At 59.0% G+C, this 82,104-nt stretch carries 81 protein-coding genes, 1 other RNA gene and 1 pseudogene (1 of these 83 cut by a window edge); 34 read left to right on the top strand and 49 right to left on the bottom strand.

The window, feature by feature from the left end; genetic code table 11:
- Together ACSSVV_RS15465 and ACSSVV_RS15460 are read right to left on the bottom strand one after the other, a co-directional pair.
- Nucleotides 1-615 (bottom strand): Clp protease N-terminal domain-containing protein (locus tag ACSSVV_RS15465; RefSeq protein WP_454106512.1); only part of this gene is annotated, 615 nt, incomplete at its 3' end.
- Nucleotides 616-712: 97 nt separating this feature from the next.
- Nucleotides 713-1,285 carry an Hsp20/alpha crystallin family protein gene (locus ACSSVV_RS15460; RefSeq protein ID WP_022993052.1) on the bottom strand — a complete coding sequence of 191 codons (573 nt, stop codon included), beginning with the start codon at nucleotides 1,283-1,285 and terminating at the stop codon, nucleotides 713-715.
- Nucleotides 1,286-2,136: 851 nt separating this feature from the next.
- Between ACSSVV_RS15460 and ACSSVV_RS15455 the strand changes: the two genes are divergently transcribed.
- Together ACSSVV_RS15455 and ACSSVV_RS15450 are read left to right on the top strand one after the other, a co-directional pair.
- Nucleotides 2,137-2,403 carry an exopolysaccharide biosynthesis protein gene (locus ACSSVV_RS15455; RefSeq protein WP_022993053.1) on the top strand — a complete coding sequence of 89 codons (267 nt, stop codon included), beginning with the start codon at nucleotides 2,137-2,139 and terminating at the stop codon, nucleotides 2,401-2,403.
- 151 nt (nucleotides 2,404-2,554) lie between these two features.
- A complete protein-coding gene (locus ACSSVV_RS15450) occupies nucleotides 2,555-3,442 on the top strand; it encodes a chemotaxis protein (protein ID WP_199452738.1) in 888 nt (295 codons plus the stop codon).
- Here the strand turns inward: ACSSVV_RS15450 and ACSSVV_RS15445 are convergent.
- Nucleotides 3,439-5,109, bottom strand: a complete 1,671-nt coding sequence (locus ACSSVV_RS15445) for an acetolactate synthase large subunit (protein WP_199452740.1) — start codon at nucleotides 5,107-5,109, stop codon at nucleotides 3,439-3,441. The two genes, ACSSVV_RS15450 and ACSSVV_RS15445, sit on opposite strands and share 4 nt — an antisense overlap.
- 44 nt (nucleotides 5,110-5,153) lie before the next feature.
- Nucleotides 5,154-6,635: a malate dehydrogenase (quinone) gene (mqo, locus tag ACSSVV_RS15440; RefSeq protein ID WP_286714516.1), complete on the bottom strand. Its 1,482-nt coding sequence runs from the start codon at nucleotides 6,633-6,635 to the stop codon at nucleotides 5,154-5,156.
- 461 nt (nucleotides 6,636-7,096) lie between these two features.
- On the opposite strand from mqo, the gene ACSSVV_RS15435 reads away from it, so the two are divergent.
- Entirely contained in the window at nucleotides 7,097-8,074 is a 978-nt protein-coding gene (locus ACSSVV_RS15435; RefSeq protein WP_183577171.1) for a calcium/sodium antiporter, read from the top strand.
- Nucleotides 8,075-8,093: 19 nt separating this feature from the next.
- Here the strand turns inward: ACSSVV_RS15435 and ACSSVV_RS15430 are convergent, their stop codons facing one another.
- The 3 genes from ACSSVV_RS15430 to msrA all read right to left on the bottom strand — a co-directional run bounded on the left by ACSSVV_RS15430 (nucleotide 8,094) and on the right by msrA (nucleotide 10,037).
- On the bottom strand, nucleotides 8,094-8,858 hold the full coding sequence (locus ACSSVV_RS15430) for a lysophospholipid acyltransferase family protein (protein ID WP_114433895.1): 765 nt from the start codon (nucleotides 8,856-8,858) through the stop codon (nucleotides 8,094-8,096).
- A 92-nt stretch (nucleotides 8,859-8,950) separates the two neighbouring features.
- Nucleotides 8,951-9,376 carry a peptide-methionine (R)-S-oxide reductase MsrB gene (gene msrB, locus ACSSVV_RS15425; RefSeq protein ID WP_011786813.1) on the bottom strand — a complete coding sequence of 142 codons (426 nt, stop codon included), beginning with the start codon at nucleotides 9,374-9,376 and terminating at the stop codon, nucleotides 8,951-8,953.
- A 10-nt stretch (nucleotides 9,377-9,386) separates the two neighbouring features.
- A complete protein-coding gene (gene msrA / locus ACSSVV_RS15420; protein WP_454106511.1) occupies nucleotides 9,387-10,037 on the bottom strand; it encodes a peptide-methionine (S)-S-oxide reductase MsrA in 651 nt (216 codons plus the stop codon).
- 161 nt (nucleotides 10,038-10,198) lie between these two features.
- Between msrA and ACSSVV_RS15415 the strand changes: the two genes are divergently transcribed.
- Complete coding sequence (locus ACSSVV_RS15415; RefSeq protein WP_011786815.1) at nucleotides 10,199-11,170, top strand: metallophosphoesterase; 972 nt, start codon at nucleotides 10,199-10,201, stop codon at nucleotides 11,168-11,170.
- A gap of 2 nt (nucleotides 11,171-11,172) precedes the next feature.
- On the opposite strand, the gene ACSSVV_RS15410 is transcribed toward ACSSVV_RS15415, so the two are convergent.
- Genes ACSSVV_RS15410 through ACSSVV_RS15400 form a run of 3 tightly spaced genes read right to left on the bottom strand, consistent with a single transcriptional unit; the run spans nucleotide 11,173 to nucleotide 13,394 of the window.
- Entirely contained in the window at nucleotides 11,173-11,655 is a 483-nt protein-coding gene (locus ACSSVV_RS15410; RefSeq protein WP_011786816.1) for a CDP-archaeol synthase, read from the bottom strand.
- A 30-nt stretch (nucleotides 11,656-11,685) separates the two neighbouring features.
- Nucleotides 11,686-13,062: a class II fumarate hydratase gene (locus tag ACSSVV_RS15405; protein ID WP_370229388.1), complete on the bottom strand. Its 1,377-nt coding sequence runs from the start codon at nucleotides 13,060-13,062 to the stop codon at nucleotides 11,686-11,688.
- 44 nt (nucleotides 13,063-13,106) lie between these two features.
- Nucleotides 13,107-13,394 carry a hypothetical protein gene (locus ACSSVV_RS15400; RefSeq protein ID WP_454106510.1) on the bottom strand — a complete coding sequence of 96 codons (288 nt, stop codon included), beginning with the start codon at nucleotides 13,392-13,394 and terminating at the stop codon, nucleotides 13,107-13,109.
- A gap of 196 nt (nucleotides 13,395-13,590) precedes the next feature.
- Here ACSSVV_RS15400 and ACSSVV_RS15395 point away from each other — a divergent pair, with 196 nt between their 5' ends.
- From ACSSVV_RS15395 to ACSSVV_RS15385, 3 genes are read left to right on the top strand one after another with little or no spacing between them, the layout of a single operon-like run.
- Nucleotides 13,591-15,090, top strand: a complete 1,500-nt coding sequence (locus ACSSVV_RS15395) for a response regulator (protein WP_370229386.1) — start codon at nucleotides 13,591-13,593, stop codon at nucleotides 15,088-15,090.
- Nucleotides 15,091-15,092: 2 nt separating this feature from the next.
- Complete coding sequence (locus tag ACSSVV_RS15390) at nucleotides 15,093-15,737, top strand: response regulator transcription factor (RefSeq protein ID WP_023009659.1); 645 nt, start codon at nucleotides 15,093-15,095, stop codon at nucleotides 15,735-15,737.
- Entirely contained in the window at nucleotides 15,734-17,125 is a 1,392-nt protein-coding gene (locus tag ACSSVV_RS15385; protein WP_454106509.1) for a sensor histidine kinase, read from the top strand. The genes ACSSVV_RS15390 and ACSSVV_RS15385 overlap by 4 nt, the downstream gene beginning before the upstream one ends.
- On the opposite strand, the gene ACSSVV_RS15380 is transcribed toward ACSSVV_RS15385, so the two are convergent.
- The 12 genes from ACSSVV_RS15380 to pqqA all read right to left on the bottom strand — a co-directional run bounded on the left by ACSSVV_RS15380 (nucleotide 17,122) and on the right by pqqA (nucleotide 29,449).
- Complete coding sequence (locus ACSSVV_RS15380) at nucleotides 17,122-18,246, bottom strand: OprO/OprP family phosphate-selective porin (protein WP_454106508.1); 1,125 nt, start codon at nucleotides 18,244-18,246, stop codon at nucleotides 17,122-17,124. The two genes, ACSSVV_RS15385 and ACSSVV_RS15380, sit on opposite strands and share 4 nt — an antisense overlap.
- Nucleotides 18,239-18,820, bottom strand: a complete 582-nt coding sequence (locus tag ACSSVV_RS15375; protein WP_014422641.1) for a DUF4956 domain-containing protein — start codon at nucleotides 18,818-18,820, stop codon at nucleotides 18,239-18,241. Before ACSSVV_RS15375 ends, ACSSVV_RS15380 begins: the two co-directional genes overlap by 8 nt.
- A complete protein-coding gene (locus ACSSVV_RS15370; protein ID WP_454106507.1) occupies nucleotides 18,804-19,487 on the bottom strand; it encodes a polyphosphate polymerase domain-containing protein in 684 nt (227 codons plus the stop codon). Before ACSSVV_RS15370 ends, ACSSVV_RS15375 begins: the two co-directional genes overlap by 17 nt.
- Before the next feature lie 71 nt (nucleotides 19,488-19,558).
- The gene (locus ACSSVV_RS15365) at nucleotides 19,559-21,337 is read right to left on the bottom strand and encodes a CotH kinase family protein (protein WP_454106506.1); all 1,779 of its coding nucleotides are present in this window, start codon (nucleotides 21,335-21,337) and stop codon (nucleotides 19,559-19,561) included.
- A 101-nt stretch (nucleotides 21,338-21,438) separates the two neighbouring features.
- Nucleotides 21,439-23,193, bottom strand: a complete 1,755-nt coding sequence (locus ACSSVV_RS15360) for a hybrid sensor histidine kinase/response regulator (RefSeq protein WP_454106505.1) — start codon at nucleotides 23,191-23,193, stop codon at nucleotides 21,439-21,441.
- The gene (ercA, locus tag ACSSVV_RS15355) at nucleotides 23,177-24,340 is read right to left on the bottom strand and encodes an alcohol dehydrogenase-like regulatory protein ErcA (RefSeq protein ID WP_014422645.1); all 1,164 of its coding nucleotides are present in this window, start codon (nucleotides 24,338-24,340) and stop codon (nucleotides 23,177-23,179) included. The genes ACSSVV_RS15360 and ercA overlap by 17 nt, the downstream gene beginning before the upstream one ends.
- A gap of 92 nt (nucleotides 24,341-24,432) precedes the next feature.
- Nucleotides 24,433-26,256 carry a prolyl oligopeptidase family serine peptidase gene (locus tag ACSSVV_RS15350; RefSeq protein WP_454106504.1) on the bottom strand — a complete coding sequence of 608 codons (1,824 nt, stop codon included), beginning with the start codon at nucleotides 26,254-26,256 and terminating at the stop codon, nucleotides 24,433-24,435.
- Nucleotides 26,237-27,370 carry a pyrroloquinoline quinone biosynthesis protein PqqE gene (gene pqqE / locus ACSSVV_RS15345; RefSeq protein WP_454106503.1) on the bottom strand — a complete coding sequence of 378 codons (1,134 nt, stop codon included), beginning with the start codon at nucleotides 27,368-27,370 and terminating at the stop codon, nucleotides 26,237-26,239. Before pqqE ends, ACSSVV_RS15350 begins: the two co-directional genes overlap by 20 nt.
- The gene (pqqD, locus tag ACSSVV_RS15340) at nucleotides 27,367-27,630 is read right to left on the bottom strand and encodes a pyrroloquinoline quinone biosynthesis peptide chaperone PqqD (protein WP_023009649.1); all 264 of its coding nucleotides are present in this window, start codon (nucleotides 27,628-27,630) and stop codon (nucleotides 27,367-27,369) included. The genes pqqE and pqqD overlap by 4 nt, the downstream gene beginning before the upstream one ends.
- 10 nt (nucleotides 27,631-27,640) lie before the next feature.
- Nucleotides 27,641-28,396, bottom strand: a complete 756-nt coding sequence (gene pqqC, locus ACSSVV_RS15335) for a pyrroloquinoline-quinone synthase PqqC (protein WP_014422649.1) — start codon at nucleotides 28,394-28,396, stop codon at nucleotides 27,641-27,643.
- Nucleotides 28,397-28,404: 8 nt separating this feature from the next.
- Nucleotides 28,405-29,322, bottom strand: a complete 918-nt coding sequence (gene pqqB / locus ACSSVV_RS15330) for a pyrroloquinoline quinone biosynthesis protein PqqB (protein ID WP_454106502.1) — start codon at nucleotides 29,320-29,322, stop codon at nucleotides 28,405-28,407.
- Nucleotides 29,323-29,377: 55 nt separating this feature from the next.
- Complete coding sequence (gene pqqA / locus ACSSVV_RS15325) at nucleotides 29,378-29,449, bottom strand: pyrroloquinoline quinone precursor peptide PqqA (RefSeq protein ID WP_007153157.1); 72 nt, start codon at nucleotides 29,447-29,449, stop codon at nucleotides 29,378-29,380.
- 226 nt (nucleotides 29,450-29,675) lie between these two features.
- Here pqqA and ACSSVV_RS15320 point away from each other — a divergent pair, with 226 nt between their 5' ends.
- Nucleotides 29,676-31,784, top strand: coding sequence for a 4Fe-4S binding protein (locus ACSSVV_RS15320; protein ID WP_454106501.1), 2,109 nt, complete (start codon nucleotides 29,676-29,678; stop codon nucleotides 31,782-31,784).
- A 12-nt stretch (nucleotides 31,785-31,796) separates the two neighbouring features.
- Here the strand turns inward: ACSSVV_RS15320 and ACSSVV_RS15315 are convergent, their stop codons facing one another.
- From ACSSVV_RS15315 to pedF, 7 genes are all read right to left on the bottom strand, one after another.
- Nucleotides 31,797-32,375: a peroxidase-related enzyme gene (locus ACSSVV_RS15315; protein ID WP_023009645.1), complete on the bottom strand. Its 579-nt coding sequence runs from the start codon at nucleotides 32,373-32,375 to the stop codon at nucleotides 31,797-31,799.
- Between the two features lie 40 nt (nucleotides 32,376-32,415).
- Nucleotides 32,416-33,399 (bottom strand): acrylyl-CoA reductase (NADPH), encoded by a 984-nt coding sequence (gene acuI / locus ACSSVV_RS15310; RefSeq protein ID WP_454106500.1) that lies wholly within the window; start codon nucleotides 33,397-33,399, stop codon nucleotides 32,416-32,418.
- Nucleotides 33,400-33,446: 47 nt separating this feature from the next.
- Complete coding sequence (gene acuR / locus ACSSVV_RS15305) at nucleotides 33,447-34,088, bottom strand: acrylate utilization transcriptional regulator AcuR (protein WP_206853429.1); 642 nt, start codon at nucleotides 34,086-34,088, stop codon at nucleotides 33,447-33,449.
- Between the two features lie 229 nt (nucleotides 34,089-34,317).
- Nucleotides 34,318-35,838 carry an acetaldehyde dehydrogenase ExaC gene (gene exaC, locus ACSSVV_RS15300; protein WP_014422655.1) on the bottom strand — a complete coding sequence of 507 codons (1,521 nt, stop codon included), beginning with the start codon at nucleotides 35,836-35,838 and terminating at the stop codon, nucleotides 34,318-34,320.
- A 264-nt stretch (nucleotides 35,839-36,102) separates the two neighbouring features.
- Nucleotides 36,103-37,878 (bottom strand): PQQ-dependent methanol/ethanol family dehydrogenase, encoded by a 1,776-nt coding sequence (locus tag ACSSVV_RS15295; RefSeq protein ID WP_454106499.1) that lies wholly within the window; start codon nucleotides 37,876-37,878, stop codon nucleotides 36,103-36,105.
- 192 nt (nucleotides 37,879-38,070) lie between these two features.
- On the bottom strand, nucleotides 38,071-39,027 hold the full coding sequence (locus tag ACSSVV_RS15290) for a substrate-binding periplasmic protein (RefSeq protein ID WP_454106498.1): 957 nt from the start codon (nucleotides 39,025-39,027) through the stop codon (nucleotides 38,071-38,073).
- Between the two features lie 77 nt (nucleotides 39,028-39,104).
- A complete protein-coding gene (gene pedF, locus ACSSVV_RS15285; protein WP_226595898.1) occupies nucleotides 39,105-39,533 on the bottom strand; it encodes a cytochrome c-550 PedF in 429 nt (142 codons plus the stop codon).
- Between the two features lie 365 nt (nucleotides 39,534-39,898).
- Between pedF and ACSSVV_RS15280 the strand changes: the two genes are divergently transcribed.
- Both ACSSVV_RS15280 and ACSSVV_RS15275 read left to right on the top strand, forming a co-directional pair.
- Nucleotides 39,899-41,752, top strand: a complete 1,854-nt coding sequence (locus ACSSVV_RS15280; protein WP_454106497.1) for a methanol/ethanol family PQQ-dependent dehydrogenase — start codon at nucleotides 39,899-39,901, stop codon at nucleotides 41,750-41,752.
- Between the two features lie 68 nt (nucleotides 41,753-41,820).
- On the top strand, nucleotides 41,821-42,474 hold the full coding sequence (locus ACSSVV_RS15275; RefSeq protein ID WP_454106496.1) for a pentapeptide repeat-containing protein: 654 nt from the start codon (nucleotides 41,821-41,823) through the stop codon (nucleotides 42,472-42,474).
- Nucleotides 42,475-42,486: 12 nt separating this feature from the next.
- Here the strand turns inward: ACSSVV_RS15275 and ACSSVV_RS15270 are convergent, their stop codons facing one another.
- Both ACSSVV_RS15270 and ACSSVV_RS15265 read right to left on the bottom strand, forming a co-directional pair.
- Complete coding sequence (locus tag ACSSVV_RS15270) at nucleotides 42,487-43,143, bottom strand: response regulator (protein WP_454106495.1); 657 nt, start codon at nucleotides 43,141-43,143, stop codon at nucleotides 42,487-42,489.
- Complete coding sequence (locus tag ACSSVV_RS15265; protein WP_454106494.1) at nucleotides 43,140-44,363, bottom strand: HAMP domain-containing sensor histidine kinase; 1,224 nt, start codon at nucleotides 44,361-44,363, stop codon at nucleotides 43,140-43,142. The genes ACSSVV_RS15270 and ACSSVV_RS15265 overlap by 4 nt, the downstream gene beginning before the upstream one ends.
- 163 nt (nucleotides 44,364-44,526) lie before the next feature.
- Between ACSSVV_RS15265 and ACSSVV_RS15260 the strand changes: the two genes are divergently transcribed.
- The 4 genes from ACSSVV_RS15260 to ACSSVV_RS15245 are packed head-to-tail and all read left to right on the top strand — an operon-like array spanning nucleotide 44,527 to nucleotide 48,239.
- Nucleotides 44,527-45,699 (top strand): ABC transporter substrate-binding protein, encoded by a 1,173-nt coding sequence (locus ACSSVV_RS15260; protein ID WP_454106493.1) that lies wholly within the window; start codon nucleotides 44,527-44,529, stop codon nucleotides 45,697-45,699.
- A 41-nt stretch (nucleotides 45,700-45,740) separates the two neighbouring features.
- On the top strand, nucleotides 45,741-46,715 hold the full coding sequence (locus tag ACSSVV_RS15255; protein ID WP_454106492.1) for a YVTN family beta-propeller repeat protein: 975 nt from the start codon (nucleotides 45,741-45,743) through the stop codon (nucleotides 46,713-46,715).
- A complete protein-coding gene (locus ACSSVV_RS15250; protein ID WP_454106491.1) occupies nucleotides 46,712-47,434 on the top strand; it encodes an ABC transporter ATP-binding protein in 723 nt (240 codons plus the stop codon). Before ACSSVV_RS15255 ends, ACSSVV_RS15250 begins: the two co-directional genes overlap by 4 nt.
- Nucleotide 47,435: 1 nt before the next feature.
- The gene (locus ACSSVV_RS15245) at nucleotides 47,436-48,239 is read left to right on the top strand and encodes an ABC transporter permease (RefSeq protein WP_121207693.1); all 804 of its coding nucleotides are present in this window, start codon (nucleotides 47,436-47,438) and stop codon (nucleotides 48,237-48,239) included.
- On the opposite strand, the gene ACSSVV_RS15240 is transcribed toward ACSSVV_RS15245, so the two are convergent.
- Genes ACSSVV_RS15240 through ACSSVV_RS15225 form a run of 4 tightly spaced genes read right to left on the bottom strand, consistent with a single transcriptional unit; the run spans nucleotide 48,177 to nucleotide 52,360 of the window.
- Nucleotides 48,177-48,965 (bottom strand): metal ABC transporter permease, encoded by a 789-nt coding sequence (locus ACSSVV_RS15240; protein WP_454106490.1) that lies wholly within the window; start codon nucleotides 48,963-48,965, stop codon nucleotides 48,177-48,179. The genes ACSSVV_RS15245 and ACSSVV_RS15240 overlap by 63 nt on opposite strands.
- Nucleotides 48,952-49,872: a metal ABC transporter substrate-binding protein gene (locus tag ACSSVV_RS15235; RefSeq protein ID WP_454106489.1), complete on the bottom strand. Its 921-nt coding sequence runs from the start codon at nucleotides 49,870-49,872 to the stop codon at nucleotides 48,952-48,954. The genes ACSSVV_RS15240 and ACSSVV_RS15235 overlap by 14 nt, the downstream gene beginning before the upstream one ends.
- A 1-nt stretch (nucleotide 49,873) precedes the next feature.
- Complete coding sequence (locus ACSSVV_RS15230) at nucleotides 49,874-50,989, bottom strand: hypothetical protein (protein WP_454106488.1); 1,116 nt, start codon at nucleotides 50,987-50,989, stop codon at nucleotides 49,874-49,876.
- A 60-nt stretch (nucleotides 50,990-51,049) separates the two neighbouring features.
- Nucleotides 51,050-52,360, bottom strand: coding sequence for a hypothetical protein (locus ACSSVV_RS15225; protein ID WP_454106487.1), 1,311 nt, complete (start codon nucleotides 52,358-52,360; stop codon nucleotides 51,050-51,052).
- A gap of 242 nt (nucleotides 52,361-52,602) precedes the next feature.
- Here ACSSVV_RS15225 and ACSSVV_RS15220 point away from each other — a divergent pair.
- Together ACSSVV_RS15220 and ACSSVV_RS15215 are read left to right on the top strand one after the other, a co-directional pair.
- Nucleotides 52,603-52,731: pseudogene (locus tag ACSSVV_RS15220) on the top strand (GTP-binding protein); the annotation flags it as partial.
- Nucleotides 52,732-52,857: 126 nt separating this feature from the next.
- Complete coding sequence (locus ACSSVV_RS15215) at nucleotides 52,858-54,177, top strand: peptidoglycan DD-metalloendopeptidase family protein (protein ID WP_454106486.1); 1,320 nt, start codon at nucleotides 52,858-52,860, stop codon at nucleotides 54,175-54,177.
- Nucleotides 54,178-54,196: 19 nt separating this feature from the next.
- Here the strand turns inward: ACSSVV_RS15215 and ACSSVV_RS15210 are convergent, their stop codons facing one another.
- The 3 genes from ACSSVV_RS15210 to ACSSVV_RS15200 are packed head-to-tail and all read right to left on the bottom strand — an operon-like array spanning nucleotide 54,197 to nucleotide 56,641.
- Nucleotides 54,197-54,853: an ATP-binding cassette domain-containing protein gene (locus tag ACSSVV_RS15210; protein ID WP_222179511.1), complete on the bottom strand. Its 657-nt coding sequence runs from the start codon at nucleotides 54,851-54,853 to the stop codon at nucleotides 54,197-54,199.
- On the bottom strand, nucleotides 54,846-55,622 hold the full coding sequence (locus tag ACSSVV_RS15205) for an ABC transporter permease (protein ID WP_454106485.1): 777 nt from the start codon (nucleotides 55,620-55,622) through the stop codon (nucleotides 54,846-54,848). The genes ACSSVV_RS15210 and ACSSVV_RS15205 overlap by 8 nt, the downstream gene beginning before the upstream one ends.
- Nucleotides 55,619-56,641, bottom strand: coding sequence for an ABC transporter substrate-binding protein (locus ACSSVV_RS15200; protein WP_454106484.1), 1,023 nt, complete (start codon nucleotides 56,639-56,641; stop codon nucleotides 55,619-55,621). Before ACSSVV_RS15200 ends, ACSSVV_RS15205 begins: the two co-directional genes overlap by 4 nt.
- A gap of 265 nt (nucleotides 56,642-56,906) precedes the next feature.
- Here ACSSVV_RS15200 and ACSSVV_RS15195 point away from each other — a divergent pair, with 265 nt between their 5' ends.
- Nucleotides 56,907-57,584: a response regulator gene (locus tag ACSSVV_RS15195; RefSeq protein WP_031210333.1), complete on the top strand. Its 678-nt coding sequence runs from the start codon at nucleotides 56,907-56,909 to the stop codon at nucleotides 57,582-57,584.
- A 54-nt stretch (nucleotides 57,585-57,638) separates the two neighbouring features.
- Here ACSSVV_RS15195 and ACSSVV_RS15190 read toward each other — a convergent pair whose 3' ends face one another.
- The 4 genes from ACSSVV_RS15190 to ACSSVV_RS15175 all read right to left on the bottom strand — a co-directional run bounded on the left by ACSSVV_RS15190 (nucleotide 57,639) and on the right by ACSSVV_RS15175 (nucleotide 63,927).
- Complete coding sequence (locus ACSSVV_RS15190) at nucleotides 57,639-59,912, bottom strand: NahK/ErcS family hybrid sensor histidine kinase/response regulator (protein ID WP_454106483.1); 2,274 nt, start codon at nucleotides 59,910-59,912, stop codon at nucleotides 57,639-57,641.
- The gene (gene nosP, locus ACSSVV_RS15185) at nucleotides 59,884-61,047 is read right to left on the bottom strand and encodes a nitric oxide-sensing protein NosP (protein ID WP_023009614.1); all 1,164 of its coding nucleotides are present in this window, start codon (nucleotides 61,045-61,047) and stop codon (nucleotides 59,884-59,886) included. The genes ACSSVV_RS15190 and nosP overlap by 29 nt, the downstream gene beginning before the upstream one ends.
- A 243-nt stretch (nucleotides 61,048-61,290) precedes the next feature.
- Nucleotides 61,291-62,394 carry a porin gene (locus ACSSVV_RS15180; RefSeq protein ID WP_014422682.1) on the bottom strand — a complete coding sequence of 368 codons (1,104 nt, stop codon included), beginning with the start codon at nucleotides 62,392-62,394 and terminating at the stop codon, nucleotides 61,291-61,293.
- Between the two features lie 174 nt (nucleotides 62,395-62,568).
- Nucleotides 62,569-63,927 (bottom strand): WS/DGAT domain-containing protein, encoded by a 1,359-nt coding sequence (locus ACSSVV_RS15175; RefSeq protein WP_454106482.1) that lies wholly within the window; start codon nucleotides 63,925-63,927, stop codon nucleotides 62,569-62,571.
- A gap of 347 nt (nucleotides 63,928-64,274) precedes the next feature.
- On the opposite strand from ACSSVV_RS15175, the gene ACSSVV_RS15170 reads away from it, so the two are divergent.
- Entirely contained in the window at nucleotides 64,275-65,198 is a 924-nt protein-coding gene (locus ACSSVV_RS15170; protein ID WP_011786824.1) for a hypothetical protein, read from the top strand.
- Between the two features lie 81 nt (nucleotides 65,199-65,279).
- Nucleotides 65,280-66,029: an FFLEELY motif protein gene (locus tag ACSSVV_RS15165; RefSeq protein WP_114433852.1), complete on the top strand. Its 750-nt coding sequence runs from the start codon at nucleotides 65,280-65,282 to the stop codon at nucleotides 66,027-66,029.
- Between the two features lie 6 nt (nucleotides 66,030-66,035).
- Here ACSSVV_RS15165 and ACSSVV_RS15160 read toward each other — a convergent pair whose 3' ends face one another.
- The gene (locus ACSSVV_RS15160; protein WP_011786826.1) at nucleotides 66,036-66,314 is read right to left on the bottom strand and encodes a polyhydroxyalkanoic acid system family protein; all 279 of its coding nucleotides are present in this window, start codon (nucleotides 66,312-66,314) and stop codon (nucleotides 66,036-66,038) included.
- A gap of 116 nt (nucleotides 66,315-66,430) precedes the next feature.
- Between ACSSVV_RS15160 and ubiE the strand changes: the two genes are divergently transcribed.
- The 9 genes from ubiE (at nucleotide 66,431) to ACSSVV_RS15115 (ending at nucleotide 72,559) form a co-directional block, all read left to right on the top strand.
- Nucleotides 66,431-67,213, top strand: a complete 783-nt coding sequence (ubiE, locus tag ACSSVV_RS15155) for a bifunctional demethylmenaquinone methyltransferase/2-methoxy-6-polyprenyl-1,4-benzoquinol methylase UbiE (protein WP_454106481.1) — start codon at nucleotides 66,431-66,433, stop codon at nucleotides 67,211-67,213.
- The gene (locus ACSSVV_RS15150) at nucleotides 67,213-67,854 is read left to right on the top strand and encodes a ubiquinone biosynthesis accessory factor UbiJ (RefSeq protein ID WP_206853475.1); all 642 of its coding nucleotides are present in this window, start codon (nucleotides 67,213-67,215) and stop codon (nucleotides 67,852-67,854) included. Before ubiE ends, ACSSVV_RS15150 begins: the two co-directional genes overlap by 1 nt.
- On the top strand, nucleotides 67,851-69,494 hold the full coding sequence (gene ubiB, locus ACSSVV_RS15145) for a ubiquinone biosynthesis regulatory protein kinase UbiB (protein ID WP_454106480.1): 1,644 nt from the start codon (nucleotides 67,851-67,853) through the stop codon (nucleotides 69,492-69,494). Before ACSSVV_RS15150 ends, ubiB begins: the two co-directional genes overlap by 4 nt.
- Nucleotides 69,495-69,521: 27 nt before the next feature.
- Entirely contained in the window at nucleotides 69,522-69,938 is a 417-nt protein-coding gene (gene hisI, locus ACSSVV_RS15140) for a phosphoribosyl-AMP cyclohydrolase (RefSeq protein WP_113879211.1), read from the top strand.
- A 12-nt stretch (nucleotides 69,939-69,950) separates the two neighbouring features.
- Complete coding sequence (locus ACSSVV_RS15135; protein WP_199454073.1) at nucleotides 69,951-70,280, top strand: phosphoribosyl-ATP diphosphatase; 330 nt, start codon at nucleotides 69,951-69,953, stop codon at nucleotides 70,278-70,280.
- An 86-nt stretch (nucleotides 70,281-70,366) separates the two neighbouring features.
- Nucleotides 70,367-70,594, top strand: coding sequence for a Sec-independent protein translocase subunit TatA (gene tatA / locus ACSSVV_RS15130; protein WP_014422690.1), 228 nt, complete (start codon nucleotides 70,367-70,369; stop codon nucleotides 70,592-70,594).
- Nucleotides 70,595-70,605: 11 nt separating this feature from the next.
- Nucleotides 70,606-71,061, top strand: coding sequence for a Sec-independent protein translocase protein TatB (gene tatB / locus ACSSVV_RS15125; protein WP_454106479.1), 456 nt, complete (start codon nucleotides 70,606-70,608; stop codon nucleotides 71,059-71,061).
- Nucleotides 71,058-71,840: a twin-arginine translocase subunit TatC gene (gene tatC, locus ACSSVV_RS15120; RefSeq protein ID WP_206853479.1), complete on the top strand. Its 783-nt coding sequence runs from the start codon at nucleotides 71,058-71,060 to the stop codon at nucleotides 71,838-71,840. The genes tatB and tatC overlap by 4 nt, the downstream gene beginning before the upstream one ends.
- Nucleotides 71,840-72,559: a 16S rRNA (uracil(1498)-N(3))-methyltransferase gene (locus ACSSVV_RS15115; protein ID WP_121207713.1), complete on the top strand. Its 720-nt coding sequence runs from the start codon at nucleotides 71,840-71,842 to the stop codon at nucleotides 72,557-72,559. Before tatC ends, ACSSVV_RS15115 begins: the two co-directional genes overlap by 1 nt.
- Before the next feature lie 21 nt (nucleotides 72,560-72,580).
- Here the strand turns inward: ACSSVV_RS15115 and ACSSVV_RS15110 are convergent, their stop codons facing one another.
- The 5 genes from ACSSVV_RS15110 to ACSSVV_RS15090 form a co-directional block, all read right to left on the bottom strand.
- Nucleotides 72,581-73,495, bottom strand: coding sequence for a DUF808 domain-containing protein (locus ACSSVV_RS15110; RefSeq protein WP_022993082.1), 915 nt, complete (start codon nucleotides 73,493-73,495; stop codon nucleotides 72,581-72,583).
- Between the two features lie 92 nt (nucleotides 73,496-73,587).
- Nucleotides 73,588-74,814 (bottom strand): UbiH/UbiF/VisC/COQ6 family ubiquinone biosynthesis hydroxylase, encoded by a 1,227-nt coding sequence (locus tag ACSSVV_RS15105; protein ID WP_022993083.1) that lies wholly within the window; start codon nucleotides 74,812-74,814, stop codon nucleotides 73,588-73,590.
- Nucleotides 74,804-76,090 (bottom strand): 2-octaprenyl-6-methoxyphenyl hydroxylase, encoded by a 1,287-nt coding sequence (gene ubiH / locus ACSSVV_RS15100; protein ID WP_022993084.1) that lies wholly within the window; start codon nucleotides 76,088-76,090, stop codon nucleotides 74,804-74,806. The genes ACSSVV_RS15105 and ubiH overlap by 11 nt, the downstream gene beginning before the upstream one ends.
- A gap of 4 nt (nucleotides 76,091-76,094) precedes the next feature.
- Nucleotides 76,095-77,414 (bottom strand): Xaa-Pro aminopeptidase, encoded by a 1,320-nt coding sequence (gene pepP, locus ACSSVV_RS15095; protein ID WP_022993085.1) that lies wholly within the window; start codon nucleotides 77,412-77,414, stop codon nucleotides 76,095-76,097.
- A 12-nt stretch (nucleotides 77,415-77,426) separates the two neighbouring features.
- Entirely contained in the window at nucleotides 77,427-78,023 is a 597-nt protein-coding gene (locus ACSSVV_RS15090; RefSeq protein WP_011786840.1) for a UPF0149 family protein, read from the bottom strand.
- Nucleotides 78,024-78,207: 184 nt separating this feature from the next.
- Here ACSSVV_RS15090 and ACSSVV_RS15085 point away from each other — a divergent pair, with 184 nt between their 5' ends.
- Nucleotides 78,208-78,795 (top strand): ZrgA family zinc uptake protein, encoded by a 588-nt coding sequence (locus ACSSVV_RS15085; RefSeq protein WP_011786841.1) that lies wholly within the window; start codon nucleotides 78,208-78,210, stop codon nucleotides 78,793-78,795.
- 4 nt (nucleotides 78,796-78,799) lie between these two features.
- On the opposite strand, the gene ACSSVV_RS15080 is transcribed toward ACSSVV_RS15085, so the two are convergent.
- Complete coding sequence (locus ACSSVV_RS15080; protein WP_036149924.1) at nucleotides 78,800-79,315, bottom strand: DUF3299 domain-containing protein; 516 nt, start codon at nucleotides 79,313-79,315, stop codon at nucleotides 78,800-78,802.
- A 69-nt stretch (nucleotides 79,316-79,384) separates the two neighbouring features.
- Between ACSSVV_RS15080 and ACSSVV_RS15075 the strand changes: the two genes are divergently transcribed.
- The 5 genes from ACSSVV_RS15075 to ssrS form a co-directional block, all read left to right on the top strand.
- Nucleotides 79,385-80,098, top strand: coding sequence for an ABC transporter ATP-binding protein (locus ACSSVV_RS15075; protein WP_022993087.1), 714 nt, complete (start codon nucleotides 79,385-79,387; stop codon nucleotides 80,096-80,098).
- The gene (locus tag ACSSVV_RS15070; RefSeq protein ID WP_022993088.1) at nucleotides 80,095-81,372 is read left to right on the top strand and encodes an ABC transporter permease; all 1,278 of its coding nucleotides are present in this window, start codon (nucleotides 80,095-80,097) and stop codon (nucleotides 81,370-81,372) included. The genes ACSSVV_RS15075 and ACSSVV_RS15070 overlap by 4 nt, the downstream gene beginning before the upstream one ends.
- Before the next feature lie 118 nt (nucleotides 81,373-81,490).
- On the top strand, nucleotides 81,491-81,697 hold the full coding sequence (locus tag ACSSVV_RS15065; RefSeq protein ID WP_011786845.1) for a TIGR02449 family protein: 207 nt from the start codon (nucleotides 81,491-81,493) through the stop codon (nucleotides 81,695-81,697).
- Entirely contained in the window at nucleotides 81,697-81,993 is a 297-nt protein-coding gene (locus tag ACSSVV_RS15060) for a cell division protein ZapA (RefSeq protein ID WP_011786846.1), read from the top strand. The genes ACSSVV_RS15065 and ACSSVV_RS15060 overlap by 1 nt, the downstream gene beginning before the upstream one ends.
- Nucleotides 81,994-82,054: 61 nt before the next feature.
- Nucleotides 82,055-82,104, top strand: a non-coding RNA gene (ssrS, locus tag ACSSVV_RS15055) — 6S RNA; it runs 131 nt beyond the window's last position.

Genomic DNA, 82,104 nt, shown 5'->3' with positions numbered 1-82,104 from the left:
GTGGCCGAGTTCGTTGGAGGCCACGAAAGCACGGCTGAGCTCGTCCTTGACCCGGTGAGACACGCCGATCTCGCCCTCGCACGGCTTCTCGCCGCGCTTGGCTTCGGATTCGATTTGCCGCTTGAGATCATCGACCTTGATCTTGAATTGCCCCAGAATGGTCTTGACCACGTCGCTGTCGGCGAGCGCCAACAGCAGGTGTTCGGTATCGACTTCGGGGCGGCCAAATTCGGCGGCATGTTTGGCGGCCTCCTGCAACAGGGCCTCGGACTGTTCGCTGATACGGCTGGCCAGCCCACTGCCGCGCCGGCGCGCGGTGCCCGTACCGGCCGGGGCGGGTTCGCCGAATGAGGCATCGACTACCTCATCGGTATCGGCCGCCATGGACGGTGCATCGTCACCGATGCGGAAGAAGTCGCTGCCGAGGAAGTCTTCGAACAAACCGCTGCGCGAGCCAAACAGAGCCTCCAGCGGCGAGACGGTGCGCTTTTGCTGGCGCGCCAGTTGGCGATAGTGATCGTCACACAACAGCATGGTGCTGTGACGACCATTGAGATTGGCTTCCACCCGCACCGTGGCGGGCTGGCCGCAGACCTGGCATTGTTTTCTGGCCATGCTCATGCTCCTTGAGAGGACTGATTTGACGAGGCGCTGAAGGTCACGGCGCCTCGCCATTCACTTGGTTTTTCTGTAGAGAACAAGCCGATCGGCGTCAGCCGTTGATCGGGATCGAGCGGCCCTGCTGCTTAGGCGCACTGGCCTCGCGCTTGTCCATCGTGATCGTGAGCACGCCGTTCTTGAAGGCGGCCTTGATCGATTCCTGATTGGCGTTGTCAGGCAGGTTCAGGACACGCTGGAAACTGCCGTAGGAGCGTTCGACGCGATGGAAGCCACCCTCCTTCTTTTCCTGCTCCTGGCGTTTCTCGCCCCGTACCATCAGCACATCGTTGTCGAGCGTGATCTGAATGTCCTTTTCCTCGACGCCAGGAACCTCCAAAGAAATCTTGTACTGCTTGTCGGTTTCCTGGATGTCAAGTACCGGCTTCAGCATGCCCGGCAAGTCCGACGGCCATCGAGGCATGGCCTGTGCCGGAAAGCCGAAGCCTCGAAACGCATCGTCAAAGAGGCGGTCGATCTCGCGATGCAATTGCAGGATGGGACTGACGGGACCGCCTGCCACTGGCAGGTCATTGCGCTGCACGGGCAGCGAGGCAGCGCTCTGTTGTTCTTCCTGTTCTTTCTTAAACCAGTTCCAGGGAGCCAACTTCTTGAAATCAATGTCCATGTCACACCTCCAGAAGAAAAATTGAAGACTCTCGCTCACTCCGTTTGCCTGCGGCGACGGACAGCGCGCCCAGACGACACGGAGTGTTCCGCTGACTTCGGCTGCTCATCTGTACGTATCACCTCCTTCTTTCTGCCTGCTTGGGTCTGATCATTGATCCATCGATCGATTTCACTTTGACGAAACCGCCATGCCCCCCACAATTTCCGCCGTCGTACAGCCTCAATCGAGGATTTTTTTCAAGACCTTGCAAGGTATGGCGCCTAACATGCAGAAAGTCAAGAATCGACATCTCGCGATCTGCTGGGCGATTGATGTGACACAAATTTCCAGAGAGGGTGTGCTGGGGCGGTCCGATCCGGCGTTAGGCAAAGGTTTAATCGGGAGCCTACATGTGCTCCGGGCAGCCGCAGATCAAACACCGATCCTCACGTTATAACCGAGCGCCCGCAGCCCCTTGCTTGTCCGCATGTTCCTTGGTGGAAACTCGTCTGAACGCGCCCAGCCGACGATTTCATCGAGTCTGCTCGGACTATCGCAACCCGACGCCGACCCAGCCGAGATTTTTCACGAAGCAAAACGGCCACTTGGTACGGGCGGGCACCCTCAAGAACAGTGCTTTGCTAACGAACCTCATATGCGGGCGCGGGTTCGGTTCCGTGTTCCATCACCACCTTGCAAGAGAAAAGCCCTTGATATCAGGGACTTTTCTCGTTTCTGGAATAACCCAATCCATGTAGCTCACTCTCAACACTCCGGAAAATGAGGCCATCCATGAACCAACCAGACGACCCGGAAAGCCTCACAGAGCTGGTGGCCAGAATCGGGACCATACCCGGGATAAAGATCGGGTGTCGGTTGGGGATCTGATGGCCGCGGTGGGCGAACGTTCTTTTGGCCCACTGGTGCTGCTGGCCGGTTTAATCACGGTGGCGCCGCTTATTGGCGACATTCCCGGCGCGCCCACCTTGCTGGGCCTGCTGGTCCTACTCACCCTGGGCCAGTTGCTGTGCCAGCGTCGCTCGGTTTGGATTCCCTCCCGTTTATCGAACCGCCGTATTTCCAAACAGAAACTGTTTAAAGGCCTGCAATGGACGGACAAACCTGTCACCATTTGATACAAAGCTGATAACGAATGGCTGCGTATAAAGCTGCTACTATTGCTACATAACCTTTTGATCGCTGGCACCTTGTTTGTGGTCGTCAGCGCATGAATCAATACTGTGAGCTCCGGCAAGGAGCTTTTATCTTTTTTGCAAGGATCGGTTTATGTCCAGCAAAGCGAAGCAGTCCCAGAAACTCCTGCTGTTCCGCCTGTTCGGCTCGCGGCTGTTTGGCATTGGCACTCTGAAAATCCGGGAAATACTTCCGTTTCAGCGATTAACCAAACTGCCCCACAGCCACCATGCCGTGATCGGAACCGCAACCTTCCGGGGCTCGGCCGTGCCGGTCATTGATATGTCTGCGGCCGTAGGCTACCCGGCGCTTACCCGCGAGGAGCAGGAAAAAGCCTCCATCATTGTTACCGACATCCAGCGCCAGGAAATCGGTTTTCTGGTGCGTAGTGTTCAGCAGATTATCGAGACAGACTGGAAGAGCGTGATGCCGCCGCCCAAGGCTCTGGGCACCAATGCCTTTATTACTGGCTTGCTGGATGTGGATGGCGACATTATCCAGCTACTGGATGTGGAGTTGCTGCTGGCCAAGGTGTATCCGGAATCCCTGGATGCCCAGGATGTTGTACTGTCAGATCTTCAGAGCGAAACGCTCAAGTCTCTGAATATCCTGCTGGTAGACGATTCCCAGGTGGCCCGTAAACAGCTGAGCGATGTACTGGACAGCAAAGGCATCAGCTACCACGTCACCACCAATGGCGATGAAGCCCTGCAGGTGATGCTCAGAGAGCACGAGCTGGGGCACCCGATCGAGATTCTGGTAAGCGACATCGAGATGCCGGGGCTGGATGGCTACGAGCTGACCTTCGATGTCCGGGATAACGCCAGCCTCAAGCAACCCTACATTATCCTGCATACCTCACTGAACAGTGAGATGAGCCTGAGCTACGCCAATCAGGTCGGGGCCAACGAGGCCCTGACCAAGTTTGACGCAGATGAACTGTTACAGGCCATGCTGCGTGGAGCTGCCCAGGCCGGCTAAAGCCGGCAGGTGAGCTCCGCCAGCTCTTCATCAAAGACCCGCCGGTTCTCGCTGTAGTCCACCGGCACATCCACCAGGTGGACACCACCGGCCTCCAGTGCGCGCTCGAGGGTCGGGCGCAACTCCTCGGTACGGGTAACCCTGTGGCCAATGGCACCGTAGGAATCCGCGTACTTCACGAAATCCGGGTTGCGGTAATCCAGCCCGAAATCTTCATAGCCATCCTGGCCCTGCTTCCATTTGATCATGCCATACGCACTGTCGTTGATGATCAGCACCACCAGGTTCAGACCAAGGCGAACAGCCGTCTCCAGCTCCTGGCTGTTCATCATGAAGCCGCCATCGCCGCAGATCGACATGACCTTCAGTTCCGGATAGAGCATGGCCGCCATCATACCACTGGGCAGGCCCGCGCCCATGGAGGCCAGAGAATTGTCCAGCAGCACGGTGTTGTTGTCGTAAGCCGGGTAGTTACGGGCAAACCAGAGTTTGTACATACCATTATCCAGCGCAATGATGCCGTCATCCGGCATCACGGATCGCACATCGTGGACAATGCGCTGGGGGATCACCGGAAAGCGGTCATCGGTGGCCCGTTCCTGAAGATGCTTGTCGACCGCCTGTTTCACTTCCATCAGGCCGGTGAAATCGTGGTTGGCACATTGTCCGCAGTGCTCGGCCATGTACTCCACACTGTTGGCAATGTCACCCACCACCTCATGCTGCGGAAAATACACCGGATCGACATCGGCTCCGCTGAAATTCACATGGATGACTTTTTTACCGCCCGGCGTCATGAAGAACGGGGGCTTTTCCACCACATCGTGGCCAACATTAATCACCAGATCCGCCCGGTCGATGGCGCAGTGAACAAAATCGCCGGCGGACAGGGCCGCATTCCCCATGTAACGGGGGTGACGCTCATCAATCACGCCCTTACCCATCTGAGTGGTGAAGAACGGAATGCCCGTCACATCCACCAGATGCAGCAAGGCTTTGGATACCCGTTTACGATTGGCGCCGGCACCAATCATGATCAGTGGATGATGGGCCCTGCGCAGCATGTCACAGGCCATATCCAGGCTCTTCTCGCTGGCCGTTGGCCGGCGGGCATCACTGGGATTAAAGATATGAATGCCCGCTTCGGCGGATTCCTCGGCAATGTCCTCAGGCAGCTCCAGGTGCACAGCACCGGGGCGTTCTTCCGAGGCAAGGCGAAAGGCTTCACGAACCTTGGCGGGGATGGTGTTGGCGTTACTGATCTGGCGGGTGTATTTGGTGAGCGGCCGCATCAGATCCACCACATCCAGAATCTGGAACAGCCCCTGTTTGGAGGACTTGATGGGCTTCTGCCCGGAGATCATCATCATGGGCATGCCGCCCAGCTGGGCGTAGGCCGCGGCCGTCACCAGATTGGTGGCGCCCGGCCCGAGGGTGGACAGGCAAACCCCCACCTGGCCGGTCAGTCGCCCATAGGTCGCCGCCATGAAGCCGGCAGCCTGTTCGTGCCGGTTCAGCACCAGACGGATACTGGAATTGCGTAACGCTTCCAGGAACGCGAGATTCTCTTCACCGGGCACGGCGAAAATGTATTTTACGCCCTCATTCTCAAGTGCCCGGATAAACACTTCGGCGCCGTTAAGCGCCTGTCGATGATCATTGGCCATAACTGTCCTCTTGATCTGAGAATTCTCAAATCAAGAGGATAGCATTACCTGAGCTTGAGCGTTGACAGGGTCCGTTCACGAACGCTGTTGAGCAGCTCCTCATTATCCACCAGAGACTGGCCATAGGATGGCACCAGCTCCTTCATGCGGGACTGCCACTGCTCGCTCCTGATCTTCTCCGGGAAGCAGCGCTCAAGCACATTGATCATGGCGTTAGCCGCAGTAGAAGCCCCGGGAGAGGCACCCAGCAAGGCGGCGAGGGTGCCGTCTTTAGCTGCGACAATCTCGGTGCCGAACTCAAGCTTGCCACCACCCTCTTCGGTCTGCTTGATAATCTGCACCCGCTGGCCAGCCATCTGCAACTTCCAGTCATCTTCACGGGCATCCGGGAAGAAGTTGCGCAGGGAATTCACACGGTCGGCATGGGATTGGAACACTTCGCCGATCAGATAACGGGTGAGGTCCATATTGCTCTTGCTGACTGACAGCATCGGGCGCAGGTTGGTAGCGCGCACCGAACCAATCAGATCGAAGATGGAGCCCTGCTTCAGGAAGCGGGTGGTGAAGCCAGCAAACGGTCCGAACAGCAGGGCAGGTTCGCCATTGATGATGCGGGTATCCAGGTGCGGGACAGACATCGGCGGCGCGCCAATCGGTGCCTTACCGTACACTTTAGAATGGTGCTCCTTGACGATGTCCGGCTTCTGGCACACCAGCCACTGACCACTGACTGGGAAGCCACCGTAACCGCGGGCCTCATCAATGCCAGACTTCTGCAGCAACGGCAGCGCGCCACCACCAGCACCGAGGAACACGAAACCGGCTTCCAGCTTGGTCAGTTCGCCGGTTTTCTGGTTTTTCACCCGCAGTTTCCAGCGGCCATTGTCGCGCTGATCAATGTAGTGCACCGGGCTGCTGAGCATCAGTTCAAAGTTGGGCTGGGTTTCCAGCCATTTCACCATGCTGCGGGTCAATGAACCGAAATCCACGTCGGAACCATGTTTGATTCGGGTCGCGGCCACACGCTGCATAGGATCACGGTGGCGAACTACCAGCGGCATCCACTCTTCGAGATCCTCCGGGCTTTCCGTGTATTCCATTTCCTGGAACAGGTGGTGCCCGCTCAGACGCTCGTAACGGCGCTTTAGAAACGCCACGTCTTTCTCGCCCCAGACGAAACTCTGGTGTGGCGTACGATTAATGAAAGAGGTCGGCTCCGGCAGGATGCCCTGCTCCACCAGGTAAGACCAGAACTGCAACGACACCTCGAACTGGGCATTGATTTTCAACGCCCGCTCAATCTCGACATCGCCATCATCGGTTTCGGGGGTGTAGTTCAGCTCGCAGTAACCGGCATGCCCGGTACCTGCATTGTTCCATCCGTCGGTGCTCTCATGGGCAACGTGGTCAAGACGTTCCACCATGACGATGTCCAGGGACGGATCCAGCTGCCTGAGCATCATGCCGAGGGTCGCGCTCATGACGCCCCCACCGACCAGCACTACATCTGCCTGTCTAACGGCCATTGGTTTTCACCCTAGCTTAGTGTTGAAGCCTGCTGCCACTCCACGATCAGCAAAGTGGCCTGTCGGAAGCCGGCCTGGCGCGAGGTAGACGGCGCTGCCGTGAGCTTCCGGTCTGAAATTGCGCGCAATTATCCCGATTTTCGCCGAAAGAATAAATTGCGATTATCAATTGATGCGTGTCGGTTGCGGGCACCGCTGGCACCAGTGGTGCGATTACCGGTGTGTTGGCACATTGCCCGTCATCTTATCGTTTTGCCGGGATTGTCTCGTGTTTTGTTAACAATATCAGCGCCACTTTAGTCTGATACCCCGTCGCCCAACCATTGGATCATCCGTAGTTACCTGCAACGGCGCGCATCTCAGTGCTGACCAATCGCCCCCTAATACGGTATCTTGTGCGCCAAACACTTTCCTCCTGGCCGTGGGCCGGAGTTTCCCGTTAATCTTTTTGAGGTTTCTCTATGTTGATGGCCATCGGTGCCGTTATTGCCGGCCTGATCCTGCTGGTCTGGAGCGCGGACAAATTTGTGGAAGGAGCCGCCGCCACCGCGAAACACCTGGGCATGCCTACGCTACTGATTGGCATGGTCATTATCGGCTTCGGCACCTCTGCTCCGGAACTTGCGGTCTCTGCCATGGCTGCGTCTGACGGCAACCCCGGCCTGGCTCTCGGAAACGGGTATGGCTCCAATATCACCAACATCGCCCTGATTGTTGGCCTGACCGCCATCATCGCGCCGATCGCCGTGCACTCACAGGTCATCCGCAAAGAACTGCCACTACTGGTCGTACTCACTCTGATTGCCGGTGCGCAACTGATCGACGGAGAGCTGAGCCGACTGGATGGCTGGGTGCTTCTGGGCGTCTTTGCCGCGGTAATGGGTTGGTCCATCTATCAGGGGATACGTGGCAAAGCTGACCCGCTTGGAGGGGATGCTGAGTCCGAAATCGTTGCCCACCCCATGCCCCTGAAAACCGCACTTATCTGGCTGGTAATCGGGCTGATTCTGCTGATTGTCAGTTCAAGGCTTCTGGTTTGGGGTGCGGTCGCTATTGCCCAGAGCCTGGGTGTGAGTGATCTGATCATAGGCCTGACCATTGTGGCTATCGGCACATCACTGCCGGAGCTGGCATCAGCTATTGCCGCCGTGAAGAAAAACGAGCACGACCTGATTCTGGGCAACATCCTGGGCTCAGGTATCTTCAACACCCTGGCCGTGGTGGGGCTCGCCGCGGCGATTCAACCGTTGTCGGTAGACCCTGAGGTGCTGTATCGGGACTGGACGTTAATGCTGGGCCTGACTCTGGCGCTTCTGGTAATGGGCTTCGGCCTGACCGGTTGGCGCAAGCTCGTATCGAGGGTTGACGGTGCCCTGCTGCTGGCCGTTTACATCGGTTACACCGGCTATCTGTTCTCTACCGTGGTCTCCGCCGCCTGAGCATCGCCGGCGGGGCAGTTTATTCTGCCTCGCCGTCGCCCAGTAATTCCTCCAGGTTCTTACGCACGCCCGCCATAATCTCCGCGATGTCGTCCTTGCTTTTTCCTGCCGTGTCGATGGGAGTGCCCACGCGCACGTCCACCGGCTGTCCCAGGTTAATTTGCCAGGTGCGCGCAGGCAGCACCCGATGAATCCCCCGAATCGCCACCGGCACAATCACAGCCTGGGTATCCAGAGCCAGGTGAAAGCATCCCTTCTTGAACGGTAACAGCTGACCATCCGGAGAACGGGTGCCTTCCGGGGCTGCCCACAACACAATGCCGCTTTCCATCATCTGACGGGCTTTCTCCAGATCCTTCACCGCCCGGTTGCGACGGGAACGGTCAATAGAGGGAAACTCGGCGGCTCTCATGGCCTGGCCCAGCAGGGGAATGCTGAACAGCTCTTTCTTGGCGAGCATGCGGATTGAACCTGGCAGCGACACAAAACTGACCGGTATGTCGTAGTGGCTGGCATGGGTGCTCATGATGATGTAGCGCCGGCCATCGTTGAAATCCGGCACTTCTCCGCGAACAACCAGGCTCGCCCGAACCAGCCGCAACAACGCCGCCGACCATTCCCGGCAATATTTGTCGACAATCGGCCGGTTCAGGCGTCCGAACAGGGCCCGCAACAGGATCAAGAGCGAGTACAGCGCTGTCAGCCCCACGGAGCCAATCACGACGCCGGCACGTCGGAGCAGGGTAGCCGATTCAGTGAGCGGGTTTAATTTCAGTCTGACCATCGATCACCTTTCACCAGAGCCGATTTCAGATGGTCGGCCCTAAAAAGAAAGGCGCATTATAGCCGCAACAAAGAGCTCGCGATATTCAGACTCTAGTTCGATTCAGAGAACACCATTGCAATGGAGTTCAGACAATAACGCTGCCCGGTAGGTGGCGGCCCATCAGGGAACACGTGGCCCAGGTGACTGTCGCAACGGGGGCAACGAATTTCGATACGGGTCATTCCAAGACTGGAGTCCTCCAGGTATCGGATATGCTCCGGGTCGAAGGGCTGGAAAAAACTTGGCCAACCAGTGCCGGAATCAAACTTGGAATCGGAGCTGAACAGCGGCAGATCACACAACCGGCAATGATAGGTGCCGGGCTTTTTGTTATCCAGCAACGTGCCACAGAAGGGACGCTCGGTGCCGTGATCGAGCAGCACCCGGCGTTCTTCCTCAGAAAGATGCTCAGCCCGGGCTTCCACTTCTGCCCGGGTTAACGGTGTCAGGTCATAGCCTGCTGCAGATACAGACATCGGTGCCTCCTCAAGCCTGGTCCGGGTCGTCTTTGCTGAATTCAGGCTTCAGCTGTTCGGGCCAGGTGTTGACCAGCTTTTCCATCTTCGGTGCCGCTACCGCCATGATGTATGGTTGCCAGGGATTACGGGCGGCAAAGTTCTGGTGGTGCTCCTCAGCCGGATAAAAGGCTTCCAAGGGCTCCAGGGTGGTCACGATGCGATCCTGATACACGCCGGCGGCATCCAGCTGGCGGATATACGCCTCGGCTACATCGTGCTGCTCTGGGGTCTCATAGAATATCGCGGAGCGATACTGGCTGCCGACATCGTTACCCTGTCGGTTGATCTGGGTGGGATCATGGGCCACCGAGAAGAACAGCTTCAGCAGTTGGCCGAAGCTGACCCGTGCCGGATCATAATGCACCTCGATGACTTCGGCGTGCCCGGTTTTCCCGGTACAGACCGCCTCGTAATTCGCGGTACTGGCTTCACCGCCGGCATAACCAGAGGTCACACGTTGAACACCGTCAACCGCCAGAAAGACCGCTTCCACACACCAGAAACAGCCCCCCGCCAACACCAGCCGGGACTCACCGGCCGCTTCAGGCAGATCCTGTTCAGGGTCCGGGAAACGACTCCTGGGAACACTTAGGCCGGGCAGATTACATGCATCGGTCATGGGCCACTCCGTACACTATACATCGTCGAATGTATCACTGATTGTGGCGTCTCAATACTGAAAAGCCAAATCAGCACCTGTAATTTGCACTACCCAGGGCAACAACCATAATTAAGACAGGAACCACTGATAAGGTTCCGCTCGGCATCAGGGATAACAGCATGACCGCAAGGGTTCGCGTATCGGAAAATCAGGATGAGCTGCTCCACTACCGCCTGAGCCTGAGGCTCGGGCCCGTCCATGCCCGTCAACGCCTCGGCATTGAGCGGGAAACCGAAGCCCGGGTGTTCGGGCGGGACAAGCGCTCGTTCCATCTGGAAAACCTGACCAACGCTCCGAAACTGATTCGTTTCTGCCTGAAGGCCGTGGGGCTGCTACGCCGGGCTCAGGCCAACAGTTTGAAACTCACCACCGAGCACAACACCTTCGTGTTGCCCGATCTCCCTTCGGCCTTCGAGGGCTTCCGCATCCTTCACCTGACCGACCTGCATGTCGATATGGACGAAGCCAACCTGCAGGCAGTTATACGGCAAATCGCCCCGTTGGATTACGATCTGTGCGTTCTGACCGGCGATTACCGCCAACGCACCTGGGGCCCTGTAGACGATGCTTTGGACGGTATGGCCAGACTGCGCCTGGCCATTCACGGCGACGCCTATGCCGTGCTGGGCAACCACGACAGTGTACGAATGGTGCCGGCTCTTGAAGACATGGGCTATCGCCTGCTGATGAATGAAATGGTGCCGCTGGAGCGCGGCGACAGCCGCCTGTACCTGGCCGGTGTGGACGATGCCCACTACTACAAGGTTCACAACCTGCACCGGGCCGGCGACGATATACCCGCAGGGGGAATCAGCCTGTTGCTCAGTCATACGCCGGAAATCTGGCGGGAAGCCGCCCATGCCGGTTACGACCTGTTTCTCTGCGGCCACACCCACGGTGGGCAACTCTGTTTGCCTGGCGGCATCCCGCTGACGCTCGACTCCGATTGCCCGAGGCGCCTTGGCCGCGGGCTCTGGCAGGTAAACGGCATGCAAGGCTACACCTCACCGGGAGCCGGCACTTCGGTCCTGAATGTGCGTCTGAACTGCCCTCCGGAAGTGACCATTCACACCCTCACTCGCGGGCCCTGAGTTCAGTGTGGCTGTTTACGTATACCGAGGCGGTAAAACAGCGGAGAGAACAACATATTGGACAATGCGAACAGAAGGGCAACGGCGACCGCCTCCCACAGTGGCAGCGGCAGCCAGTACCAGGCCATCACCATAGGTAACAGCGCCTCGGGCAGCTGATCCAACCAGACCGCCCTGGCGCTGGAAGCCAATCCCATACGGCGCTTGGTGAAACTGCTGAGCATATCGCCCCACAGCGACAGGAAAGCAAACAGCGCTCCGAACAACCAGCCCAGACCCACCCACAGGGCGAACAGCGCGCAGGTCAGAACGCCGGAAACCAGCCCACGCCAGGTTTTGCTGGGCCCCAGCAGCGGTCGGCCATCGCGCCACAGCCGGCCACCATCGAGGGGCCAACTGCCATGCTGATGAAACAACCGCGCCACAACCACTGGAGACCCGTTGGCCAGCACCAGCATGACAAACAACTCAAGCGACAACAGCACTCTGCTTTCCCCTGTTAACAGCCGGCCAGATCAGGTCAGTCCGCCTCGGGTCAGCTTGAGCGGGTCCATCAGTTCCTCAAGCCGTTTGCGGCTCAATCCGCTCCGCTCCTCGGCAACGTCGATAACCGAGCGCCCGCTACGGTATGCCTCTTTGGCAATATCCGCGGCCAGGGCGTAGCCGATTTCAGGGTTCAATGCCGTCACCAGAACCGGGTTTCGACCCACCCCCGCGTTCAGGTTTTCGGTATTAACGGTGAACCCTTGCAGGGCCTTGTCTGCCAGCAGGTTCGAGGCATTGGCCAGCAACCCGCACATATCCAGCAGATTTGCGCCCACCAGTGGCAGCATCACATTCAACTGGAAGTTGCCGGACTGGCCCGCCATGGCGACAGCCGCATCCAGCCCGGTCACCTGGGCACTCACCATCGCCACCGATTCCGGTATCACCGGGTTCACCTTGCCAGGCATGATGCTGCTGCCCGGCTGCAAGGCCGGCAGGCTGATTTCAGCCAGACCATGGATCGGACCACTGTTCATCCAGCGCAGATCATTGGCGATCTTGGTGAAGACCACGGCCACACCGCGGAACTGGGCAGACAGTGCCACAGGCGCATCAACCGCACTCTGCCCCAGAAACTTGTGCTCCAGCGACCGGAACGGATAGCCCGTATTCTGCTTCAGAAACTTCACAAACTGGCCAGCAAACTCAGAGGCCGCATTCACCCCGGTACCTACCGCGGTACCGCCCTGGGGTAGTGCCGCCAGGTCCTCCATGGCCCGCTCAAGGCGAAGCTCGGTCGCCGCGACCTGCTCCCGCCAGGTTCTGAGCTCCTGGCCAAGTGTCACCGGCATGGCATCCATCAGATGGGTGCGCCCGGTCTTCACCTGCCCGGACAGTTCAGCCTCCCGGCCGTAGATCACTCCCCGGAGATGCGACAGCGCCGGCAGCAGCCGGCTTTTCACTGCCAGCACTGCGCTGACATGGATCGCAGTCGGGATCACGTCGTTGGAACTCTGGCTCATGTTGACGTGATCATTGGGATTTACCTCCACGCCCTGCTCGCGCGCCAGAGCCGAGATCACCTCGTTCACGTTCATGTTGGTGCTGGTACCGGAGCCGGTCTGGTAACGGTCCACCGGAAACTGATCCGCATGTTCCCCTTTCAGCAACCGGTCGCAGGCGTCACAAATGGCATCACGCAGTTCCGGCTCCAGCAAGCCCAGTGACGCGTTGGCCTGGGCCGCCGCACGTTTGACCTGAACCACAGAGGCAATGAATTCGGGCGGCATCGGCTGCCCGCTGACCGGAAAATTGTCCACCGCACGCTGGGTCTGCGCGCCCCAGAGCGCACTGGCCGGTACCCGGACCTCACCCAGGCTGTCTTTTTCAGTTCTGAACTCGGTCATCACATCCTCCTTATGTCACGCTCGATAGCTTCCCACAGCGGCCCTCAGGTGCCGTTACCATGGGATTTCAGGCGGACATGGTCGCAGATGCCGGTCACCTGCTCAAAATTCAGAATCAGTGTGTGCACGGTATTGGTGTAGGTGTCGTGCAGGTGAAACTTGAAGCGGCTCTGCTTCTCGCCCTGCAGAAAGGCATCGTACTCGCGCACCAGCTCTCGTACATCACCGCCGGAGTCCTGGCTCCAAGTGGCGTTGAACGGACCCATTACGGCGCCACCGGCAAGGCAGATGGTGACTTCGTGGTTAGTGAGATGGCCGTCTTGAGTGGTCATGACATTTCCCTCCTGAAAGCACTCAGCGATAAGTGTAGTCGCTCTCAGGCACCGGGCTCTGGCAATTGCCAAAGTCATCACAGAAACAAACATTTCCGGCAACCCATCCTGCATTTGTAGGATTTTCCTACAAAACGACGAATGCCACCCTGATAACCTGTCCAGCCGATTCGATATCAAGGAACGACCGGTAAACATGGGGCACTTCCACTCACCTGCGGTTTTACTGCGCTACCATAGCGAAGGGGCAAAGCAGACGTTCGAGGCCTTGTTCGCGCAGGACTTCTCGATACACGCCTTTAGCTCGGATGAGGCAGTGCTTGAGCACATAGCGGCCGCTGAAGCACCGCCCGCAGCGCTGGTGATAGCCGGATGCGAAACCTCAACCGCCATTAACTCCACTCTGCTGGTCCAGGCCAGAACACAATATCCCGCCGTGCTCCGGGTGTTGATAACCGAGCGCGTTATCCTGAGCGAACTGGTGGCGCTGCTGGACACCCAGGTAATCGATCGTTGCTTCGAGCAGCCCCTGGACCCAGACCTCATACGCTCACACCTTTTGACAGCGGCCCTGACAAGCCCGGAGCTGTCCGGCCAGACCGAGCACCAGCCATCGCTGCCGAACACCGAGGGGCAGCGCCCCGTTGTGCTCATTGTCGATGACGAACCTGCCGCCACGAAATATCTGATCCGTCAACTCGAACACCTGCAGGATGAGTTCTCCCTGCTTTCCGCAGACACTGCGGAAGCGGCACTGGAACATCTGCGAACGCCAGGCGCGCCCATTGCAGTGGTGATGACGGACCAGCGGATGCCGGGCATGCAGGGCAAAGAGCTGCTGGATGAGTTGCGTCAGTCTCATCCGGCTGTTGTCCGGATTCTGACTTCCGCCTGGGGCGAGGTGGACGTTGCCCTCAATGCCGTGAATGAAGGCCGGATCTTTCGCTACCAGAAAAAACCCTGGCAAGCACAAACCTTGCTGCCACTGTTCCGGGAAGCCATCGCTCGCCACCGTGAGCTGGCGTCGGCCCTGGACAACACCCGCTGCGAAACCCGGAAACGCTTTGCCGAGCTTCGCCTGCAACGCCACGGCAGGCTCGTCGATCATCTGAGGCCGATCCTGAGCGCCCAGGTTCCCGATACCACACTGAACGCTTTTCTGGATACCGTGGCCAGCATTGACCACCTGCCTGCGGCGAAAGCACACCTCAGGGCCAGCCAGGACATGCATCTGGAACAGGAGCTTGTCCGGCGGTTCTGCGACCATGTGCGGCAGGAACTCAGTCGGCTGGAAAACATCGTCCCGGCAGGCCCCGGGCAGAGCCGGATGACGTCACTATTCAGCGGGACCCCGCCCCAGGAACGGGCCACATCGTCTCCACCCTGCTCGCCGGCAGAATTACTGGGGCAAGCCCTCAACACCCTGCTTGTCAGCTCCGGTCTTGACTGGAGCCACCTGGTGCTAACCGAGAGTCGCGATCAGCTTCACGTAGCCCCGGAACAACCGCTACGCATCTACAGCCATCTACTGGCTCCGCTAACGCGGCTCTCCGATCCGCTTCTTGAACAACAGGCAGCACTTCTGATGCTGTTCGTCACCACCAGCCTGCTGGGCGGGGACGTCAGTGCTGAGGCAGATGGCCAGTGCCTGCATCTGGCCATTACCCTGCCGGTACTCCCGGGATCGGGTAACTGACCGTGAACCCTCAGCGCAGACTCCGGCTGTTCGCGACCGTCAGCCACCGTCTTTTCCGCGACGGTTTGCTATTCCAGATTCTTCATAACGAAGACATTGAGTTAGTAGGCGAATCCGAGACCGGCGTTGAGACGCTGCAACGCCTGGCTGCTGTCAGACCCGGCGTGCTATTGATTGAAGAGAATCTGAAAGACAATGATGGACTCACCATTGCTGAAAATGCCCTCAGCCTGCACCCGGCGCTCTCGGTGCTGCTGATCTCCGACACTCCGGTCAACAGCTCGCGCATGGCGATTTACCTGGAATCAGGAATCAAGGCGGTGGTCTCGAAACAGCAGTCGATCCAGGAACTGATCAAAACCCTGTTCTACATTCGCAGCGGTCAGGTATACCTTGGCAACTGGCAATCAACACGCGACCGGGCTGATGACGCTCTTACCGCTTACCAGGCGTTGTCCGGCCGCGAACGGGAGGTGGCGAGACTGATGTCACAGCGGATCGCGGTTCGAGATATCGCTGAGGAACTGGGGGTGTCCTGTAAAACGGTGCATTCCTACAAGGACCGGATCTTCGTCAAGCTGGGCTTCGAACGCCTGCCGGAGCTGATTCTGTTTATGCAAAGACATCACCAAAGGGCGTTACCATGAACCTGCTCTCCGGTATTGAGCAGATCAAACAGCTGCCCGTTGATCGGCAACGGCGGTTCGAACGTTTTTCGCGCACCCAGTACCGGTACCGCGTGCTGCCGCTGTTCGCCGATGTTTACCTGATCATCGCGTTTATCGGCACCCTGCTTTTCCTGGCCGGACAGCTCTCGCACTCGGTGGAGCCCCCGGTGTTTGCCGGTTACCTGCTCTACACCGGGGTGCTGACAGCGCTCATTCTGGCTCATCGCTTCACCCGGTTGCGGCGAGCGGCACCGCTGGTTGTCTATCTCGTATTCATCAACATGGCGACATTCAGCTACCTCGGCTATATCGGTGCCGGCGCCGCCATCGCGCCTGTGGTGGGGCTGTTCTTTTTTATCAGCTCGGTCGGCATCATCACCCTGTCGCTGAAGCACACCAGCATCATTTTGGCGGCCAACCTGATACTTCTGGTGCTGGCCACCGCGGTCACAGTCCCGGCCGATCAGATTGTCACCGTGCTTATCGGCGTAATCACCAACTGGCTGATTCTGATGTGCCTGGTGGTGTCACCGTTATCGGCGTGGTTTTTCTCCCAGTTCCTGCGCAACCTGCTGGCCCTGCAGTTTCTGCTCAGAGATCGAAACCGGCAACTTTCCCGCGCCTTGCAGACACTGGAGGCCACCGAGGACAAACTGGCCCAGGAGCAGAAACACCAGGCCCTGAGCCACATGGCCAAGGGTCTGCTGCACGAGATTACCAATCCGCTCAATTGCGCCATACAGGCGGTAGACTTTTCCGCGGCGATCAACCGGAATCCGGACGTAGCCGAGGCGCTGGACGATGCGGCAAGCCATCAACACCGGATTGCAGAGATCGTCTCGGATCTGATCGAATTCTCCCGCCCGGCGCCGGATCATGGCCCGGAGGCTGTAAATCTCGACAAGCTGGTGCAAACGGCGCTGCGATTTTGCCGGCACCAGTTGCAGGGCACCGCAGTCACCACCCAGATCCCCGCTGGCCTCTCGGTCGCCTGTTTTCCGTCACCGCTGATTCAGGTGTTCGTCAACCTCCTGATGAATGCATCGTCAGCCATCCGTGCTGCTAGCCCTGCACGACCGCAAATCCGGATTACCGCTGCCTCCACCGAAGCCGTGACCAGCATTACCGTCCGGGATAATGGCAAAGGCATCAACTCCAGTGACCTGCAGCGACTGACTGACCCGTTTTTCTCCACCAGCGAGACGCCGGATAACCTGGGGCTGGGGTTGAGTATCTGCCACACCATCATGCGGCATCATCGTGGCACCATGAAAATTGCCAGCGAACCCGGGCAATGGACCGAGGTGATACTGGAACTACCCCGGCATATCGATGGGCCCGACAAAAGCACTCGCCCTCCCAGCTAAAACCGGTAAACCAGCCGCAGGGTCGCGGCATTACCCCCGGGATCCGGCGACAGACGATTACCGCTGATCTCCGGCATCAGGTAATTCAAGCGAAGCTGAATGTCTTTACCCAGATAGTAATTCAGGCCCACGGTGGTGACGCTGGCTTCCGCCCCGATGCTTCGATCCCTCAGATCAACGGCACTGTAACGCGCCACCAGTTCCAAGGCGCCGCCGTTACTCTTTGGTTTGATGCGTTTGAACTCGCCCCGCTCGTAGGGGCGCTGGTCGTCGGTCAACAGCAGGCCGGCCTGGACATAGCCCCCGGTAAACCGCCACCATTCTCCGCCTTTACGACGCACCTCCTGAGCCATGACTTCTGCTGTCACGGTCAACCGATGAAACTGCCAACCGGCCTCCACGCCCGCAAGCCTGCTTTCACGGGCCTCAAAGCGGGGACTGCGGACCACGTTGTCAGCGCTGAACACCTCGGCCTCATCCTTGATCTGGAATTCCTCCTCACGATGCTGGCGCCAGGATGCTGCTGCACCGAGATGGAGTACCTGATCCTCCGAGCGGGCGGGAGCACGGGAGACTCTGGCAGTTACAGCGCTGCCGTCTTCCGGTTTACGTTCATCGCTGAATAACCCCAGCGCCCAGGTTGAGGATTTCCGGTACTGCCCCACCATAACCCCCAGTGAACGGCCCGGCGCAAAGGCCGAGGTAGCCATTGAGCGCTCACCCGCACTGAGACTTGAGTAGCTGGTCAGCCGTTCCATACCGAACGGCTCCTTAAACTGGCCCAGCCGGACGGCAAGGCGATCAGGGCCGTTGTACTGAACATAGGCATCGCCCAACTCTGCGTCTTTGTTGTCGCCTTCAATCTCGTAGCCGCCGTCAATCTCGGCCTCCCAGGCGTCGCCCCACGCCAGTTCAACCTGGAGCTTGGCGTTGCGCAACACGCCACGCGTCGTGGATTCTTCTCCGTCCTCATCGTGGAACGCGCCGTAGTGGTCGACACCGCCCGCGATGTAACCACTCACCTCCGCCTGAGCCCCCCCGTCACCATCACTCGCCAGGGCGCCTGAACCAATCATCGGCAGCAGCGCAAAGGCCAGCAGTTTGCCCGCTTGCTCATTCATGCCCCGCCTCCAGGTGATAGTGCATTCGAAGCATCGCGGTGTCTCTCAGGTAGCTGACAGACACCACATCAACCCGGAACACATCCAGTCCGGTGCGTTCCCTGAGATCGGCAATCAAGGCTGCCTGTTGTTGCCGGTGGACGTTCTCGATCTTTTCGTATTCCACCTCCTTCTCACCGTGTCGCGGTAACAGGATGCGGGTCTCGAGCACAACCGCCAGGGCGATGACCAGGCCATTCAGCATGATCAACTCCAGGTGGTGCATGGTCCCGACTGCCGCCAGCAAGGCCATGGCGATCACCAGGAACAGGTAGGTCATCTCCTTGATACCCAGGGCTTCGGTGCGATAACGCAGCATCGAGAACACGGCAAACAGGCCAAAGGCAAAGCCCATCGTGACCGTGACCGAATGCAGCAGCGCCGTCACCAGAAACACGCCAACGCCGAAGAGAATGAAAGAGGCGGCATTCTCCCGGTGACGGGAATAGCGGTAATAACAGCGAATCAATACCAATACCGAGGCCGCGTTAATCAACAGCCGGATAACAAAATGGAGGTCAACTGCAGATTCCATGAACGCTCCTTAACAACGGTTTGAATCGATTGGTTTTCAGGTTGTCTCCGTCCAGAAAAACCCGACCAACGCAGTACTTGCTGAAAGTCACCGGCCTGTATCCGAGCGCGGCCAGACGCGCCATCAAAGGCGAGCCAGAGGCTTTCCGGTCATATTTGATTTCGAAAATGGCAAGACCTGGGAGCGCAACGGAATGCTGTCGATCAGGCGTCTGGAATGAGAGCCCGGTATCCACCGTCACCCGCTCATGGCCGTCCCGCCGGAGCAAGGTCATCCGTTCATATCGGACAAAAAGTGCCGGCCGCATCCCTGCAGCCGGAAGGCCGAATTGCCCGGAAAGGAAATCATTGATGACGTGCGGGTCCCGACCGTCTCCGGTTAACGGCAAGCGGGTTTTGATGGTGCGTTGCCGGTTGATCTTCTTCTTGACTTCAAGAAAGCTCTCTCCGCTTTGCCGGTAGTGACGAATCCGCAGCTTGAAACGATTGAGCTTGCCGTTGTGATGATCCAGATACAGCTGGCTGTCCGGCGTATCCAGATACAGGGTGTCGTAGGTAAAACGCCGAGCCGCCCCAATCTCAAGCATCGAATACTCGCGCTCCAGGCCCTGAAGACACTGGTCTAGCTCCTGAGCCGGAATCATGAACTTGGTGTCCACACGGTTCATCAGGAGCGCTCTTGACTGCGCCTCAAGGGAATGCCCGGCAAATCTCGCCACCGGGCTACCAACGGCCATGTTCATGGCACGTCGGCCACGTACTCCAGGGTGGCATCCAGGGTGATTGCCACGTCCCCGGCCTGCTCCCCGGTGCCAACACTGGTCAGGGTAATCTGCCCTTGAGCTCCCAGAGCAATCGTCCGGACATCTCCGGGCAGGCTCTCATCCACCTCAAACAGCAGCGCATTGGTGGCAAAGCCATGGAGGCGATGGCTACCCGGTACGTAGTCCGACGATTCAATAAACAGCTGAAGCACATAGGGTTTGAAGCTGTCACCGGCATCCACGCCGATCATCAGGAGGCTAACGACCGCCGGTTTGGTTTCCCGGTCCACGGAATACACCAGGCTGTCAACTTCAAAGGCGGCGTAGGTCAGGCTGGCACTGACGTTGCGCCCGTCCGGCAAGGTGAAATTGAATGCACCTCGGTCATTTCCGCTCTGGGATGTGATGTTGCCGGTCAAAGCCGTCGTGGTGGGCGCGCTGCAATCCGGCTCCTTGTCTGCCAGAAGCGAGACTTCGCCAGTCGGCGTCTCCGCCGCCATCGCCTGTTCCAGAACAGCCCTGCGGGCGGGCTCGTAATCATCGTCGCCCGGCTCACCGTTGCCGATGATAAAGCGTTGCAGGCTGGCCGCCGCCTCCTCGGTGGTTCCGGTCAATTGACGAATGCGCGCCAGGCGGTCGGTCAAGGCATTCTCATCCCACTGGGTTTCCAACAGGTTCTCCAGCTCCGCATAATAGGCTGCCCGGTATTCGGGTATCTGGAACAGACGATCTGCGAGCCGGAAGTTGCGATAGAAAACACCGGTTAGCGGCTTGAGCGGATGGTCCCCGCGAAAAGCTGTGTCCGCCCCCCAGGGAATGAAATGGAACAGTCCGTCCTCCGGGTTACGGTAAATATGGAAGTTGTTGGCATTACCGGTGGCAGAATCCCAGGCGCCGAGCAAGGTTTCCACCGCCCAGAAGCGGATGAACTGGTCCACATCGACCAACTGCGGCAACACGTTCAGCATCTGCTCATCTGGCAACGCCAGAGCTTCTGCAACGGCTTGCAGATCGCTTCGGTCGTTTTCCTTTTCGTTGGTCTTCTTCTCGAATCGCTGGCTCAGCCAGGTACCAAAATCGGCAGTCTGCGCCTCATACTGATTGCCCTCATCGTTGCCGAACGCACGGGTCAGGAAAGGCTTTTTAAGAGGCTCGACATTGGTAAACACGCCGAGTGTTTCGCCGTTCACGGTTACCCTGGCGTAGTTGCATCTTGGCGCCGCAATGCCGGCTTCACGGAACTGGTCATACGCCATGCATTGCCTGGCATTGGAAGGATCCTGGCGATTGTTGTTCAGGGTCATCCGTGAGGAATTCTGGTAGGTCCGGCCTTTTTGCAGGTCGTTGAAATCCAACTTGAGAGAGGGAATGCTCGGGCTCAGGGAGCCCATGTAGCCTTTCTTGCGAACAATGACGTTGTCCATCCGATCGCCATCAATCGACACACGCGCGGTAAATTCCGTGTATTCAAACGGCGGTATACACTCGCGATCCGTGCTCGCCAGGGTGCGCCCCTCGGCACGCAGCTTTTCGAAATCATCAGCGGACATACGAATGTCCACGGCCATTATCCGATCCGGGGCGTAAAGGTCGCCATCGCCGCCAATGTTGACCGGCTCAACCGGAGCATCGAAGTCTGAGGGATCAGAAGAATCCGAGCCTCCGCCCCCGCAGCCCTGCAGCACCACCAACGCCATGCCTGCCATTAGCCAGCGGCAGCGCCCCCACGATGTTCTGAATCCTGTTGTTGTCATGAACCACTCCCTGAAGATTGTCTATCGTGGCCGGGGGAAAACCGGCTTCAGGAAGTATTGCGGCTGGAATGCACGGGAGTCTGTAAGACGGTCTTACAGCGTCAGAACGACGACGAGGCAATCAGGCTGGTCAGCAATGCCCGCAGTCGGTTGGGCTTGACCGGTTTATTCAATACAGGAAGATACTGGGCTCGTAACAAGGCTCGCGTCTCGTCACTGCGATCAGCCGTAATGATGGCCCCGGGCAGGTCCATCGCCAGATGTCGCCGCACCGAGTGAATGGCATCAAAACCGGTCTGGCCATCATCGAGATGGTAATCCGCAAGCACGGCTCTCGGAGTCAAGCCGGATTCATCCAGTCGGGCCAGGGCATGATCCCGGCCACCGGCCGTAATCACGACACACCCCCATCGACTGAGAAGCGTCGCCATGCTCTCAAGGACGGCTGGCTCGTTATCAATGACCAGAACCGGAGTTCCCTCAAAACCGCAGTCTGTCGACACGGCCGGGGCAGGCTTCGCAAAGGCCTGCAACGTTGGCACGGGAACGCGTGGCAGCGTTACGGTGAAGCGAGAGCCAAGCCCGGGTCTTGACGCCACGTCAATCCGATAGCCCAGAACCCGAACCATTCGCTCGACAATGGCCAGCCCAAGGCCAACCCCTTGCCTGCCACCGCCCCCCTGCGGCAGGATCTGATGAAACTCGGTAAAGATTTCATCGAGCTTGGCGGCATCAATCCCGACGCCGGTATCCCAGACTTCGAGCCGAACGTCATCATCGCGCACACGCACCGCCAGCATCACACCACCGGACCGCGTGTAACGGAAGGCATTGCTGAGCAGGTTTCGAAGAATACGAGTGAGCATACGTTGGTCCGTGCGCACCATGGCCGGTGAAGAGCGGACCCGAAAACCAAGCCCTGCGTTGGCCGCCACGGCCTCAAACTCGCTGCCGAGACTGCGCGCCAGCTCATCGACGTCGGTATACACCAGATCGGGCTTCATCGCCTGCTGGTCCAGTTTGGAGATGTCCAGCAAATCGGCCAGAAGGTCCTCTGCGCCTTCCAGAGCACGGTGGGCCTGGTGCACCATCCGGCGTTCGGCATCGGGCAGGGTGCTGTCCTGCAACGCCGAGATCATGAGCCGGGCGGCATTCAATGGCTGAAGTAAATCGTGACTCGCGGCGGCCAGATACTTGTCTTTGCTCCGGTTTGCATCTTTGGCGGCATCGACAGCGATCACCAACTCCTGCTCAACTTTCTCGCGCTCTTCAATCTGATAGCGGAGGTCCACGTTGGCGTTCTGCAACGCTTCAGTGCGTTCCTCCACCCGGCGTTCCAGTTCTGCGTTGAGCTGTTCGAGCTTTTCCCGGGCCTGAACGCGGTCAGTGATATCAGCAACAAAGGCCTCCACCACTTCAGGCCCGAGGTCTGGCCGCCGCAGCATGGTCACGGCGACATGGACGGCCGACTGATCGGCCCGACGAAAACGGGCCTCCCGCGCGCTAAGGCTGCCGTAATCCAGCAATTCCTGGCGAATGACATCAAACTCTGCGGCGCTGAAAAAAAGCTGTTCGCGAAGCCGGATCATCCGGTGCTGAAGCTGTTCAGGGCTGTCGTATCCGCAAATCCGCGCCATCGCCGGGTTGCAGGCCAGAAAACCACCCCGCAGATTGGCCTGGAAAATGCCATGCAGCGCGTTTTCGAACAGCCATTTGTAACGGTTGCGTTCCCGCTCCAGCTCCTCAATACGTTCCTGCAAGGCCGGATAATAATTCTTACGCACCGACTGACTGCCAAGTCCCAGCAGATCGCCAACGCCAAAACCACTGTCAGGCGATTCAGAGGGCTTCTTCATAAACCACCTGAACATCCCGAAGCGACGACTTCCTTGGGTTGGTCAGTATGCAGGGGTCCTTTAATGCATAGCCTGAAAGATAGGGGATATCCGATGTCGTCACACCCAGCTCTTTCAACCGGGCTTCGAGGCCGACGGTTTTCTTGAGCGCAACAATACGGGCCATCAGGTGTTTTTTGACCTGGGCATTACTCATTCCCCGGGTATCAATATCCATGGCCTCCGCCACACGCCGGAAGCGGTCTTCGGCAAACGGGAAGTTGTAGGCCACCACGTGCTCCAGCAATAGCGCGTTGCACAATCCGTGGGGCAGGTCCAGGAAGCCCCCGAGGCTATGCGACATGGCGTGTACTGCCCCAAGAATGGCATTTGAAAAGGCCAGGCCCGCCTGCATGGAGGCCAGCATGATCTGCTCGCGCAATACCGGATCCGCCGGGTTGGCAACCAATGGCTCCAGGTTCCGGTTGATCAGCCGGATGGCTTCGAGAGCGTGCGTGTCGGTGAGCGGTCCGCTGCCGGTAGACACAAATGCCTCAATGGCGTGAACCAGCGCATCCACCCCGGTGCAGGCGGTCAGGTAAGCACCCATGGTTTCCGTGACTTCCGGATCAATCAGAGAGACATCCGGCACGACCGCCTTGCTGATAATGGAAAACTTGAAGCGCCGATTGGGGTCCGAAATGATCGCAAACTGGGATACGTCGGCAGAGGTTCCCGCCGTCGTCGGAATCAGTATCAAGGGCGGAGGGGGATTGGTGATGGTATCCACCCCTTCGAACTCCAGAATGCTCCGACCGTGCGTGGCGACAATACCGATGCCCTTGGCACAGTCCATCGGGCTGCCACCACCAATGGCGACGATAACGTCACAGTCATTCGACCGGTACTGCTCGGCACCAGCCATCACCTCATCCACTTTGGGATTGGGGGAAACTGCAGTGTAAGTGGTGCAGGCCAGGCCGGCTTCTTTCAGGAGCGTTTCAATCTCACCAACCCACCCGGCAGCCTGGACACCGGGGTCCGAGACAAGAAACACATGGCGCGCCCCGAAATTGCTGGCAAAATTGGCCACCGATCGGCGTGATCCTGCGCCGAACACGATCTCCGGAGAGACAAACTTTCGCAAAGCAGAAATGTCGTAACTCATGGGGCCTGACGCGTACGGTTGTTGTTATAGGAGTAACTGACATATTAACGCAACTTGGCGAGCGCTTCATCGACCTTTTGGCCAAGGCCGGCTCACTCTGACAGTCTGCGATAGAAGCGCCATAGTGTGTCCAGCATCGTGACCTGATTCTCCGGGGAGCGGAAACCGTGCCCCTCCTCATCAAACCAGACCATTTCGGCGCACTGGCCTGCCGCTCTGAGAGCCGCCACCATTTCCCGGGTTTGCTCCGGCACCACCACCCGGTCCTTTCCTCCCTGAAAAAACAGCGCCGGACACGCAATCCGGCCTGCCTGGAGGGCCGGTGTCCGGGAACGCCAGTTAACACCTCGAGAACCCGGTGGGCCCAACAACCAGTCAAGATAGCCCGACTCGAACCGATGGGTGGCTGCCTTCAGCTTCAACGGTTCGGTCACGCCAAACAGACTGCCGAGACCACGAAATGACTGTCCCGGCTGCATGGCTGCCATCAGTGCGGTATAGCCACCGGAACTGCGCCCCTGGATAAACACCCGCTCAGGGTCTATCCCGCGGCTGGCGCCAAGCGCATGTCTCACCCTTACAACATCGGCAACATCGGCTCGTCCCCAGTTGCCAGCCAGCGCCTGACGATATGCCCGACCAAAACCGGTGCTGCCGGTGTAATTCACGTCCGCTACCGCAAACCCGTGCTGACACCAGAACTGTATCTGGGCATTGAAGGTAGCGTAGGCAGCCGAGGTCGGTCCGCCATGGGCCAGGATGATGAGCGGTGAGGCCTTGGCTGACTTTGCCGGTTGGTACAGAAAGCTTTGCAGCTCGAACGAAAACTGGTCATCTGGAGGCAGGCACAGAGTCTCCGGCCAGACCCAGTCGCGTTCTGCGATCGGTGAAGTGGCCGCACTCAATACCTCCTCCCTTCCGGTGTCCGGATCAATCCTGAGAATGTGATCCGCGCTATCCGGTCGTCGGGCCAGACAAACGAGGCTATTACTCCACGCAGACAGCCACCGGAAATCCGAGTAAGACGATGCCACCCGGCGACGCCGGCCGTCTCGATCAATCCAGAGTTCGGCCCACCCCCTGACATAACGGACCTGTCCCCACCCCCCGCCAGACAGGGGGCAACTATGCCGCTCCCCGAGCTGCCAGGGCGCGTTGGCGTGATCGGCCATGACCTCAGTTCCTGCGGTCCAACGCAGCGAGTGGTGATTTCGATCCACCCGAAACGGCTGCCACCAGCCAAGGTGATCCGACTGAACCCAGAGCTGGCTATCATCGAACTGGGGCTGCTGGACAGACCCGCCTCCCGGCGGTTCCGCAACGAGCGCACCCCGCACATCGCCGTTGGCACCAAGCCGCGCCAGACACAACATGGACCTATCCCAAGGCATGTCCGGGAGCTGCCAACTGACCCAGGCCAAGGCCTTGCCGTCCGGACTGAGCGCCGCCGCGCTGTAGAAGTCAAAACGGTCGTCGAGCACCGTAATCTGTCCAGACGAGTCAATCGCCACCAGGGCCTGTTGATCGCCGTATTCTCGTACGGCCAACCAGCGCTGCCGGTGGGGGTCTGCCACCAGCCCTCCCCACCGTGCCCCGGAGGGAGCGACCAGGCTGAGCCGAACGCCCGTTCCAAGATCCAGCTGCCAGAGACTCTGATCCTCTGCCACCCAGCATATGAATCGCCCCATCACCGCAAAGGCACCGCCACCGTATCCGTTCAGGCGACTGCCGACACCGTTACCGGTCTCGATTCTTCGTGTCCGCTCGCCGTCAAAGCGCCACAGGTTTACACGCCCGGAGCCGGGCTCAGAAGCCAGCCAGTACACTAGCCCGCCGTCGGCTTTCAGTTCCGAAAACTGCTGAGTTTCAAGACACGCCGTGCGGGCCGACAGGATTTCATCCCCGGCAAATGACACGGGAATTCCGGGCGTTTCGGTAGATCAGATCCTCCAGACCAGCCGTCGCGTGATCGGCTGCCGTTCGGGCGGCCAGGATCCGGTCGTGATGTGGTGACTTTCCGCAAACCGGATCGGCATTGTCGGCGTTCCCGGTCAACAGGTAAGCCTGACAGCGGCACCCCCCGAAATCCTTGCCTTTTTCGTCACAGGAACGGCAGGGTTCAGGCATCCAGAGGTCACCACGGTAATGATTGAACCCGGGACTGCGATACCAGATATCCTCCAGCGACTGCTCGGTCACATTGGGAAACTCAATCGGCAGAAGCCGGGCGCTGTGACAAGGCAGCGCCGTTCCGTCAGGGGCAACGGTCAGGAACAGGCTGCCCCAGCCATTCATACAGGCTTTTGGACGTTCTTCGTAGTAATCTGGGGTTACGAAGATCACCTTCATCGGATGGTCCCGCGCAAGCAGATCAGTGCGGTAGCGATTCACGGTGGCCTCAGCCGTTACCAATTGATCTCTCGAGGGCATCAGCCCTTCCCGGTTGGCAAACGCCCACCCGTAGTATTGGCAAGTGGCCAGCTCAACATAATCGGCCCCCAGCTTCTCACACAACGCAAGAATGTCAGGCATCTGATGAATGTTGTGACGATGGATCACAAAGTTGAGCACCATCGGATAGCCCGCCGCCTTGACCGCCCTCGCCATGGCCAGCTTCTGATCAAAGGCCTTTCTGGAGCCAGCCAGCGCATTGTTGAGCTCAGGATCCGATGCCTGAAAGCTGACCTGAATATGATCCAGCCCTGCCTCGGCAAAATCCTGAACCTTCGCCTCCGTCAGTCCCAGGCCCGATGTGATCAGGTTGGTGTAGTAACCCATGCCCCGGGCGCCGGCGATTAACTCCGGCAGGTCTTGCCGCACCAGGGGCTCTCCACCGGAAAAGCCCAGCTGGGCGGCCCCCATTGCCCGGCCTTGCTGCAGCACTTCCAGCCACTGGCGCGTCGAAAGCTCATGCGCCTGATCGGCATAATCCAGCGGATTGGAACAATACGGGCATTGGAGCGGGCAGCGGTAGGTCAACTCAGCAAGCAGCCAGAGCGGGGGACCAACCGTTTCGTGTTCACCACTCATAGCCATTCAATCCAGTGTTGGCGGGTTGCCTCGGCGAGAAAGTCCTCGACGTCGGCTGACAGGGGACCAGCCTCCGGAAACGCCCGCTCCAGAAGCTCGACAATCTCGGTACTGGTGCGAGAACCGTTCACTTCCGCCAGTATGGCACCGGCGCTGCCATTAAGCTTGACCATGCCCTCCGGATACAACAGAACGTGACTTTGCTGTGCCGGCTCCCACTGAAACCGGAAACCTCGACGCAAGCGTGGAACCTGAGCCATGGCTACCTCCTTACAGACCACGATGCCACACCGGCTGATCTGTCACTGTATGATAGGGCGGTGTCTCGTGAACATACGCCATGGTCATGGCATCCAGCATGGTCCAGAGAATATCGAGTTTGAATTGTAGGATCTCGAACGCACGCTGCTGGTCCGCGGCCGAGACAAAATGATCCAGCGTAATACTCAGACCATGCTCCACATCCCGGCGCGCTTCAGAGAGGCGTTTGCGGAAATACCGATAACCCTCCGCCTCAATCCAGGGATAATGATCTGGCCAGCTGTCCAGACGAGACTGATGAATCTCCGGCGCGAACAGCTCGGTCAGCGAGGAACAGGCAGCCTCCTGCCATGTGGCCCGACGGGCAAAGTTGAGGTAGGCATCGACCGCAAAACGGACACCCGGTAACACGTGCCGCTGATCAATCACCTCCTCTCGCGTCAGGCCCACAGCTTCGGCCAGAAGCAACCAGGCCTCAATGCCTCCGGCATCGTCATCATGACCGTCGTGATCCAGAATACGCTGCAACCACAGACGACGAACGCTGGCATCCGGGCAATTCGCCATGATGGCCGCATCCTTCTGGGGGATGTTGATCTGATAGTAATAGCGATTTGCCACCCACCCCCGGATCTGGGCAGGCGTGCACCCACCGCTGTACATGGCCCGGTGGAATGGATGATGGATGTGGTAGTAGCCGCCCTTGGCACGCAGCGCGGCCTCGAAATCGTCCCGAGTCAGGGCAGGCGTAACTTGTGCGTTCATGGCGGACCTCACAGGTGTATGTGCATGCCATCCCACGCCACCTCGATACCATGCGCCGCAAGCTCAGCGCGCTCTGGCGAGGCCTCATCAAGGATGGGATTGGTATTGTTGATGTGAATGAGGATCTTGCGCGCGCCCGGCAAGGTGTCCAGCAGCTCAATCATGCCACCCGGCCCGGCCTGCGCGAGATGCCCCATCTGTTGACCGGTTTTGGTGCCGACTTCCTGGCGGATCATTTCATCATCATGCCAAACGGTACCATCCACCAGCAGCACGTCAGCTCGGGCCATCCAGGCTTTGATCCGGTCATCCGGCTGCCCCAGACCGGGCGCGTATAAAACGCTCTGACCACTGACGGAGTCTTCAATGAATAGGCCAATATTGTCGCCAGGGTGCGGCTGGTCTCGCCTTGGAGAATACGGCGGAGCGTTACTCAGGAGCGGAATAGCCGTTAGCGCCAGAGTTGGCGCGCACGGTATCGTGAACGCCGTATCTTCGTTCGGCTCAATGGCTTGCCAATTGAGGCCGCCATTCCAGTGCCGGAGCATCTCGAACAGCGGGAAGCCGGTGGACAGATCACTGTGCACCTGCGAAGTACACCAAACGCCCAGCGGCAGCCCTTCCCGCAGTGACAGCAATCCGGTGGTGTGATCAACCTGACTGTCCATCAGGACGATGGCCGAGATTCCGGTGTCGCGTAGCGAACGCCCCGGCTGCATGGCTGGAAAGTCCGCAAGCTGGGCCCGGATATCCGGTGAGGCATTGAAAAGAATCCAACGCTCTCCATCGTCGCTGATGGCAATGGATGACTGGGTCCGGGCAAGGGCCTTCAGGGTACCGGCCCGAAAACCGGCACAGTTCCGGCAGTTACAGTTCCACTGGGGAAAACCGCCCCCGGCCCCTGAACCCAGAATTCGAATCTGCATGGCAACCTCCCGAGCAGAACGCAAATAGCCAGCCCGGGGGCTGGCTATTCGTGGCTCAGCGGTTAGCGAAGTACATAGTCACTTCAAAACCGATGCGAAGGTCTTCATAAGCTGGCTTGGTCCACATGATGCTCACCTCTTGTCATGATTGTTAGTGCTTGGCATTTATGGGCACCGCAGGCAAGCGCCCACGATCACTTTCATGCTAATCACAGTGCCTGCCACGCCATATGGTACTTTGGGACCGTTTTTGCCCGCCTGAAAGTAGCAGACCTTTGGCCCGGAGGTTGAATTGAGCCCCACCGGCCGCGCCCTACCATGAGAGAAACAATAACAATCACAGGAGACTTCTCATGGTGGGGCGCCTGATGCTCTTGCTCTCACTGGTGTTCACAGCCTCTGCCTACGCGGCTGAGCCGCTACCGGAGCCCGGGGCCGTCATTCAGTCTCTGTTTCCATCAGCAACCGTCATTGAGGACAAGTTGCCGGACTTTCCCGTCTACCCCGTGTACCAGCTCCAGGAACTGCTGGGCTACGCCTATGTCTCAACCGATTTTGTTACCTTGCAGGGATTCGCGGGCAAGCCGATCACCATGATGATCGGCCTGGACACCAAAGGCCGATTCACGGGCGTCGAGGTGCTTCACCATCACGAGCCTGTATTTCTGCATGGCCTGGGCGAAGCACCTCTGAACGAATTTGTGGCGCAGTATGAAGGGCGGTCCCTGAAAGACCAGATCATCGTTCAGGCGTCCAGTCGTTCCAGTCGCGACACAGGTGGCCAACAGGTCTACTTTGATGGTGTGAGCAAGGCCACGGTTTCTGTGCTGATCATCAATGACACGATACTCTCCTCCGCCTTGCAAGTTGCCAGAAGCAAGCTGGAAGGGTTCGCCCAGGCGGCCCCCACAAGGGCCCGACAAGATTATTATGAGCCTCTGACCTGGCAACAACTGCTGGACCGCGGCTACGTCCAGAAGCGGACACTCTCAGCGCAGGAGGTGGAGGCGAAGCTGGGCCGCCCGCTGATGGACTACCCAACCGACCTGTCGCCTCCATCCGGCGAGGCATTTACAGAGATCTATTTTGCCTATGTGAATTCACCCATGGTGGGGCGAAACCTGCTTGGCGACGAAGGCTACCAATCGTTTCAGGAACGCCTGAATGATCGAGGCAAAGTCATTATGGTGATGTCACAAGGCGTATATCCTCATGTCAACGAAGCCTTTGTGCCCGGCAGTACGCCCAGCCGAATCGGTCTCACTCAGAATGAGCTGGCCATCGAGATGAGGGATCTGAACTGGCTCGAACCGAATCAACAGATTATGGCTCCGGGCGCACCCGATATGGCCGCCATGAACCTGTTCCGGGTCGGCGGCAATGCGGGCTTCAACCCGGGTTCCGAGGCATCGTTCCATCTGGACATCACTGCGCCACGAAATCACCTGATCACCGACCACGCACGCTTCACGCTGCCCGTGACTTTTTCCCCGGACCTGTTTGAACCGGTCGAGGTGGCACCAGACTTTAATGAAGGCCAGCAACCGGTTTGGATTGGGCTCTGGAAAGAACGATGGTGGCAGATCAGCCTGCTGGTTACTGGCCTGACCATACTGACGGTGTTCTTTGCGCGCCAGAAAACCCTGACACGCTATCCCCGGCTGGTGCACGGCTTCCGCTGGGGCTTTCTGCTCTTCACGCTCTTCTTTATTGGCTTTTATGCCCAGGGGCAGCTTTCGGTCGTTAACATCTATACCTTGTTGCTGGCTCTCTGGGATGGCTTCTCCCTGAACGTATTTCTGCTGGACCCGGTGATATTCATTCTATGGACCTACACCTTTGTCACCCTGTTTATCTGGGGGCGCGGGCTTTTTTGCGGCTGGCTCTGCCCGTTTGGCGCACTTCAGGAACTGGTCGCGTGGATAGGTCAGCGGCTCGGATTGCGGCAGATAAAAATACCTGAGAGATGGCACCGACGGCTCATCCTGTTGAAATACCCGATACTTGCCGGGCTTGTGACCACCGCGTTCTTTTCACTGACCCTGGCCGAGCAACTGGCTGAAGTGGAGCCGTTCAAAACCAGCATTACTCTGTATTTCATCAGGCACTGGCCATTTGTAATGTACGCCCTCGCCTTACTGGCGATCGGCCTGTTCGTTCACAAGTTCTACTGCCGTTATCTGTGCCCGCTGGGAGCAGGACTGGCGGTGCTGGGGCGACTGCGAGTGTTCAGTTGGCTGGAGAGGGTCAAACGCTGTGGCCAGCCTTGCCAGCATTGCAAAAACGAATGCGGTATCAACGCTATCCGCAAGGATGGCCGGGTGGACTACGACGAGTGCATCCAGTGCCTGGAGTGCGTTGTGATTCTGCGGGACCAGAATCAGTGCGTAGACGCCATTGTTCAGGCCAAACAGCGGCAGAAACAGGCGCGGATTCTGGCCACAGATGCAGCAGGGGCGTAAACGCCCCTGCACTCAGCGCCCCAGCGAATAGAATTCCGGGTTGGCCCGCATGCTGGTGACATTGGCCATGCGGTTGGACAGACCGAAGAAGGCCGTGATGCCTGCAATATCCCAGGCGTCCTCATCGGTAAACCCGTGCGCGCGCAATGTGGCAAAGTCGTCCTCATTCACGGCATAGGCCGACTGCGACACTTTCACGGCAAAATCCAGCATCGCCTTCTGGCGCTCGGAAATATCCGCTTTGCGATAATTCACCGCCACCTGATCGGCAATCAGTGGGTTTTTCTCCCGGATCCGCAAGATTGCGCCATGAGCTACCACGCAGTACTGGCACTGATTCAGGTTGCTGGTCGCCACCACAATCATCTCGCGTTCAGCCTTGGTCAGGTTGCTCTCCTTCTCCATCAGAGCATCGTGGTAATCGAAGAACGCTCTGAACTCGTCGGGGCGATGTGCCAGCGCCAGGAAGACGTTAGGAATGAACCCCGACTTCTCTTGCACTTTCAGAATCCGGTCACGGATATCGCTGGGCAACGAGCCCATCTCTGGCACCGGAAACCGGCTGATCGGTTGTTCTTTTGGGTCCGACATTCTGCATCCTCTGTTGTTTTCAGTCTGTTCAAAACGCCGGTTAACCGGCGACCGGAATCACCACGCGGCCCCGCAACTTGCCCTCGAGCAACTGTCCGGCGGCACCGATAGCATCGTCAAAGGACACCTCGGTAATCATGCTGTCCAGAAGCTCCGGGGACAGGTCCTCGGCCAGACGCTTCCAGGCGTACAGACGATCAGCTTTCGGAGCCATAACACTATCAACACCGCAAAGGGTCACGCCTCGAAGAATGAACGGAGCGACTGTAGCCGGGAAGTCCATCCCTGCCGCCAGACCGCAGGCAGCAACAACACCTCGATACTTCATGGCCGCACAGACATTCGCCAACACTTGTCCGCCGGCCACATCGATAGCCCCCGCCCAGGTTTCACGGGCCAACGGCTTGCCGGGCGCCGTCAATTCAGCCCGATCCAGAATCTGCTTCGCCCCCAGGGACTTAAGATACCCTTCCTCTTCGGGCCGGCCGGTTACCGCAGTCACCGAGTATCCGAGTTTAGCCAGGATCGCTACCGCCACACTCCCAACACCTCCGGTTGCTCCGGTTACCAGGATGTCACCTGAATCCGGCTTGACGCCCTGCTTCTCCAGGGCGATCACGCATAACATGGCGGTGTAGCCCGCGGTGCCAATAGCCATGGCCTGGCGCGGGGTAAACGGTGCTTGCAACGGAATCAACCAGTCTCCGGAGAGGCGTGCCTTCTCAGCCAGCCCGCCCCAGTGTTTTTCGCCCACATCCCAACCGTTCAGCACGACCTGGTCGCCGGGCTTGAAATCCCGATTGTCGGATTCCGTCACAACCCCGGCGAGGTCAATACCAGGCACCATGGGATAGGTTTTGGCAATCGGCGCCTTGCCGGTAATCGCCAGCGCATCCTTATAGTTCAGGGTGCTGTAAGCCACTTCAACCGTGACGTCGCCTTCCGGCAACTGGGTCTCGTCAACAGACTTCAGGGCCACCTGCTGATCACCCCGACTGCCTTCAATCAGAATTGCTTTGAACATGTTGCCTCCCGCTCTCCGTTTAATCAGTGAACTTGCGTATCGAGCTCTCAGGCACTTTGTACAAGCGCCATGAATCCATGGGAAAACCGGTCCAGCGGCTGAGCTGACTGCTCCAGTTTAGCCCTGAGCACAGCGCCCTCCCAGCCAATCCAGAAAAACTGCGCTAACGACTCGCAGCACGCGCTTTGCGGGATATCACCCGCTTGTCGGGCCTGCTGAAGAACTCGGGCAACCCGGGCTTCCCAATCCCGAAAAGTATCGCTCAAAAGCTCGCGGAAACTTTCCGGGAGGGCCGCCATTTCCTGCCCCAGATTGCCGATCAGGCACCCTCGCCGGTAGTCGTATTTCTTCATGCCCGCTTTGGCGTCCTGAACAAATGCCTCCAGCCTCGACAGCGGTGGCCGGGAATCGTCAGCGAAGGATCGCTCCAGTTTACGGGCAAAGAAGTCACCGTAGGCTTCGATCAGCGCCCGGCCGAACGCTTCTTTGTTATCGAAGTAGTGATAAAACGACCCCTTGGGTACGCCGGCCAGCCTCAAGATTTCGTCGATACCGGTATAGGAATAGCCCTTCTCGGTCAGCACTGCCAGCCCGAATTCAATCAACGCCTGCCGGGTATCCTGATAGCTGACGTTCTGGCTCTTGGGTGGCCTGCCGCGCCTGCGTTGGGGTGTCTTGGATTCTGCCATTACGCTTACTTTAGACCGCTCGTCTACAAAAACCTGAGATCACTTTAGACCAGTCGTCTACAAAAAACAAATGTCATAAAAAAAGGCCCTGGGAAGGGCCTAAGGAGAGTGGTAAAACATCCCGGGCTCCAGCAGGAGCCACCCGGCAGACGCCGGGCTCAACAAAAGCACCGTCCTTGTGCGGTCACACGAAAAAGGGGCCGATGCAGACAGCCCCGACGCATCCGGATCAGAAGAATCCCAGCGGGTTGGTGTCGTAGCTCACCAGCAGGTTTTTGGTTTGCTGGTAATGATCAAGCGCCATCTTGTGGGTCTCACGACCAACACCCGAGCGCTTGTAACCGCCAAATGCCGCGTGGGCGGGGTAGGCGTGGTAGCAGTTCATCCACACCCGGCCAGCCTGAATGGCACGCCCCATGCGGTAAGCCCGATTGGTGTCACGGGTCCAGACGCCCGCTCCCAGACCAAATTCGGTGTCATTTGCGATAGCCAGTGCTTCTTCTTCGGTCTTGAAGGTGGTCACCCCAACAACCGGTCCAAAGATCTCCTCCTGGAACACTCGCATCTTGTTGTCACCCTTGAACAGGGTCGGCTGGATGTAAAAACCGTTGTTGAATTCATCGTCGAGATGTTCACGGTCACCGCCGGTCAGGACAACCGCCCCTTCCTGCTTGCCGATTTCCATATACGACATAATCTTGTCGAACTGTTCTTTCGAGGCCTGGGCACCTACCTGCACTTCGGTGTCCAACGGATTACCGCGCTTGATCGCCTTGGTGCGCTCGACGACCTTTTGCATGAATTCCTCAAACATGTCTTCCTGAACCAGAGCCCGGGAGGGGCAGGTGCACACTTCGCCCTGGTTGAAGAACGCCAACACCAGACCTTCAACACACTTGTCAATGAACTCAGGCTCAGCCTTCATGACATCGGAGAAGTAGATGTTCGGCGATTTGCCACCCAACTCGACGGTGGAAGGAATGATGTTTTCAGCCGCACACTTCAGAATGTGGGAGCCAACCGGGGTAGAGCCGGTAAACGCGATCTTGGCGATACGTTTGCTGGTGGCGAGCGCCTGACCGGCCTCAATACCGTAACCGTTAACGATGTTGAGTACACCCGGCGGCAACAGGTCGCCGATGATTTCCATCAGAACCAGAATACTGGCAGGAGTCTGCTCGGCAGGTTTGAGCACCGTGCAGTTACCCGCTGCCAGACAGGGGCCCAGCTTCCAGGCCGCCATCAGAAGCGGGAAGTTCCAGGGAATGATCTGACCAACCACACCGAGGGGCTCATGGAAATGGTACGCCACAGTGTTGTGGTCAATTTCGCCCATATGGCCTTCCTGAGCACGAATACAGCCCGCGAAGTAGCGGAAATGATCAGCCGCCAACGGAATGTCTGCGTTCAGGGTCTCGCGCACCGCTTTACCGTTGTCCCAGGTTTCAGCAACGGCCAGCTTTTCAAGGTTGGCTTCAATCCGGTCCGCGATTTTGAGCAGAATATTGGAGCGTTCGGTTGGGGAGGTTTTGCCCCAGGCTGGAGCTGCTTTATGGGCGGCATCCAGGGCAAGCTCAATGTCCTCTGCCGTCGAGCGCGGGATCTCACAGAACGCCTCGCCGGTAACGGGAGTGATGTTCTCGAAATACTGGCCTTTAACCGGTGCTACCCATTCACCGCCAATGTAGTTCTCGTAGCGGGATTTGAAAGAAACAACGGAACCGTCCTTTCCTGGTTGTGCGTAGATCATGACATTGACCTCATTGTTGTGTTTGTCGCTTGCCAACGCGGCCTTCGCGTTTACCTATTCAATGTAGTCGTGAAACCAGGATTGGTGAATGATCCCAAGGAGGCGAAAAACTCATCCCTTGGTAGTAGATTTCGGGATCAGCAGTTGCTTGCGAATTACCGGCTCCCCAAAGAACAATTCCCTGACTGCTCAATTTCGATGTCAGGGAATCACCTCTCGCTGAAACAAAAAAGGTCGCCCCGGGCGACCTTCTTATCGTTCGGATCAGTTACTGGCGATCCGGTCTTTGGGCAACTTGAACGTCCACACCATGCCCCCCTGATTGAAGTTTTTCACCACCTTGGCAACTTCTCCCCCCCAGAGCGGAACCGCACCACCCCAGCCAGAGGCCACGGACACATACTGCTCACCGTCCATGGTCCAGGTGATCGGAGTACCAACCACACCGGAGCCTGTGTTGAAGCGGTAGAGCTCTTCGCCAGTCTTGGCATCAAACGCCTTCAGATGCCCTTCCGGCGTGCCGGTGAAGACCAGACCACCCGCCGTCGTCATCACACCGCCCCACAGGGGGGCCGTATTCTCATAGCGCCAGACCTCTTCACCGGTCTTTGGATCCATAGCCCGCAGAACGCCGATGTAGTCATCGTTGGCCGGCTTGATAGTAAATCCAGCGCCCAGGAACGCCGCACCCTTTTTGTAGGAAACCGGCTCGTTCCAGATATCCATGGCCCATTCATTAGACGGTACATAAAACAGTTCCGTCTGTTGGCTATAGGCCATCGGCATCCAGTTCTTGCCACCCAGGAATGCGGGCTGTGCCACTACGGTCTCGCCCTTGTTGCCGTCGAGATCCGCGGGGTCACCGGGACGACCGCCCTCGGCAAAGATCGGGCGACCGGTTTCCGGATCCAGCCCTTCGGCCCAGGTGATCTTGTCCACGAACGGGAAGCCACGGATGAAGTCGCCGTTCTCGCGGTTCAGCACGTAGAAGAAACCGTTACGGTCGGCGGTAGCCGCCGCTTTGACGGTTTTGCCGTTCTCTTCGTAATCGAAGGGGATCAGCTCGTTGACGCCGTCATAGTCCCAGCCATCGTTCGGAGTGGTCTGGAAGTGCCACTTGATGCTGCCGTCGTCCGGGTCGATCGCCAGACGGGAGGAAGAGAACAGGTTGTCGCCGGGGCGCATGTGCGAGTTCCAGGGCGCCGGGTTACCGGTACCGAAGAACAGGGAGTCGGTATCCGGGTCGTAGGTGCCACCCAGCCAGGTCGCAGCACCGCCGTTCTTCCACATTTCGCCGGGCCAGGTCACACCTGCCTTGCCGCCGGAAATGCCGTTCTCGACTTTCTTGCCGTCCTTGTAGACGTAACCCATGTGGCCTTCAACGGTGGGACGGGTCCACACCAGATCACCGGTGTTGGCGTCGTAGGCCTCCACCTTGCCGACGATACCGAATTCTCCACCGGACACGCCGGTGATGACCTTGCCTTTCACTACGATTGGCGCGGCAGTAATCGCATAGCCGGCCTGGTAGTCAGCCACCTTCTTGATCCACATCGGCTTGCCGGTGTCCTTGTTCAGGGCAACCAGCTTGGCGTCAAGGGTACCGAAAATCACTTTGTCACCGTAGATGGCGGCACCACGGTTGACCACGTCACAGCAAGGCATGATGCCGTCCGGCAGGCGGGCATCGTACTGCCAGATTTCCTCGCCGGTTTTGGCATTAATCGCGTAGATACGTGAGTAGGAGGCGGTCACGTACATGACGCCGTCCTTGATCAGCGGCTGGGATTCCTGACCCCGCTGCTTCTCGCCCCCGAAGGAGAACGCCCAGGCAGGCTGCAGGTACTTCACGTTATCGGTATTCAGGTCTTCCAGAATGCTGTAACGCTGGCCCTGGGTGCCCATGCCATAGCTGACTATGTCTTCCGGGGTGTTGTGATCGTTGAGGATGTCTTCGTCGGTTACCGCATGGGCGCCGTAGGAAACAGCCATGGCCAGGGCGCTGGCCGCAATGCGAATCCCGAACTTGTTGGTTCTCATGGTTGCGCTCTCCAAGTCTCTTGTTGTCGGTTCTCTTGAGTTCGTTTCAGGCCGAACCGGGAACTTTTCCCGCCTCTGGTACGATTCTTCGCTTTGTGAAAAAAACCAACAATTGCTCCCCGGAACAGGTTTCCTCATCACTTGGTAGTACTACTTCCCAAATCTCATGAGCCTGCGAAGCAACGGGGTGCCTCAGAGCTCCCCTTCCGCCCGGGCAATGGCCTGTTCATCCAGGAACGCCCGGTAATAGCCCGGCACGCTGTAGCGAAGATTCTGGCTGGCCATGAGTTCATTCATCTCTCCGGATTTCACCAGCCTGTCGACGATGGCCTCGAGGGCATAGCCCAGTTGCCGATGGGTGTGTTTGATCGCCATACCCACATCCCATACCTGCTTGCCAATGCCAGGAAAACCGTTACCGGCCGACTTGAACCCCTCGTTCTCGGGCTTGGCCAGTTCGTGATCAATCTCCGAACGCATGGCCATGACGGCACTCACCTCGCCCTTGCGCAGTGCCTCGAAGGCTTCGGCGACTTTGTGGTAGTGGCGAACGTTCTCTCGCATGCGACCGCCAAAAGCTGACGTCAGGTAAAAGTCGGGCAGGGTGTCAATCTCGACGCCGATGGGGTTGTACTGAAAGACTGCCACGGTTTCGACGCTCTCGAGCTTTTCGGGGTTGTAGGCGATCTGCCAGGTTTCCTGCTGGTAGGGACCGAACAGCACCACCTGCTCGTTGATGTACTCGCCGGTGGAATCCTGCATGTAGGCGTAGGTCTTGTCGTAGGGCACGCGCAGCATGACATCGGCCAGCCGTTGCTTGGCCAGGTAGTGCCCTTTCCATACATTGTTGCGCAGGTCGTCGCCGAGATTTTCGTCCGGAATTATCCAGTGCACCTTGAATTCCACGCCCATTTCCTCGGCAATCCGGCGGCCGAGTTCGATGTCGATGCCCCGGGGCTCACCATCAACCTGATAGGAATACGGCGGGAAATTCTCGTAAACGCCGACTTTCAGATAGCCGGAGTCCAGGATAATGTCGTAGGTGCGCTCGGCAGGTCGATTGAGGAGTTCGTTTCCGTCGTTAACCTCCTGGGCCAGAACCATCTGTACAAGCAGAAACAGGGCGAGTATTCGAGACAGTGTTTTCATTGTTTTCTCCCAACGACGAAGGGCCGGCACAGGGCCGACCCGAATTCAGGCATTCATATTGATAGGGGCCGCGCTCATCACTCCGGCTTGGGGAGGGATTCCACATAGGTGCGGATAGCCCACATGGCGTTCTGGTCCATGCTCTTTTTCCAGGACGGCATGCCACGATCGGTGCCATTCATCACCCGCCCGATGTAGTACTCGTCATCCCATTCGGTGAGTTCCCGAAGATCTGGCGTTAGCCCACCGGACATTGCGCGGATACCATGACAAGCGGCGCAGTTACCAGCGTAGGCACTCTCGCCAACCTTGACTGCCTGGGTGTTGAACTCGCCGAACTCGTTACCTTCGCGGAAAGGATTCTCGGCGCGGACGTCATCGCCCAGTTCCGGCAGATTGCCCGTATCCACTTCCTGTGGTGTGACGTTGCCGTGCGCAATGGCGAAACCGGCCAGGCCAAGCATGGCCGCAGCCACGATTGCTTTGAGTGAAAAGGACATTGCCATTGGTCTTACCTCTGTTTTTGGATTCCCCGTGGTTGGCTGTTGGATTTATCGGTTGCCAACTTGCTGATCTCCAGTCTAGGAATCCCCTTGCCCAATCCGAATGCCACTTTGGGGTTTTTGGCTTAGTTCCTTGGTAGTAGACGGTCGGAGCGAAGGCCAAAGCACGAGGCATCCGGCAAAACCCGGAAACTGACCACTTTTCATGATGAAGGCTGCGTTTCGGGAACTTTTCCCGGTTTTTAAGGCTATTTTCCCGCAACCCGGGTGGCTTTTTCCGTCGCCACCAGCACGAGTACGCGCCAATACTCGGAGCGTCGATGCCATGAGCAGGACGATGGTTACAACAAAAACCAAGGGGAAAGACTATGAACATCGGAACACGCAAACACCCGCTGCTTCGCGGGATCGGACTGGCCCTGGCCCTTGGGTCAGCAGCAGGACTGGCCGTCCAGGCAAGCGCCAAAGACGTTACCTGGGAAGATATCGCCAACGACGCCCAGACCACCGAGAACGTGCTGGGCTACGGCATTGGTCCCAAGGCGCAACGTTACAGCCCCATGACCACCATTAACCGCGACAACGTCGAGCGCCTGGTTCCGGCCTGGTCGTTCTCGTTCGGCGATGAAAAGCAACGGGGCCAGGAATCCCAGGCACTGGTCCATGACGGTGTTATCTATATCACCGGCTCCTACTCTCGCCTTTTCGCGTTGGACGCAAAAACCGGGGAACGTCTCTGGGAATACAGCCATCGTCTGCCCGAGGGCATTCGCCCTTGCTGCGACGTGGTCAATCGGGGTGCGGCTATTTTCGGCGACAAGGTTTTCTTCGGCACACTGGATGCCGGCATCGTTGCCCTCAACAAAGACACCGGCAAAGTCGTGTGGCGTGAGAAGTTCGCCGACCATGAGGCCGGCTACACCATGACCGGCGCCCCAACGCTCGTAAAGGATCAAAAGACCGGCAAGGTCCTGCTGATTCACGGCTCCTCGGGGGATGAATTCGGCGTTGTCGGCAAATTGTTTGCCAGGGACCCGGATACCGGCAAGGAAGTCTGGATGCGCCCATTCGTTGAAGGCCACTATGGCCGCCTCAATGGCGAAAAGAGCACGCCGACGGGCGACCCTCGTGCGCCCAGCTGGCCGGATGATCCCAACACCGAAACCGGCAAGGTGGAAGCCTGGAGTCATGGCGGCGGCGCCCCCTGGCAAAGCGCCAGCTTCGACGCGGAAACCAATACCATCATTATTGGTGCCGGCAACCCCGCCCCATGGAATACCTGGAAGCGGACATCTCCAGGCGGTGACCCTGCCGACTACGACAACCTGTACACCTCCGGCCAGGTGGGTGTAGACCCGACCACCGGCGAAGTGAAGTGGTTCTACCAGCACACGCCGAATGATGCCTGGGATTTCTCCGGCAACAACGAGCTGGTGCTGTTCGAATACGATGACAACGGCGAAACCGTTAAAGCAACGGCCCATGCTGACCGCAACGGTTTCTTTTACGTCATCGACCGTGAGAACGGCGAATTCAAGAAAGGCTTCCCGTTCGTCGACAACATCACCTGGGCCGAGCGCATTGGCGAGGATGGCCGTCCTGTGGAGGTAGAAGGCCAGCGTCCGCCACCTGTTGCAGAGGGTGAAACCCGTGGCGAGGCCATTGAGGTATCGCCGCCGTTCCTTGGCGGCAAAAACTGGAACCCGATGGCGTACAGCCAGGACACCGGTTTGTTCTACGTTCCCGCCAACCACTGGAAAGAGGATTACTGGACCGAAGAAGTCACCTACAAGAAAGGGGCCGCTTATCTGGGCCAGGGCTTCCGGATCAAGCGCATGTACGATGACCACGTGGGCATCCTGCGGGCCATGAATCCTCTGACCGGTGAAATCGAGTGGGAACACAAGGAACGCTTGCCACTGTGGGCCGGCGTGCTGGCAACCAAGGGTGGCCTGGTATTCACCGGCACCGGCGACGGCTTCCTGAAGGCATTCGATTCTGAAACCGGGGAAGAACTCTGGAAGTTCCAGACCGGCTCCGGAATCATCTCCTCACCGATTACCTGGGAGATGGACGGCGAGCAGTACATCTGGGTTGCCTCCGGTTACGGCGGCGCGGTTCCGCTCTGGGGCGGCGACATGGCGGAGCTGACCAAGCCCATTTCCCAGGGCGGGTCCTTCTGGGTCTTCAAGATGCCTTCCTGGGCACAGGCCTCCCGCTAACGAACCTCCGGACTGGGCCTGGCCTTTCGCCAGGCCCCTTTTTCCAACCGGAACTCAGGAGTGAACTCATGAGACCGTTTATTGGCATTACGCTTTTACTGTTCATTACACCCGCACTGGCCGGCGATTACATGGCCGACCTGGATCAGGTTCCTGTTATCAATGGCTGCAAACTGGAAAGAGAGGCCAGCTGTGCCGGCGCTGACTTGCGGGGAGCGGATCTGTCGAATATGGATCTTCGCTCCGCCAACTTCCGCGGTGCCAACCTGTCCGGCGCTAACCTCAGCCACACCAGTTTGAGAGGCGCCAATCTAGACGGGGCTAACCTCGACAACGTCACCGGATACCGCCTTCAGGTGTACCGGGCCAGCATGAGGGGGGCATCGCTAAAGGATGCCGAATTGCAGGGAATACAAGGCGAATACCTGTTCGCCCAGGGTGCAGACTTCAGCGGCGCCAATCTGACCGGTGCGAACTTCGACTTCTCCCGTTTTTCCGGCGCCACGCTGGTCAACGCCACCATGCCATTCAGCAGTTTCGAGATTTCCTGGATGCCGAAGGCCAATCTGGAGGGAGCCAACCTGAGGGGGGCAAACCTTCAGGAAGCCAAGCTGGGGCTGGCCAATCTGGCACACGCGGACCTGACCGGAAGCCGCATCCACTATGCCACCTTCGAGGGCACTTACATGGAAGGCTGCACAGCCTGCCCCTTTGACTGGTGATCCGGGGCGGGCTCAGACCCGCCTTGCTTCCTCCAACTGACCATAGCGTATCAGGCCGGCATCGACCGCAAGATGAATCAACTCCACGGACGAGGACACCTGAAGCTTACTTTTCAGGCCAGCCAGGTGATTGGAAACGGTTTTACTGCTGACACACAACCGCTCGGCAATGCCTGAGACACTCTCGCCCCTGGCGTACATCAACAACACTTCCATCTCCCGCTGGGTCATATCCCGGAGGCGGTGATCGACCGGCCGCTCCTGATTCATCGCCAAGCGCGTGGCAATCGGATGCTCGATGTACGGTTGACCCGATGCCACCCGCTTTACAGCTTCCGCAAGTTCCTCGGGCGCGCAGCTCTTGGATACAAAACCGAGCCCACCTACGTCCAGCGCCTGACGCACCATGGGCAACTCATCGTGCATGGTGAAGAACAGGATCGCGGCTCCCCGCCAGCGCTGGCGCAGTCGACGCCCGACCTCCAGCCCGGAGATATCGGGCAGCCCCATATCTAACAGCACCACGTCGGGCCGCAGCTCGCCATAGCGGGCAACGGCATCCTGACCGTTGTCGACCTCGGTGATGGCCACTGCCGGCAGCATGGAGCGCAGCAGGTTGGCGATGCCCTGACGGACCACCTGGTGGTCATCCACAATCATCAGCTTCATGAAACGCCTCCGTTACCAGGGGAGAGCGGCACTGCCAACCGGATTCGGGTCCCCTCCCCCAATCGGCTAAGAAACTTCACTTCACCGCCCAGGCAGCGGGCTCGCTCACACATGGAGCGCAGGCCCAGGCCGGCATTGCCGGGCAGTTGATCGTTGCCCACGCCATCATCACGCACCTCGATGCTCAACTCGTTGTGAGTACGGGCAACCGCGAGCATGGCACAGGACGCGTTGGCATGACGGGAAATGTTGTTCAGGGCTTCCTGCAGGAAGCGGTACAGATGGGTCTGCTGCTCACCGGTGAAATCGGGCAGGCGCTCGTCCATGGCCAGGCGACATTCAAGCCCGCTGAGCTGTTGCCATTGCTCGGTCAGATGGCGAATGGCACTGCCGAGGCCCAGCTGCTCCATCACCAGGGGGTGCAGCTCCTGCAGCAGGTGCCGGAAGTGTTTCTGGACAGTCTCACAGTGTTCGGCCAGATCCCGGGCCTGCTGCTTCTGTCGGTCGCTGAGGTCCGGATCGTAGAGCAGACTGCGAGCCTGGGCCCGAATGCCCGTCAGGTACTGGCCGAGATCGTCGTGCAGCACCCGGGCAATGTGTTCGCGCTCCCGATCCTGCAACTGCAGGAGTTCATTGAGCAGACGGCTCACCGTTTGCTGTTCCGATTCCAGCGCCCCGGCCATGAAATTGAACCGGCAAACCAGCGCATCCAGTTCCTGTTCGCCCTGCCGAGGCAGTCTGGACGTCAGTTGGCCCTCAGACACCGCTCCCATGGCCTCGGACAGGCTGGCAAGCGTGCGCATGCCCCGCCGAACCATCACGAACAGCGCCAGAAAACAAAGCCCCATACCGATCGCATAAGCACCCGAGATCAACAGAAAACCTTCCCAGATCTCCTCGACCTCGTCGGCGGGATCAACCCGCCAGCCATTGATCACAGGCCGGAGCGTTTCTCCGGCTATCAGCACCGAGAACCAGGCCGGTACTTCTCCTCCGGACCCGCGTTCCATCCTCGCCGCCGGGGTCAGGTGGCGCATGCTGCTGACCATGGAGTCCGGAAGACCCTTGGGGCTTGCCAGGCTCTGGGCAAGCCCGGCAACACCGTCGAGCTCCCGCTGCACATCATGGCGGGCCTGCTGGGTGTAGAGCAGCGCCCCAAGCAGGTAGATGAGGAGGAAAACCACCAGCATCAACAAGGAAATCTTCCGGTATACGGTCATTGTTGTTATCCGTTGCGGGTACTTAGCGTCTCTACATCCATGCTAAAGCCGCCAGATTTCACCGGAATAGTTCTTTAGTACCGCCACTTTCCTACTTTCTGAATATTTCCGGGACTTTTTCCCTTCTCTAAGCTGGAAGCACAACAACAAACCGGAGAATCCCATGTCTTTTCTCACCCGGACAGCGGCGACATCACTGATTGCCCTGGTAGCAGCAACCCCGTTGAAAGCGGAATCGCCGGACGTGCGGATTGGCTACCTGCAGTGGGTGCCCGACCAGGGCCCGGTGCTTTCCAATGTGATCCCGGAACCTGAGGACGCCGGTCTGCGGGGCGCCGAACTGGCCATCAACGACAACAGCACCACCGGCAAGTTTCTGGGCCAGACCTACTCACTCCAAAGCAATGTTGCGGATACCGAAGAAGCGGCCATCGCGGCCTTTGATTCAATGCGCGAGAACGGCTTGGAGCTATTCGTGGTGAACGCGCCTGCCTCAACCCTGAAAATCCTCACCGAAAAGGCCGGCGACAACACTCTGATCTTCAACGCCGGGGCCAAAGACGATGCCCTGCGCACCGGCCAGTGCCACGTGAACCTGCTGCACACCATGCCCAGCTATTCGATGCTTACCGATGCCCTCGGCCAGTGGCTGAACCAGCGACGCTGGGATGAGGTGTTCTTGATTACCGGCCCCACCGAGGCCGACAAGGGCTGGGCGGACGCCTTCCGCCGTTCGGCCAAGCGCTTCGGGCTGGAGATCGTCGAAGACAAGCCCTGGACCTTTGATGCCGACCTGCGTCGCACCGCCTCGAAAGAGTTGCCCCTTTTCACCCAGGCCAGCGATTACGACGCGGTGGTGGTGGCCGATGTGCGGGGCGATTTTGGCGAGTACGTGCCATTCAACACCTGGCTGCCACGCCCGGTGGTGGGCACCCAGGGCATGTCGCCGGTCACCTGGCACCGGGTAGTGGAGAGCTGGGGCGCAGCGCAACTGCAGAACCGGTTCCGCGAACTGGCCGATCGGAACATGAACAGCGAAGACTACGCCGCCTGGGCAGCCATTCGCGCCATCGGTACTGCCGTGACCGACCTGAATTCCGCAAATCCAACTGAGATCCGGAACTTCCTGTTCAGCGACGAATTCCAACTGGCCGCCTTCAAGGGCCGCAAGGTTACTTTCCGGGACTGGAACGGCCAGATGCGCCAACCCATTCCGCTGGTGCATCCGAGAGGGCTGGTGGCGACCGCCCCGTTCGAAGGCTTCCTGCACCCGAATACCGAACTGGACACCCTCGGCTTTGACCGGCCCGAGAGCGAGTGCCGGATCAACGGCTGACCCAGCGGCTACGAACGTTTAAAACAAGAAGGAGCTAAAAGATGAAAACCCTGATCAAGCGCACGGCCCTGGCTGCCATGATTGGTCTGTCGACACCGGCTCTGGCCAGCGTGGCCTATGTCTCCAACGAGAAGGACAACACCCTGTCGGTGATCGATACCGAAACCCAGGAAGTGATTGAAACCATCGACGTCGGCCAGCGGCCCCGGGGCATTCTGCTCTCCAAGGATTTTACCAAGCTGTACATCTGCGCCAGCGACGATGACACCGTACAGGTACTGGACCTGGCCACCCGCAAGATCGTGGACACCCTGCCCTCCGGGGAGGACCCCGAGCAGTTCGCCCTGCATCCGAACAACAAGCATCTGTACATCGCCAATGAAGACGATGCCATCGTGACCGTGGTGGACGTCGACACCAAGGATGTTTTGGCCCAGATTGATGTGGGTATCGAACCGGAAGGCATGGCGGTGAGCCCGGACGGCAAGTGGGCGGTGAACACCTCGGAAACCACCAGCATGCTGCACTGGATCAACACCGAAACCTTCGAGATCGAGAAAAACATCGTCGTGGGCCAGCGCCCGCGCCACGTGGAGTTCACCAAAGACAGCAAGATTGCCTGGGCCTCCGCAGAAATCGGCGGCACCGTGCACATCATCGATGTCGACAACCTGGAACAGATCCACGAGATGTCCTTCAAGGTGCCGGGCGTGAATCAGGACCGGGTGCAGCCGGTGGGCATTGAACTGACGTCCGATGGCAAGTATGCGTTCGTGGCGCTGGGCCCCTCCAATCATGTGGCGGTGGTGGATGCCCAGACCTACGAGGTGCTGGATTACCTGCTGGTGGGCAGCCGGGTCTGGCAGCTGGATCTGGACAAGGACGAGAAGCACCTGTACACCACCAACGGCGTCTCTGGCGATGTGTCGGTGATCGATGTGGAGGACCTGAAGGTCATCAAATCCATCAAGGTAGGCCGCTACCCCTGGGGTGTGGTCATCGACCCGACGTCATGACCATCGAAGCGAGCAACCTCGGCTTTCGCTACGGCGACAAGCCAGTGCTCCGGGAGGTCAGCTTCGCGCTGACCTCTGGCCGTTTTCACGCCCTGCTCGGGCCCAACGGCGCGGGTAAGTCTACCCTGTTCGGGCTGCTCACACGGCTTCTGGCCCTGCAGCAGGGCGATATTCGGCTGGGCGGCCAATCCCTGAAAAAGCAGCCGGCCGAGGCCATGCGCCAGATCGGCGTGGTGTTCCAGCAGAATGCCTTGGACCTGGACCTGACCGTTCGCCAGAACCTGCAGTATCACGCCGCCCTGCACGGGTTGTCCCGCAAGCAAGCCAGGGCCCGGGGTGACCGGGAGCTGGAACGCTTCGAACTACTGGACCGGGCCAACGACGCCGTCCGCCAGCTCAACGGCGGCCACCGCCGGCGGGTGGAAATCGCCCGCGCCCTGCTGCATGAGCCCTCGCTACTATTGCTCGACGAACCCACGGTGGGCCTGGACGTTGCCAGCCGCAAGGCGCTCAACGAACACGTTCGGACCCTGAGTGAAGAAGACGGCCTGACCGTACTCTGGGCCACCCACCTGATTGAAGAAGTTCGCGCCGATGACCGGGTACTGATCCTGCACCAGGGCCAACTGCTGGCTGACGGCAATGGCCAGGCCATCTGCGACGCCGAAGGCACCCGCGATCTGGCCGAAACCTTCCACGCCCTGACCGGAGCCGGCTGATATGAAAGCAGCTCACTACTGGCATTGTTTTGTAGGTATCCAGACACGGGAATGGCTCCGGTTCTGGCAGCAGCGCACTCGCTTTGCCAGCGCTCTGGTCCGGCCACTGCTCTGGCTGGTGGTCTTCGCCGCCGGTTTCCGGGCTGTGCTGGGCATTTCCATCATTCCGCCCTACGACACCTACATCACCTATGAAACCTACATCGCGCCCGGTCTGTGCGGCATGATCATCCTGTTCAACAGCATGCAGGGCGCCCTGTCCATGGTGTATGACCGGGAGTTGGGCAGCATGCGGGTGCTCCTCATGAGCCCTCTGCCTCGCCCCTTCCTGCTGGTTACCAAACTGTTGGCCATGGGCGTGGTCTCCATCGGCCAGGTGTATGTATTCCTGCTGTTGGCCCTGCTGGTGGATGTCGAGCCGCCATTGTGGGGTTACCTGGCTGTGCTGCCGGCGTTGATTCTGACCAGCCTCATGCTGGGCGCTCTGGGCCTGCTGATCGCCACCTGGATAAAGCAACTGGAGAACTTTGCCGGGGTAATGAATTTCGTCATCTTCCCGATGTTCTTCATGTCCTCGGCGCTCTACCCGCTCTGGCGCATGAACGAGGCCAGCCCCTGGCTTTACTGGATTTGCCAGTTCAATCCCTTCACCCATGCGGTGGAAGCCATCCGGTTTTCCCTGTACCTGGAGTGGAACCCGATGGCTTTCGGTATTACCGCGGGCGTGACGGCGATGCTGGCGTTACTGGCCACGGCCGGCTTCCGGCCGCAACGCACCCGGGTTCTGGGCAGCAAGCCCGCGTAGGACGAGCAACCAGAGCAGTGACATGGCGAGGCTCGCCACCACGATGGCCGGGCCGACCGGTACATCGAACATTACGGAAACCACCACCGCACACAGGTGCCCGGCAATGCCACAGCAAGCGGCCAGGAAAGGCCCTTTACCGACAAGGGAGCCGAGGATCAGCGGTGTCATAATCAAGGTCGCAAACACCACGTAGATGCCAGCCAGGGAGACCGAATAGGTCACCGCCACCGCGAACACCGGCATGAAAACCGCACCCGTCATCCAGGCGGGGCGCCAAAGGCTTAGCAACCAGACCAGCGCGGAGAGCATGCCAACGGCAAGCACCGCAGGCCAACTGGCCCATAGCAGGTCACCCGACGCGGCTCTCTGGAGCGCCTGGGCGCCGTGGGGATCGCCACTGACCAGCAGCACCGCGAGACTCGCCCCGACCACGTAGAGGATACCGATCCACGCCTCCTTCGCATGTGCCAGACGACGGAAGATCAGGTGAACCGCCACGGCCGCCAGTAGCGCAAACATCAGGCTGCTGACCGGTGCGCCAGCCAGGGTGTGGTTGGGCAGAAAATACATGCCGGCCAGGGTGCCCAATGCCGCCCACTGGGCAATGGCCAGATCCGCAAAAATCACGCCTCGGGCAATCACCTGGTAACCCAACGGGACCAGTAGCAGGCAAAGCATGGCACTGCCTGCTACTGGCAGGAGCAGCCATTCATACTCCGTCATGGGAGGCTCCGGCTGCAGCCGACTCAACCTGACGAATGATCTCGCTGATCAGCCCGCCCAGGGTGTCCGCCGGCGCTTCGCCCGTCACCGTCCCCGGCACCACCACAACGGGCAGCCCGGTTTGCTCCGCCAGCCATTCTGCCGGATGCGGGTCCTGGTAGCTGGCAATCAGGATGGCGCTGACACCTTCCAGTTCCGGGTTGGCCAGCAACTGGCTCAGGTGGCTGGCACTAGGCGGCAACCCCGGCTTGGGTTCCAGATCCGCTGCCGTTTCGACGCCCAACCATCGCAGCAGGTAGCCGAAGTTGGAGTGCTGAACCACTACAGACTGGCCTTCAAGCGCTTCGGCCCTCGCCCGCCACTCGGCGCGCAGGGCATTCCATTCGCCCCGCCAGCGAATGTAGCGGCCCTGTATGGCGGCAGCCCTCGCCGGTTCGATCTCTCCCAGACGCTTTGCCAGGGCACGGGCAATCTCCGGCAACTGATCCGGCGACAGGTGCACATGGGGATTACCCTCTGGGTGCACATCGCCCATGCTGCGATCCACGTGATCGTGGGGCGCGTGCAGCTGAGCATGATCGGCGGCAAAGAACAGCCCGGCGCGTCTGGCCTGAATGGCCGGGTTCGAGGCCCGTTGAAGCAGCATGGGTAACCAACCGGCTTCCAGCGAGGCACCGGTGCAGACAGCAATATCCGCGCGCCGCACCGCCGCAATCAGGCTTGGCCGTGCCTCGATGTAATGAGGGTCCTGAAGGTGACTGGTCGCGGTGGTGAGCTCGGCATCGGGCACCAGCGTCCGGACCAGGGCCGCCCATTCCGGTTCACAGGCGAACACCCGAAGCTGGGCCTGGGCCGGAACGGATGTCACGATCAACAACAGTGCCGCAACGGCGTTACGACGTGTCATATCAGTACCCATGGGCGCCGTGGGCACCGAGGGACATGACGTACTGCACCATCACGGTATTGTCGGCGTTGCTGAACCCGGCCGCTTCCTGATGGGTGTACTGCAGCCGTACCGTGGAGAAGTGAGAGCGGGACCAGGACAGCATCACGTCGGTCTCTTCCAGGGTTTGATTGTGGAAGTGATCGCCATGGGCTTCCTGAAGATCCACCTCACCGTAACGAACGCCCGCCGACCACTGGGGCGCAAACTGGTAAACGCCGGAAACGTACCAGCCTTCATTGGTATCGTCAGACGCCGCAAACTGGTTCAGCTCATCCGCATAGAGGTATTCGCCGCTGAGCGTCAGCTGTTGTTCACGGTTGTTTCCGTCGGGGGACCACTTCCAGACCAGATCGGCGATATAGAGGTTTTCGCCGGTGTAGGCCGCACCGTGGCTGTGGTCGTGCCCTTCCTCATGATCGTGATCGTGGCTGCCGTCCCCGGTTTCCGCCGATTTCGCATGGCGGTTCCGCAGCCAGGAGAGCCCCAGCTGCCAGCTTTGTGACAGACTGATATCACCACCAAGCCGGGTATTGACGGTGTAAACACCAATGTCTTCCTCACCCTCAGTCAGCTGGTCACCAGCAAAGGCTTCCGCACCGACCTGCCAGAAAAAAGGCGTTGGCAACAACACGTTCAGGCGTGCCCCGGTGTCGTAATAGTGGCTGCCAAGCATCGCGCGATAGGCGGCCGGGCGCTCGACAAAATCGTCCTCATGCATATGGCGCCCATTCAGATAGCCCACCTGCGACAGGAACCGCCCTGCCCGAACGTTCAGTGCGTACGGTAACCCGTTCGTTTGCAGATACGCCTCTTCAATCAGTACCTCACTCTCACCGTCGTGCTCTTCGAATACAGCGGTGAGTCGGCCGGAGAACAGGTCATCAATCGGGGAAGACAGGGACAGTTCTGTGTGGCCGAGGCCGAAGCCCTGCTCGCGATGGGACAGAGCGCTCTCGTTCTGTTTGTAGTATCCGTCCAGCGTCACACTGACCTCCGGATTGAGTTCTTTGGCGGTTGCCCAGCCCGCCGTCATGGCCAATGGAAAAATGGCAAAAGGAGCAAAACGTTTAAACATAGGGACTCCGGATATAAAGCAGCAGGGCGCGTCGACGCGCCCCGCGGGATTGAAAGCAGATTAGTGGGAATGCTCGTCGTCGTGATCGTGGTCGTGGCCCGCGTCGGCCAGACCCAGCCAGGCGATGGCAGAGGCACTGAAACCGAGGTCGATGGTCCGAACGATATCACCATCGGTGGTATCCACTTCGATCACGGACTGGTTGTGCAGCACGAACAGTCGCTCCTGGGCGGCAGACGTGGTCACGGCCAGCGTGTCCTCTTCGCCCGGCGCGGCCATCAACTCAACCGTGGTGATCAGTTGCCAATCGTTAGACGGGTCAAACAACCTCAGGCCGCCATCATCGCCGAGCACATAGAAGACCTCCCCGTGGGTCGTGAAGCCCTGGGCCAGGCGGCCAACGCCCTCCCCGAGTTCAAGCTCGTGGTAGACCTCAGCAGTTGATTCCGGATGGATCGCGAACAGACGGTCACCGGCAATGCCAACCAGCTCCTCAACATCGTGATTGGCAATCACGGTTCCGATGCGAGCGCCCTCCGCCAGGCCCTCGGGGTTCGCCAGCTTGGTGGCCGGATAACCGGTTTCCTGCAGATTAATCACCAGAACGCCATCGCTGCAGCCAAAGCCAAGGCTATGGGCATTGGCGGCAGCACCGTGAAGCCTCGGGCAAGCCTGGCTGTAACGTTCTTCGAATTCGAAGCTGCTGCCGTCCAGGTGGTAACGTTCAACCGCCGCTGGCAGCGTGGTGTCCGTGATTGAGCTGTCCCGATAGGTCACAAACAGGTGGCCATCGATCATCTTGGCAACACCGTGCATGGCGTTCTCCAGCTGAAGGCTGGCCACGGTGGCGCCGCTTCCCAGTGTCGCATCCGAAAACACGGTCACTTTCGAGCTTGCGGCCTCACCACCGTCGAAGAAAACGACACCTTCCGATTCACCCGAAGAATAGTGCGTCGGTTTGTGATCGTTCAGGGTGAGGGTCAGCATGCTCGGCGTCTCTGCGTAATCATGCATGTGATCGCCGTGGTCCTCGGTATACAGCCCACCGTCAACAAACGACACCAGATCGTCGCCCCGCTGGATAGCGACCGCATACCGATTGCCGGGTGAGGCATAGAGGCGCGGCGCTTCACCATTCATGGCCATGGAGGCAAGCACTTCACTGCTGTCGAGGTCCAGCACCTTGAGCTGCGAAGCGTCGGTATCGAACAGGGCCAGACGACCCGCCGTGTCGATATCGCTATGCTCGTGGGGCTCGTCGCCACCGCTGCTGCTACCGCCGCAGGCCGCCAGCATCGCTGCCGAGAGCAGCAGCACAGAGGTAGCGATCGGTCGAAGGCTGAAGGGAAATTGGCGGGATTGATCAGACATCAAGAACTCCTTATTAAATGTTATAACATTACCTCTAGTGCTTCAGGAAAGTCGGTCCAGACTTTGCACTTCAGAGTCGCAACCGAGCCGGTTGGCATGACCTGGATACGGTGTTCCGCGCCTGCCGCACACAGGAATGAAATTAAATTCACTAACATTTCGAGGTCGAAATGTTATGTTATAACATATCTTAAGTAAAGAGCCGCGCATGCGGCATATAGCGAAAAGGCAGGGGTAAAACCATGAACCAATCCGACTCGCGGCTGCCGGTTACGGTACTGTCCGGTTTCCTGGGCGCCGGTAAAACCACCGCTCTCAACCACATTCTCACCAACCGCGCGGGCAAGGAGTTCTGGCAGACCCTCAATGATCCCTTTCCTGCCTGGAGATAAGTCATCATAACGCTAGAGATCACAACTGTTATAATCCCCGCCCTTGCCATTGGTGCGGAGCAAACAGAACACCGCATGAAGACCCTTTCAATGAAGCTATAAACCATGTTTTCAACGCCCCATAAACTGGTGCTTGGCGCAGTGGCCGCCGCTCTGCTGGTATTAAACCTGACGCCACTCAAATCATCGCCGGCATTGGCCGACCTGTCCTCGGCCCAGCAGGAAAACGCGAGCCACGCCCCCACGCCACGGTCCGGAGCCATCGATCCCGCAGCCACCAAGGCGAACCAGATGGCGGAGCCCCCGACGGGAAAAACCATTGATTGGCGCGTCAAACCCGGAGACACATTGAGCCGGATTTTCCGGGCAAACAACGCGCCCATGGAGGATCTTCAGGAGATTCTGTCAGCAGACGCCGAGTATCTGCATCTGGAAATGCTGAGGCCCGGAACCCGAATCGGCTTGAACTTCGATGCGCAGGGACAATTTTCAGAGCTGGTCCTGTTTCTTGACCCGGCACGCCACGTTACCTACTCGCGCCAACCCGATGGCGCCTTCGTGCATCAGACCTTCGAAGAAGAGACTTTTTGGGTCTCCGAGGTGCTCAGGGGCACCATCAATGGCAGTTTTTACGCCTCAGCTATGCAAGCGGGCGTAACGCAGGCGCAGATCCTTCTCATCGACCAGCTTCTGGGTAGCCAACTCAATTTCCGGAGGGATCTCAGGGCCGGCGACCGGTTCTCCATCATCATTGGCCACGAAATGACGGGCACCCAAAGCACCGGCAAGACCCGCATCGAAGCCCTGTCTCTGGAACGCAGTGCCAGAACCCATTACGCCTTTCTTCATGACGATGGCAATTACTACGATGAGAAGGGCGAGAGTGTGACGCCCGCCTTTCTGCGCCTGCCCACCCGGAAGCAATACCGTGTGAGCTCACGTTTCAACCCCAGGCGATTACACCCCGTGTCAGGGCGTACCGCACCTCACAACGGGGTGGATCTGGCGACACCAACGGGCACCCCGGTACTCAGTACCGGAGACGGCATCGTGACCCGCGTTGGAAACCACCCCTACGCCGGCAAATACATCGACATCGAGCATGGGGGGATGCACACCACACGCTACCTGCATCTCCATAAGATCCTGGTTCGTAAAGGCGCCGCGATTGAGCGCGGACAGAAAATTGCCTTGTCAGGAAATACCGGGCGCAGCACCGGCCCGCACCTTCATTTTGAGTTCCACATCAATGGTCGCCCGGTTGATCCCCTGACGGCCGACATCCCGACCGCCGCAGCCATTCCGGAAACGGAGATTGCATCCTTCAAGAGAAAACTCCGTGAACAAAGGACGGTCATGGAACATGCCGCAAGCCGGTCAGAGCTCGCGATGACCCAAGGGTTGCCGGAGTTCGACGAAACCTGACACCACGAGCGCGACGCGACTACCCCTGTCGCAACCTTCCCAGCAGTTCTTCCAATCGTTGGGGATCGCCCACCGTGTCGGTCCATTGCAAACTGGCCGGCTTCCCATTCAGGTACCACAGACGGTTAGCCAGACTCACGACATCTTTGTCATCGTGAGTCACACAGATCATCGCCATATCCGGCTGCGCGTCCAGAATCCCGGAGACCAGCGCTTTGAGTTCCGCGACCATGATCGGATCCAGCGAGGCAAACGGCTCGTCCAGCAACAGCAGGTCCGGTTTAACAGCCAGGCATCGCGCCAAGGCTGCTCGCCTGGCCATTCCCAGGGATAACTGGTCTGGCAGATAGGCCCCGTAACCGGCGAGGCCAACCTGCATCAGCAATTCCTCGGCTTCCCGTTTGCTGGCGCCAACCAGCCTGAGGTTCGACATCAGGCTCTTCCAGGGCAGCAGGCGATGCTCCTGAAACAGGTACCCCACCCGAAGCACCTCACGCCCCAGCACGGCCGATTCCGGAATCGATTTATCAAGACCGGCAATGGCATTCAGCAGTGTGGTCTTGCCAATGCCCGACGGGCCCATCAGACAGATACGGTCGCCCCGTTCAATACCCACAAAGATCTCACCCAGCACCGGCTGACCGAAATCCCGACCGGCGATCCGCAACTCAAGCATGGACCGACTCCGGTTGGCGCCATCTGCTGGAACGGTTTTCAAGTGGCTGCAGTATCGCGAGCTCGATCAGTTGCACCACGGCGATAAACGCCAGACTGTATGCCAGGATGGCGGACACATCGAACACCTGGAACGCCATGTGCAACTGAAATCCGACTCCATTCGACCGGCCGAGCAACTCGACGACCAGGACAATCTTCCAGATCAGCGCCAAACCTCCTCTGGTCGCCACCATCAGGTAGGGGAAAAGCTGGGGCATCCAGACGTCACGCAACCGCTGCCATAGGGAGAATCGGTACACGCTGGCCATTTGCTCAAGCCGGTAATCAAGGCTCCGGGCTCCTTCCCTCACCGTCACTGCGACATTGGGTATCTTGTTTACAACGACGGCCATCACAGCCGCAGCTTCCACCAGTCCGAACCAGACGTACATCAGAATGATGGTCACCAGAGCAGGCAGGTTAAGCATGAGCACCAGCAGAGGATCGAACAGCGCATTGAAGGTGCGTGATCGCCCCAACACCAGGCCAATAGCGGTACCGAGCAGCATCGCCAGGGAAAACGCCAGGATAACGCGGGACAAGGTTGCCCCCAGGTGCATCCAGAGCTGGCCTGAGGAGGACTCTCTGACAAGGGTTTCCAGTACCTCCATCGGACCCGGCAACAACGGGGAACCCAGATATCCTGCAGTCATCGCCCACAAAACCATCAGTCCAGGCAGCACAATCCAGTAGCTCCAGACCGGCGGGCGGTGCGTCCCCACGTTCATGGCTGCCACCGATAGAACAGGTCGTCGGGCATTAACTGTGACGGGTCGGCGCCGGTCAGAATCAGCAACTGTTTCATATCAGCGATGCGCTGGTCGGTCTGAGATCCGGGAACGCCCTGCACAAATCCCCGCCTGAGCGCCTCGAATACACCATCCGCAGGGTGTCCCATTAATGGCCGGAGACGGTCCCAGTGCCCCGCTTCGCGGGCCAGTTCGGCTTTCGTGCCAGCCAGGGCGACGGCAAACCGATCAATGAGGTCAGCATGCTGCCGGGCCCAGTCTTCGGGGAACACATAACCCAGCACCGGCAGTTGGCGCTCAAGGCCAAGCTCTGACAGCAATTCGGCCATACTGAACGCCGACCGCCATCCACCCTCCCCCTGCATTCGTGCCGCAAAATGCCAATAGGTCACGATGACATCCAACTGCCCCCGCTTGAGGGACTGGCTGAGCAATGGAGGTGCGGCAAACTGGACTGACGCAGACGCCGACAGATCTATCCCTTGTCGGGTGGCTACACGATTCAGCAGAACCCAGCCTTTGCTGTCAGGTCCGCCAGCGACACCAATGCGTTTGCCCGGCAGGTCTGCCAGTGTGGATATTTCAGACGTCTCGGCCACCAGTATCTCGCCAATCCGGGAAGAAAACGGCAAATACAGGTAGGAGGCCCCCGCCTGATACCGGAACTGAGTCCAGAGCAGATCGGCGACGGCACCGTTGACGGACCCCGCTGTCACTGCCAGCCTCGAGGCCGGCAGATTCGCCACCGGCAACAATTCAAGCCGGAATCCGTTGGCCCTGTCGAGGCCCCGATACTGCAGATGATCCAGTTCCCAATGGGCGGTGCCAAACTGGAGAACACTCAGGGACAAAACCGGCAGATCACTCCCATCGTCATCGCCCGCCGCGATCACCACCGGGCACCCCACGAGCAACAACAGCGCTGTGAGGGCGGTAAGCAACCAGTGGCGACCGACAGGGTGGCCGGGAGAGCGTGTTGTATGTATTGGCGCGTTCATGACTCAACGATACGAACCGCACCCCGGCGCAAGAATAGTACTTTGGTGCCTGTTTTTTGGTGCGATGGTCGCATTCAACCTCTGGCGCAGATCGCGTGTAATGAGAGAATCACAATAATAAGCAGGGAATCGAACCGGAAGCCGGTGATTCTCTCCACAGGAGGCCGCCATGCTGAACGAGCTCGATGCCGCACTCTCTTCCGAAAACCGCTATGATGATCCGGAATCCACCCCCGACAATGATCAACAACAGGCGGACGCACCCATGGACCCGGTCTACAAGATCCTGATCGCTGACGACCACCCTCTGTTCCGCGAAGCCATCAGTAGCGTCATCGCCTCCGGCTTTGCCGGCACTGAAATTCTGGAAACCGATGATCTGGACAGCGCCCTGGAGATAACCCGGGAGAACGACGATCTCGACCTGATTCTGCTGGATCTGAACATGCCGGGTATGCATGGCCTGAACGGACTGATTTCGTTGAGAAACGAGGCCCCAACCATCCCGGTCGTGATCGTTTCAGCGGAGGAAGACAAACAGGTCGTTCTCCAGGCCATCACCTACGGAGCTTGCGGCTTTATCACCAAGTCTTCACCACGAGCGCAGATGACCGACGCCATCCAGCAGATCCTGAACGGCAACGTCTATCTTCCGTCCGATATCATTCGTACCGGGAAAGAGAGCAGCCAGCGACGGGTTCGGAGCGACGAAAACCCGATCTCGCCGGAATTGCTAAACTCCCTTACCCGGCGACAGCTTCTGGTACTGGAGCGGATGGCGAAGGGCGAATCCAACAAGCAGATCGCCTACAACCTGAACATTGCCGAGACCACGGTCAAGGCTCATGTATCTGCAATACTCCGCAAACTCGGCGTGCACAACCGGGTCCAGGCCATCCTGTCGGCAGGCGATGTCGATTTCAATCAATACCTGAAACGCTGAAACCGATGCCTGGACAGCCGGCCGGGCGCGCTTTCCGGATGGACCAGCGGCTCCTCAGGTCCGGATCACATGAGTCAGCACACTGCGCAGCTTGAGCGGTTTCACCGGCTTGTTCATCAGCAGATAGCCGAGCTCCCTGATATGTTGCTTGAGTTCATTGGTGTAATTCGCGGTGATCATCAGAACTGGAGCTGGCCGGTGGCGCTGACGGTTGATGATGGCTACGGCATCCACACCATTCTCGTCATTGTCCAGGTGATAATCCGCCAGGATTAAATCGACCCGAGCGTTGACGACATCGACCTTGGCCGCCAGGTCATCCGCAGAGATGGCAGTAACTACCTGACAATCCCACCCTTCGAGCAGGGTTTTCATACCCTGGCAAATGGCCAGATCGTTATCAATCACCCACACCCGGGCACCGGACAGCCCATGATCTGCTGACACAGCCGCGCTATCTCTGGGGGCCGGCGGGGCTGGTCGAAGCTTCCCGAGCGGTACACGGACGCTGAACACTGACCCCCGACCCTCCTCCGAAGAGACCGAAACCTCATGCCCCAGCATTCGCGCAATCTTGTCCACGATCGCCAGCCCGAGCCCCAGGCCCTTATCGCCCTGGCCTCCCATCGGTCGGATGCGTTTGAACTCCTGAAAGATCTCGGTGAGCTTGTCACCGGGAATACCCGCCCCGGTATCCCACACCTGCAGGAGCACATGGTTCGCTTGACGGCGGCAACCGAGGACAATTCGCCCCTGTTCCGTATAGCGGATGGCGTTGGTCAGGAAATTCCGCAGGATTCGGGCCAGCAACTGGGAATCAGAGTGAACAATCGCTGATGAGGGCACGAAATCAAGGCGCAACCCCTCGGCCAACGCCATTTGCCGGAACTCCCTGGCGATATTGTTGAGCAGGTCTCTGAGATCAAAGGCGGTCACATCGGGTGTAATCACCCCCGCGTCCAGCTTGGAGATGTCGACCAACGTGCCCAAAAGATTCTCGACATCGTCGAGCGAGGTGCTGACGGATCTCACCAGACCTTCGGCCTTCGGCCCGAAACTCTGCTCGAGCAAAGCACTGGTGAAGAGACGAGCCGCATTCAGAGGCTGCAACAGATCGTGACTGACCGCGGCCAGAAACTTGGTTTTCGACAGGTTCGCCTGCTCCGCTTCACGCTTGGCCTCTCGGAGCCTGGACTCGGCAGCGGAACGCTCGGATATCTCCTGGCGCAACTGCTCGTTCAGGCCGGTCAGTGCGGCCGTGCGCTCCCGCACCCGATGTTCCAGATCGTCATAGGCCCGCTCCAGCGCAATCGCCGTTTTGCGACGCTCGGTGATATCGCGAATCAGTACAAAAAAACCAGTTACCTCACCGGTCTCATCGCGATTCGGCACGTAGGATCGCAGCATATAACGCTGGTCACCGTGCTCGCCGGTTTCTTCAAACTCAAAGTTAACGCTATGGCCGTCCAGGACTTCCAGTATCTGAGGCAGCAGACGCTGGTAAAAATCTTCGGAGTGCACCTCTTCCAGGTGTTTACCCAACGGCGAAACGCCGTTGCGGCCGTACCAGGACTGATAGACCTTGTTACAGAACTGGACTGTCAGATCCGCGCCGACATAGGCGATCAGCGCTGGCACATGATCCGTGACGACTCGAATCCAGCGCTCACTCTCTTCCAGCGCCTTGATCCGCCGTGCCATCTCACTGTTCTTGACGTCCGTAATGTCCGAGTAGAGCACAACCTGGCCGCCCTCCCGGGTAGAGCGCTCAGTCATTTGAACCCAGCGGCCGTTGGATAACAGAAAAACGGTGCCCTCGGCCTCCTCGTGACTGTGCTCCTCAACAATCAACCCCGAGCTCAGCGCCAACCTTTTCACTGCCTGAATATGGGTACCTGGCACCGGGACAGGCACACCAGCGTGCCGCCAGTAACTCCGAAAACGGCTGTTGGTCTGAATCAGGCGGTGTTCCCGATCGAACAGCACAAAGCCGTCCGCAATACTCTCAATGGCATCGCTCAGGCGCTGCCGGGAGGTCTCCGCCTCCTCCCTTGCTCGGTTCAACGCCTTGTTGCTGACCTTGAGCTCTTCCATGGCGAGATTCAGCGCCTCGGTCCGTTCACGGACCTGCTCGGCGAGAATAACCGAGTGCTCAAACGCTGCGTAGGGTGCTGGCTTGTGGCTGGCACCGGACTCCACGCGGTCAATCAATGCGTCGCGAATGCTTCGGAGCCGACGATTCTCATCCTCCAGTTGTGCAATTCTGGCGTCTTTCTCGGACGATGAGTGCAGAGTGGAGTCACTCGATACTGCATTCAGGCTGGCCAATGACCACCCCCGTGAAGGTCTGATTGATGTGCATGCCATTGAACTGCTCACCGTAGGTGTTAAAGCCCACCACCCGGTGCTCGGTCAGGAATTCGGAAACCGCATCCAGTTGCCCGGTCAGCTCGGCCTCCAGTCTCCGCAGGAAGCAGTCGCAGGCCAGAGTGACCAGGGGTTTACCCACCACTCGCTCAGACGCTTCAATCTGAGTCCGAACGCTCTCCAATAACGACCCGGGATTCATCGCCACCATCACAATGCCGGTTTCAACTGCGCAGTAGAAGGTGAGGCTGCCATCAGGGTTTACCCTCTGGATGGAGCGGACAAAATGGTTACCCCCGACCCGAACGCCGAGAGGATGAAGGGCAAACACACCTCGATCCAGCTCTGCCAGCGGCACACCCACCGTCCGGGCATAAACTTCGGCGGCGGGCTCAGCATTCAGCTCATAAACGGTGCGGCTTTCGGGACAGGCCATCGTCACCACCAGCTTTTCATCCTGAGCCTGCATGTGATGTGTTGAGAACACCCGGAAATCAAGAGGCGTATTGACCAGCATCACGGTGGCCGCAGCGCTGTGGAAGCGGCCATCAAAGAATACATGGGTATCAGCCAGGCGCTCATCGTCCCCGGCAGAGCCGCCAAACTGAGGAATGGTACCCAACGCGGCATTCAGGGTAGCCAGCACCAACTCCTCCCGGCTTGAAAGACCATCCAGCATCGTTATCGCGAAGGTGTTGCCTTTTACCGGCGCAAGCCGGGCCTCCCGACAGGTAGACAGCAAACCGTCGATCACCTGCTGGGCATCCTGCAAAGTGAAACGCTCCAGCTCACTGATCAGGGCGCAGTCAATCGCGAAAAAACGGGCATCGAACCCCAAAGCACTGATGCACCCGCGTCCGTATCCCTGTTCGGTAATCTCCCCGGCCGAGGTACAGCCGTAAATCCGGGTTTGCGGAAAGGCAGCCTGCAGCGCTGGCCCCAGTTTTTCCAGATCGAATTCCACAGAACAGAAGAACAGAACACAACCCAGATGCTCATGCTGCAATTGCCGGGCGAGTTCGGCCGCGGCCAGTTCCGGGTCTCGGACGGTGGCACTGGCAACCCGGACCGCTACTGCGGATGCATCTGGATTCATGGAAACAGCTCTCGGAAGCTTCGACATCCCTGCCGATTCTACGCCGATGCTGGTAGAGGAAAATTCGACTTCGGTGCTCTTTATCGGTGTTCCGAATTCGGCGTAACTCATTGATTATAAAACTCCCGAATCAATGGCCAGCGATGATGCGCGATTTTTGCCGCAAGAAACCGGCACTTTAGTCTGAGACAGCCACTGCAGGACCGGAAAGCACCTTGGTCCTGCCGTGGTATCGGGGTGGGATCAGAACATGACAATCGCGCCAATGGCGAGGGTGTCTGTGTCTGCCGCTTCAGCGCCCGAAGATTTCACGTCCTGCTCAAACATGTTGTATTCCGCAACGAGTTTGAAGTTGCTGTTCACATCATGAAACACGGCAACGGAGGTGTTCTCGGTTTCGAAGTCTCCCTGGTCAGAGTCCGTTTCCCCGTACGACAACACGAACCGGTTTGCCCCAAGGGTGTAGGAACCCTGAATCAGATAACCATCCGCATCCTCTTCTGAGGCGAGGGCCGCATCGGTGATCAGAACCGGAACATCTCCCTCGGAAGTAAAGCCGGAGGCGGTCAGGGAAAGACCGGCCACCGAGGCCTTGACCCCGTAGCCAATACCCTGACTGTCGATCTCTGTGGTGGCATTCTCTGAGCTTTGATGACGCCCATTGAGCCAGCCTGTCAGCGAGACGCCCTGCAGCTCCGTCGCGTAGGTCAACTCTGCTTCAAGCCGCGGAGCGGATTGCTCGGACTCAGCGCCGGGCGTTGTATTGGCCGGCTCGAAAATACCCACAGCCACGTTCAGGCCTGACATATCTGGCGAGCGATAGGTAATCTGCGCAGAGGGATTCGGGTACGGATACCCTGTGCGGATGTTGCCAAAAGAGACCCCGGTGGCCGCACCCGGTGATCCAAAGCCCATCAGCAACTCGTCCAGGAAGATGTTGGATCGGGCATACAACCCGAAATCTTTCCCGATCAGCACCTGGCCAAAGCTTCCGTCCACTGTGGCATACAGCTGTCGGACATCAATGCTGGTATCCGTAGGCGACTGGAGGCTGTCGTTGATGGTGGTCCAGAATGAAGAACGACCACCCAGCGTAAGTTCGCCCATGTCCTTGCTGAAGTTGAATCCGATGGTGTTAGGCAGGAAACCCATCTTGACGTCAGAATTGCGAACATCGTTGACGCTGTCGTCACGGTTCACGTAAAACGCGTTGAAGTAGCCATCCACCGAAAAACTGGTTCCGTCCTGACTGTATACTTCAACCGCTGCCTGGGCACTGGCGCTGGCCCCCATCATCGCGGCCACGGCAATGGCCAACCCCGACTGTTTCAGTTTGTTGTTGTTCATACTTCCCCCGGTTTATTGTTCGAAATCTGGGATGAAAGAGCCGGCATCAGCACCGGCTCCATGGCGCGATAAGGCGCCTGAGGTTCATGGTCAGTGAATGACCGGAAGGGGAGTATTGGTCGTGAGAGCAGATTCCCTGCTCATTTAGGAGGCATCAGAGATCGGACTTTAGGACTAAGACTGGCTCGGGAAATGTCCGAGTTCCTGCAGGCAGTCATGGAGGAAATCTGCGGGATCGGCCATGAGGGCTTCATCCGCGACTACACCGAATTGCACCTGGCCAGCATAGCTGACGATGCTTACGCCCAGGCCAATATCGCCCGCCTGGGGTACCCAGAACATCTGTTCCGTGATGGCGCAACCAGCGAGGTAACGACGCTCTGGCGTGCCGGGAACGTTCGAGACCACGGCCGAAGCCTTCCTGAAAAACAGATCGGCCAGAGGACGACGTCCGGGCTCGGGCAGAAGCGCAGCCGAGGCGGTCAGCCCCCACGCGAGGCCCGGTTGCCAGCTTCTTTTCAGCTTCCGGGTTTCATGCTTGATCCGGAACAATCGTTCCAGAGCACTTTCACCATCGACAGGCAGGGGAACAAACACCGTGCCGAAACAATTACCCGGTTCCAGCGCGCCCGGCCGAATGCCTTCCGGTAAACGCGCCCGGATATCCACAGGCACAGCCGCATGCATCACCGCTTCGTCGAGGGCCTCTTCGCACAGGCCAAGGCGCGGTCTGACCGCAGCGGCCACGCAGGCAAGCAAGACATCATTGATGGTGGTGCTGGTAAGCCTGGCGATCTCCCGGAAGCGGACCAGAGGAACCGGCGTCGACCACCGACAAAGGCGCCGCCCCAGCAATGGACGCTTAAGGTCAGACGGAGAGTCCTCCGGTGTCGCCAGAAACTCACTGAGTTCGTGTACAAGCCGAACCCCCTTGCCCAGAACTCCGCTCTCGCCCTGCTTCTGAGTAGCTCCGGGGGCTTCCCGGGGCCCGGGCACTGGCATCAGTTCTGTAATCCGGCCTTCCAGCCAGGTCTGCGCTGCGTTCATCCAGCGGCCGGCACGCGGCTCCTCTGGTGCACCATAGATAGCGGGATACTGACGCGGTGAAGGCGGACACAGATGATCAAATATGCCCAATAATGACAGACCGTCGGCATAACAATGGTGCAGACGAAGCAACAATGCCGCACCGCCCCTGGCGTTGGGGGCCAACCAGAATTTCCAGCGTGGACGATACAGCGGTAAGGGCTCGTTCAGGCGCTCCGAGACCCAGTCCTGCAACTGTTCCGGCTCGAACCGGTCCAGCGCCACGTCAAGATGCTGGGGCGCGGAGAAGGTCAGGTCTTTTTCCCAATACCAGGCGGGGGCACGCCATACCGGGCGACAACGGAACCGCTCCCAGGCCAGCCAGTATACCTCCAGAAACTCCCGGAAACGGGTCGGCGTCAGCCCGTCGACCCTCAGCATGATGGTGATGGTCATCGGGTTTTCGGGCCGTTCCAGAGCCAGCCAGGCTGAATCCGAAGGCAGCATGAGATGCGATTGCTCCTGGCTCAAACCCGATTATCCCCGATCAATAGCGTGCCTGTATGAAAGAAAACCAATCCGGCATTGTGCCAGAGTCCGGATAGCGGCTCCATCCTCGGACGCCCCGCACGCAGTTACAAAAAATTACACGTGAGTAACTGTTCGGTCCTATACTGGTTATATGGCACAGTGCCATGGTTATAAAACCGTGTCCCGGATCGGCCAATTGGCCCCAACACACCATTTTTGAAGGCTCTGGCGCCACTAAACCCGTTCGGCATTCACGGTACAAATGTCATACCGGCTCAGCAAAACCAATAACACAACGAAAAGCGGCCGGAGGGAGAAGAATCATGAAAGCCAGTCATGTTCGCAAGCTGATCAAACCGATCGAAAGCGCCTATTCCGAAATGTTTTCCGGCCGGGTTTACCGCGTGGGCCGGGGTGCGGTGTCTGTTCGAAATCACAGTGGCACAGCAGCGCACACCGTGATTGGCGTACATGGTTTTCTAGAAAATCACTGTTACTTCACCCAGGCCTACGATGGCCCCACCACAGAACTGATTCTGCTCACCTGCAGCAACTATCACATCCCGGTGAACGGTGTGACACCTGAGAATCCGGCCTGGGAAGTGCCCATCAAGCACCTGGAAGGCACCATCGAATACGATGCCTGTATCCTGAATCAGTCGTTGCAGAACCTGCCCAGCACCGAGAATATCCGGATCCATGGCCACTCCCGGGGTGGTGCGGTTATTCTGGAGGCCATCCGGCAGTGGCCGGAGCTTTACGAAAACGTGGAAGTGGTACTAGAAGCGCCGGTTTTACCCCAGGGCAAACTGCATGCGCTGGTAACCACATTGCTGGAGCCGGTCAGCCATGGCATGTGGCCCTGGTTGATTCGTCTGATCAACAGCGCCCCCCAGTCGGCCTATGGTCAGACCTTCTTTGGCAAGATGAATCCGCGCAAACGCCAATTGTTGAGCAAACTGTTCTACGCCACCAAAGACCACCTGACCATTGTTCGCAACATCGAGAACATCATGGAGTGGATGGCGCGTACCGACACCTCGGTGTATCGCCATGTGCGCCATGGGACTTTCCTGATACCGGCCACCGACCGAATACTGGATCGCCAGGCCATGCTGGCCAGCGCTCGCACCAGCCCCACCACCATGCGCATTGTCGAAACCGAAGCCCCCAGCCACTTCATCACGCTGGACAGCAAGGAATGGGTGCCAGGCCTGGAAACCCTCGAGGCTGCGGCCCAAGGCTGAATTCAACGCAAACGGGCAGGTGCGTCACACCCAAGGCTTCGTTAAACTGGCGCTTTTCTGCCCGGTTGATTGGAGCCTTTAATGTATCGTGAGCGGCTGGTTGCCACGGATGTGCACACGGAGAACGCCCACCGCCTGAAACGCCTGCTGCTGGAATACCACGATTTCCGCCAACACAAGGCCGGGCACCCCCTGCGGGACGAGGCCCACCAGGTGGCAGACTGGCAGGCAGAGCGGCTGAAAAACACGCACCAGGATTTATACCGTCACCCGGGCTACCACACCGGCCTGGAATTTCTGCTGACCGACCTCTACGCCCCTGCCGGCATGACCCGCCGTGATGACAACATCGACCGGGTGTTCCCGAAAATGGTGAAATGGCTTCCCGACCACCTGCTGGCCACCTTTGCCGGCCTGGTCGAGCTCAACCTGATTACCCAGAGCCTCGATCTTGAGCTGGCAGAGATACTTGCGCAGCAGGGCTTTTCGGCAACAGGTCTTGATGATGAGCGTTACTGCGAGGCTTATCGTGCCAGCAAACAGCTTGCAATTCGCGAGCGACAACTGGCTCTGGTAGCGGAAACCGGACAGGAACTGGATCGCTACGTTCGCAACCGCACTCTCGGTTGGCTACTGTCCATGACCCGCGGTCCGGCCGAGATGGCCGACCTGGGTGATCTGCACAGCTTTCTGCACCGGGGCTACAGCGCCTTTCGGAAAATGAATCGGGTCGATCGGCTGATTGATCGCCTGCTCAGCCGGGAACAACGAGTGATGGACAACATTCTGTCGGGCCACCCGACCCCTTTCTCCCTGCCGGATGACCTGTAGCGGGATTCAGGCCTGGATGATCTGGTCCAGCTGAGAGTGAATCTCCTGCTCAATGCGGGATTTGAAGGGCCGAAGCATCAACCCCAGCTCCAGCCGGATATGCAGGTCGTTCTCGGAAATATCCAGCTGCCCTTTGACACCGCTGCGTTTGAACTTCAGCAGATCGCCTTCCCACTGGTAATTGACATCGAATTGTTTGGACAAATCCTTGGCCAGGGTTTCGGCCGCCTCGCGGGCGTGCTCCTTGTCCAGGGAATGGGCGCGATGGATATCGATAACAGACATGAATCAGTTTTCTCAGTGATTTGGAAACGGTTTTACAGTGTAAGCCGGCAATAAACTTGTAGCCAACCCCTCAAAGGTTAGAATACAGGGCTTAGATTCTGACAGGACCAACTTCCATGAGCGAGCAGCAAGCACCGGGCACCCAAGGCAACGGCCAGGACGACGTTACCCACTTCGGCTTTCGCAACGTGCCGAAAAGCCAGAAGGCCGGTCAGGTGGCCCAGGTTTTCCACAGTGTCGCCGGCAAGTACGACCTCATGAACGACCTGATGTCCATGGGCATTCATCGCCTGTGGAAGCGCTTTACTATTGAATTGAGCGGCGTACGCCCGGGCCATCAGGTGTTGGACATTGCCGGCGGTACCGGCGACCTGACCATGAAGTTTTCCGATCTGGTGGGCCCGTCCGGCAAAGTGGTGCTGGCCGATATCAACGCCTCCATGCTGCAGGTGGGTCGCAGCCGCCTGACCGACCGGGGCTACGCCGGCAACATCGAATACGTGCAGGCCGATGCCGAACACCTGCCGTTCCCGGACAACAGTTTCCAGGTGGTGTCTATTGCTTTCGGCCTGCGCAATGTGACCGACAAGGATCAGGCCCTGCGGGATATGGCCCGGGTGCTTAAACCGGGCGGCAAGCTGATGGTGCTGGAATTCTCAAAACCCACCAACCCGCTGCTGAGCAAGGCCTACGACACCTACTCCTTCACCGCCCTGCCCCTGATGGGCCAGCTGATTGCCGGGGACAGCGAGAGCTATAAGTACCTGGCCGAGTCCATCCGCATGCATCCGGATCAGGAAACCCTGAAGGGCATGATGGAAACTGCCGGCCTGGTTAACTGCAAGTACTACAACATGACCGGCGGCATCGTGGCCCTGCACGTGGGAATCAAGCCCTGATGTTTCCCGGGCCGACCCTGCTGTCTGCCACAGGCGCCATTATTGAAGGCGCCCTGAACCGGGCACTGACACTGGACCCGGCGGGCCAGCGCGCCTTGCTGGGCGCCTTGGGCGGGCCGGTTCAGTTCACCATTACGGCCCCGGTCACCATGCACTGGACCCTGAATCGCGTTGGCGAACGGGTACAGGTTCGCAGCCAGCCCGATCCGCAACCGGTGTTAATCATCACCGGGCGACCGGTTGCCTTTGCCGCCCTGGCACTGGGCGATGACCGGGTATTTGCCGACGAACGCCTGACGGTGGAGGGCGACACGGCCCTGGCCCACCAGCTGCAGCGCGCTCTGAACCAGCTGCAACCGGATTGGGAAGCGGCCATGGCAAACCACCTGGGCGATGTGCCGGCCCATTTCATCGGCAAACGCATCCGCCAGGCGGTCAAATGGAGCCGCCAGGCTTTCAGCACCATGAACGCCAATGTGGAGGAATATGTCCACGAAGAGAGCCGCACTCTGCCCGGCCGGCGGGAGCTGGAGGCCACATTTCAGGATATCGATGAGCTGAGCCTGCGCACCGAACGCCTGGAGGCTCGGCTGAAGCAACTGCAAGCACCCGGTAGTGATAACAATACGGAGACCCTGTGACCCGCCTGCAACGCCTGTTCCGAATTGCCTGGGTATTCTGCCGCTACCGGCTGGACACGTTTCTGCCCTTGTCTGAACTGCCTACACCGCTGAAAATCTTTTTTCTGCTGGCACCCTGGCACCTGTTCCCGCAGCCCAAACTGAGCCGGGGTGACCGCCTGCGCCTGGCCCTGGAAGAGCTGGGCCCGGTTTTCGTCAAATTCGGCCAGATTCTCTCCACCCGCCGGGACCTGTTACCGGATGACATGGCCGAATCCCTGAAACAGCTACAGGATCGGGTTCCACCGTTCCCCAGTGAACAGGCCCGAGGCATTATCGAGAAATCGTTGGGTGCGCCCGTCTCGGAACTGTTTGCCGAGTTCAGTCCAGACCCCATGGCCTCGGCGTCGGTGGCTCAAGTGCACGCCGCAACCCTACCCAACGGCCAGAAGGTGGTGGTCAAGGTTTTGCGCCCCGGCATCGAAAAAGTCATCCGCCAGGATCTGGGCCTGATGTACCTGATGGCCGGCCTGCTCGAAAAGTACTGGTCTGAGGGTAAGCGCCTGCACCCCGTGGAAGTGGTGGCAGACTATGACTCCACCATCCACGACGAACTGGATCTGCAACGGGAAGCCGCCAACGCCAGCCAGTTGCGCCGGAATTTCGAGAACTCCCCGTTGATCTACATACCCTTTATCGACTGGGACTACACCCGCAAATCGGTGCTGGTGATGGAACGCATTCACGGCATTCCTATTGCCGATGTAGCCGCCCTTGAAAAGGCGGGCGTCAACATGAAGGTACTGGCGGAAAAAGGGGTGGAGATCTTCTTTACCCAGGTATTCCGTGACAGTTTTTTCCATGCTGACATGCATCCGGGCAATATCTTTGTCGATATCAGCAATCCCGCCGACCCGAAGTACATTGCCATCGACTTCGGTATCGTCGGCACTCTGGCCCCCGACGACCAGAGCTATCTCGCCCGTAACCTTTTGGCCTTTTTCCGCCGGGATTACCGCCAGGTAGCGCAACTGCACATCCAGTCTGGCTGGGTGCCGCCGGAAACCCGCGTCAACGAGTTTGAGGCCGCCATTCGGACAGTGTGCGAACCCATCTTCGAGCGCCCCCTGAAGGATATTTCCTTTGGTCACTTCCTGTTACGCCTGTTCCAGACCGCTCGGCGCTTCAACATGGAAGTGCAGCCCCAACTGGTGCTGTTACAGAAAACCCTGCTCAATGTCGAAGGCCTTGGCCGCCAGCTCTATCCGGACCTGGATCTGTGGAGTACCGCCCAGCCGTTTCTGGAAGACTGGATGCGTAAACGCATCGGTCCGTCCGGCCTGATTAAGTCTCTGCAGAACCACCTCCCATCATGGCTCGAGCAATCGCCAGAGATGCCCCAGTTGGTTCACGACGCACTACTACAGATACGCTCCAGCGGCCCCACCGAAGCGCAAAACCGGGCAACCCTGGCGCTGATTAAAGAGCAGCAAATGCGCAGCGAACGCCGTTGGCGCCGGGGCTTCATCGCCCTGGTTCTGGCAGGCGCGGCCCTGGCGGGCAGCCAGCCCCACGCCGGGCAGTGGCTGGCCGATCTGCCGGTCTGGAGCTGGGTCTTGCTTGCCGGAGCGGCAGGCGTCATGCTCCGGGGCAGTCGCTGAACCATCAAAGATTCAGGATTCATAAAAATGCAAGATTCTCCCGCTAACGTCGTACAGCCTGACTGGCTCGACGAGATCCAATGGACAGAAGACGGCCTGGTGCCGGCCATTGCCCAGGATGCCAATAATGGCGATATCCTGATGATGGCCTGGATGAACCGGGAAGCTCTCCGGCTCACGGTTGAGGAAGGACAGGCGGTGTACTGGTCCCGTTCCCGTGGCAAACTCTGGCGCAAGGGCGAGAGCTCCGGGCACCAGCAGGTGCTCCGGGATATCAGGCTCGATTGCGATGCCGATGTGGTGCTGCTGAAAGTGGAACAAAAAGGCGGCATTGCCTGCCATACTGGCCGGCGAAGCTGTTTTTACCGAACCCTGAAAGATGGTCAGTGGGTGAGCACCGATCCGGTTCTCAAAGACCCGAACACCATCTACGGCAGCAACTGAGGAGCAGACACCGTGAGTGATGTACTGGAACGACTGGCACAGGTACTGGAAGCCCGCAAAGAGGCGGATCCCGACACATCCTACGTCGCCAGCCTGCATGCCAAGGGGTTGAACAAGATTCTGGAGAAGGTGGGCGAAGAGTGCACCGAGACGCTGCTGGCCGCCAAGGATGCAGAGCATTCCGGCGAAACCCGGGACTTGGTGTACGAGACGGCCGACCTCTGGTTTCACAGCCTGGTGATGCTGTCACGGTTAGGCCTGGGCCCGAAGGATGTTCTGGATGAACTGGCCAGCCGCTTCGACCTGTCAGGCCTGGAAGAAAAAGCCTCCCGGAATCCGTAAAGGAGTACCCCCAAGGGGTATTTCCGCAAGGGGTAGCGGTTGGCGTACAATGTCATGCAACAGCAACATTTGAACGAGGAACCCTCATGGGTATCAGCATCTGGCAACTTCTTATCGTACTTGGCATCGTCATCCTGTTATTCGGAACCAAGAAACTCCGGAACATCGGCAGCGATCTCGGCGGCGCCATCCGTGGATTCAAGAAATCCATGAACGACGAGGAAGAGAAGAACGCCGAACAGCAACCGCTGGAAAAACAGAACGCCGAGCAACAAGCCCAGGCGGAAGACAAGCCCAAAGAAAAGCAAGGCTGAGCACCCCCTGAATGTTCGACATCGGCTTTCTAGAGCTGCTGATCTGCGGCGTGATTGCATTGCTCGTGCTCGGCCCGGAGCGTTTGCCGACGGCGGCGCGGGCGGCTGGCCGCTGGATCGGTGGCGCCCGGCGCATGGTCAGCCAGTTCACCAGTGAACTGGACCGGCAGTTGAAGGCCGAAGAACTCCGGGAGGAGCTGCGCAAGGCCGGTGATGTGGGCCTGGACGATGTGGAGAAGACCGTGCGCGGCGCCCTGGATGAGGCGAAAAAGTACGAGCACATGATCCTGCCGGACGATCAGACCCGCAAGCCCAGGCCGGCGCCGGCAACCCGGCGGGTCACGCCCCCCTCTCCGGAGGCGGGCGAACAGCCCGAACCTCCGCATGAACCCGTCAGGGACGAGGCGCCGGCCAGCGATCAACCCAGTGAATCCTCACCGACCAGCCCTTCGGACAAGCATTCATGAGTGCCACCCAAAACGGCCAGCAGACGTCGTCTGAACAGCAGGAAATGCCCCTGATCGAGCATTTGCTCGAGCTCCGCAACCGGCTACTGAAAATGGTGCTGGCGGTGATTATCTGTTTCGCCGTCATCTATCCGTTTGCCAACGAACTCTATCTTCTGCTGTCCCAGCCGTTGCGCGAACTTTTGCCGGTCGGCCAGACCATGATCGCCACCGACATCACCTCGCCGTTCTTTGCGCCCCTGAAGCTGGCACTGGTTCTGGCGGTATTTGTCGCCATTCCGATCATTCTCTACCAGCTCTGGAGTTTTGTGGCGCCCGGGCTCTATGCCCATGAAAAGCGCCTGGCCTTCCCGCTGTTGTTTACTTCCGTGCTGTTGTTCTACGCTGGCGCGGCTTTCGCCTATTTCGTGGTCTTTCCGCTAGTGTTTGGTTTCTTTACCGCCATCGGTCCGGAGGGCATTGTCGAACTGCCTGATATCAGCAGTTATCTGAACTTCGTGCTCAAGATGTTCTTTGCCTTCGGCATTGCGTTTGAAATCCCCATTGCGACGGTACTACTGATTCTGACCGGCGCCACTACTCCGCAAGACCTGGCCGCCAAGCGCCCCTATGTGGTCGTGGCCTGTTTCATCATCGGCATGCTGCTGACCCCACCAGACATCATCTCCCAGACGCTCCTGGCCGTGCCCATGTGGATTCTGTTCGAGTTCGGCATCATATTTGGTCGCCTCGCCTACCGGGAACGGGAAGAGGCCGACGGAGAAGAGCCCGAAGCCTGATGAATCTGGCCCTGCTGTTTGAGGAAGACTTCGTCGCCCCGGACCGGGTGCGTCTCCGCGGCCGTCGGCTGGAGCACCTGAAAACGGTGCTCAAAGCCGGCACCGGCCATCGCATACCGGCTGGCCGGGTAAACGGCCTGATGGGCCATGGTGAAGTGCTGTCAATGACAGAGACCGAGGCCGAATTGCTGGTAACCCTGAATCAGCAACCCCCTGCCCCCTTACCGCTCACGCTGATACTGGCTATGCCCCGGCCCAAGATGTTCCGACGGGTACTGCAGACCTGCGCTTCTCTGGGTGTGAAGGATCTCTGGCTGATTAACAGCTACAAGGTGGAAAAGAGTTTCTGGCAAACGCCCTGGCTCACCGAGGATCATCTGAGAGAGAACCTGGCCCTCGGCCTTGAACAGGCCAAAGACACGTTGATGCCTCAGGTCCATATCCGCAAGCTGTTCAAACCCTTTGTGGAGGATGAACTACCGACACTGCTAGGTGGCAAACAGGCACTGGTGGCGCATCCGGGCATGGCGGCCCCCTGCCCCACCCACCTCAATGAGCCGGCTGCCCTGTGCATTGGTCCGGAAGGGGGCTTTACCGATTACGAAGTCGGAAAGCTGGAGGAGGCCGGCTGCCGGAGCGTGCATCTGGGCCCGAGAATTCTTCGGGTTGAAACCGCTGTGCCAGTGCTGATCAGCCGGCTGTTTGACGCCTGCCTGTGAACGGGCCGGCCCCGCCACGGATTACGCCACCCGGCGCTCCCAAAGCTTCGCAACGGGCGTAATAACAAGAACCAGAATAGCACCGGCCAGCAGGCCAAACAGGCCATCCCCGACCGTGGTGACCAGCACTTCCGGCACTGAAGAAATCATTCCGGCCACATGGTGAATGGCCCCGTACACCGCCGGTATACCATGGGTCAGAATACCTCCGCCCACCAGGAACATTGCAATGGTGCCCAGTACCGACAGGGCTTTCATCATCCAGGGCGCCAGCCACAGAATGCCCTGCCCCAGCTTCTGGGCGAAGGCACCGGCTTTCTGGCTCAGGTAAAGGCCGGCGTCGTCCAGCTTCACAATACCCGCCACCAGCCCATACACACCGACGGTCACCATCAACGCCACGACGGTCAGCACCGCAAACTGCATTCCGAAGCTCTTGTCGGCCACGGTTCCTAACGTGATGGCGATGATTTCGGCGGAGAGAATAAAGTCGGTCCTGACAGCGCCCTTGATCTTGTCTTTCTCAACCGCTTTAAGGTCCACCTCCGGCTTTTTCAGAGCGTCCCGCAGCTCTTGCCGGTGCTTTTCTTCCTGCTCTTTGTGCAGGAACTTGTGAACCAGCTTCTCGGCCCCCTCAAAGCACAGGAAGGCACCACCGAGCATCAACAGCGGGGTAATGAGCCAGGGTACAAAAAAGCTGATGGCCAGTGCCGCCGGCACCAGAATGGCCTTGTTAATAAGCGAACCCTTGGCGACCGCCCACACCACCGGGATTTCCCGGGCAGGTCGAACACCGGTGACCTGCTGCGCATTCAACGCCAGGTCATCGCCCAGCACACCGGCGGTTTTCTTGGTAGCAGCTTTGGTCATCACCGCCACGTCATCCAGTACGGCAGCAATGTCATCAAGTAATACGAGCAGGCTGGAGCCGGCCATAGACAGTTCCTTTGCAAATTGAACACGAAGGCGAGGAGTTTACGAAAACAGGCCGCCGGAAAACAGTTCCGGCGACTCAGAATGGACAACCGTTAGCGTTTTATACCCATAGCCTCGGCGGCAATGCGGTTCTTCAGCGGCGCCAGGTTGTCCAGCCAGCGCATACCGGTATTGCGCAACCACCGGATGGCCAGCTCATCCCGGGCAAACAACTGCTTGAAGCCCTCCATGGCCGCCATCATCGCCAGGTTCTCGCCTTTACGGCGGCGCTGATAACGAGCCAATACGGTCTGGTCTGCCGGCGAAAGTGCCAGTTCTTTGGCCCGTCCCAGCTCGGCCAGGAGGGCCGACACATCGCCATAGCCGAGGTTTGCACCCTGGCCGGCAAGCGGGTGAATGGTGTGGGCAGCATCGCCCACCAGTGCCAGGCCGTCGGCAACATACTCCTTGGCATGACGCTGACGCAGCGGAAACGCAAAGCGGCGCGAAACGGATTCGATAACCCCGAGCTGCTGCTCAATCGCCCGCTCCAGCTCCAACCGGAATTGCTCGGTCTCCAACGCCATCAGGCGGCGGGCTTCGGCCGTATCCTGTGACCAGACGATAGAGCAATAGTGCTCGTCTCCAGACTCCGTCAACAACGGCAAAAACGCCAGCGGCCCGGTGGGCGAAAAACGCTGCCACGCAGTGTACTGGTGCGGCTGCCGGGTACGGACGGTGCACACAATCGCTTGCTGATCGTAATCCCATTCCCGGGTAGCCAGTCCCGACCACTGGCGCAGCCGCGACTGGGCACCATCGGCCCCGACCACCAGTTTGGCGGACTGCATTCGGCCATCGTCCAACTGGATTCCGGCTCCGGCACTCCAGCCCTGCACACGCACACCATCAATCACCGTAACGTTACTGTCCGCCAGCTCGGTAAACAAAGCGCGGACAATCGACCGGTTCTCAACAATGGTACCCAGGGTATCAGCATGAAGTTCAGCCGCATCGAAGTGAATTCGACCGGTGCCGTCGGCATCCCAGACCGTCATGCCACGATAGCCGCAATGCCTGCCGGCCTGGACATGGCGCCAGGCCCCTAGACGCTCCAGCAGCTGCTCACTGGCCAGGGAGATGGCGCTGACCCGGGGCTCGAAGTCATCGGTATGGCTGGCGGTCGCTCCCGGGGCCAACAGATCCTGAACCCGGGCTCCTTCCACCAGCCCGGTATTCCAGCCTTGCCGCGACAACCCCAGAGCCAGGGCCGAGCCGACCATTCCGCCACCAACCACCAGAATGTCAAAACACGCCGCACCCACCGACTCACCTGTCATGTTTTTCCGCCTCGAAAGATGACACTCCGGAACCTACCAGCGGCTTGCGCCCACCGGTGCCCATGGCTTTGCGAGCGAACCAGCGTTTGGCCCCCGGCAACAGATCCAGCCCCACCAGCCCTGCATCCCGGGCGGCGGCAACGGGCGCCAGCGGCTGCCCAAATATCCGGATCAGGGAATCGGAGAACTGCACCGTCTGCTGCCAGTCCTGCCGATGCAGTTGTTGGTAACGCCCCAGTACCGAAAGTTCACCAATAGAAATCCCTTCATCAACCGCCCGACGAAACTGTTCCACCAGGGTCATCAATCCTCTGAGTGCCAGGTTAAAGCCCTGGCCAGCCACCGGGTGCAGGGCATGAGCGGCATTACCAACCAGCACAACCCCCGGGCGGGCGGGTTCATCTACCGTAGTCAGGTTCAGGGGATAATGATGGCACTGGCCAATGTGGGTAAAACGCCCAAGGCGCCAACCGAACCGTTCCTGCAGTTTCTGGCATTTCTGTTCATCCGACAGTGACAGGATCTCGTCCAGAGCCTCGTTTTCCAGGGTCCAGACCAGGGCCGATTGATGCCCCGGCCGCTTCGGGGAACCATGGGGCAGCAAAGCCATGGGACCGGCCTCAGTAAAACGTTCATAAGCCGTAAACTGATGGCTGTCGCTGGTGGAGACATTGGCTATCAGCGCGTTCTGACCATAGGCTTCGGTGCGGGTTACAAAGCCCAGCTTCTCCCGCAGCCCGGAACGCCCGCCATCGGCGATCACCAGACAACGCGCGGTCAGTTCCTTCTGTGCACCATCCTTTCGGATGGCCACCCGGACACCGCCAGCCACGGGCTTCATGCCTTCCACCTGAGCCGGCGCCTGCCAACTTACCCTGGTGTCCAGCAAAGCCCGCATCAGACACAGGCCCATCCAGCGGTTGTCTGCCACATAACCCAGGGCATCCTGACCGTGTTCGTTGGCATGCAGACGGGTAGCGCCAAAACGACCCCGGTCAGAGACATGAATGTGGCGGATCGGGGTGGCGTGCTCAGACAACTGCCGCCACAGCCCCAACTGATCAAAGATCAGGCGGGAGCCCCAGGCCAGTGCCGTCGACCGGCTGTCATAGCTGGGCTGGTAATCCTCCGGCAACGCCTCTGGTGACAGCGGAAACGCCTCAACTACCGTTACCTTCAGTTCCGGCACCAGCCGCGCCAGGGCCAGGGCCAGAGTTGCCCCGGCCAGGCCGCCACCGGCAATGATCAGGTCAGTATCCACGCGCTCGGTATTCACTGAATCAGTCCGCCATCAGAGCTTCAATATCGGCAATGGTCTTCGGCACGCCTTCGGTCAGGTTTCGGCAACCCTCTTTGGTGACCACCACATCGTCTTCAATACGGATGCCAATACCCCGCCAGCGCGGCTCTACGTCGGTATTGTCGGGCGCAATATACAGCCCTGGCTCAACGGTCAACGCCATCCCCGGTTCCAGTACCCGCCAGGCATCGCCGACTTTGTAATCGCCAACGTCATGGACATCCAGCCCCAGCCAGTGGCCTGTGCGGTGCATAAAGAAAGGTTTGTAGGATTCGTTGGCCAGAGCATCGTCCAGCGTGCCTGCGAGCAGGCCCAGATCGATCAGGCCCTGGGTCAGCACCCTCAGAGCCGCTTCATGGGGCTGGTTCCAGTGATTGTCCGGCTTCACCGCATCGATCGCCGCGTACTGGGCCGCCAACACCACTTCGTAAAGCGCCTTCTGTTCCGGGCTGAACTTGCCACTGACCGGGAAGGTGCGGGTGATGTCCGAGGCGTAGCATTCCAGCTCACAACCCGCGTCTATCAGTACCAGGTCGCCGTCTTTCAGCGGTGCCGCATTTTCGATGTAGTGCAGGATGCAGCCGTTGGCACCACCACCTACGATGGAGGGATAAGCGGTAGAGCGCGCACCATGCTCCATAAAGGTATGAATCAGTTCAGCTTCAAGATTGTACTCATACCCGCCCTGACGAGCCCGCTTCATGGCCCGGCAGTGGGCCTCGGCACTGATCTGGCCGGCCTTTGCCATCACCTTGATTTCGGCAGCACTCTTGTACAGCCGCATATCATGCAGCAGGTGCTCCAGCGCCACCAGTTCCCCAGGGGGGTGCGCTCCGGAACGAACCTTGCTGCGAATCACCTTGAGCCAGTCCATCACCCGGTTATCGAATGCCGGATCCTTGCCCAGCGGATAGTAGACCCGGCTGCGGCCTTCAATCATGCCGGGCAGAATATCGTCGATATCTGCAATGGGGAAAGCATCGTCGAAGCCGTAAAGTTCGATGGCGCCCTCAGGGCCCACCAGAAAGCCATCCCAGAGCTCTTTCTCCGGGTTCCGCTCCTTGCAGAACAGCACCGCCTCACCGTGCTCGCGGCCTGGAATCAGGGCCAACACCGCTTCGGGCTCGCCGAAGCCGGTCAGATACTGAAAATCGCTGTCCTGACGAAACGGGTGCAACACATCGCGGTTACGCACCCGCTCCGGCGCCGCTGGCAGAATGGCGATGCTGTCCGGGGCCATCCGGTCCATCAACTTGCGACGGCGCTCGGCAAACTCTTTCACGGGAATGGTCACAGCCATGATAGCTCCTGATCAGTGCAGGGTGGGCGAATCGCCTGCCGGCTTCTCCGGCTCGTTGAACTCGGTGAACACCGCCAGCGCGCCAAGGCGCACGTACTCGGTAATTTCAAGCAGTTGCTGTTCACTTTCGTCGTCGGATTCTTCGTCCTCCGACAGCTGGCTGATGGCCACCATATCCTCGATCAGCTCCCGGATCTCATCCGGAGCCTGGCCAAGGGAAGCGCCCGCCGCCAGCGCCATGCCTTCCAGAAATCCTCGAACCCAGGCCACCAGGGCTTCCAGTCGTTGTTCGATGGCATAGTCGTCATCTGGCAATAACGGCTGAAAACTCATGTCGGTGGACTGCAATTGCTTGAGCGTTTTGCCGTAGGCGCTGTTCATAAAGGGGGCGAGGTCATCCGACTCTTCAGCCGCTTCATCAGCCAGCCCCATGTGTTCGCAAACCATGGCCAGCCACTCGGGCTCGTCAATACGGGAGCCTGCCGCCAGCCGGCCACAGAGCACACCGTGCAGCTCAGAGGGGTGGCTGAACGCCTTGTGTGCGGTAAACACGTTGGCCCAGCGTTCAAATTCAGCCGCACGGGCGGCGGAGGTATCGGTTTCGGACATGAAGCTGCCGTTTCCTTAAATCGGTGGTGTACGTTCAGATACGCGCTGGGGCGGTGCCCCGACGAATACCGTATCCTAGCATTCTGGGGAAATCCTGGCACGAATACCCGGGCACACGGGGTTGCTTTTATCTTCACACCAGACAAAAATGTTATAACATATCAAATATGGACAGGATGACCCGATGCGCAGAAACGTTATGCCTCTCATGACCGTGGCACTGGCAAGCGCCGTACTGGCTCCGCTGACCGCGGGCGCGGCCAACAACCCCAGCGCCCATCAACATGGCCACGCGGAACTCCAGGTAGCCATAGACGCCAACACCGCCGATGTCTTTGTTCGCTCACCCGCATACAATCTGCTTGGCTTCGAGCACGAGCCACGCACAGAGCAACAGCATCAGCAACTGGCGGATCTGGAGCAGTGGCTGATGTCGACCCCTCTGATTAACACTGAGGATGGCAACTGCAACGTGGAAGATGCCAGCTTTCACAGCTCGTGGCCCGAGGCGACCCGTCATCACAGTGACCATGCGCACGAACACCATGACCACGATCACGATCACGATCACGGGCAAGCAAACAACCACAGCGATATCGAGATTACCCAATCACTGACCTGCGACGGACTTGCCGAACACCAGACACTGACCACACCGCTGGTGAAGCACTTTCCGGCACTGGAACACCTGGATGTTCAGTGGATCGGCCCTGAAGGCCAGGGCGCCACAAGACTGGAAGCCGGCGACCAGCAATTCCGGGTTGGCCGCTGACCCGTTACTCGGTGTAAGGTTCTACCGACTGCGCCACTATGGAATAGGAGGAGGTGCCGAGATCATTCTCGGTTCGCTCAATCACCAGTTCCCCCTCGATCCAGACAGGGTCGTATAGAGCCTCCAGGGTAAACCCTTCATGGTATTTTACGTGGATGATCTGGTTTGGGGGTGGTGGTGGCACATGGATGCAGGCGCCGTAGTAGGGCACCAGGAAGAACTCGAGAATGCGCATATCCTCCGTGGTTTTCAGCGGTACCACGAAGCCCGGAATCCGGCCCTCGACGTTGCCCATTTCCGGAACCACCCGCCCGGTCATGATTTCGTCCGGCAACAGGGGCGGGCCATCGCCCTCATGTTCGATTTCCGGCATAGTCTCGAGCAGCGCCAGATCTTCCGCAGGCATTAACTCAAGCCAGTCGATCTCCCGGGGCTCGGCACGGACCGCCAGGGAAACCAATAACAACAAGCCCAGTCCAAGGCAGGCAAGCGACTTGCGGAACAGAACATCAGTGAACATCAACACGGATTCTCCAAAAAACCAGATCAGCAACCGGCGCCATCATACAACGGCGAGCACGATACGGATATGAACAGCGAGACACGACAACCGCCGGACAGTTCCCGCCCGGACACTCTGGCCATCCGAACCCGGAATCTGCACTTCCGATGGCAAAACCAGGCTCGGGAACTGGCCTTCCCCGATATTCAGCTGACACGCGGTGAACACCTGTTCCTGCACGGCCCCAGTGGTACTGGTAAAAGTACGCTGTTGGGACTGCTCGCAGGCATGCACACGCCCAGCCGTGGCAGCCTTCAGCTGCTGAATCAGGAACTGACCACCATGAAGGCCGGCACCCGGGATCGACTGCGCGCCGATCATATGGGCGTCATCTTCCAGCAGTTCAACCTGGTGCCCTATCTGAGCGCTATGGCCAATGCACTTTTGCCTTGCCGGCTATCAAATCTGCGCCATTCGCGCGCGTTACCCTCCGCCACCGAAGCTGCCCAACACCTGCTGACACAACTGGGCATTCCGCAAAGCCACTGGCACCAGGGAGTGACCCGGCTATCGATCGGCCAGCAGCAGAGGGTGGCTGCCGCCCGCGCGCTGATCGGTGCTCCGGAGATCATTCTTGCAGATGAGCCCACGTCCGCGCTGGATAGCGACAACCGGGACCGCTTTCTTGAACTACTGCTAACGCTGGCCGAGCGCAGTAACAGCTCGGTTGTATTTGTCAGCCATGATCAGTCACTGGCCGGGCACTTTCATCATCGCATGGCCCTGGAGGTGGCGCCATGAACAAGCTCAAGCTCACCATCTTCCTGTCCGCCGCCAGCCTGTGGTACCGGCGCCGTGTACTGGCCCTCGTTTGCCTGACCCTGACCCTGAGCGTAACCCTGCTGCTTGGCATCCAGTACCTGCGCACAGAAATCCGACAGTCATTCACCAGCACCATCAGCGGCACCGACCTTATCGTAGGGGCCCGCAGTGGCCAACTGAATCTGCTGCTTTACACGGTGTTCCACATCGGTGATGCCACCAACAACATTCGCTGGTCCACCTATCAGTCCATGACTGAGGACAGCCGCATCGACTGGCTTATACCTATTTCCCTGGGCGACAGCTACCGCGGCTTTCGGGTTGTCAGCACCAACGAGCAGTTCCTGGCCCGCTTCCGCTATGGCAACGACCAACCGCTGACACTGGCGAGCGGAGACTGGTTTTCTGACCTGTTTGACGTGGTGATCGGCGCCGGCGTGGCACGGCAGCTTGACCATAAACTGAACGACGACCTGGTCCTTTCCCATGGCGGTGGCCGCACCAGCTTCTCGAATCACAAGGACCTGCCATTCAGGGTATCCGGCATTCTCGCGCCAACCGGCACGCCCGTCGACCAGGCGGTTTACATCAGCCTTGAAGCCATGGAAGCCATGCATGTGGGCTGGGAATCCGGCGTGGCCATCCCGGGCCGGACCCTGTCGGCCGACCAGGCACGCAACCGGGACTACACACCGGACACCATCACCGCCGTGTTCATTGGCCTGGACCGCCCGATCCTCACCTTCCAGGTTCAACGGGAGCTGAACCAGGCCCGCGAGGAACCTCTGTCGGCCATCCTGCCGGGTGTGGCCCTGAGCGAGCTCTGGCGGATGATGGGGCAATTTGAAAAAGCCCTGCTGGGCATCAGCGGCTTTGTCGTGATCACCAGCCTGGTGGGACTGATTGCGGTTTTGCTCACCCTGCAAGCCCAGCGGCAACGGGAGATTGCCGTTTTGCGAGCGACCGGAGCTTCACCGGGGCTGATTGCCGGCCTGTACAGCTTGGAGTGCGTCGGGCTTGCCCTGGCCAGTTGCCTGTTCGCCCTGCTGCTCGGCGCTGCCGCCATCGCCGGCCTCAGCCCCTGGCTACTGGAACACTACGGACTGCAAATCCGGCTTCGGCCGCTGGCCCGGGAGGAGTGGCTGTTACTGATGGCAGTGCCGCTCTCTGCGTTGGCAGTGTCCGCCCTGCCCGCACTGAACACCTGGCGAGCAGGCCGACAACAGGGGTTCGGGGCACAGGATTCCAGCTGAACTGACGCAAAAGGTGACAGGCCTCACGGCGGGCACGCCATGACAATGCGGTAAATTGACCGGTCTGGCGCGCGCACTTATAGTAACTCTCATCAAAATCACCGATGTTGGGCAGGTCATGGAACAGTCCGAAGTACAGGCATTAGCGGACAAGCTGGACAAGCTGATCGAGCGCTGCGACAAGCTGGAGAAAGACAACGCCCTGCTAAGGGAGCTGCAGGACGACTGGAACCGGGAACGGGCCCAGCTAATGCACAAAAACGATCTTGCCAAAAACAAGATTGAAGCCATGATCGGCCGTCTTCGGGCACTGGAGCACCACTGATGTCACAGACCCCAACCACCGTGGAAGTCAGGATTCTCGACAAGGAATACCTGGTGGCCTGTCCGCAGGAAGAGCAGGAAGCCCTGCTGCGTGCGGCCCGGCATCTGGACACCAAAATGCGTGAAATCCGCTCCAGCGGCAAGGTATTCGGTACCGAGCGCATTGCCGTAATGGCCGCCCTGAACATCACCCATGAACTGCTGGAGCGCGACACCATGTCGGACGCCACCAGCAGCATCCTGCGTGCCATGGATAACCGGCTTGATGAAGCACTGGGAGAGCCTTCGGGCAACTGATCCGGAAAGAATCCGGAAACGGGGTTGCAATCCTCCCCGGCCCTGCCCGTATAATGGAACCAACTTCCTGGGCTGTTCGCTGGTCGGGTACGTCCTCGAGCCGATGCGCAT

The organism is Marinobacter sp. MBR-105 (assembly GCF_053628895.1).
The sequence above is the reverse complement of the archived record's forward strand: the minus strand, read 5'-3'. Positions and strand labels throughout refer to the sequence as shown.

What these genes read in the sequence shown, in the direction of transcription:
- ACSSVV_RS15460 (WP_022993052.1), bottom strand. Translation starts at nt 1,285, where the DNA reads ATGGACATTGATTTCAAGAAGTTGGCTCCCTGGAACTGGTTTAAGAAA.
- ACSSVV_RS15450 (WP_199452738.1), top strand. Translation starts at nt 2,555, where the DNA reads ATGTCCAGCAAAGCGAAGCAGTCCCAGAAACTCCTGCTGTTCCGCCTG.
- ACSSVV_RS15445 (WP_199452740.1), bottom strand. Translation starts at nt 5,109, where the DNA reads ATGGCCAATGATCATCGACAGGCGCTTAACGGCGCCGAAGTGTTTATC.
- mqo (WP_286714516.1), bottom strand. Translation starts at nt 6,635, where the DNA reads ATGGCCGTTAGACAGGCAGATGTAGTGCTGGTCGGTGGGGGCGTCATG.
- ACSSVV_RS15435 (WP_183577171.1), top strand. Translation starts at nt 7,097, where the DNA reads ATGTTGATGGCCATCGGTGCCGTTATTGCCGGCCTGATCCTGCTGGTC.
- ACSSVV_RS15430 (WP_114433895.1), bottom strand. Translation starts at nt 8,858, where the DNA reads ATGGTCAGACTGAAATTAAACCCGCTCACTGAATCGGCTACCCTGCTC.
- msrB (WP_011786813.1), bottom strand. Translation starts at nt 9,376, where the DNA reads ATGTCTGTATCTGCAGCAGGCTATGACCTGACACCGTTAACCCGGGCA.
- msrA (WP_454106511.1), bottom strand. Translation starts at nt 10,037, where the DNA reads ATGACCGATGCATGTAATCTGCCCGGCCTAAGTGTTCCCAGGAGTCGT.
- ACSSVV_RS15415 (WP_011786815.1), top strand. Translation starts at nt 10,199, where the DNA reads ATGACCGCAAGGGTTCGCGTATCGGAAAATCAGGATGAGCTGCTCCAC.
- ACSSVV_RS15405 (WP_370229388.1), bottom strand. Translation starts at nt 13,062, where the DNA reads ATGACCGAGTTCAGAACTGAAAAAGACAGCCTGGGTGAGGTCCGGGTA.
- ACSSVV_RS15400 (WP_454106510.1), bottom strand. Translation starts at nt 13,394, where the DNA reads ATGACCACTCAAGACGGCCATCTCACTAACCACGAAGTCACCATCTGC.
- ACSSVV_RS15395 (WP_370229386.1), top strand. Translation starts at nt 13,591, where the DNA reads ATGGGGCACTTCCACTCACCTGCGGTTTTACTGCGCTACCATAGCGAA.
- ACSSVV_RS15385 (WP_454106509.1), top strand. Translation starts at nt 15,734, where the DNA reads ATGAACCTGCTCTCCGGTATTGAGCAGATCAAACAGCTGCCCGTTGAT.
- ACSSVV_RS15380 (WP_454106508.1), bottom strand. Translation starts at nt 18,246, where the DNA reads ATGAATGAGCAAGCGGGCAAACTGCTGGCCTTTGCGCTGCTGCCGATG.
- ACSSVV_RS15375 (WP_014422641.1), bottom strand. Translation starts at nt 18,820, where the DNA reads ATGGAATCTGCAGTTGACCTCCATTTTGTTATCCGGCTGTTGATTAAC.
- ACSSVV_RS15370 (WP_454106507.1), bottom strand. Translation starts at nt 19,487, where the DNA reads ATGAACCGTGTGGACACCAAGTTCATGATTCCGGCTCAGGAGCTAGAC.
- ACSSVV_RS15365 (WP_454106506.1), bottom strand. Translation starts at nt 21,337, where the DNA reads ATGACAACAACAGGATTCAGAACATCGTGGGGGCGCTGCCGCTGGCTA.
- ACSSVV_RS15360 (WP_454106505.1), bottom strand. Translation starts at nt 23,193, where the DNA reads ATGAAGAAGCCCTCTGAATCGCCTGACAGTGGTTTTGGCGTTGGCGAT.
- ercA (WP_014422645.1), bottom strand. Translation starts at nt 24,340, where the DNA reads ATGAGTTACGACATTTCTGCTTTGCGAAAGTTTGTCTCTCCGGAGATC.
- pqqE (WP_454106503.1), bottom strand. Translation starts at nt 27,370, where the DNA reads ATGAGTGGTGAACACGAAACGGTTGGTCCCCCGCTCTGGCTGCTTGCT.
- pqqD (WP_023009649.1), bottom strand. Translation starts at nt 27,630, where the DNA reads ATGGCTCAGGTTCCACGCTTGCGTCGAGGTTTCCGGTTTCAGTGGGAG.
- pqqC (WP_014422649.1), bottom strand. Translation starts at nt 28,396, where the DNA reads ATGAACGCACAAGTTACGCCTGCCCTGACTCGGGACGATTTCGAGGCC.
- pqqB (WP_454106502.1), bottom strand. Translation starts at nt 29,322, where the DNA reads ATGCAGATTCGAATTCTGGGTTCAGGGGCCGGGGGCGGTTTTCCCCAG.
- ACSSVV_RS15320 (WP_454106501.1), top strand. Translation starts at nt 29,676, where the DNA reads ATGGTGGGGCGCCTGATGCTCTTGCTCTCACTGGTGTTCACAGCCTCT.
- ACSSVV_RS15315 (WP_023009645.1), bottom strand. Translation starts at nt 32,375, where the DNA reads ATGTCGGACCCAAAAGAACAACCGATCAGCCGGTTTCCGGTGCCAGAG.
- acuI (WP_454106500.1), bottom strand. Translation starts at nt 33,399, where the DNA reads ATGTTCAAAGCAATTCTGATTGAAGGCAGTCGGGGTGATCAGCAGGTG.
- acuR (WP_206853429.1), bottom strand. Translation starts at nt 34,088, where the DNA reads ATGGCAGAATCCAAGACACCCCAACGCAGGCGCGGCAGGCCACCCAAG.
- exaC (WP_014422655.1), bottom strand. Translation starts at nt 35,838, where the DNA reads ATGATCTACGCACAACCAGGAAAGGACGGTTCCGTTGTTTCTTTCAAA.
- ACSSVV_RS15295 (WP_454106499.1), bottom strand. Translation starts at nt 37,878, where the DNA reads ATGAGAACCAACAAGTTCGGGATTCGCATTGCGGCCAGCGCCCTGGCC.
- ACSSVV_RS15290 (WP_454106498.1), bottom strand. Translation starts at nt 39,027, where the DNA reads ATGAAAACACTGTCTCGAATACTCGCCCTGTTTCTGCTTGTACAGATG.
- pedF (WP_226595898.1), bottom strand. Translation starts at nt 39,533, where the DNA reads ATGGCAATGTCCTTTTCACTCAAAGCAATCGTGGCTGCGGCCATGCTT.
- ACSSVV_RS15280 (WP_454106497.1), top strand. Translation starts at nt 39,899, where the DNA reads ATGAACATCGGAACACGCAAACACCCGCTGCTTCGCGGGATCGGACTG.
- ACSSVV_RS15275 (WP_454106496.1), top strand. Translation starts at nt 41,821, where the DNA reads ATGAGACCGTTTATTGGCATTACGCTTTTACTGTTCATTACACCCGCA.
- ACSSVV_RS15270 (WP_454106495.1), bottom strand. Translation starts at nt 43,143, where the DNA reads ATGAAGCTGATGATTGTGGATGACCACCAGGTGGTCCGTCAGGGCATC.
- ACSSVV_RS15265 (WP_454106494.1), bottom strand. Translation starts at nt 44,363, where the DNA reads ATGACCGTATACCGGAAGATTTCCTTGTTGATGCTGGTGGTTTTCCTC.
- ACSSVV_RS15260 (WP_454106493.1), top strand. Translation starts at nt 44,527, where the DNA reads ATGTCTTTTCTCACCCGGACAGCGGCGACATCACTGATTGCCCTGGTA.
- ACSSVV_RS15255 (WP_454106492.1), top strand. Translation starts at nt 45,741, where the DNA reads ATGAAAACCCTGATCAAGCGCACGGCCCTGGCTGCCATGATTGGTCTG.
- ACSSVV_RS15250 (WP_454106491.1), top strand. Translation starts at nt 46,712, where the DNA reads ATGACCATCGAAGCGAGCAACCTCGGCTTTCGCTACGGCGACAAGCCA.
- ACSSVV_RS15245 (WP_121207693.1), top strand. Translation starts at nt 47,436, where the DNA reads ATGAAAGCAGCTCACTACTGGCATTGTTTTGTAGGTATCCAGACACGG.
- ACSSVV_RS15240 (WP_454106490.1), bottom strand. Translation starts at nt 48,965, where the DNA reads ATGACGGAGTATGAATGGCTGCTCCTGCCAGTAGCAGGCAGTGCCATG.
- ACSSVV_RS15235 (WP_454106489.1), bottom strand. Translation starts at nt 49,872, where the DNA reads ATGACACGTCGTAACGCCGTTGCGGCACTGTTGTTGATCGTGACATCC.
- ACSSVV_RS15230 (WP_454106488.1), bottom strand. Translation starts at nt 50,989, where the DNA reads ATGTTTAAACGTTTTGCTCCTTTTGCCATTTTTCCATTGGCCATGACG.
- ACSSVV_RS15225 (WP_454106487.1), bottom strand. Translation starts at nt 52,360, where the DNA reads ATGTCTGATCAATCCCGCCAATTTCCCTTCAGCCTTCGACCGATCGCT.
- ACSSVV_RS15215 (WP_454106486.1), top strand. Translation starts at nt 52,858, where the DNA reads ATGTTTTCAACGCCCCATAAACTGGTGCTTGGCGCAGTGGCCGCCGCT.
- ACSSVV_RS15210 (WP_222179511.1), bottom strand. Translation starts at nt 54,853, where the DNA reads ATGCTTGAGTTGCGGATCGCCGGTCGGGATTTCGGTCAGCCGGTGCTG.
- ACSSVV_RS15205 (WP_454106485.1), bottom strand. Translation starts at nt 55,622, where the DNA reads ATGAACGTGGGGACGCACCGCCCGCCGGTCTGGAGCTACTGGATTGTG.
- ACSSVV_RS15200 (WP_454106484.1), bottom strand. Translation starts at nt 56,641, where the DNA reads ATGAACGCGCCAATACATACAACACGCTCTCCCGGCCACCCTGTCGGT.
- ACSSVV_RS15195 (WP_031210333.1), top strand. Translation starts at nt 56,907, where the DNA reads ATGGACCCGGTCTACAAGATCCTGATCGCTGACGACCACCCTCTGTTC.
- nosP (WP_023009614.1), bottom strand. Translation starts at nt 61,047, where the DNA reads ATGAATCCAGATGCATCCGCAGTAGCGGTCCGGGTTGCCAGTGCCACC.
- ACSSVV_RS15180 (WP_014422682.1), bottom strand. Translation starts at nt 62,394, where the DNA reads ATGAACAACAACAAACTGAAACAGTCGGGGTTGGCCATTGCCGTGGCC.
- ACSSVV_RS15175 (WP_454106482.1), bottom strand. Translation starts at nt 63,927, where the DNA reads ATGCTGCCTTCGGATTCAGCCTGGCTGGCTCTGGAACGGCCCGAAAAC.
- ACSSVV_RS15170 (WP_011786824.1), top strand. Translation starts at nt 64,275, where the DNA reads ATGAAAGCCAGTCATGTTCGCAAGCTGATCAAACCGATCGAAAGCGCC.
- ACSSVV_RS15165 (WP_114433852.1), top strand. Translation starts at nt 65,280, where the DNA reads ATGTATCGTGAGCGGCTGGTTGCCACGGATGTGCACACGGAGAACGCC.
- ACSSVV_RS15160 (WP_011786826.1), bottom strand. Translation starts at nt 66,314, where the DNA reads ATGTCTGTTATCGATATCCATCGCGCCCATTCCCTGGACAAGGAGCAC.
- ubiE (WP_454106481.1), top strand. Translation starts at nt 66,431, where the DNA reads ATGAGCGAGCAGCAAGCACCGGGCACCCAAGGCAACGGCCAGGACGAC.
- ACSSVV_RS15150 (WP_206853475.1), top strand. Translation starts at nt 67,213, where the DNA reads ATGTTTCCCGGGCCGACCCTGCTGTCTGCCACAGGCGCCATTATTGAA.
- hisI (WP_113879211.1), top strand. Translation starts at nt 69,522, where the DNA reads ATGCAAGATTCTCCCGCTAACGTCGTACAGCCTGACTGGCTCGACGAG.
- tatA (WP_014422690.1), top strand. Translation starts at nt 70,367, where the DNA reads ATGGGTATCAGCATCTGGCAACTTCTTATCGTACTTGGCATCGTCATC.
- tatB (WP_454106479.1), top strand. Translation starts at nt 70,606, where the DNA reads ATGTTCGACATCGGCTTTCTAGAGCTGCTGATCTGCGGCGTGATTGCA.
- tatC (WP_206853479.1), top strand. Translation starts at nt 71,058, where the DNA reads ATGAGTGCCACCCAAAACGGCCAGCAGACGTCGTCTGAACAGCAGGAA.
- ACSSVV_RS15115 (WP_121207713.1), top strand. Translation starts at nt 71,840, where the DNA reads ATGAATCTGGCCCTGCTGTTTGAGGAAGACTTCGTCGCCCCGGACCGG.
- ACSSVV_RS15110 (WP_022993082.1), bottom strand. Translation starts at nt 73,495, where the DNA reads ATGGCCGGCTCCAGCCTGCTCGTATTACTTGATGACATTGCTGCCGTA.
- ACSSVV_RS15105 (WP_022993083.1), bottom strand. Translation starts at nt 74,814, where the DNA reads ATGACAGGTGAGTCGGTGGGTGCGGCGTGTTTTGACATTCTGGTGGTT.
- pepP (WP_022993085.1), bottom strand. Translation starts at nt 77,414, where the DNA reads ATGGCTGTGACCATTCCCGTGAAAGAGTTTGCCGAGCGCCGTCGCAAG.
- ACSSVV_RS15090 (WP_011786840.1), bottom strand. Translation starts at nt 78,023, where the DNA reads ATGTCCGAAACCGATACCTCCGCCGCCCGTGCGGCTGAATTTGAACGC.
- ACSSVV_RS15085 (WP_011786841.1), top strand. Translation starts at nt 78,208, where the DNA reads ATGCGCAGAAACGTTATGCCTCTCATGACCGTGGCACTGGCAAGCGCC.
- ACSSVV_RS15080 (WP_036149924.1), bottom strand. Translation starts at nt 79,315, where the DNA reads ATGTTCACTGATGTTCTGTTCCGCAAGTCGCTTGCCTGCCTTGGACTG.
- ACSSVV_RS15075 (WP_022993087.1), top strand. Translation starts at nt 79,385, where the DNA reads ATGAACAGCGAGACACGACAACCGCCGGACAGTTCCCGCCCGGACACT.
- ACSSVV_RS15070 (WP_022993088.1), top strand. Translation starts at nt 80,095, where the DNA reads ATGAACAAGCTCAAGCTCACCATCTTCCTGTCCGCCGCCAGCCTGTGG.
- ACSSVV_RS15065 (WP_011786845.1), top strand. Translation starts at nt 81,491, where the DNA reads ATGGAACAGTCCGAAGTACAGGCATTAGCGGACAAGCTGGACAAGCTG.
- ACSSVV_RS15060 (WP_011786846.1), top strand. Translation starts at nt 81,697, where the DNA reads ATGTCACAGACCCCAACCACCGTGGAAGTCAGGATTCTCGACAAGGAA.